The organism is Curtobacterium sp. AG1037, from assembly GCF_003349855.1.
GTDB classification, from domain to species: domain Bacteria; phylum Actinomycetota; class Actinomycetes; order Actinomycetales; family Microbacteriaceae; genus Curtobacterium; species Curtobacterium citreum.
Window position 1 is genome coordinate 230,685 of sequence record NZ_QQAO01000004.1, and the last position, 115,343, is coordinate 346,027.

General features: G+C 72.7%; 102 protein-coding genes and 1 other RNA gene (2 of these 103 cut by a window edge). 44 read left to right on the forward strand and 59 right to left on the reverse strand.

Going from position 1 to position 115,343, the window contains the following annotated elements:
• The 4 genes in view from DEU32_RS07875 to DEU32_RS07890 are tightly spaced (each overlapping or abutting the next) and all read left to right on the forward strand, a layout consistent with a single transcriptional unit that may run on beyond the window.
• Positions 1-319, forward strand: the final stretch of a protein-coding gene (locus tag DEU32_RS07875; RefSeq protein ID WP_114850021.1) for an ABC transporter permease. 635 nt of this gene lie to the left of the window's left edge; only the last 319 of its 954 coding nucleotides appear in the window; its start codon lies beyond the left edge, outside the window; the stop codon is at positions 317-319.
• Positions 316-1,194 (forward strand): ABC transporter permease, encoded by an 879-nt coding sequence (locus DEU32_RS07880; protein ID WP_114850022.1) that lies wholly within the window; start codon positions 316-318, stop codon positions 1,192-1,194. The genes DEU32_RS07875 and DEU32_RS07880 overlap by 4 nt, the downstream gene beginning before the upstream one ends.
• Positions 1,191-2,069, forward strand: coding sequence for an ABC transporter ATP-binding protein (locus tag DEU32_RS07885; RefSeq protein WP_309473783.1), 879 nt, complete (start codon positions 1,191-1,193; stop codon positions 2,067-2,069). Before DEU32_RS07880 ends, DEU32_RS07885 begins: the two co-directional genes overlap by 4 nt.
• Positions 2,066-2,881 carry an ABC transporter ATP-binding protein gene (locus DEU32_RS07890; protein ID WP_258554815.1) on the forward strand — a complete coding sequence of 272 codons (816 nt, stop codon included), beginning with the start codon at positions 2,066-2,068 and terminating at the stop codon, positions 2,879-2,881. The genes DEU32_RS07885 and DEU32_RS07890 overlap by 4 nt, the downstream gene beginning before the upstream one ends.
• Before the next feature lie 24 nt (positions 2,882-2,905).
• On the opposite strand, the gene DEU32_RS07895 is transcribed toward DEU32_RS07890, so the two are convergent.
• The gene (locus DEU32_RS07895; RefSeq protein ID WP_114850023.1) at positions 2,906-4,363 is read right to left on the reverse strand and encodes an amidase; all 1,458 of its coding nucleotides are present in this window, start codon (positions 4,361-4,363) and stop codon (positions 2,906-2,908) included.
• An 11-nt stretch (positions 4,364-4,374) separates the two neighbouring features.
• A complete protein-coding gene (locus DEU32_RS07900) occupies positions 4,375-5,337 on the reverse strand; it encodes an NmrA family NAD(P)-binding protein (RefSeq protein WP_114850024.1) in 963 nt (320 codons plus the stop codon).
• Between the two features lie 119 nt (positions 5,338-5,456).
• Between DEU32_RS07900 and DEU32_RS07905 the strand changes: the two genes are divergently transcribed.
• Genes DEU32_RS07905 through DEU32_RS07915 form a run of 3 tightly spaced genes read left to right on the forward strand, consistent with a single transcriptional unit; the run spans position 5,457 to position 8,405 of the window.
• Positions 5,457-6,434 (forward strand): type II CAAX endopeptidase family protein, encoded by a 978-nt coding sequence (locus DEU32_RS07905; RefSeq protein WP_114850025.1) that lies wholly within the window; start codon positions 5,457-5,459, stop codon positions 6,432-6,434.
• Positions 6,421-7,740: a sensor histidine kinase gene (locus tag DEU32_RS07910; protein ID WP_114850026.1), complete on the forward strand. Its 1,320-nt coding sequence runs from the start codon at positions 6,421-6,423 to the stop codon at positions 7,738-7,740. The genes DEU32_RS07905 and DEU32_RS07910 overlap by 14 nt, the downstream gene beginning before the upstream one ends.
• Positions 7,737-8,405, forward strand: coding sequence for a response regulator transcription factor (locus DEU32_RS07915; RefSeq protein ID WP_114850027.1), 669 nt, complete (start codon positions 7,737-7,739; stop codon positions 8,403-8,405). Before DEU32_RS07910 ends, DEU32_RS07915 begins: the two co-directional genes overlap by 4 nt.
• Positions 8,406-8,585: 180 nt before the next feature.
• Here the strand turns inward: DEU32_RS07915 and DEU32_RS07920 are convergent, their stop codons facing one another.
• Positions 8,586-9,401, reverse strand: coding sequence for an ornithine carbamoyltransferase (locus DEU32_RS07920; RefSeq protein WP_258554816.1), 816 nt, complete (start codon positions 9,399-9,401; stop codon positions 8,586-8,588).
• 122 nt (positions 9,402-9,523) lie between these two features.
• On the opposite strand from DEU32_RS07920, the gene DEU32_RS07925 reads away from it, so the two are divergent.
• From DEU32_RS07925 to DEU32_RS17645, 3 genes are all read left to right on the forward strand, one after another.
• Entirely contained in the window at positions 9,524-11,188 is a 1,665-nt protein-coding gene (locus tag DEU32_RS07925; protein WP_114850029.1) for an ABC-F family ATP-binding cassette domain-containing protein, read from the forward strand.
• A gap of 129 nt (positions 11,189-11,317) precedes the next feature.
• Positions 11,318-13,309 (forward strand): glycoside hydrolase family 43 protein, encoded by a 1,992-nt coding sequence (locus DEU32_RS07930; RefSeq protein ID WP_114850030.1) that lies wholly within the window; start codon positions 11,318-11,320, stop codon positions 13,307-13,309.
• A gap of 81 nt (positions 13,310-13,390) precedes the next feature.
• On the forward strand, positions 13,391-14,314 hold the full coding sequence (locus DEU32_RS17645) for a L,D-transpeptidase (protein WP_114850031.1): 924 nt from the start codon (positions 13,391-13,393) through the stop codon (positions 14,312-14,314).
• A 21-nt stretch (positions 14,315-14,335) separates the two neighbouring features.
• On the opposite strand, the gene DEU32_RS07940 is transcribed toward DEU32_RS17645, so the two are convergent.
• Positions 14,336-14,821 (reverse strand): gluconokinase, encoded by a 486-nt coding sequence (locus tag DEU32_RS07940; RefSeq protein ID WP_114850141.1) that lies wholly within the window; start codon positions 14,819-14,821, stop codon positions 14,336-14,338.
• A gap of 38 nt (positions 14,822-14,859) precedes the next feature.
• Positions 14,860-16,404: a GntP family permease gene (locus tag DEU32_RS07945; RefSeq protein ID WP_246276183.1), complete on the reverse strand. Its 1,545-nt coding sequence runs from the start codon at positions 16,402-16,404 to the stop codon at positions 14,860-14,862.
• 338 nt (positions 16,405-16,742) lie between these two features.
• On the opposite strand from DEU32_RS07945, the gene DEU32_RS07950 reads away from it, so the two are divergent.
• A complete protein-coding gene (locus tag DEU32_RS07950) occupies positions 16,743-17,468 on the forward strand; it encodes a FadR/GntR family transcriptional regulator (protein WP_181819229.1) in 726 nt (241 codons plus the stop codon).
• Positions 17,469-17,632: 164 nt separating this feature from the next.
• Here the strand turns inward: DEU32_RS07950 and DEU32_RS07955 are convergent, their stop codons facing one another.
• The 5 genes from DEU32_RS07955 to DEU32_RS07975 all read right to left on the reverse strand — a co-directional run bounded on the left by DEU32_RS07955 (position 17,633) and on the right by DEU32_RS07975 (position 21,235).
• A complete protein-coding gene (locus DEU32_RS07955) occupies positions 17,633-18,241 on the reverse strand; it encodes a GNAT family N-acetyltransferase (protein ID WP_058740663.1) in 609 nt (202 codons plus the stop codon).
• Between the two features lie 146 nt (positions 18,242-18,387).
• Positions 18,388-19,068, reverse strand: a complete 681-nt coding sequence (locus tag DEU32_RS07960; RefSeq protein ID WP_114850033.1) for a uracil-DNA glycosylase — start codon at positions 19,066-19,068, stop codon at positions 18,388-18,390.
• A 9-nt stretch (positions 19,069-19,077) separates the two neighbouring features.
• Positions 19,078-19,797, reverse strand: coding sequence for a Type 1 glutamine amidotransferase-like domain-containing protein (locus tag DEU32_RS07965; protein WP_114850034.1), 720 nt, complete (start codon positions 19,795-19,797; stop codon positions 19,078-19,080).
• Complete coding sequence (locus tag DEU32_RS07970; RefSeq protein ID WP_217507756.1) at positions 19,794-20,327, reverse strand: phosphoribosyltransferase; 534 nt, start codon at positions 20,325-20,327, stop codon at positions 19,794-19,796. The genes DEU32_RS07965 and DEU32_RS07970 overlap by 4 nt, the downstream gene beginning before the upstream one ends.
• A 134-nt stretch (positions 20,328-20,461) precedes the next feature.
• Positions 20,462-21,235 (reverse strand): SDR family oxidoreductase, encoded by a 774-nt coding sequence (locus DEU32_RS07975; protein ID WP_114850035.1) that lies wholly within the window; start codon positions 21,233-21,235, stop codon positions 20,462-20,464.
• Between the two features lie 72 nt (positions 21,236-21,307).
• Here DEU32_RS07975 and DEU32_RS07980 point away from each other — a divergent pair, with 72 nt between their 5' ends.
• The 6 genes from DEU32_RS07980 to DEU32_RS08005 all read left to right on the forward strand — a co-directional run bounded on the left by DEU32_RS07980 (position 21,308) and on the right by DEU32_RS08005 (position 28,858).
• Positions 21,308-22,477 carry an acyltransferase family protein gene (locus DEU32_RS07980; protein ID WP_114850036.1) on the forward strand — a complete coding sequence of 390 codons (1,170 nt, stop codon included), beginning with the start codon at positions 21,308-21,310 and terminating at the stop codon, positions 22,475-22,477.
• Positions 22,478-22,624: 147 nt separating this feature from the next.
• Positions 22,625-23,956, forward strand: a complete 1,332-nt coding sequence (locus DEU32_RS07985) for a bifunctional o-acetylhomoserine/o-acetylserine sulfhydrylase (protein WP_058740667.1) — start codon at positions 22,625-22,627, stop codon at positions 23,954-23,956.
• Between the two features lie 117 nt (positions 23,957-24,073).
• On the forward strand, positions 24,074-25,273 hold the full coding sequence (locus tag DEU32_RS07990; protein WP_058740668.1) for a homoserine O-acetyltransferase: 1,200 nt from the start codon (positions 24,074-24,076) through the stop codon (positions 25,271-25,273).
• Positions 25,274-25,569: 296 nt separating this feature from the next.
• Positions 25,570-26,727: a sensor histidine kinase gene (locus DEU32_RS07995; protein ID WP_114850037.1), complete on the forward strand. Its 1,158-nt coding sequence runs from the start codon at positions 25,570-25,572 to the stop codon at positions 26,725-26,727.
• Positions 26,724-28,046, forward strand: coding sequence for a hypothetical protein (locus tag DEU32_RS08000; RefSeq protein WP_114850038.1), 1,323 nt, complete (start codon positions 26,724-26,726; stop codon positions 28,044-28,046). The genes DEU32_RS07995 and DEU32_RS08000 overlap by 4 nt, the downstream gene beginning before the upstream one ends.
• Positions 28,047-28,186: 140 nt before the next feature.
• Positions 28,187-28,858, forward strand: a complete 672-nt coding sequence (locus tag DEU32_RS08005) for a response regulator transcription factor (protein ID WP_058740671.1) — start codon at positions 28,187-28,189, stop codon at positions 28,856-28,858.
• A 284-nt stretch (positions 28,859-29,142) separates the two neighbouring features.
• On the opposite strand, the gene DEU32_RS08010 is transcribed toward DEU32_RS08005, so the two are convergent.
• Entirely contained in the window at positions 29,143-30,408 is a 1,266-nt protein-coding gene (locus tag DEU32_RS08010; RefSeq protein ID WP_114850039.1) for an MFS transporter, read from the reverse strand.
• 252 nt (positions 30,409-30,660) lie between these two features.
• On the reverse strand, positions 30,661-30,840 hold the full coding sequence (locus DEU32_RS08015) for a hypothetical protein (protein ID WP_144800944.1): 180 nt from the start codon (positions 30,838-30,840) through the stop codon (positions 30,661-30,663).
• Between the two features lie 123 nt (positions 30,841-30,963).
• On the opposite strand from DEU32_RS08015, the gene DEU32_RS08020 reads away from it, so the two are divergent.
• Positions 30,964-31,143, forward strand: a complete 180-nt coding sequence (locus tag DEU32_RS08020) for a hypothetical protein (protein ID WP_147281426.1) — start codon at positions 30,964-30,966, stop codon at positions 31,141-31,143.
• A gap of 31 nt (positions 31,144-31,174) precedes the next feature.
• Here DEU32_RS08020 and DEU32_RS08025 read toward each other — a convergent pair whose 3' ends face one another.
• Together DEU32_RS08025 and DEU32_RS08030 are read right to left on the reverse strand one after the other, a co-directional pair.
• Positions 31,175-31,483: a thiamine-binding protein gene (locus DEU32_RS08025; protein ID WP_114850042.1), complete on the reverse strand. Its 309-nt coding sequence runs from the start codon at positions 31,481-31,483 to the stop codon at positions 31,175-31,177.
• Entirely contained in the window at positions 31,480-32,757 is a 1,278-nt protein-coding gene (locus DEU32_RS08030; protein ID WP_114850043.1) for a glycosyltransferase 87 family protein, read from the reverse strand. Before DEU32_RS08030 ends, DEU32_RS08025 begins: the two co-directional genes overlap by 4 nt.
• 61 nt (positions 32,758-32,818) lie before the next feature.
• Here DEU32_RS08030 and DEU32_RS08035 point away from each other — a divergent pair, with 61 nt between their 5' ends.
• Positions 32,819-33,535: a YceI family protein gene (locus DEU32_RS08035; RefSeq protein ID WP_114850044.1), complete on the forward strand. Its 717-nt coding sequence runs from the start codon at positions 32,819-32,821 to the stop codon at positions 33,533-33,535.
• Positions 33,536-33,576: 41 nt separating this feature from the next.
• Here DEU32_RS08035 and DEU32_RS08040 read toward each other — a convergent pair whose 3' ends face one another.
• Together DEU32_RS08040 and DEU32_RS08045 are read right to left on the reverse strand one after the other, a co-directional pair.
• On the reverse strand, positions 33,577-34,389 hold the full coding sequence (locus tag DEU32_RS08040) for a glycoside hydrolase family 16 protein (protein ID WP_114850045.1): 813 nt from the start codon (positions 34,387-34,389) through the stop codon (positions 33,577-33,579).
• Positions 34,390-34,707: 318 nt separating this feature from the next.
• Positions 34,708-35,553: an ADP/ATP-dependent (S)-NAD(P)H-hydrate dehydratase gene (locus tag DEU32_RS08045; protein ID WP_114850046.1), complete on the reverse strand. Its 846-nt coding sequence runs from the start codon at positions 35,551-35,553 to the stop codon at positions 34,708-34,710.
• A 24-nt stretch (positions 35,554-35,577) separates the two neighbouring features.
• Between DEU32_RS08045 and DEU32_RS08050 the strand changes: the two genes are divergently transcribed.
• The 4 genes from DEU32_RS08050 (at position 35,578) to DEU32_RS08065 (ending at position 39,936) form a co-directional block, all read left to right on the forward strand.
• The gene (locus tag DEU32_RS08050) at positions 35,578-36,213 is read left to right on the forward strand and encodes an HAD family phosphatase (protein ID WP_114850047.1); all 636 of its coding nucleotides are present in this window, start codon (positions 35,578-35,580) and stop codon (positions 36,211-36,213) included.
• Positions 36,210-37,292: an NADH:flavin oxidoreductase/NADH oxidase gene (locus DEU32_RS08055; protein WP_114850048.1), complete on the forward strand. Its 1,083-nt coding sequence runs from the start codon at positions 36,210-36,212 to the stop codon at positions 37,290-37,292. The genes DEU32_RS08050 and DEU32_RS08055 overlap by 4 nt, the downstream gene beginning before the upstream one ends.
• A 152-nt stretch (positions 37,293-37,444) precedes the next feature.
• On the forward strand, positions 37,445-38,830 hold the full coding sequence (locus DEU32_RS08060) for a hemolysin family protein (RefSeq protein WP_114850049.1): 1,386 nt from the start codon (positions 37,445-37,447) through the stop codon (positions 38,828-38,830).
• Positions 38,827-39,936 carry a hemolysin family protein gene (locus DEU32_RS08065; RefSeq protein WP_229666814.1) on the forward strand — a complete coding sequence of 370 codons (1,110 nt, stop codon included), beginning with the start codon at positions 38,827-38,829 and terminating at the stop codon, positions 39,934-39,936. Before DEU32_RS08060 ends, DEU32_RS08065 begins: the two co-directional genes overlap by 4 nt.
• 113 nt (positions 39,937-40,049) lie before the next feature.
• Here DEU32_RS08065 and DEU32_RS08070 read toward each other — a convergent pair whose 3' ends face one another.
• Positions 40,050-41,489, reverse strand: coding sequence for a GuaB1 family IMP dehydrogenase-related protein (locus DEU32_RS08070; RefSeq protein WP_114850050.1), 1,440 nt, complete (start codon positions 41,487-41,489; stop codon positions 40,050-40,052).
• A 211-nt stretch (positions 41,490-41,700) separates the two neighbouring features.
• Between DEU32_RS08070 and DEU32_RS08075 the strand changes: the two genes are divergently transcribed.
• Complete coding sequence (locus tag DEU32_RS08075; RefSeq protein ID WP_181819230.1) at positions 41,701-45,441, forward strand: multifunctional oxoglutarate decarboxylase/oxoglutarate dehydrogenase thiamine pyrophosphate-binding subunit/dihydrolipoyllysine-residue succinyltransferase subunit; 3,741 nt, start codon at positions 41,701-41,703, stop codon at positions 45,439-45,441.
• A 76-nt stretch (positions 45,442-45,517) separates the two neighbouring features.
• Here DEU32_RS08075 and DEU32_RS08080 read toward each other — a convergent pair whose 3' ends face one another.
• Genes DEU32_RS08080 through DEU32_RS08090 form a run of 3 tightly spaced genes read right to left on the reverse strand, consistent with a single transcriptional unit; the run spans position 45,518 to position 47,017 of the window.
• Positions 45,518-45,958, reverse strand: a complete 441-nt coding sequence (locus DEU32_RS08080) for a GNAT family N-acetyltransferase (RefSeq protein WP_114850051.1) — start codon at positions 45,956-45,958, stop codon at positions 45,518-45,520.
• A gap of 52 nt (positions 45,959-46,010) precedes the next feature.
• Positions 46,011-46,253 (reverse strand): zf-HC2 domain-containing protein, encoded by a 243-nt coding sequence (locus DEU32_RS08085; RefSeq protein WP_058740684.1) that lies wholly within the window; start codon positions 46,251-46,253, stop codon positions 46,011-46,013.
• Complete coding sequence (locus tag DEU32_RS08090) at positions 46,250-47,017, reverse strand: sigma-70 family RNA polymerase sigma factor (RefSeq protein WP_114850145.1); 768 nt, start codon at positions 47,015-47,017, stop codon at positions 46,250-46,252. The genes DEU32_RS08085 and DEU32_RS08090 overlap by 4 nt, the downstream gene beginning before the upstream one ends.
• Before the next feature lie 186 nt (positions 47,018-47,203).
• Between DEU32_RS08090 and aroA the strand changes: the two genes are divergently transcribed.
• From aroA to DEU32_RS08135, 9 genes are all read left to right on the forward strand, one after another.
• Positions 47,204-48,583: a 3-phosphoshikimate 1-carboxyvinyltransferase gene (gene aroA / locus DEU32_RS08095; RefSeq protein ID WP_114850052.1), complete on the forward strand. Its 1,380-nt coding sequence runs from the start codon at positions 47,204-47,206 to the stop codon at positions 48,581-48,583.
• Between the two features lie 5 nt (positions 48,584-48,588).
• Complete coding sequence (rsgA, locus tag DEU32_RS08100) at positions 48,589-49,632, forward strand: ribosome small subunit-dependent GTPase A (RefSeq protein WP_058740714.1); 1,044 nt, start codon at positions 48,589-48,591, stop codon at positions 49,630-49,632.
• Between the two features lie 31 nt (positions 49,633-49,663).
• Complete coding sequence (locus DEU32_RS08105) at positions 49,664-50,812, forward strand: hypothetical protein (RefSeq protein WP_147281427.1); 1,149 nt, start codon at positions 49,664-49,666, stop codon at positions 50,810-50,812.
• A gap of 43 nt (positions 50,813-50,855) precedes the next feature.
• Positions 50,856-51,641, forward strand: a complete 786-nt coding sequence (locus DEU32_RS08110; RefSeq protein ID WP_058740687.1) for an inositol monophosphatase family protein — start codon at positions 50,856-50,858, stop codon at positions 51,639-51,641.
• 482 nt (positions 51,642-52,123) lie between these two features.
• A complete protein-coding gene (locus DEU32_RS08115) occupies positions 52,124-54,814 on the forward strand; it encodes a LuxR family transcriptional regulator (RefSeq protein WP_114850054.1) in 2,691 nt (896 codons plus the stop codon).
• 426 nt (positions 54,815-55,240) lie between these two features.
• Positions 55,241-57,094: a glutamine--fructose-6-phosphate transaminase (isomerizing) gene (gene glmS / locus DEU32_RS08120; protein ID WP_114850055.1), complete on the forward strand. Its 1,854-nt coding sequence runs from the start codon at positions 55,241-55,243 to the stop codon at positions 57,092-57,094.
• Between the two features lie 174 nt (positions 57,095-57,268).
• Positions 57,269-57,979, forward strand: coding sequence for a M50 family metallopeptidase (locus tag DEU32_RS08125; RefSeq protein ID WP_181819231.1), 711 nt, complete (start codon positions 57,269-57,271; stop codon positions 57,977-57,979).
• A 149-nt stretch (positions 57,980-58,128) separates the two neighbouring features.
• A complete protein-coding gene (locus DEU32_RS08130; protein WP_114850057.1) occupies positions 58,129-59,496 on the forward strand; it encodes an O-acetylhomoserine aminocarboxypropyltransferase/cysteine synthase family protein in 1,368 nt (455 codons plus the stop codon).
• A 1-nt stretch (position 59,497) separates the two neighbouring features.
• Positions 59,498-60,802, forward strand: coding sequence for an LLM class flavin-dependent oxidoreductase (locus DEU32_RS08135; protein WP_114850058.1), 1,305 nt, complete (start codon positions 59,498-59,500; stop codon positions 60,800-60,802).
• On the opposite strand, the gene DEU32_RS08140 is transcribed toward DEU32_RS08135, so the two are convergent.
• The 7 genes from DEU32_RS08140 to prfB all read right to left on the reverse strand — a co-directional run bounded on the left by DEU32_RS08140 (position 60,799) and on the right by prfB (position 67,593).
• Positions 60,799-62,469 carry an APC family permease gene (locus tag DEU32_RS08140; protein ID WP_208738909.1) on the reverse strand — a complete coding sequence of 557 codons (1,671 nt, stop codon included), beginning with the start codon at positions 62,467-62,469 and terminating at the stop codon, positions 60,799-60,801. The genes DEU32_RS08135 and DEU32_RS08140 overlap by 4 nt on opposite strands.
• A 141-nt stretch (positions 62,470-62,610) precedes the next feature.
• Positions 62,611-63,387: a hypothetical protein gene (locus DEU32_RS08145; RefSeq protein ID WP_114850059.1), complete on the reverse strand. Its 777-nt coding sequence runs from the start codon at positions 63,385-63,387 to the stop codon at positions 62,611-62,613.
• A 278-nt stretch (positions 63,388-63,665) separates the two neighbouring features.
• Positions 63,666-64,042: a transfer-messenger RNA gene (ssrA, locus tag DEU32_RS08150) on the reverse strand.
• Positions 64,043-64,140: 98 nt separating this feature from the next.
• Positions 64,141-64,617, reverse strand: a complete 477-nt coding sequence (smpB, locus tag DEU32_RS08155; RefSeq protein ID WP_058740695.1) for an SsrA-binding protein SmpB — start codon at positions 64,615-64,617, stop codon at positions 64,141-64,143.
• A gap of 124 nt (positions 64,618-64,741) precedes the next feature.
• Positions 64,742-65,656 (reverse strand): permease-like cell division protein FtsX, encoded by a 915-nt coding sequence (gene ftsX / locus DEU32_RS08160; RefSeq protein WP_058740696.1) that lies wholly within the window; start codon positions 65,654-65,656, stop codon positions 64,742-64,744.
• Positions 65,653-66,411 carry a cell division ATP-binding protein FtsE gene (gene ftsE / locus DEU32_RS08165; RefSeq protein WP_058740697.1) on the reverse strand — a complete coding sequence of 253 codons (759 nt, stop codon included), beginning with the start codon at positions 66,409-66,411 and terminating at the stop codon, positions 65,653-65,655. Before ftsE ends, ftsX begins: the two co-directional genes overlap by 4 nt.
• Positions 66,412-66,483: 72 nt before the next feature.
• Complete coding sequence (gene prfB, locus DEU32_RS08170) at positions 66,484-67,593, reverse strand: peptide chain release factor 2 (RefSeq protein ID WP_114850060.1); 1,110 nt, start codon at positions 67,591-67,593, stop codon at positions 66,484-66,486.
• Between the two features lie 99 nt (positions 67,594-67,692).
• Here prfB and DEU32_RS08175 point away from each other — a divergent pair, with 99 nt between their 5' ends.
• Positions 67,693-68,055, forward strand: a complete 363-nt coding sequence (locus DEU32_RS08175; RefSeq protein ID WP_114850061.1) for a hypothetical protein — start codon at positions 67,693-67,695, stop codon at positions 68,053-68,055.
• A gap of 25 nt (positions 68,056-68,080) precedes the next feature.
• Here the strand turns inward: DEU32_RS08175 and DEU32_RS08180 are convergent, their stop codons facing one another.
• Positions 68,081-69,244, reverse strand: a complete 1,164-nt coding sequence (locus tag DEU32_RS08180) for a cysteine desulfurase family protein (RefSeq protein ID WP_114850062.1) — start codon at positions 69,242-69,244, stop codon at positions 68,081-68,083.
• Between the two features lie 89 nt (positions 69,245-69,333).
• On the opposite strand from DEU32_RS08180, the gene DEU32_RS08185 reads away from it, so the two are divergent.
• The 3 genes from DEU32_RS08185 to glgB all read left to right on the forward strand — a co-directional run bounded on the left by DEU32_RS08185 (position 69,334) and on the right by glgB (position 76,224).
• On the forward strand, positions 69,334-71,397 hold the full coding sequence (locus tag DEU32_RS08185; RefSeq protein ID WP_114850063.1) for a glycogen-debranching protein: 2,064 nt from the start codon (positions 69,334-69,336) through the stop codon (positions 71,395-71,397).
• Positions 71,398-71,632: 235 nt separating this feature from the next.
• On the forward strand, positions 71,633-73,633 hold the full coding sequence (locus tag DEU32_RS08190; protein WP_220152773.1) for an alpha-1,4-glucan--maltose-1-phosphate maltosyltransferase: 2,001 nt from the start codon (positions 71,633-71,635) through the stop codon (positions 73,631-73,633).
• Between the two features lie 29 nt (positions 73,634-73,662).
• On the forward strand, positions 73,663-76,224 hold the full coding sequence (gene glgB, locus DEU32_RS08195; RefSeq protein ID WP_258554821.1) for a 1,4-alpha-glucan branching protein GlgB: 2,562 nt from the start codon (positions 73,663-73,665) through the stop codon (positions 76,222-76,224).
• 247 nt (positions 76,225-76,471) lie between these two features.
• Here glgB and DEU32_RS08200 read toward each other — a convergent pair whose 3' ends face one another.
• Positions 76,472-77,470, reverse strand: a complete 999-nt coding sequence (locus tag DEU32_RS08200) for a tetratricopeptide repeat protein (protein ID WP_114850064.1) — start codon at positions 77,468-77,470, stop codon at positions 76,472-76,474.
• Complete coding sequence (locus tag DEU32_RS08205) at positions 77,467-79,206, reverse strand: hypothetical protein (RefSeq protein WP_114850065.1); 1,740 nt, start codon at positions 79,204-79,206, stop codon at positions 77,467-77,469. Before DEU32_RS08205 ends, DEU32_RS08200 begins: the two co-directional genes overlap by 4 nt.
• Before the next feature lie 260 nt (positions 79,207-79,466).
• On the opposite strand from DEU32_RS08205, the gene DEU32_RS08210 reads away from it, so the two are divergent.
• Complete coding sequence (locus DEU32_RS08210) at positions 79,467-81,317, forward strand: hypothetical protein (RefSeq protein WP_181819232.1); 1,851 nt, start codon at positions 79,467-79,469, stop codon at positions 81,315-81,317.
• 72 nt (positions 81,318-81,389) lie between these two features.
• On the opposite strand, the gene DEU32_RS08215 is transcribed toward DEU32_RS08210, so the two are convergent.
• The 10 genes from DEU32_RS08215 to DEU32_RS08260 form a co-directional block, all read right to left on the reverse strand.
• Positions 81,390-82,133 (reverse strand): alpha/beta hydrolase, encoded by a 744-nt coding sequence (locus DEU32_RS08215; protein WP_114850066.1) that lies wholly within the window; start codon positions 82,131-82,133, stop codon positions 81,390-81,392.
• Entirely contained in the window at positions 82,130-82,435 is a 306-nt protein-coding gene (locus DEU32_RS08220; RefSeq protein ID WP_058742047.1) for a hypothetical protein, read from the reverse strand. Before DEU32_RS08220 ends, DEU32_RS08215 begins: the two co-directional genes overlap by 4 nt.
• Before the next feature lie 12 nt (positions 82,436-82,447).
• The gene (locus tag DEU32_RS08225) at positions 82,448-83,389 is read right to left on the reverse strand and encodes a lytic transglycosylase domain-containing protein (RefSeq protein ID WP_241490184.1); all 942 of its coding nucleotides are present in this window, start codon (positions 83,387-83,389) and stop codon (positions 82,448-82,450) included.
• A 93-nt stretch (positions 83,390-83,482) separates the two neighbouring features.
• Positions 83,483-84,031, reverse strand: coding sequence for a DivIVA domain-containing protein (locus DEU32_RS08230; RefSeq protein WP_058742046.1), 549 nt, complete (start codon positions 84,029-84,031; stop codon positions 83,483-83,485).
• A gap of 73 nt (positions 84,032-84,104) precedes the next feature.
• A complete protein-coding gene (locus tag DEU32_RS08235) occupies positions 84,105-85,100 on the reverse strand; it encodes a phosphatidate cytidylyltransferase (protein WP_114850067.1) in 996 nt (331 codons plus the stop codon).
• The gene (gene frr, locus DEU32_RS08240) at positions 85,100-85,654 is read right to left on the reverse strand and encodes a ribosome recycling factor (RefSeq protein WP_114850068.1); all 555 of its coding nucleotides are present in this window, start codon (positions 85,652-85,654) and stop codon (positions 85,100-85,102) included. Before frr ends, DEU32_RS08235 begins: the two co-directional genes overlap by 1 nt.
• 47 nt (positions 85,655-85,701) lie before the next feature.
• Positions 85,702-86,421, reverse strand: coding sequence for a UMP kinase (gene pyrH / locus DEU32_RS08245; RefSeq protein ID WP_058742043.1), 720 nt, complete (start codon positions 86,419-86,421; stop codon positions 85,702-85,704).
• A gap of 156 nt (positions 86,422-86,577) precedes the next feature.
• On the reverse strand, positions 86,578-87,405 hold the full coding sequence (gene tsf / locus DEU32_RS08250; protein WP_058742042.1) for a translation elongation factor Ts: 828 nt from the start codon (positions 87,403-87,405) through the stop codon (positions 86,578-86,580).
• 80 nt (positions 87,406-87,485) lie between these two features.
• Positions 87,486-88,373, reverse strand: coding sequence for a 30S ribosomal protein S2 (gene rpsB, locus DEU32_RS08255; protein WP_114850069.1), 888 nt, complete (start codon positions 88,371-88,373; stop codon positions 87,486-87,488).
• Between the two features lie 274 nt (positions 88,374-88,647).
• Complete coding sequence (locus tag DEU32_RS08260; protein ID WP_114850070.1) at positions 88,648-90,087, reverse strand: sugar porter family MFS transporter; 1,440 nt, start codon at positions 90,085-90,087, stop codon at positions 88,648-88,650.
• 245 nt (positions 90,088-90,332) lie between these two features.
• Here DEU32_RS08260 and DEU32_RS08265 point away from each other — a divergent pair, with 245 nt between their 5' ends.
• Positions 90,333-90,935: a M23 family metallopeptidase gene (locus DEU32_RS08265; RefSeq protein WP_114850071.1), complete on the forward strand. Its 603-nt coding sequence runs from the start codon at positions 90,333-90,335 to the stop codon at positions 90,933-90,935.
• Positions 90,936-91,046: 111 nt separating this feature from the next.
• On the opposite strand, the gene DEU32_RS08270 is transcribed toward DEU32_RS08265, so the two are convergent.
• The 9 genes from DEU32_RS08270 to rplS all read right to left on the reverse strand — a co-directional run bounded on the left by DEU32_RS08270 (position 91,047) and on the right by rplS (position 98,237).
• Positions 91,047-92,042 (reverse strand): tyrosine recombinase XerC, encoded by a 996-nt coding sequence (locus DEU32_RS08270; RefSeq protein WP_114850072.1) that lies wholly within the window; start codon positions 92,040-92,042, stop codon positions 91,047-91,049.
• A gap of 25 nt (positions 92,043-92,067) precedes the next feature.
• Positions 92,068-93,372: a DNA-processing protein DprA gene (dprA, locus tag DEU32_RS08275; protein ID WP_114850073.1), complete on the reverse strand. Its 1,305-nt coding sequence runs from the start codon at positions 93,370-93,372 to the stop codon at positions 92,068-92,070.
• Positions 93,372-94,892, reverse strand: a complete 1,521-nt coding sequence (locus tag DEU32_RS08280; RefSeq protein ID WP_114850074.1) for a YifB family Mg chelatase-like AAA ATPase — start codon at positions 94,890-94,892, stop codon at positions 93,372-93,374. The genes dprA and DEU32_RS08280 overlap by 1 nt, the downstream gene beginning before the upstream one ends.
• A complete protein-coding gene (locus tag DEU32_RS08285; RefSeq protein ID WP_114850075.1) occupies positions 94,889-95,257 on the reverse strand; it encodes a YraN family protein in 369 nt (122 codons plus the stop codon). The genes DEU32_RS08280 and DEU32_RS08285 overlap by 4 nt, the downstream gene beginning before the upstream one ends.
• Positions 95,258-95,420: 163 nt before the next feature.
• Positions 95,421-95,777 carry an Lsr2 family protein gene (locus tag DEU32_RS08290; protein WP_114850076.1) on the reverse strand — a complete coding sequence of 119 codons (357 nt, stop codon included), beginning with the start codon at positions 95,775-95,777 and terminating at the stop codon, positions 95,421-95,423.
• A gap of 113 nt (positions 95,778-95,890) precedes the next feature.
• Positions 95,891-96,214, reverse strand: a complete 324-nt coding sequence (locus DEU32_RS08295) for a DUF2469 family protein (protein WP_058742034.1) — start codon at positions 96,212-96,214, stop codon at positions 95,891-95,893.
• Positions 96,215-96,258: 44 nt separating this feature from the next.
• Positions 96,259-96,966: a ribonuclease HII gene (locus DEU32_RS08300; RefSeq protein ID WP_180225439.1), complete on the reverse strand. Its 708-nt coding sequence runs from the start codon at positions 96,964-96,966 to the stop codon at positions 96,259-96,261.
• Entirely contained in the window at positions 96,963-97,712 is a 750-nt protein-coding gene (lepB, locus tag DEU32_RS08305) for a signal peptidase I (protein ID WP_058742032.1), read from the reverse strand. Before lepB ends, DEU32_RS08300 begins: the two co-directional genes overlap by 4 nt.
• A 168-nt stretch (positions 97,713-97,880) precedes the next feature.
• A complete protein-coding gene (gene rplS, locus DEU32_RS08310) occupies positions 97,881-98,237 on the reverse strand; it encodes a 50S ribosomal protein L19 (RefSeq protein WP_058742031.1) in 357 nt (118 codons plus the stop codon).
• A gap of 166 nt (positions 98,238-98,403) precedes the next feature.
• On the opposite strand from rplS, the gene map reads away from it, so the two are divergent.
• Entirely contained in the window at positions 98,404-99,195 is a 792-nt protein-coding gene (gene map, locus DEU32_RS08315) for a type I methionyl aminopeptidase (protein WP_114850077.1), read from the forward strand.
• 59 nt (positions 99,196-99,254) lie between these two features.
• Here map and trmD read toward each other — a convergent pair whose 3' ends face one another.
• From trmD to DEU32_RS08340, 5 genes are all read right to left on the reverse strand, one after another.
• Positions 99,255-99,947, reverse strand: a complete 693-nt coding sequence (gene trmD / locus DEU32_RS08320) for a tRNA (guanosine(37)-N1)-methyltransferase TrmD (RefSeq protein WP_114850078.1) — start codon at positions 99,945-99,947, stop codon at positions 99,255-99,257.
• 6 nt (positions 99,948-99,953) lie between these two features.
• Entirely contained in the window at positions 99,954-100,496 is a 543-nt protein-coding gene (gene rimM / locus DEU32_RS08325; RefSeq protein ID WP_181819233.1) for a ribosome maturation factor RimM, read from the reverse strand.
• A 19-nt stretch (positions 100,497-100,515) separates the two neighbouring features.
• A complete protein-coding gene (locus DEU32_RS08330; RefSeq protein ID WP_022902329.1) occupies positions 100,516-100,752 on the reverse strand; it encodes an RNA-binding protein in 237 nt (78 codons plus the stop codon).
• 4 nt (positions 100,753-100,756) lie between these two features.
• Positions 100,757-101,170, reverse strand: coding sequence for a 30S ribosomal protein S16 (rpsP, locus tag DEU32_RS08335; RefSeq protein ID WP_058742027.1), 414 nt, complete (start codon positions 101,168-101,170; stop codon positions 100,757-100,759).
• Positions 101,171-101,346: 176 nt separating this feature from the next.
• Positions 101,347-103,467, reverse strand: a complete 2,121-nt coding sequence (locus DEU32_RS08340) for an FAD-dependent oxidoreductase (RefSeq protein ID WP_114850080.1) — start codon at positions 103,465-103,467, stop codon at positions 101,347-101,349.
• 78 nt (positions 103,468-103,545) lie between these two features.
• Between DEU32_RS08340 and DEU32_RS08345 the strand changes: the two genes are divergently transcribed.
• Positions 103,546-104,676, forward strand: coding sequence for a glutamate--cysteine ligase (locus DEU32_RS08345; RefSeq protein ID WP_114850081.1), 1,131 nt, complete (start codon positions 103,546-103,548; stop codon positions 104,674-104,676).
• Positions 104,677-104,748: 72 nt separating this feature from the next.
• Here DEU32_RS08345 and ffh read toward each other — a convergent pair whose 3' ends face one another.
• On the reverse strand, positions 104,749-106,305 hold the full coding sequence (gene ffh, locus DEU32_RS08350; RefSeq protein ID WP_114850082.1) for a signal recognition particle protein: 1,557 nt from the start codon (positions 106,303-106,305) through the stop codon (positions 104,749-104,751).
• Positions 106,306-106,422: 117 nt separating this feature from the next.
• Between ffh and lipB the strand changes: the two genes are divergently transcribed.
• Together lipB and lipA are read left to right on the forward strand one after the other, a co-directional pair.
• Positions 106,423-107,181 (forward strand): lipoyl(octanoyl) transferase LipB, encoded by a 759-nt coding sequence (gene lipB, locus DEU32_RS08355; RefSeq protein WP_114850083.1) that lies wholly within the window; start codon positions 106,423-106,425, stop codon positions 107,179-107,181.
• On the forward strand, positions 107,178-108,161 hold the full coding sequence (lipA, locus tag DEU32_RS08360) for a lipoyl synthase (protein ID WP_181819234.1): 984 nt from the start codon (positions 107,178-107,180) through the stop codon (positions 108,159-108,161). The genes lipB and lipA overlap by 4 nt, the downstream gene beginning before the upstream one ends.
• A gap of 162 nt (positions 108,162-108,323) precedes the next feature.
• Here lipA and DEU32_RS16905 read toward each other — a convergent pair whose 3' ends face one another.
• A complete protein-coding gene (locus tag DEU32_RS16905; RefSeq protein WP_141862001.1) occupies positions 108,324-108,482 on the reverse strand; it encodes a DUF4175 domain-containing protein in 159 nt (52 codons plus the stop codon).
• 50 nt (positions 108,483-108,532) lie between these two features.
• A complete protein-coding gene (ftsY, locus tag DEU32_RS08365; RefSeq protein WP_058742022.1) occupies positions 108,533-109,402 on the reverse strand; it encodes a signal recognition particle-docking protein FtsY in 870 nt (289 codons plus the stop codon).
• Positions 109,403-109,611: 209 nt separating this feature from the next.
• Between ftsY and DEU32_RS08370 the strand changes: the two genes are divergently transcribed.
• Positions 109,612-110,640 carry a TerC family protein gene (locus tag DEU32_RS08370; protein WP_114850084.1) on the forward strand — a complete coding sequence of 343 codons (1,029 nt, stop codon included), beginning with the start codon at positions 109,612-109,614 and terminating at the stop codon, positions 110,638-110,640.
• Positions 110,641-110,795: 155 nt separating this feature from the next.
• On the opposite strand, the gene DEU32_RS08375 is transcribed toward DEU32_RS08370, so the two are convergent.
• Complete coding sequence (locus tag DEU32_RS08375) at positions 110,796-114,545, reverse strand: chromosome segregation SMC family protein (RefSeq protein ID WP_114850085.1); 3,750 nt, start codon at positions 114,543-114,545, stop codon at positions 110,796-110,798.
• 78 nt (positions 114,546-114,623) lie between these two features.
• A protein-coding gene (gene mutM / locus DEU32_RS08380; protein WP_114850086.1) for a bifunctional DNA-formamidopyrimidine glycosylase/DNA-(apurinic or apyrimidinic site) lyase crosses the window boundary here: on the reverse strand, positions 114,624-115,343 show its 3' portion. It continues 255 nt past the right edge of the window; the window shows 720 of its 975 coding nt (coding positions 256-975); its start codon lies off the right edge, out of view; the stop codon is at positions 114,624-114,626.

The window sequence follows — 115,343 nt, forward strand, 5'->3', positions numbered from 1 at the left end:
CCACGTCCGCACCGCCGCCGCGATCGGGCTCACCCGGACGCAGGCGCTCGTGCGGCACGGGCTGCCGTCCGTGGCGCTCACGGTGCTCGCGGTGCTCGGTGTGCAGATCGCCGGGCTGCTCGTCGGGGCCGTCGTCGTCGAGCAGCTGTTCTCGCTGCCCGGTGTCGGCCGGATGCTCGTCACCGACGTCGGCCGGCGGGACGTCACGAAGGTGCAGTCCGAGCTCCTCGTGCTCACCGGGCTCGTCCTGCTCGTCGGCTTCGCGGTCGACGTGCTGCACCGCGTGCTCGACCCCCGGCAACGCGAGGTGCACGAGTGATCCGCCGACTCGTCGCCCGGCCGACCGGGGTGTTCGCCGTCGTGGTCCTCGGCCTGCTCGTGGTCCTGGCCGCCGTGTCCCTCGTGTGGACGCCGCAGGACCCCTTCCGCACCGACCCGTTCCGGCAGTGGTCCGGGCCGAGCGCCGCGCACTGGTTCGGCACCGACGCCTCCGGACGGGACATCGCGAGCTACCTCCTCGCGGGCACGCGGACGACGGTGCTCGTCGCGGTGGGGTCCGGGGTCATCGCGAGCGTCGTCGGCATCGTGCTCACGGCGGTCGGCTCGCTCACCGCCCGGTGGGTACGCGAGGGCACGGCCGTCCTGCTCGACATCCTCGTGGCGTTCCCCACGCTGTTGACGGCGATGCTGCTCACCGCGGTGTTCGGCGGTTCGCTCGGCGTCGTGGTCGTGAGCGTCGGCCTGTCCTTCGGCGTGACGATCGCCCGCGTGGCCCGCGGCGAGATCCGCCGGATCGCGCGCAGCGACTACGTCGTCGCGGCACGGGCGTCCGGCGTGGGACCGCTCGGGGTGCTCACCCGTCACCTCGTGCCGAACGCGACGCCGCTGTTCACCGTGCAGCTCTCGCTCGCGATGGCGACCGCGGTCCTGGCCGAGGCCGGGTTGTCGTACCTGGGCTACGGCGCCGGCTCGGACACCGCGTCGTGGGGCAGCATGCTCGCCGACCTGCAGACCTACGTGGGCGTCCACCCGTGGAGCGCCGCGTGGCCGGGAGCCGCGATCGCCCTCGTGGTCGCCGCGCTCTCGCTGCTCGGCGACGCGGTGCGGGACGCGACCGACCCGCGGCTGACGACGGGCGACCGGGCGTCCGACCCGACCACGACCTCGCCGACGACCCCGGGGGTGACCGCGTGACGGACGCACACGACCGCCTGCCCGACGCACACACGCACGGGCCCGACGCGCACGAGCAGGGCCCGACCGGACCCGACCGCGGGCCGGACCCGCGCGCCGGACTCGAGGTCTCGGGTCTCTCGGTGCGCATCGCGGGGCGGACGGTCCTGGACCGTGTGTCGTTCACCGTGCCTCCCGGCCGTCGCGTCGGCGTGATCGGCGCGTCCGGATCCGGGAAGTCGATGACCTCGCTCGCCCTGATGGGGCTGGAGCCCACCGGTGCGCAGGTGACCGGCAGCATCCGCCTGGACGGGCGGGAGCTCGTCGGCCTGCCCGACCGCGAGCGGGCGAAGCACCGCGGCGCGGACCTGGGCATGGTGTTCCAGGAACCGGGCACGGCGCTCGACCCGCTCCGACGGGTCGGCGCCCAGGTCGCGGAGCCCCTCCGGCTGCACCGCGGCCTGGACCGTCGTGCCGCGCGGACCGCCGCCGTCGCACTGGCCGACGCGGTGGGTCTGCCGGACCCGGCGTCGCTCCTGCGGCAGTACCCGCACCAGCTGTCCGGCGGGCAGCGGCAGCGCATCTGCATCGCGATGGCGATGGCCGGGTCGCCCGCCTACCTGATCGCCGACGAGCCGACCACGGCGCTCGACGTCACGACCGAGGCCCGGATCCTCGAACTGTTCGAGCGGCTGTCCTCGGCACGCGGCACCGGGATGCTGTTCGTGACGCACGACCTCGCCGTGCTCGCGCGCATCGCCGACACCGCCGTCGTGCTGCACGAGGGGCGCGTCGTCGAGCAGGGGCCGGTCCGCACCCTGCTCGAGGCACCGCAGCACCCCGCCACGACGGCACTCGTCGAGGCCGCCCGCGCCACCGCCAGGAGGACCCCGTGACCACGCCCTCCACCGCGCCGCAGCCGGACACCCTGCCCGTCCTCGCCGGGACCGGGCTGCACCGCACGTACCGGCTCCCCCGCCGTGGGCCGTTCGAGCCCGGCCCGGTCCGCACCGCCGTCGACGGGATCGACCTGACGGTCGCTCCCGGCGCCCGGCTCGGGATCGTCGGCGAGTCCGGGTCCGGCAAGTCCACCCTGGTGCGGCTGCTCGCCGGCCTGGAGGCGCCTTCCGCCGGCACCGTGACCGCCTCCGGTCGTCCCGTGGTCGCGTCCGCCTCCGCTGCCGCGATGCGGTGGTTCCGTCGCGAGACGGGCGTCGTGTTCCAGGACCCCTACGCGTCGCTCGACCCGCGGATGCGCGTGGGCACGATCATCGCCGAGCCGCTCCGGGCACTGCGGGTCCCCGGCGACCACCGGGAGCTGGTGCGGCGGGTCCTCGAGCGGGTCGACCTGCCGGCGGACGCCGTGGACCGTTACCCGCACGAGTTCTCCGGCGGGCAGCGGCAGCGGATCGCGATCGCCCGGGCGGTGGTGCACGAGCCACGGATCCTGTTCGGGGACGAGCCGATGAGCGCCCTCGACGTGGTGGTCCGCGCGCGCGTGATCGACCTGTTCCGCTCGCTCGCGGACGACCTCGGGCTGACGCTCGTCCTCGTGTCGCACGACATCGGGGTGGTGCAGCGGCTGTGCGACACCGTGGCGGTGCTGTACGAGGGACGGATCGTCGAGCACGGCCCGGTCGCGCTGCTGGACGACCCGCAGCACGACGTCACGCGGGCGCTGGTGGCGGCGGCGCCGACGCTGCCGTAGGCCGTGCGGGCGGGCGGGCGCGCCTCACCAGCACGCGGGGTGCCGCCGCTGCCACCGCAGACGTCGCTCGAGCTGTGCCCCGAGCGCGAGCAACGTGCGCTCTCCGCCGGGTCGGCCGATCAGCTGCACGCCCATCGGCAGACCCTCGCCGTCCGGGTGGCCCGCACCGGTGACCCCGACGGGCAGCGTGATCGCGGGCAGTCCGGCGACGTTCACCATCGAGGTCCACGGGGAGTACGCGCACTGGCGGCGGAAGTCCTCGTCCGGGTCGTCGCCGTACCAGCCGAGGGGTCGTGGCGGCAGCGCCAACGTCGGGGTGAGCACGGCGTCGAAGGGCTCGAACGCCCGGATCAGCGCCATCGAGAACGCGTCGAGGGCCGTCATCGCGTCGAGCACCTGCGTCGCGGTGAGTCGCCGGCCGCGCTCGACGAGCCACCCGACGAGCGGGGTCAGCGCGGTGAGGTCGATGCCGGGGACCCGGGGCAGCCCCGCGGCGCTCGACTCCCACGCCACCCGGAAGGCGTCGGCGTAGGGCACCCGGGGCAACGAGACGTCCTCGACCCCGTGCCCGACCTCGCCGAGCACCCGGACGGCGGTGGCCACGGCCTCGCGGGCGGCGGGGTCGACCACCACGTCGACGGTGTCGTCCCACGGGGAGCCGTCGAGCAGCCCGACGACGAAGCGCCCCTCGCCCCGGACCGCCGCGGCGGTGAAGGGGCCGTCGCCGACGTCGGGCGTGACGAGCGCGTACGGCCTCGGTTCGTCGAGCCCGGTCGGCCGGACGAGGGCGTCGAGGAACATGCCGGCGTCCGCGACGTTCCGGGTGATCGGCCCGGCGACGCTCAGGCCGCCGAGGCCCGACCGTCCGGGCATGGACGGCACCCGGCCCCGGCTCGGCTTGAGTCCGACGAGCCCGGTCGCCGCCGCGGGGATGCGCACCGATCCCCCGCCGTCGGTCCCCACGGCCGCCGGGAGCAGTCCCGCCGCGACCGCGACCGCGGCACCGCTCGACGACCCGCCGGGAGCCCGGGAGGTGTCCCAGGGGTTGACGGTGGTGCCGAGTCGGGTCTCGGAGGACGACGACATCCCGAACTCGGGCGTCGTCGTCTTGCCGAGGCTCACGGTGCCGGCCGCGGCGAGCGCTGCGACGAGCGGGTGGTCGGCGGCTGCGGGTGCCGCGGGCAGGGCGACGGATCCGCTGCGGGTGACGACGCCCGTGCGGTCGTACAGGTCCTTGTCGCCGTGCGGGAGTCCCCAGAGCGGTCGGGAGGTCGGCACGTCGGTCCCGGGCTGCGCGGTGGTCCCGAGCTGCGCGGCGCGGCTCCGGGCCTCGTCCGCGGTGACGGTGACGAACGCGCCGAGCTCCGGGTCGAGCCGAGCGATGCGGTCGAGGTAGTGCTCGGTGACCTCGAGCGCGGTGGTCTCGCCCCGTCGGATCCAGTCCCAGAGTTCCTGCGCGGTGAGGTGGTGGAGTTCGAACACGGTCCCTGAGCCTAGGCGGCGGTGTCCGCGGCCAGGTGTGCGGCGAGCACGTCCCGGACCGTCGTCCAGCGGTGCGGGCCGTAGCGGTCGTTCCGGACGTGGTGGAGGGTGGCCTCGCCGCTGAACATGCTGACGAAGTACTGCATCCCCTGCCAGGCGGGGAACGGCTCGTCGTCCGGGGCGCTCGAGACGCGTCGGCCGATCCGCGCCATGGCCGACAGCGTGCTCGCGGTGCCCGCCCACTGCGTGCGGAAGTGCGTGCCGGTGAGCTGCGAGAGCGTGTCCGCGACGCTCCGGGCGGTCACCCGGTCGCCGGCGACCTCGACGACCCGCGGGGCGTCCGGGTCGAGTGCGGCGAGCGCCGTCACCCGCGCGGTGTCGTCCTTCGTGGTGAAGTCGAGCACCTGGTCGGCGGAGGACCAGTACAGCACCCGGCGGCGGTCGAACAGGATCATGGGTGCCTGGCCGGTGAGCATGTCGGTGAAGGCGCCGTTCAGCACCGAGGTCGCGCGGACCGGTGCGGCGTCGAGCACGGCGGTGAACTCGCGGCGGAGCTCGAAGTTGCGGTTGGTGCCCGGGGTGATCGAGCGGTAGTCGGCGGAGTAGTCGGACGGCAGGAACCGCGGCACCCCGGCGTCCACGGCGGCGCGGAGCAGGGCGGACTGGGCGTCGACGATGACCGAGCGGGTCCCGCTCACCGCGGAGACGACGACGTCGACCCCGTCGAGGGCGCGGACGAGGGCGTCGTGGTCGTCGTAGGCGGCGGAGACGAGGCGCACGCGGTCCGGCGCCCCGAAGGCACTCGCGGCACCGGTCGACCCGGCCGCCCCGCCCGACCGGCTGAGCGCCCGGACGAGCACGGGTCCCCGGTTGGCACCCGTGCCACCGACAGGGGACCGGTCGTCGAGCAGGGCGTGGACGATGCGCGTGCCGAGGTCGCCGGTGGCGCCCGCGACGAGGACGGTGGTGGTCATGCCCCGACGCTACGCACCCTCGCCCGGGTCGGCTCCGGCTTGCACCCTTCGGAGGAACTCCCGGTGGTGCGTCCCTCCGCCGGTCGTCGCGGGGACGGCGGATTCCTAGCGTCGAAGCCATGCCTCCACACACGAAGACCGACGAACACACGAACACGGGGAAGCACGCACCCCGGACGAACCTCGCGGCGCGACACCCCATCGCGACCTTCGCGGTCCTGGCGCTCGGCCTGAGCTGGCTCGCCTGGATCCCGTACATCCTCAGCCCGCACGGGCTCGGCGTCTGGGACGTCCACTTCCCGGAGTTGCTCGGCACGGCGCAGTTCACCGGCATCCTCCCCGGGGCGCTCCTCGGTCCGCTCGGCAGCGCGTTCCTCGTCACGGCCCTCGCCGACGGGCGCCCGGGTCTCCTGCGCTGGGTCGGGCGGCTGTGGTGCTGGCGGGTCCCGTGGCGCTGGTACGCGCTGGCGCTCGTCGGCGTCCCGCTGCTGGTGGTCCTGACCGGGCTGCCGTTCTCCGGCGGGCAGGTGCAGGCCCCCACGGCGCTCGCGCTCGTCGCGCTCGTGCCCGGGCTGGTCGTGCAGCTGTTCACCACCGGTCTGTCGGAGGAGCCGGGTTGGCGCGACTTCGCCCTGCCCCGGCTGCAGGAGCGGTTCGGTCCCCTCGGTGCCGTCGCGGTGCTCGGTCCGCTCTGGGCGCTCTGGCACATGCCGCTGTACCTGTCCGACTGGGGCGGGTGGCCGGACGCGCACTGGTCGGAACCGCTCGTGTTCGCGCTCTTCACGATCACCTTCAACGTCGTGATGACCTGGGTCTTCAACCGCACCGGCGAGAGCCTGCCGGTCGCGCTGCTCCTGCACGTCGGTGTGAACAACACCATCTCGACGCTGTGGGCGGACATGTACCCGGGGATGACGGCCGGCACGATGATGCACGGTCTCGCGATCGTCTCCACGGTCGCGGCGGTCGTCCTGCTCGTCGCCACCCGCGGGCGGCTCGGCTACCCGGGTGCGCGCGGTGACCGGCCGGGAGGCACGCCCTCCACCACGACGTCGGCGCACGTCGTCCTCGTAGGATCGGACGATGGCACCCGCTGAGTCCCGCGTCGGCCGCACCGAGGTGCTGGTCGCGCTCGGCACCGCGGTCGTCGCGCTCGGCCTGCTGCTCGGCCTCCCGCCGCTGGACGCCGCCGACCCCGAGACCCTCGCAGCGCCCGTCGTCGCTCCCGCGGTCGGCAGCCTGCCGTGGTCGCTCCTGGCGCTCGGGCTGCTCGTGCAGTCCGCCGCGCTCCTGGCCGTGCGTCGGTTCCCCCGGACGGTGCTCGTCGCGGTCGCCGCGGTCCCGGTGCCGATCGCCGTGGCCGTCCCGGCGGTCGTCGACCTGTTCGGGCTGACGGCGCTCCCGGTCCTCGTCGCGGTGGTCGTCGTCGCCCTGCGCGCGCCCCTGGTCCGGACCTGGCCCGCGCTCGTCGTCACCGCCCTGCTCGTCGCCGTCGGCACGGGGTGGCACCGGGCGATCGTCAGCGGAGCGTTCCGCGGCGGGCAGGTCGTCCGGGCGTTGCTCGACGCGTCGGGGCAGGGCGTCCTGCAGGCCCTCGGCGCGGTCGGGCTCCCCCTGGTCGTCGCGCTCGTCGTCCGCTCCCGCCGGGAGGTCCGCGCCGCCCGGGTCGCCGAGGCCGACGCACGCTCGGCGGAGGCGGACGCTCGCGCCGCCGAGGCCTCGGCGTCGGTCCGCGAGCAGGACGCCCGGGTCGACGCCGCGGTGTCCCGCGAGCGTGCTGCCATGGCCCGCGAGCTGCACGACATCGCCGCGCACCACCTGTCCGGCATCGCCCTCATGTCGGCCGTCATCGACCGGCAGATCGACGTCGACCCGCCCGCCGCGCACGAGGGGGTGCGGCAGGTGCGGGAGCAGAGCACCGCCGTGCTCGAGGACCTGCGTCGCCTCGTCGGGCTCCTGCGCGACGACTCCCCCGCCGAACGCACGGTCGAGACCGTCGCCGGCGTCGTCGACCTGGTCGAACGCGCGCGGCTCCGGTCGGACGTCCGGCTCGAGGTGCTGCCGGGCGATCGTCCCCTGGCGGACGGCGTCGGTCCGCTCGCGCAGCTCGTCACCTACCGGACCGTGCAGGAGGCGCTGTCGAATGCAGCCGTGCACGCGGCCGGGTCGATGGTCACGGTGACCGTCGACGACCGCGACGACGAACGCCTCCGGGTCCGTGTCGAGAACTCGGTTCCCACCGCACCGTCGTCCGGGAGCACGGCAGCGGGTGGGAACGGACTGCGTGGCATGCGTGAGCGGGCGGACCTGGTGGGGGCGCGCCTCCAGGCCGGGCCGACCGACGGCGGCGGCTGGGTGGTGACCCTCGAGCTGAGCCGCGAGCAGCCCGAGGCGGCGTCGTGATCCGGGTGCTCGTGGCGGACGACCAGCCGCTCGTCCGCGCCGGCGTGTCCGCGCTGCTCGCGGCCGAGCCGGACGTCGACGTGGTGGCGGTCGCGGCCGACGGCGGCGAGGCGCTCGCCCTCGCGCGGTCGACGCGGCCGGACGTGGCGGTGCTCGACGTCCGGATGCCGGTGCGGAACGGGATCGAGGTCGCCCGGGAGCTCTGCGCTCCGGACGCGGACCCCGCGGTGCCGGTGTTGGTGCTGACGACGTTCGACCTCGACGACCTGGTGTTCGGGGCGCTCGAGGCCGGCGCGTCGGGGTTCCTGCTCAAGGACGCCGAGCCCGACGTCATCGTCGGCGCCGTCCGGCAGGTCGCGGCGGGCAACGGCACCATCGACCATTCCCTGACCCGGCGGGTCCTGCGGGAGTTCGTGTCCCGGCGCAGCCTGCAGCCCGTGACCGGGGACCGCGCCAGCGAGGTCCTGACCGCCCGCGAGCGCGACGTGTTGCTGCTCCTGGCGCAGGGGATGTCGAACGAGGAGATCGCGGCGGCCCTGGTCGTCGAGGTCTCCACCGTGAAGTCGCACCTGGCGCGGATGCTCCCGAAGCTCGGGGTCCGGTCGCGCCTGCAGGCCGTGGTGTGGGCGTACCAGAACCGGGTCGTGGCGGTCCCCGAGGGGTAGCGCGCGCTGCCGCTCCGCGCGTCGGAGGCCGATCCGCTCGTAGGAGGGTGAATCGCTCGTAGGAGGCCGTTCCTTCCGGCACCCCACGCGCGGATCGGCATCCCATGTCACGCGCGATGGGCAGGAACGCTTGCCCAGACTGCTCGCGAGACGCGGTCGAGGAGACGGGAGGCTCGGGCCTCAGCCAGTGCAGTACGCCAGGACCGCCTGCTGCACCGGGAGCAGGGCCCGCTTCGCCCCGTACCCGACGAAGGCTCCGGTGGTCAGCGCGTCCGCGTCGAGCTCCCGCCCGCGGACGAACGGCGGGCACGGTGCGAACCGCACGCCCGACGGCGCCCACGACAGGACCTCGGCGGTGACCCGGTACGGGGCCAGGGCCTCGGCGTGCGCTCCGGGCCCGTCGGTGACGACCACGTCCGCGTCGGCGACGGCAGCGCGGAGGTCGTCCGTCCACGCGGTGTCCGGGGTCGCCAGCTGCGACGGGCAGCACTGCACGAGGTCGAACCCGAACAGTCGAGACGCCTCGGCCCACGCCCGAGCGATGTTCCCGTCGCCACCGACGAACCGGACGCGGAGCGCTTCGACCCCGGACCCGCCGGTGAGTGCCCAGAGGTCGCCGAGCACCTCGCACGGGTGGTTCTCGGCCGTCATCGCGTTCACGACCGGGACGGCGTCCGTCGCGACGAGTGCCTCGAGCACCGGGAGCCTCGGGTGCCGCACGACGAGCACGTCCACGAACTGCGCGAGGTACCCCGCGACGTCCTCGAGCGCCTCGTCCTTGTCCAACGACTCCGGCGGGAACACGACGGGCTGCAGTCCGGCGAGGGCCGCGCCGCGTTCGAACGACACCCGGGTGCGCAGACTCGTCGGCGGGAAGAACATCGCTGTCGCGCCCCGCAGGGCCGGCCCCGCACCGCGCGCGTACTCGCCGGCGAGGGCGAAGACGGCTGCGGCGTCGTCGAGGGTCCAGTCGTCGAGGCGGATCAGGTGGCGCACCACCCCACGCTACGGGCGGGACCGCCTGACGGACGGGAGGCGCGTGGCGGGGCCGACCCGAGCCTCCCGTCCGGTGGGTGGTGCGTCGCGGACGCGGCGCGCGTCCGTGGGACCATGTCCGGATGACCGCCACGCTCGTCGCCAAGGACCTCGCCGGCGGCCACGCCGCACGCACGCTCTTCGAGGGCCTCGACCTCACGGTGGCCCCTGGTGACGTCATCGGGTTGGTCGGGGTGAACGGCGCCGGGAAGTCGACGCTCCTGCGGCTGCTCGCGGGTGTCGACGAGCCACTCGCCGGCACCGTGTCGACGAACCCACCCGACGCGTTCGTCGGGTGGCTGCCCCAGGAGCACGAGCGCGTCCCCGGCGAGACGGTCGCCGCGTACGTGGCCCGTCGGACCGGGTGCGCCCAGGCCATCGCGGCGATGGACACCGCCGCCGAGGCCCTCGGCGCGCCGGACGCCGACGACGCCGTCGCGGACCGCTACAGCGCGGCGCTCGAGCACTGGCTCGCCGCGGGCGCCGCGGACCTGGACGAGCGCCTGCCCGTCGTCCTCGCCGAGCTCGGGCTCGACGTGGGCGCCGAGGACGCCGGGGTCGGCCCGGACTCCCCGATGACCGCGTTGTCCGGCGGGCAGGCAGCGCGCGTCGGACTGGCGGCGCTGCTGCTCTCCCGGTTCGACGTGGTGCTCCTCGACGAGCCGACGAACGACCTCGACCTGGACGGCCTCGAGCGGCTCGAGCAGTTCGTCCGGGGCCTCCGCGGCGGTGCCGTCCTGGTCAGTCACGACCGCGAGTTCCTCGCCCGCTCGGTCACCGCGGTGCTCGAACTCGACCTCGCACAGTCGTCGCACCGGCTGTTCGGCGGCGGGTACGACTCGTTCCTCGAGGAGCGCGAGATCGCCCGGCAGCACAAGCGCGACGCGTACGACGAGTACGCGGCGACGAAGGCCGACCTGGTGTCCCGCGCCCGCACCCAGCGGGAGTGGTCGAGCCAGGGCGTCCGGAACGCGATGAAGAAGAACCCGGACCACGACAAGATCCGTCGGAAGGCGGCGAGCGAGTCGAGCGAGAAGCAGGCGCAGAAGGTCCGGCAGATGGAGTCCCGGATCGCACGCCTGGACGAGGTCGAGGAGCCCCGCAAGGAGTGGCAGCTCGCGTTCACGATCGGGAGCGCCCCGCGGTCGTCCGCCGTCGTCGCGACGCTGTCCGACGCCCGCTACGAGCGCGGCGGGTTCACCCTCGGGCCCGTCTCGCTGCAGGTCTCCGGCGGAGACCGCATCGGCATCACCGGACCGAACGGCGCCGGCAAGTCGACGCTCCTCGCGGCGCTGCTCGGACGGATCGAGCCGATCTCGGGGAACGCCTCGATGGGGTCGAACGTCGCGGTCGGCGAGGTCGACCAGGCCCGCGCGGCCTTCACGGGCGACGAGCCCCTCGCCGCGGCGTTCGAGGCCCTCGTCCCGGAGATGACCACGGCCGACGTCCGGACCCTGCTCGCCAAGTTCGGGCTGAAGGCCGACCACGTCGGTCGACCGGCGGCGCAGCTCTCCCCCGGCGAACGGACCCGCGCCGGGCTGGCGCTGCTGCAGGCCCGCGGGGTGAACGTCCTCGTGCTCGACGAGCCGACGAACCACCTCGACCTGCCGGCCATCGAGCAGCTCGAGCAGGCACTCGAGGGCTACGACGGCACCCTCCTGCTCGTCACGCACGACCGCCGGATGCTCGACACGGTCCGGCTCGACCGGCAGTGGCGGGTCGAGGACGGGCGGGTCACCGAGCGCTGATCCGGGTGCGGCAACGGGACGGCACCCTTGCGCTGCCCGCGCCGACCCCTCCAGGATGTTGACGTTGACACAGCCGTCAGCACCGGGTCGACACAGGGGTCGACGACGACAGCCGAGGAGGCGGGATCGATGGGGATCCGAGCAACACGACAGGGGAACGGGCGACGCACACTCGCCTGGGCGATCGCGGCAGCGCTGGCCGTCGGCGGACTGGGCGGTGCCCCGGCCCTCGCCGCGGCGGCACCGGCCGCGGCAGCGACGACCGCGGCAGCGACGACAGCAGCGCCGGCCTTCCACCCGGGACAACCGTGGAACGACGACCAGGGACAGCCGATCCAGGGGCACGGCGGCCAGGTCGTCACCGCGCAGGACAGCGACGGCAAGCCGATCTACTACTGGTACGGCGAGGACCGCACGAACGGGTACAGCGACACCCCGGGCGTGCACGTCTACTCGTCGCGCGACCTGTACGACTGGCACGACGAGGGCCTCGCCCTCCGCACGATGACGAGCCGCGCCGACTTCGCCGACCCGTACTTCGCCGCGCTGTACGGCGGGTACGACCAGGCGCAGCAGGACGCCGTCTACCGCGACCTTGGCGTCACGGCGGAGAGCACGACCCGTCCGGGTGCGATCCTCGAGCGGCCGAAGGTGATCCACAACGCGAAGACCGGCAAGTGGGTCATGTGGGTGCACGCCGACGGCCCCACGGCCACCTCCGACGCGCAGTACGCCAAGGCCACCGCGGGCGTCGCCGTCGCCGACTCCCCCACGGGACCGTTCCGCTACGTCGACTCGTACCGGCTCGACCGGGTCCCGGCGAGCGACCCCACCAACCAGCACCCGAGCGACCCGGGCATGGCCCGCGACATGAACCTCTTCGTGGACGACGACGGCACCGCGTACATCGTCTACGCCAGCGAGGAGAACCTGACGCTCTACATCTCGAAGCTCGACGCCGACTACACGAACCTGTCGGCGGACCCTGCCACGGCCGTCGAGGGCGTCGACTTCCGCCGACCGCAGCCCTGGATCGGCGGGCAGCGGGAGGCCCCGGCCCTCACCAAGGTCGGCGGGACGTACTACCTCGTGACCTCCGGCGCGACCGGGTGGGCCCCGAACGCGGCCGCGTACGCCACCGCGACGGACCTGCTCGGGACCTGGACGGCGCACGGCAACCCGGCCACCGGCACGAACGCCGACACCACGTGCAACTCGCAGAGCACGTCGCTGCTCAACCTCGGCGACGGTCGGGTCGTGTACCTCGGCGACCGGTGGAACAACGCCGCCGACCTGCGGACCGCGCCGTCGGTCTGGCTCCCGGTGACCTTCGGCGAGGGCGGCGCGATGTCGTTCTCGTGCGACACGACCAGCTGGACGCTCGACGACCTGCACCCGTCCACGCCCTGGACCGTCACCACGGCGATGCCCGGGCAGGCCACGCTCTCGTCGAGCACGAAGGCACTCCCGCGCACCGTGCAGGTCCGCGAGGGGTCCACGACCCGGTCGCACCGCGTCACGTGGGCAGCGGACGCACTCGCCACGGCCGGTGAGCGGACCGTGACCGGCACGCTCGACGACGGCCGGACCTTCACCCGCACCGTGACGGTGCTCCCCGCGAAGCTGTCCTACTTCGTCGACGCCGGCGGCCAGGGCACCGCCGACCACACCGCGGACCTCGCGCTCCTGCGGCAGCGCGGCGACCGGCTGCTCAACTCCGTCGACGACCAGCGCTTCGGGGCCGACCCGTCGACCGGCGACCACTGGGGCTACCTCGGCACCACGGGCGGGACGAACGGCACCTCGGGCGGGACGATCACGAGCACCGTCCGCTGGCAGGCCGACGCGACCGACCTGGAGTACGTGCTCACCGGTCTGCAGTCCGGCAAGCAGCGCGTCGACGTCGGCTTCTGGGACCCGTGGACCAAGAGCGCGCCCGGTCGCGCTGCCGCGGTGTCGGTCAACGGGAAGACCGTCGCGACCGCGCAGCCGATCGACGGCACCTTCCGGACGCTGTCGGCCGAGGTGACCGTCGGCAAGGACGGCGTCGTCGACCTCCGGGTCTCGCCCGCGACGAAGTACGGCATCCAGCTCAGCTGGGTGATGGTCTCGAAGGGCTGACCCGCCGTCGAGGGGGCGCGCCGCGCCGAGCGGCGTGCCCTCCCGGCCCGGATCTGGTGGACTGGTGCCGGGGAGGACACCATGCAGCGCAGGACCTGGGGCATCGCACTCGCAGCCGTCGGGGTGGTCGCCGTTGCGGGCACCGTCGTCGGGGTCGTCGCGGCGGGGTCGGCGCCCGAACCGGCGGCCACCCGCGCGGCAGCGCCGCGCTCGGTCTCGCCGACCCCGTCGCCGACGCCGAGCGCCACGCCCCTGGCCGCGGTCCCGCCGGCACCGTCGGCCGAGCAGCTCGCCGCCCTGCCCCTGGCCTTCCACGACGCGGTCGTCCCGCAGCTCCTCGACGGCACGCACGTCCACCCCGAGAACCAGTGGACGATCGCCGTGCCGAACGCGGCACTCGTCGCGCTCTACGCCGAGCCGTCGGCGTCGGCAGCCCCGATCGCGACGCTCGCGTCCACGGTCTCGACGATCGACACCCCGGCGGCCACGGCCGTCTGGGGCCGGAGCCCCGGGCAGGACGGCGGCATGGTCCTCGTCTCCACCCCGGCGCGGAACCGCACCCCCGGCGACGGCGGTGACCCGACGGCGCCGAGCGCCACCTTCGCCTGGGCGCGCGCCGCCGACTTCACGCTCACGTCCGCGGACCGGATGATCCAGGTGGACGTCGCCGCGTCGACGGTCTCGGTCGTGGGCCGGGACGGGGCGGTCAGCGCGACCGAGGCCGCCCGGCTCGGCACGCCGGACGACCCGACCCCCACCGCGACGGCGACGTACGTCGAGGCCGCGTACGTCGACGCCCGCGTGACGTACACGCAGGGCAACCCGATCATCCTGACCGGGGCGCACTCGTCGCGGATCCCCCAGTACGGCGGCAACGCGGCCCTGACCGCGCTGCACTACTACCCGGACCCGACCGGCAGCTCGCACGGCTGCGTCCGGATCTCCGCCGAGATGACGAAGACCCTCGCGCAGCTGCCGGTCGGCACCGCGATCCAGTTCACCTGACCGCGGACGTCGGCCGACGCCTCAGCCGACCGGCGACAACCCGAGCCGCTCGAGCACCTCGGCGCTCTCCTCCTCCGGCGTCCGGTCCGCGGCGATCGTCACGTGCGCCTCGTCCGCCTGCGGGAGCTCGAGCGTGGCCAGCTGCGACGCCAGCAGCGACGTCGGCATGAAGTGCCCAGACCGCGCGGACATCCGGTCGGCGATGAGCGCGCCGTCGCCCGCGACGTGCACGAAGACGACCCCGGGGGCGCGGAGCACGTCGCGGTACGAGCGCTTCAGCGCGGAGCAGGTCACCACGCCCGGACGTCCGTCGTCCAGGTGCGTCCGGATCCACCCGGCGACGACGTCGAGCCAGGGCCAGCGGTCCTCGTCGGTGAGCGGGGTACCGGCCTGCATCTTGTCGACGTTCGCCTGCGGGTGCATCTCGTCGCCCTCGGCGAAGTCCCACCCCAGGCGCCGGGCGACCATCGCCGCGACCGTGGACTTCCCGGACCCGGAGACGCCCATCACGACGAGGACGCGCGCGTCGACCCCACCCTCGGCGGTCACAGGAACACCCCCGCGAGGAGCACGCCGCCCAGGCCGAGCACCGAGATGAGGCACTCGAGCACGGTCCACGTCTTGAACGTCTGCCCCACGGTCGTGCCGAGGTAGCCCTTCACGAGCCAGAACCCGGCGTCGTTCACGTGCGACAGGAACACCGACCCCGCACCGATGGCGAGGACGAGCAGCGACGTCTCCGGCGTCGACAGCCCCTCGGCGATCGGCGCCATGATCCCGGCGGCCGTCACGGTCGCGACCGTCGCCGACCCGGTGGCGACGCGCACGAGGGCGGACACCACCCACGCCACGAGCAGCACCGAGATGCCGGACTCCTGCACGGCGTCCGCGATCACCCCGCCGATCCCCGTGTCGATGAGCACCTGCTTGAAGCCGCCGCCGGCACCGACGATGAGCAGCACACCGGCGATCGGGGGCAGCGCGTCCTCGAGGGACTTCGCGACCGCGGCCCGGTCCATGCCGCCGCCGATCGCGAAGAACACCATCGCGAAGACGGCGGCGATGCCGATCGCGATCACCGGCGACCCGAGGAAGTCGAGCAGCGACACCCAGCCGCCGGCGGCGTCGGGGGCGACGGCCTCGCGGACGGCCTGGGCGAGCATGAGCACCACCGGCAGCAGGATGCCGACCAGGGCGACCGTGAAGGACGGGCTCCGCGGCTCGCTGATCACGCGGGTGAAGTCGCTCTTGCCGTTCGGCAGGGACGCCGTGTCCTGCGTGGCGGGGCCGCGCCGTGCCTCCCGTCCGGCCTGCGCGGGGTCCGCCGGACCGGAGCCGGTCGACGCGGCCGCACCACGCGACGAGAACATGTCGGGCGCGGGGATGTCGACCCAGCGCGCCGCGAAGCGGGCGAAGACCGGACCGGCGAGGACGATGACGGGGATCGCGAGCACGATGCCGAAGGCCAGGGTGGTGCCGAGGTTCGCGCCGACCGTCGACACGGCGACGAGCGGTCCGGGGTGCGGCGGCACGAAGGCGTGCATGGTCGACAGGCCGACGAGGGCCGGGACCGCGATCTTCATGATCGGGACGCCGCTGCGCTTCGCGACGAGGACGATGATCGGGATGAGGAGCACGAGGCCCACCTCGAAGAACATCGGCAGTCCGATGAGCGCCCCGATCAGGGCCATCGTCCACGGCAGCGCGGCCTTCGATGACCGTCGCACGAGGGTGTCGACGACCCGGTCGGCAGCGCCGGAGTCGACGAGCATGCGGCCGAACATCGCCCCGAGGCCGACGAGGATGCCGACGCTCGTCATCGTCGCGCCGAAGCCGTTGCCGAAGCTCGTCACGGCCTTGTCCGGGGCGAGCCCGGCACCGATCCCGACGCCGAGGGCACCGATCACGAGCGCGATGAACGGGTGGACCTTGAGCCACGTGATGAGGACGATGATGACGACGATGCCGACCACCGCCGCCGCGACGAGCTGGCCGACCGGCCCCGACGGGTCGACGGCGGGCGCGCTGCCGCCCTCGGCCGCCAGGACGGTGAGTCCGTGCAGCGTTCCGGACGTGGGTGCGTGAGGCATCTGTGCCCCCTTCCTGGGCCGCCGCCTCGCGGCCCCGTCGCCTTCGTGTGTGCACCGCCCGTGACCGGTCGGCCGGGTCGTCGGCCGGCGGTCCGCGCAGGGCGCGACCGGACACGCGGTGGTCCGGTCCAATAATCTGATTAATCAGATCATACGACGAAGCGCCGCGTGCCGTGCGCCCTGCCCGGCAGTCTGCCGCTTCGATGAACAGGACGGACCCAGCCGGACGGGCCGCTACCGGCAACGCACGACCAGCACGACCGCACGTCAGACACGTGCGGCAGGACCTGCACGACCAGCACGACCAGCACCACCAGCACCACCAGCACGGAGGAACGATGACCACCGCCCGCGGGCTCCACGCCCAGGTGCTCGAGACGCTCGGGCAGCAGATCGTCGACGGACTGCTCCGTCCGGGCACGGTCGTCCGCCCCGAAGCCGTCGTCGAGGAGTACGGCGTGTCCCGGTCCGTCGTCCGCGAGGCCCTCCGCGTCCTGCAGTCCCTCGGGCTCGTCGAGCCCCGGCAGCGGGTCGGCACACTCGTCCGGCCCGCGTCCTCGTGGGAGCTCCTCGCCCCGACCGTCATCCGGTGGCGCGGCGCCTCCCCCGCGTACTTCGCGCAGCAGCGGGAGCTCCTCGAGCTCCGGCTCGGCGTCGAACCCGTCGCCGCCGCCCTGGCCGCCACGAACGTCGGCACCGACGCCACCGACGGCACCGACCGCACCGCCGCCGTCCTCGCCGCCGCGACCGACATGGCCGCCGCCTGCGACCGCGACGACTCCCGCGCCTACCTCGAGGCCGACGTCCGCTTCCACCGCGCCCTCCTCGCGGCGTCCGGCAACGCGGTCTTCGCCCACTTCGCCGGCACCGTCGAGGCCCTGCTCCGCACCCGCACCTCCGAGTCGCGCGACACCATCACCCGCTGGACCCACGACGCCGCCGCTCGCCACGTGGCGGTCGCGCGCGCGGTCGTCGACGGCGACGCGGACGCCGCGTCCTCCGCCGCGACGGCGCTCCTGCGCGTCACGCGGGACGAGTTCATCGCCGAGGCACCGGCCCCCTGACGGGCGCGCGGCGCGTCGGTACCCGGCGGAACCGGGCATCCCTGACGTTCCCGGAGCACCGGGTACGCCCGGAACGACCAGCCATCGCGCGCGACCGGGGGGAAGGGCGGACGGGAGGATCGTGCGGACCCCGCCACGCGCCTCCCCTCCGGCCCGGGGCCGCGTCAGCGCCGGCCGCGCGCGAAGAGGCGGGGACCGCGGAGGCGCAGCCGCATCGTGACGGTGCCGAGCCAGCGGTCGTACTTGAAGCCGACCTTGCCCATGCGGCCGACCTCCTCGAAGCCCAGGCGCTCGTGCAGGCGGATCGACGCCTCGGCCTGGCGGTCGGCGATGACGGCGATGACCTCGCGGACGCCGGCGGAGCGGCACTCCTCGAGCAGGGCCTCCATGAGGGCGCGGCCGAGTCCCTTCCCACCGGCGGCGGCGCCGAGGTAGATCGAGTCCTCGACGACGTGGTTCGACCGGTCGCGCGGGTTCCACGGGTCGACGAGGGCGTAGCCGAGCACCTGCCCGGACGGGTTCTCGGCGACCAGGAACGGCAGGCCGCGGCGACGGACCTCGTCGTACCGCTGCTTCCACTTCGCGAACGTGAACGCCGACGGGTCGAACGTGACGGAGGAGTTCCGGACGTAGTGCGTGTGGATCTCGCGGACGTCGGGCAGGTCCCCGGGTTCGGCGGCGCGGATCGTGTAGGTGAACGCGGCCTCGGCGGGCACGGGCGCGCGCAGGTGGCGCGGCAGCACGCGGCGACGCTGGTATTCCTCCTCGAGCACGTCCCGAGCCTAGTGCGGGCGCGGCCGGGCCGTCAGGCGCTGCCACGACGGCGGGCGCTGCCGAGTCTCGCGCTGGGCGACGACTCCCGGGCGCTGCGACCCGAGTCGTGTCGCCCACGCCGAGACTCGGCCGACGTGCCGGCGCGTCAGGCGGGCAGGGACCAGTCGACCGGGGTCGCGCCCTGCTGCTCGAGCAGGGCGTTCACCTGCGAGAACGGACGGCTGCCGAAGAACCCGCGGGAGGCGCTCAGCGGCGACGGGTGCGCCGACGCCACGACCGGGGTGTCGCCGAGGAGCGGTCGGACGGACGCAGCCTGGGCACCCCAGAGCACGGCGACGAGCGGGGTCCCCCGGGCGACGAGCGCGCGGACGGCCTGGTCGGTGACGGCCTCCCAGCCCTTGCCGCGGTGGCTCCCGGCGGCGCCGGACCCGACCGTCAGCACACGGTTGAGCAGCAGCACGCCCTGCTCCGACCACGCACGCAGGTCGCCGTGCGCCGGCGGCGTCACGCCGAGGTCGTCGCGGAGCTCGCGGTAGACGTTCGCCAGACTCCGCGGAACGGGCCGGACGTGCGGGTCGACCGCGAAGGACAGCCCGATCGGGTGCCCCGGCGTCGGGTACGGGTCCTGTCCGACGACGAGCACCTTCACGTCGTCGAAGGGCTGTGTGAACGCACGCAGGACGACGTCGCCGGCGGGCAGGTAGGGGCGCCCGGCGGCGACCTCGTCGCGGAGCCAGTCCCCCATCCGGTGCACGTCGGTCTCGACGGGCGCGAGGGCCTCGGCCCACCCGGGGTCGACGAGCTCGGCGAGCGGCCGCGGCTGCACGACCGGTGCCTAGGCGCCCATGGTCGCGACGGAGACCGACTCGTCCCCGGCGACGACGCGCCAGACGCTGCCGGTGCCGCGGACCTGGAGGGCGCCCTCGCCGACGACGAGCGCCGTGTCCTCGTCGATCGCGAGCCCGGCGGTGACGAACTCCGCCTCGGCGGCGGCGATCAGCCGCGCCAGCGTGCCGGCCTGGACGGCGTGCACGTCGATGGTCAGGTCGACGAGCCCGAGTCCCTCGCGGAGCTCGACCTCGTCCAGCCCCTCGGACGCTTCCTCGGGGCAGACCTCGACGCCGCCGATGCGCCAGCCGCCGACGAGTGCGCGGTCGGCGACGACCATCGCGCCCGCCGAGTAGCCGAGGTAGGGCAGGCCGTCGGACACGAGCAGCCGGATCTGGTCGACGAGCGGGGCGATCGCGTCGAGGTAGTGCGGGGTCACACCGCCGCCGATCACGAGCGCGTCGACGTCGCTGAGGACCGAGGTGGCGAAGACCGTGCCGGGGGCGACCTCGGTCACCAGGACCTCGGCCTGCCGGGCACCGCCGAGGGCCTCGGCGAGGTCGGCCGTCGACGAGGGCGATGTGCCGTCCTGTCGGGAGACGGACAGGAGGCCGATGCGCGGCACGGTCCGGCCGACGGCAGCGGCGCGCGCGGTGGCCTCGGCCAGGAACGGCGCGACGGCGTCCGAGGCGACGACCGGGCCGCCGCCGACGAGGTGGATGCTCACGACTCGGCCGTCACCGGGGCGAGGGCACTCCACGGGAACGTGATCCAGCCGTCGACGCGACGCCAGACGTGGTCGGGCTCGAGCACCGTGCCGGGCTTCGAGTACAGGCACGCGCTGCGGACGTCGGCGCCGGCGTTCCGGATGATGTCGACGACCAGGCGCAGGGTGCGGCCGGAGTCGGAGACGTCGTCGACCACGAGGACCCGCTTGCCCGCCAGGCTCGGCGCGTCGAGGGCCGGCGACAGGATGACGGGCTCGTCCAGGCGCTGCTCGACGTCGGTGTAGAACTCGACGTTGATCGAGCCGCACTCCTTGGTGCCGAGCGCGTAGGCGACGGCACCGGCGATGATCAGCCCACCGCGGGCGACCGCGACGACGACCTCGGGCTCGAAGCCGGAGGACAGCACGTCCTTGGCGAGCAGCCGGGCCGCGTCCCCGAACTCGAGCCACCCGAGCACCTCGGGCCCGCTCGTGACGGTCACGGTCGAGGGTGCCTGCGCGGCTGCCCCGGGTTCGCTGCTGATCGGCATCCGACCACGGTAGCGGCACTGCCCCGTCCACCGCGACCCGTCACCAGGACCCGCGCGCGTCCGGACCTGGACCCGGACAAGGACACGGACACGGACACGGACACAGCCCGGCCCCGGCGCGGCTCCTGCCCGCGTCAGCTCCGCGGGGTGAGCGGCCCCCGCGCCAGCTTGTGCTGCGCCGACTGCGCGACGGGCCGCACGGTCACCAGGTCGAGGTTGACGTGCGCCGGCAGCTCGACCGCGTGCACGATCGCCTCGGCGACGTCCTCGGCCACGAGCGGCTCCGGCACGTCGGCGTACACCGCGTCGGCCTTCTCGCGGTCGCCCCGGAAGCGCGTGAGGGCGAACTCGTCGGTCTTCACCAGCCCGGGGGCGATCTCGACCACCCGGAGCGGCTCCCCGTTCAGCTCGAGGCGGAGCGCGCCGACCAGGGCGTGCTCGGCGAACTTCGCGGCGTTGTAGCCACCGCCGTTCTCGTACGCCACGTGCCCGGCCGTGCTCGTCACGGTGACGACGTCCGCGACCCCGGCGATCGCGGCCCGACGGCGGAGCTGCGGCAGCAGTGCGGCGGTGACGCGCTTCGTCCCGATCACGTTCACCTCGAACATGGCGCGCCAGTCGTCGACGTCGGACTCCTCGACGCTCGCCGAGCCGAGGGCGCCACCGGCGTTGTTCACGAGCACGTCGGCACCGCCGGCCTCGGCCACCCGTGCGGCGAGCGCCGCGACGGCGTCGGCGTCCGTGACGTCCGCGACGAGCCAGTCGGTGCCGGTCTCCTCGGCGAGCGCCCGGAGTCTGTCCTCGCGTCGGGCGACGGCGAGGACGTCCCAGCCCCTCGAGCGGAACAGCCGGACGGTGGCGGCACCGATGCCCGAGCTGGCTCCGGTGACGACGGCGAGACGGGACATGGGACCTCCGACGGAAGGGACGGGAGCGGACCGCACCACCGTACCGACGACGATCCGGTACCGTGACCGGGCATGAGCAGGGACGCCGGACCGCGCACGAGCAGGGACACCGGACCACGCACGAGCAAGGACGCCGCGCCGACCGCCCCGACCACCCCGCTCGAGCCCGGCCGCGCCCCTCGTCGCATCCCGATGTGGGACACCGCACGCTTCGTCGCCGTGACCCTCGTGGTGATCGGGCACGCCATCCAGCGCCAGACCGCCGGCAGCGAGCACGCCCTCGCGCTCTACACGTTCATCTACGCGTTCCACATGCCCGCGTTCGGCGTGATCAGCGGCTACTTCTCGTCGGCGGACACCCCGACCGCGCAGCGGATGCGGCGGACGTTCACCGACATCGTCGTGCCGTACATCGTGATGCAGACGATCTGGACCGGGGTGCAGGCGGTCGTCGAGGGCGGCAAGGAGTTCAACCCGACGCAGCCCACGTGGACGCTCTGGTTCCTCCTGGCGCTCGGGATCTTCCGGCTCGTGCTGCCGTACCTGGCGATCCTGCGGTGGCCGCTGTTCTGGGCGGTGGTGCTCAGCGTCGGGGTCGGGTACTCGGACAACGTCGACTCGACGTTCTCGCTCGGTCGGGCGATCAGCCTGCTGCCGTTCTTCCTGGTCGGCTGGCAGCTCAGGCAGTGGGGGCTGTTCGACCGCTGGTACGAGGCGTCCCGCCGCACGGTGGTGCGCGTGCGCATGGCGGCCGGCGCGGTGTTCGCGGCGTGGGCGGCCGCCTGCCTGCTGTTCATCCCGCAGTTCGCCGAGTTCGACCTGCACCACTGGTTCTTCTACGACGACTCGTACGCCGGGCTCGGTGAGGACGCCTGGTGGGCGGGCGGTGTCCGGCTCGGTCTGGTGCTGCTCGCCGGCGTGCTGACGGCGTCGTTCCTGCTGCTCGTGCCGCGCCGGAGGGTGTGGATCACCCGGTTCGGCGCGGCGACGATGTCCGTCTACCTGCTCCACACGTTCGTCCTGTACCCGATCCGCGAGTCCGGGGTCCTGGCCGGCGAGCACTCCGCCTGGCCGTACGTGCTGCTGATGGTCGCGGTCGCCTGCGCGGTCAGCCTGTTCCTGGCGCAGCCCTTCGTGCGCCGCGCGATGCGCTGGCTGCTCGAGCCGAAGGTGGACTGGCTGTTCCGCAGGGACGTCGCGACCCCGGGACCGGCACCCCGACGGCCTGGAGGCACGGCCTAGGTCCGCCCCGTCCGTTACGCCCGGTGGCGGCCCTGCTGGTGCCCGCCCGGCCACCTGCGTACCGTGACGGTCGACGCAGCGCAGCCACGGGCCTCCCGTCCGACGCGCAGGGCGACCCGACGACCACCGCACCCGACAGGAGCACCGATGAGCACGAACGACGCCGCCGCCTGGCGGTTCGAGACGACACAGGTCCACGCCGGCGCGCAGCCCGACCCGACCACGGGTGCCCGTGCGACGCCGATCTACAAGACGACGTCGTACGTGTTCGAGAACTCGGACCACGCCCGCGACCTGTTCGCGCTCGCGCAGCCGGGGAACATCTACTCGCGGATCATGAACCCGACGAACGACGTCGTCGAGCAGCGGATCGCCGCGCTCGAGGGCGGCACCGGGGCGCTGCTCGTGTCCTCGGGGCAGGCGGCGGAGACGTACGCGGTGCTCAACATCGCGGGTGCCGGCGACCACATCGTGTCGTCGTCGTCGATCTACGGCGGCACGTACAACCTGTTCAAGTACACGCTCGCGAAGCTCGGCATCGAGACCACCTTCGTCGAGGACCAGGACGACGCCGAGGAGTGGCGCCGCGCGGTCCGGCCGAACACGAAGCTGTTCTTCGCGGAGACCATCGGCAACCCGCGCATCAACGTGCTCGACATCACGAAGGTGTCCGACGTCGCGCACGAGGCCGGCGTGCCCCTGATCGTCGACAACACCATCGCGACGCCGTACCTGATCCGTCCGTTCGAGCACGGCGCGGACATCGTGGTGCACTCGGCGACGAAGTTCCTCGGCGGCCACGGCACGGTGATCGGCGGCGTGATCGTCGACGGCGGCCGGTTCGCCTGGTCGGACCACGCGGAGCGCTTCCCGGAGTTCAACAGCCCCGACCCGTCGTACCACGGCGCCGTGTTCGCGCAGGCCGTGGGCAACGAGCTCGCGTACGTCGTGAAGGCCCGGGTGCAGCTGCTCCGCGACCTCGGTGCGTCGAACTCCCCGGACACCGCGTTCGCGCTGCTGCAGGGCATCGAGACGCTGTCGCTCCGCATCGAGCGGCACGTGTCGAACGCGCAGGAGATCGCCGAGTGGCTCGACCGGCACCCGGACGTCGCGTCGGTGTCCTACGCGGGACTGCCGACCTCGCCCTGGTACGCGGCGGCGAACAAGTACGCGCCGCGCGGCGTCGGGGCGGTGCTGTCCTTCGAGCTGAAGGGCGGCGTGCCCGCGGGGAAGGCGTTCGTCGACCACCTGCAGCTCTTCTCGCACCTGGCGAACATCGGGGACGTGCGGTCCCTGGTGATCCACCCGGCATCGACGACGCACTCGCAGCTCACGCCCGAGCAGCAGCTGACGACCGGGGTCACCCCGGGACTCGTGCGGCTGTCGGTCGGCATCGAGAACGTCGAGGACCTGCGGGCCGACCTCGAGGCGGGGCTCGCGGCGGCGCGGGCCGTCGCCCAGGAGGGCCAGCGCGCGTAGCGCGCGGGCCGGGCGCGCGGGCGGAGCGTCGTCGCCGCGCTCGCGGGCCCGGCCACACGCCGGGCCTGACGTAACACGGCGGCGGTGCGCCGAGCCTCCCGGCAGACTGGACCCACGATGGACTGGCAGACGACCCCCGAGGACTCCGTGCCGTCCACCCTCGTGCCCGGCGCCGAGCTGGGCACCCTCGGCAAGCCGCCCGTCACCGGGGCCTGGCGCCCGGGCGACCACCCCGGTGCCCGCCGCTTCGAGTCGCTGGGCGAGCAGTGGGTGCGTGGTGGCCGCCTGCCGTCCGTGCGCGTGGCCTACGAGACCTGGGGTACGCCGAACGCCGCCCGCGACAACGCCGTGCTGGTGTTCCACGCGCTGACCGGGGACTCGCACGTCGCCGGTCCCCCGGGACCCGGGCACCGCACGGCCGGCTGGTGGGGTGACGTCGTCGGACCCGGTCGGGCGATCGACACCGACCGGTGGTTCGTCGTCGCGCCGAACATGCTCGGCGGGTGCCAGGGCACGACGGGGCCGTCCTCGGTCGCGCCGGACGGCCGCGAGTGGGGCGGCCGCTTCCCCTTCGTCACCGTCCGCGACCAGGTCGCCGTGCAGGCGCAGCTCGCCGACCGGCTCGGCATCGAGCGCTTCGCGGCCGTCGTCGGCGGGTCGATGGGCGGCATGCACGCGCTCGAGTTCGCGATCGCCCACCCGGAGCGGGTCGAGCGCCTCGCGCTGCTCGCCACGACCGCACAGACCACCGCCGACCAGATCGCCGCGAACTCGCTGCAGCGCACGGCGATCCAGATGGACCCGGCCTTCGCGGACGGCGACTACCACGACGCCGACCCGGGCGAGGGGCCCCACCGCGGGCTCGCCCTGGCTCGGCGGATGGCACTCATGACCTACCGCGCGCCCGACGAACTGAACGGCCGGTTCGCCCGGTCCTGGCAGAGCGACGTCTCACCGCTCGGCGACGACGGCCGCTTCAGCGTGGAGAGCTACCTCGACTTCCACGGCAACAAGTTCACCCGGCGGTTCGACGCGGCCTCGTACGTGACGCTGACGCACGCGATGGACTCGCACGACGTCGGGGCCGGTCGTGGCGGGGTCGCCGCAGCGCTCGGCACGGTGCGGGCGCGGACGCTCGTGGTCGGGGTGTCGAGCGACCGGCTGTTCCCGGTCGAGGACCAGCACCGGATCGCAGCCGGGGTGCCCGACGCCCTCGACGGCGACCGAGCGGCGGTGATCGAGAGCGAGTTCGGACACGACGGGTTCCTGATCGAGCACGAGGCCGTGGGGGCCCACCTGCGCCGCCTGCTCGACTGACCGCCGGGCGTCCGCGCCGCTCGGTGCCGTCGTCCGCGTGGGCACCGCCGACGCCGTCGCCGCGCGTCCGCGCAGCGCGGCCCGGGTAACGATCCCGTCGCCATCCTGACGTCACTGGCGTGCCGGACACCCCACAACGGGTGCCGCCCGTGGAATGATGACGACGGACCCGGTTTCCCGCCGAGCGCACGACCGTCCGGACTCCCGGACGGACGGTCACCAGCACACCCGTACCGCCGCACCAGCACAGCCCCCGGAACCACCGGAGCGGTGCTGACGTCACCACCAGGACACCGATGGACTTCATCGCACAGGAACGCGACCGCTTGCTGCGGTCGACGACCCGTGTCGTGGGTGTCACGTGCGCCCTGGTGTCGGTCGTGGGCATCATCAGCTCGGCGTCGGTGCCGATCATGCCCCTCCTCGGTGCGCTCGCGTGCATCGCCGTGCTCATCGCCGCGTTCCTGGCCTTCGGTGCGAACGGCTCCCCGTGGTGGAGCGCCCTCGCGTCCGTCTCCGGGCTCGGCGCACTCGCCCTCCTGCTCCTCGGCACGACACCCGACCAGCGCCCCGTGGTCGCCGCCGCCGTCGTCCCCCTGGCCGCCGGTTCGCTCTCCGCACCGCTCATGGCGCAGCGGGGTTCCCGCCCCGGTCTCGCCCTGACGATCGGCAGCGGCGCCGTCGCGCTCGCGGCGGTCGTGTGGGCGTCCGGCAGCGTGCTGTCCGCCGCCGCGGTCGGGACAGCCCTCGGGTGGATCCTCATCGCCGTGATCACCGTGTGGATCGCCCGGAGCATCCCCCGGGTCGCCCGACGCATCCAGAGCATCGGGACCGCGCACCGCGCCGAACGCCAGGCGAGCGAGACCGAGGCCCAGCGTCGGCAGGGTGCCCGGCTCCTGCACGACACCGTGCTCGCGACTCTCACGCTCCTGGCGCACTCCGGCCGCGGGGTCTCCGAGCAGGCCATGCGCGAGCAGGCCGCCGAGGACGCCCGTCTCCTCCGCCACCTCCGGCTCGGTGCGACCCCGCAGCCGCAGCAGTCCGGCGACTACTCGCTCACCCGGCAGGAGGAGTCGCCGCTCGGGCAGACCCTCGAGTCCGTCAAGCAGCGCTTCGGCCGGATGGGGCTCGAGGTCAGCTGGCACGGCACCGGCCAGGTCCTGCTCCCCTCGCACGTGCTCGACGCGTTCCTGCTCGCGCTCGGCGAGTGCCTGGAGAACGTCCGACGGCACGCGGGTGTCGGCGAGGCGCACGTGACGATCGTCCACGACCAGGAGACCGTCCGCGCGATGGTGACGGACTCCGGTGTGGGCTTCGACCTCGACGCCGTCGGCGCCGAACGACTCGGCTTCAAGGAGAGCGTCGTGAACCGTCTGCGCGAGGTCGGCGGTGACGCCAAGCTCTTCTCGGCGCCCGGCTCCGGCACCACCGTCGTGCTGGAGGCACCGCGGTGAGCCGCCTGCCGGAGGACACCATCAGCCGCGGCCTGCCCGGCGAGACCGCGGCGGCCGCACCCCGCACCCGCCGCGAGGCCCGGGAGCGCTACCGCGGGACCGACCGGCGGCAGGCCCGGGGCCTGCCGTCCACCTCCACCGGCGCGCGCTCGCTCCGCCAGGCAGCGAAGCCCGGGGCGTCGCTCGGCACCGGTTACCTCGGCCTCGGCGCCGCGGTGCTCGCCGCGATCCAGGCCGTCGCCGGCATCGCGCTCTTCCTCGTGCACGCTCCCGGGCTGTCGAACCCGTGGCTCCCGGCCGCCGCGTGGGCGCTCTACCTCCTCGCCGCTGTGTGCGTCTGCCTGAGCCTGATGACCTACGGCGAACGCCTGACCGGCACCGCCTTCGCACTCATCTGCGTCGTGCTCGCGTGCGTGGTGACGCTCGACTTCGTCGGGATCTTCCCCGAGCACGACCTCGCCCGGACCGCGAGCGCGTCGGTCGCCGCCGGGTTCGCCCTGCTCCCGATCGCCTCGCTGCGCCCCGCGAAGGAGGTGGGGACCGCGATCGTCGTGCTCGGTGCGGCCTTCGTCGCGATGGCGGTGACGTCGACGCCGATCACCCCGGACACCATGCCGGGCCTGGTGTCGATGCTCGCGATCGTCGTGGTCCCGCCGTCCATCGCCCTGTTCGTCGTGCACCGGTTCCGCCAGCTCGTGCAGCGCGAGCTCGACCGCGTGCTCGTGCAGAGCAACGTGCAGGCGCCGCAGTTCGCCGTCGGCATGCTCGCCTCCGACGAGCTCGCCCGGCTCGACCTGGCCGCCGAGAAGCTCCTCGACGCCGTCGCGAACGGGTCCGACCCGCTTCCCCTGTCCGATGCCTCCGCCTCGGTCGCCGCGTCGCTCGCCACCGAGCTCCGCCTGCACCTCATCGAGGGCCGCCGCGAGACCTGGCTCTACCACGCCATCACGGAATCCGACCACCTCGGCCGCTCGGTCAGCGTCGCCGACCCGCAGGGCCTCGCGGGGCACCTCATCCCCGCGCAGCGCGACGGGCTCCTGCAGGCGCTCTGGCAGATGGTCGGCGACGGCCGGACGAGCCAGCCCGGCGTCCCGGTCGTCTCCGTGACCCTCGGGCCGATCGGCTCCGACGGCCACCCGGTCTCCGACGAACGCATGGACGTGCCGATCGTCTTCGAGTCCCGCGGGGTCCCCCGGCGTCGCCTCGGCCCCACCGCGTGGAGCGCCCTGCAGCGCATCGGTCCGTACACCGACTCGGTCCGCGACGGGGTGCTCACCGTCGTCGCCCACTGCGTCGTCGACCGGCACCCGTCGATGTAGCCCGGCCGCACCGCGCGCCGAGCGACCCGCCCCACGAACGCACCCAGCGGCCGGAGTCCCGGACACCCTGGCCCACCTGCCCGCCACGACCGGTCGCTCCCCCTAGGATCGGCAGGCACGCCCCCGAGAAAGGACGCCTGATGGCGACTCCAGAGGAACCGATCCGACTCGCACTCGTCGACGACCACAAGATGCTCCTCGGCGCACTCACGGAGTGGATCCGCAGCGCCGCCGACGACATCACCCTCGTCGCTGCGGTCACGACCTGGCCCGAGCTCCTGACGAACCCGGCCTTCCCCGTCGACGTCGTCCTGCTGGACCTCGACCTCAAGGACTCCATCCCGGTGTCGTTGAAGATCTCCACGCTCAAGACCGCCGGCGTCAAGACCGTCGTGATGAGCACGTACTCGGAGCCGAACGTCGTCCGCGAGGCCCTCGGCGCCGGCGCCCTCGGCTACCTCGTCAAGAGCGAGGACGCGGACATGATCGTCGAGGCCATCCGTGCCGCGCAGCGCGGCGAGCAGTACGTCTCCGCCGAGCTCGACCTCGCGATCAACAGCGGCGACGTCGGCGGCGTCCCGAAGCTCAGCGCCCAGGAGCGTCGCGTCATGGCGCTGTACGGCGGCGGCGAGCCGGTCAAGAGCGTCGCGTACCAGCTCGGCATCTCGGAGGAGACCGCGAAGAGCTACCTCAAGCGCATCCGTGAGAAGTACCGCGTCGCCGGCTTCGACGTCGGCACGAAGGTCGCGCTGCGGAAGCGGGCGATCACCGACGGCATCATCGTGCAGGACGGCAGCCCGGTCGGGCTGTAGGGACCGCTCGCGGTCCGGCGGACTGCCGCACCCAGCAACCGGACGGGAGGCACGTGGCGACGCCGCCACGTGCCTCCACGTGGCGACGCCGCCACGTGCCTCCCGTCCGTCCTCCGGTCGCTGTCGACACTCGTGCGCTGTCGACACCCGTGCGCTGTCGACACCTGGGCGCTGTCGAGTGAGCAGAAGCCGTTGGTTCCGTCCGACGGACCCGACGGCTTCTGCTCACTCATCGGACGGCCAGGACCGCCGGGCAGCCGCGCGCGCCGGACGGACGGAACGACTCAGACGGTCGGGACCGGCGCGGTGATCGGACCCGTCGACGGGGACGTCGTGCGCAGCCCCGCACGCCGGACGGTCCGCCGCTCGACGCCGTAGCTCACCGCGGTGACGACCAGGCCGAGCAGGGCGAGGACGATGCCGAGCCACGCCGGCGCGAGGAACCCGAAGCCGGCCGCGATCACCGCGCCGCCGAGGGCCGCACCGAGCGAGTTGCCGATGTTGAACGCGGAGTGGTTGAGCGCCGCCGCGATCGTGCGGGCGTCGCCGGCCACGTCCATGAGTCGCGACTGCACCGCCGGGGGTATCGCCGACGAGGTCGCGCCGAGCAGGAACGCACCGAGGAACACGCCCCACGTCCACTGCGCCGTGAAGACCGTGACGAGCAGGGCACCGACGAGTGCGAGCATGCCGACGTAGATGGTCCGCTTGACGCTCCGGTCCGCCAGGTGCCCGCCGAGGACGCCACCGACGACCATGCCGAGCCCGACGACCACCAGGACGAGCGGCACCGCCGACTCGGGCAGCCCCGTGACGTTCTGGACGAGCGGCGAGATGTACGAGTACACGGCGAAGAACCCACCGAACCCGACGGCGCCGAGGCCCATGACGATCCAAACCTGCGGGGAGCGGAACGCCCGCAGCTCGCGGCCGATGGTCGCGTGCTCGTCGCGGGGGCTGCGCGGGACGAAGGCGGCGACCGCCAGGAACGTCAGCGCGAACAGGACCGACACGACCCCGTACGCGGTCCGCCAACCGGCGTTCTGCCCGACCCATGTGATCGCGGGCACACCGACGACGTTCGCGATGGACAGGCCGAGCATGACCATCGCGATGCCCTTGCCCCGCTTGCCGGGTCCCATGATGTCGCCGGCCACGATGGAGGCGATCCCGAAGTACGCGCCGTGCGGCAGACCGGCGACGAAGCGTGCCACCAGGACCAGGCCGAAGCTCGGCAGGACGGCGCTCGCGACCGTCGCGACGACGAAGCCGACGAGCAGGACGAGGATCAGGCCCTTGCGCGGGAAGGTCGCGGAGATCGCCGCGATCGTCGGGGCCCCGACGACGACCCCCAGGGCGTAGGCACTGACGAGCCACCCGGCGTGCGCGACCCCGGCGTCCGGCGAGACGGCGTACTGCTGCGGCAGCAGCGCCTCGGCGATGTTCGGCAGCAGCCCCATCGCGACGAACTCGGTCGAACCGATCGCGAAGCCGCCCATGGCGAGGGCGATGAGGGCGAGCGCGCGGCTCGTCGGGGTGGTGAGCGTCATGCGACCTGTTCTCGTGACGTGGGGTGGGAGGCCCGCCGCGGTCTGGGGTCCCGGCCCGGCGCAGCACGGCGCCGGCAGAGGACCGGCCGACGGGGGCGGGACCGGTGCGGGTTCGGCGGCGAACGGGACGAGCCTGCGATGCAGCCCGTCCCAGCAGTGTAGAACGCTCCAACGGGTCAGCGGAAGCGGCGGGCCGAATCGATTCGACCAGACGCCCGAGCGACCAGCGGGAGGTCGTCTGCGGAACAGCCCTCAGGCCGCGCGGCGCTCCACGTGAGACGCGGCCGACGGCGCCGGCTCGGGCAACTCGTCCCGGTGCACCCAGCCCGCGCCGCACTCGACGCAGGTCGCCCAGCCGTTCTCGCCCTGCTCGTCCGCGTCGACCACGACCGTCTGCAGGTCGCAGTCAGGGCACCAGCCGTCGTGGGTCATCACGCGCTCCTCGTGGTCGTCGGTCCGGCCGCGGGTGCGGCTCGACGACACCCATGAGACACCCGGCCACCGACATCCCGGGGACCGTGGCGGCGTGTCGGCCGTGGCGGTAGCGTGACGGTCATGTGGTGGTGGATCGGGACCGTGGTCGTGCTCGTCGCGCTGTTCGGCCTCTGGCTGTGGATGCACCACGTGAACGACTTCGGCTCGCGGTCACGTGCCTTCGACGGCTCCGATCCGGAGATCGCCGAGGCGCTCCGGCAGGCAGAGCGCGACCAGAACACGGGGCGGATGTACCCGTAACGGCCGATCAGCAGCCGGACGTCCCCCCGTCTCAGTCGCCGAGCGCTGCTTCGAGCCGTTCGAGCTTGCCGTCGATCTCGCCGGTACGGCCCGGCCGGATGTCGGCCTTGAGCACGAGCGACACCCGGGTGCCGTGGGCGGCGACGGCCTCGGTCGCCCGCTTGACGACGTCCATCACCTGGTCCCACTCCCCCTCGATCTCGGTGAACATCGACGAGGTGCGGTTCGGCAGCCCGGACTCGCGGACGATCCGCACCGCGGCGGCGACCGCGTCGTGCACGGAGCCGTCCGAGGACGCTGCGGGACCACCGGACGGGGCGACGGAGAACGCGACGATCATGCGTCCATCCTGCCCCGCTCGACCTCGACGGGCACGCCACCGTCGGACGGGAGCTCCCGGGTCCGCGCGGACCGTCCGGACGGCGAGCGAGCCAGCAGGACGAGCCCCCAGACGAGCACCCCGACCTCGAGCAGGTTCCGGATCGTCAGCACCACGAGCACCCAGGGACGCACCAGGAGCACCTGGTCGTAGAACGTCGGGTAGAAGACCTGGGTGAGCACGGCCGTCACGAGCAGGGCGACCGCGACCGGCACGAACCGCCGGGCACTGGCACGCCCGGCGACGAGTCCCCACACGACGGGGACCGCGAACCAGCCGACGTACTGCGGGGAGCCGACCTTGTTCGTCGCGATGAGCGCGGCGACGAGCACGAGCGCCAGCAGCGGGGCGACCTCGGCACGGCGGGCACCGCGCCGGACCGCGACCAGCGCGAGGACGATCCCGGCGAGCACGGTGACGGCCATCAGTGGCGTGGAGAGCGCAGCGGCCGCGTGCGTCCCGGCCCCGGACACCTCGAAGGTCAGGATCCCGGTGTCGTAGTAGACCGCGGCCCCGGGGACGCCGGCCGCCGCCGCCCACATGAACGGCGTCGCGAGCGGAGCCTCGATCTGCAGCGCCCGGCCGCTCTGCTGCGAAACGAAGGACAGCAGGTGCGCCGCTCCCCCGTACAGCACGTCGACCAGGACGATCAGCGCCGTCACGACCAGCGCCCCGGTGAGGACGCCCCGCCGGTGCCCTCGGCGCAGCAGCAGGACCCCGACGAGCGCGGCCGGCCAGACCTTGGTCCACGCGGCGACGGTGAACACCGCCGAAGCGACGGCGGGTCGGGTCGCGACGAAGGCCACCCCGACCAGGGCGAGGGCCGTCGCGACCGCGTCGATGCGGCCGAGAGCGATCGGGCCGAGCGCCAGCAGGAACAGCAGCCACCACCAGACCACCCGCACCCCGAGCGCGCGGAACCGCCAGAGGACGGCGACCGCGGCGGCGTCGAGCACGGTCATGAGCAGCAGCCACCCGGTGCCGATCGACGCGGCGCCGCCGAGCGCGGCGGCGGCCATGGGCACGATCGCGAACACCGGGTAGACCCAGTCCGAGTCGACACCGACCCAGTAGTGGTCCCGGTGGCCCGCCTCGATCCACTCGCGGTACGTGCGGGTGACGTCCCCGAGCGGCAGGTTCGGCAGGGACGTGTTCGCCCACCACAGGAACGCGTGCACGAGCACGAACGCCGCGACGAACAGGGCCGCCTCGACCCACCGGAACCGTACCTGCACCGGTCGAGCGTAGCGGGGCGTCGTCCAGGCTCCCCTGAGCGGGACGTGCCACGGTGGCGCCGTGACCGCAGTCCCACCCCGCCGACGTCCGACCCGCAACCCCGTCGCCTGGGTCGTCCTGGTGGTGGTGGTCGTCTCGGTCCTCGCCGTCGGTGTCGTCGCGGCCACCAGGGCGTACTCCTCGCGAGAGGACGCGAAGGCCTCGGCGACCCCCACCGTCGCCGCGAGCCGCGCGCCGTCGACCCTGGACCCCGCGGACCTGGCGGGCCGCTGGACCGTCGGCGGGGACTCCGAGGCCGGCTACCGCGTGCACGAGGTGCTGAACGGCTCGGACGTCACGGTCACCGGCCGGACCGACAGCGTCAGCGGCGAGGCGACGGTCGCCGGGACCGCGATCACGGCAGCGACCGTCACGGTCCGTGTCGCCGACATCGCGACGGACTCCGCGCAGCGCGACTCGTACTTCCGCGACTCCGCCCTCGACGTCGCGGCCTTCCCCACCGCGACCTTCACCCTCGGGGAGCCGATCGCGGACGCCGTCCCGAGCGGTTCCGCCACCACGACCGTCGACGCCCCCGGCGAGCTGACGCTGCACGGGGTGACCCGCTCGGTCACGGCGACGCTGCAGATCGGCCTGGACGGCGACGGCGTGCAGGTGTCCGGCAGCGTGCCCGTGACGTTCGCGGACTACGGCGTGCAGGCGCCCGACCTGGGGTTCGTCCGGGTCGAGCCACGTGGCGCCGTCGAGTTCCTGGTGCACGCGAGCCCCGCCCGCTGACCGCGGACGGGGCCGACACCAGCCCGACCCGCTGACCGCCCTCAGTCGGTCCAGGTCCGCACCCAGTCGATCTCGAGGTGCCCCGGCGCACCCCAGTCCCCGATCTGGAACATGTACCGGTGCGGGGTCGTCGGCACGTGGTCGTGCGCCTCGAAGACGAGCTGCGCGTCCACGTAGAACCGCACGGTCCGGCCGGGCTCCCACACGGTCGTGTACGTGTGCCAGTCCCGCCAGGACGCGTCGGTGTGCAGTCCGGCCGCCTGGCGCTCCTGCCCGGGGACCGTCGAGTGCACGAACGCGCCGACGGGTCCGGCGAAGTTCCCCTCCGGGAAGTCGACCTCGCCGTCGGACCACCGGTCCGACGTCGGCCAGAGCATGAACGCGGCACCGTTGCCGTCGCCGCCGATCGCCCGCGCCCGGACGCTGAACACCCCGCCGGTGTGCGCCCACGCCCCGTCCGGGGTGCCGAACGTCCCCGCGGCACCGCGCTTCCCGTCCATCGCCACGTCCATGTACCCGTCGTGCGCGCTGACGGTCGGTCCGGACCAGTACTTGCCGCCCATGCCGTCCGGGTACGGCTGCCACGACCCCGCGTACGTCGTCGCGAACGCGCCGCCGGCCGCCGCCGGGGTGTCGAAGTCCTCGGCGAACGTGGGTGGGCCGTCACCGGTGGGCGGCGCGGCGGGTGCCGCCGAGGCCGTCGGTGTGGCACCGCTGACGACGGCGGTGCCGTCGGGGTGCGGCTGCGGCCGCGCGTCGGCGCTCGACACCGCGGACACGGTGAGCGCCGCGAGGGCCGCGGCGGTCAGGACGATCGCCGCTCGGAGGATCTTCGTCGATCGGGTTCGGGACATGGTGGAGCATCGCTTTCCGGGGCGGCCGCCGGGTCGGGTGGTCCGGCGCACGTCCCTCGCGACGTGTCTACGCCGACCGGACGGTCACCTCGACGTCCCCGCGACCCGGTGGCGGGATCGCTGCGGCTTCCCGACGTACGTGCGGCAACCCGCGCAGCGGCCGTCGGCACGGTCCGCTGGACGGACGTCGGCGCGGCCCGGTCTCGGTGCCGGTGCACACCGGACGGGAGGCGCGCCACCGGACGCGGGACGTGCCTCCCGTCCGGTGGTCCACACGTCCGGCGGACGGCCGCTGCGCGGACCGGTGGGTCCGCTCGCTCAGGCGGTCGCGTCGCCGGTGGTCACGAGGTCGCGGACGACGCCGGGGAGGGCCGCGACGAGCGCGGTCATCGGGAACGGTCCGCCCCCCGAGGCGCGGCGCGCGGCCGTGCCGTGCACGACCGCGGCGGCCGCGGCGAGGTGCGCGAGCTCCTCCGGACCGACGGCCGCGCTGCCGGCGCGGGTCGCGACGAGGGCGCCGAGCACGCCGCCGAGGACGTCCCCGGCGCCGGCCGCCGCGAGCCACGGCGTGGCGGACGAGGCGACCAGGCGCACCGACCCGTCCGGCGTGACGACGTGCGTGTCCGCACCCTTCAGCAGGACGACGCTCCCGGTCCGCTCCGCGGCGCGGAGGGCCGAACCGCGCGGGTCCCCCTCGACCTCGTCACGGTCGACGCGCAGCAGCTTCGCGAGTTCACCCGCGTGCGGGGTGAGCACCGCGAGCGGCCCGAGGTCGACGAGCGGGATCGCCCCGGCGTCGACGACGACCGGGACGCCGTCGTCCGAGGCGCGCCGGAACGCCTCGGCGGTCGTGTCGTCGAGGTCGTCGAGCGAGGCCGCCGAGATCCCGGAGCCGACGAGCCACGCCTGCACGCGTCCGACGCCGGCGACGACCTCTGGTCGGCGGGACAGGACGTGGTCGGTCGCCCGGTCGGGGCCGACGTACCGGACCATGCCGACCCCCGTGTGCACGGCTGCGTCGACGCCGAGCACCGCGGCGCCAGGGTAGGCCGCCGACCCCGTCGCGACGCCGAGCACCCCGCGGCGGTACTTCGTCGACTCGCCGGTCGGCGCGGTGGTCCAGGCGGCGGCGTCGGACGGGGTGACGGGCACGAAGTCGTTCATCGTCCCCACGTTACGGTGGGGCGCATGAGCCTGTTCCTGCCCGGTCGCGTGGTGGTCTTCGACTACGGCGAGGTGATCAGCAGGACGCCGCACGGCGCGTGGGACGCCCTCGTGCAGGCCACCGGGGTGCCCGCGGACGAGCTGCTGCCCGTCTACCAGGAGCTCCGGCACGACCTGGACCGCGGCGACCTGTCCGTGCTGGAGTACTGGCGCGCGATCGGCACCCGGACGGGCCGGACCTGGAGCGTCACCGAGGTGCACGGCTTCTGGGCGATCGACTTCACCGGGTGGTTCGCGGTCGAGCCGGAGACCCTCGCGATCGTCGAGGAGCTGCACGACGCCGGCACCCGGCTCGCGCTCCTGTCGAACGCCGGCTTCGACTTCGGCGACCCCTACCGCCGGTCGCCGATGGGGTCGCTCTTCGAGACCGTCGTCGTCAGCGCCGAGGAGCAAGTCCTGAAGCCCGACGCGTCCGTCTACCGCACGACGTGCGACCGGCTGGGAATCACGCCGGAGCAGATGGTGTTCGTCGACAACAGGGCCGAGAACGCCGCCGGCGCGGACGCGATCGGGGCGGTCGGCCACCACTACACGTCGCCGGCCGGGCTGCGGGCCTTCCTGCAGGACCTGGCGGCGTCCGCCGAAGGAGCCCCCGCGTGACCCACGCCCTGTTCGACCCGATCACCGTCCGTGACCTGACCGTCCGCAATCGCATCTGGGTCTCCCCGATGTGCCAGTACTCGGTCGAGCGGCAGGACGGCGTCCCGACCCCGTGGCACCTCGTGCACCTCGGCGGGTTCGCCAAGGGCGGTGCCGGCGCGGTCGTGGTCGAGGCGACGGGGGTCGTCCCCGAGGGTCGGATCAGCCCGCAGGACCTCGGGCTGTGGAACGACGAGCAGCGGGACGCGTTCCGCCCGATCGTCGACTTCCTGCACGACCAGGGCGCCGCGGCCGGCATCCAGCTCGCGCACGCCGGGCGCAAGGCGTCGACGTTCCGCCCGTGGGAGGACACGCACGGCTCGGTGCCGGTCGACCAGGGCGGGTGGAGCACCGTGGCCCCGTCGGCCGTGGCCTTCGGCGGGTACGCCGCGCCGCGCGAGCTCGAGCCCGAGGACATCCGGGTCGTCGCGCTCGCCTTCGCGGCCGCCGCCCGTCGGGCCGTCGACGCGGGCTTCGACCTCGTCGAGCTGCACGCCGCGCACGGCTACCTGCTCCACCAGTTCCTCTCGCCGCTGTCGAACCACCGCACGGACGCCTACGGCGGGTCGCTCGAGAACCGGGCCCGTGCGCTCCTCGAGGTGCTCGACGCGGTGCGCGCCGAGGTCGGCGCAGGCTTCCCCGTCGTCGTCCGCTTCTCGGCCACCGACTGGGTCGACGGCGGACTGACCCTGGACGAGACCACGCAGGTCGCGCGCTGGGCGGCCGAGCACGGTGCCGACCTGGCCGACGTGTCGACCGGCGGCAACGTCGCGAGTGCCCCGATCCCGGTCGGCCCCGGCTACCAGGTGCCCTTCGCGGCAGCACTGAAGCGTGACGCGGGCGTCCGGACGATCGCGGTCGGCATGATCTCCGACGCGTTCCAGGCCGAGCAGGTCGTCGCGACCGGACAGGCCGACGTGGTCATGGTCGGGCGCGAGTTCCTCCGCGACCCGGCCTTCCCGCTCCGCGCTGCGGTCGAGCTCGGCGTGCACGTCGACTACGAACCGCAGCAGTACCACCGCGCCCGGGTGACGGCGTAGGCCACCCTGACCTGTACGTCCTCTCGGCTTCCGATGCCCCGACGCAGTACGATGACCCTCACTGTGGACGATCCTCCGAACGCTTCCTCGCCTCACTCATCCGCCGCTCACTCGGTGAGCAGCGCTCCCTCGCGCCCTGCGGGAGGTGAAGAATGAGCCCGATCGACGTCGTCATGCTGATCGGCGGCATCCTGCTGACGCTCGGCACGGGTGTGTTCGTCGCGTCCGAGTTCGCCCTCGTGAACCTCGACCGCGCCGAGGTCGAGGCACGTCGGGACCGCGGCGAGTCGGGCCTCGGGCCGGTCATCGGCGCGCTCAAGGTCACCTCGACGCACCTGTCGAGCGCGCAGCTCGGCATCACGCTGACCACCCTGCTGACCGGCTACCTGCTCGAGCCCTCGATCGCGACCCTGCTCGAGGCGCCGTTCCTCGCACTCGACCTGCCCGAGGCGATCGTCGAGACCGTCGGGTCGATCGTCGCCCTGGTGATCGCGACCCTGCTGTCGATGATCCTCGGCGAGCTCGTCCCGAAGAACTTCGCCCTCGCTCTGCCGTTGCAGACCGCGAAGCTCGTCGTGCCCCTGCAGGTCGCGTTCACGACCGTGTTCAAGCCCGCGGTCGCCGTGCTCAACGGCACCGCGAACGCCGTGCTCCGGTCGATGGGCATCGAACCGCAGGAGGAGCTGTCGGGTGCGCGGAGCGCCGAGGAACTCAGCTCGCTCCTCCGCCGGTCCGCGTCCGAGGGCTCGCTCGAACAGGACACCGCGACGCTCCTGCAGCGGACCATCGCGTTCTCCGAGCTCAGCGCGAGCGACGTGATGACCCCGCGCCCCCGCCTGTCCACGATCCGGGTGTCGGAGTCCGCCGAGGACGTCATCGCCCTGGCCCGTCGCACCGGCTTCAGCCGCTTCCCCGTCATCGAGGAGGACGCGGACGACGTCGTCGGGCTCGTGCACGTCAAGCAGGCCGTCGCCGTGCCGCGCGAGAAGCGCGCCGAGGTGCCCGTCGGCGCACTCATGACCGAGGCCGAGCGCGTCCCGGAGACCATGCCCGGCGACACCCTGCTCGCCGAGGTCCGGAGCCGCGGTTACCAGATGGTGATCGTCGTCGACGAGTACGGCGGCACCGCCGGGGTCGTCACGCTCGAGGACCTCGTCGAGGAGATCGTCGGCGAGGTGTCCGACGAGCACGACCGCGCCCGCATCGACGTCGTCCGCTCCCGCGGGTGGCTGACCTTCCCGGGGCTCCTCCGGCCGGACGAGCTCGAGGACCGCGCCGGCGTGCGCGTCCCCGAGGACGGTCCGTACGAGACCGTCGGCGGGTTCCTCATGTCGACGCTCGGCCGCCTGCCGGTCGTCGGTGACGAGGTCGCGATCGAGGACGGCGTCTTCCGCGTCGAACGCCTGGACGGCCGCCGCATCGACCGCATCCGCTGGACCCCGATCCACCCCGACCCGACGCCGACCGGCAGCACCGCGACCACGCAGCGCCCCGCCACCGGCATCATCATCCCGGCCACGAAGGAGGGCGCCCGATGAGCGCCGCAGCCCCGTTGAGCGACGCGGTGTCGAGCGGGGTCGTCCTGGCCGCCGGCGAGTCCGCCTCGAGCAGTTCCGACTGGTGGGGCATCTTCTGGCTCGTCGTGCTGCTGCTCGGCAACGCCTACTTCGTCGCCGCCGAGTTCGCCGTCATCTCCGCGCGCCGGTCGCAGATCGAACCACGCGCCGAGGCCGGCTCGAAGGCCGCGCAGATGACCCTCTGGGCGATGGAGCACGCGACCCGCATGCTCGCCACCACCCAGCTCGGCATCACGGTCTGCTCGTTGCTCATCCTCAACGTGTCCGAGCCCGCGATCCACCACCTGCTCGAGGTCCCGCTCGGCTTGACCGGGTGGAGCGTCGAGGTGATCGGCATCGTCGCGTTCGTGTTCACGCTCCTGCTCGTCTCGTTCCTGCACGTGGTGTTCGGTGAGATGGTGCCGAAGAACATCTCGTTCTCGATGCCCGACCGCGCCGCCCTCGTGCTCGTCCCGACGCTCTGGTACATCGGGCACGCCCTGCACTGGGTCGTCGTCGGCCTGAACGAGGTCGCGAACGGCGTGCTGCGCCTGTTCAAGGTCGAGCCGAAGGACGAGGCCGTGAGCGCCTTCACGGTGGAAGAGGTCCAGACCATCGTGGAGCAGTCCCGCCGCGAGGGCACGCTCACCGACGACGGCAAGCTCGCGATGGCGTTCGAGTTCACCGAGAAGAAGGTCAAGGACGTCGCGGTGCCGATGTCCGAACTCGTCACGCTCCCCGACGACGCCACCCCGGCTGACGTCGAGCGCTCCGTGGCGCAGCGCGGCTTCTCCCGCTACGTGCTCGTCGGCGACGACGGCGACCCGACGGGCTACGTGCACGTCAAGGACGTCATCGACCTGCGCCCGGACGAGTTCGACGACCCGGTGCCGCCGAAGCGCATCCGGCAGCTCATCTCGCTGTACACGGAGATGGACCTCGAGGACGCCCTCGCGACCATGCGGGCCGCCGGGCGGCACGTGGCGCGCGCGTTCGACGCGGACGGGCGGACGCTCGGCGTGCTGTTCCTCGAGGACATCCTCGAGGAGCTGGTCGGCGAGGTCCAGGACGCCACCCGACGTCGCTGACCCGACGGCACTGACCAGACGTCGGTCGGTCCGAGCCACGAACGGACGGGAGGCACGGTGCCAGCTGGCACCGTGCCTCCCGTCCGTGTGGGGTCGCGTCGCGCGACCCGGCGCTACCAGCTGACGGGCAGGGGCTTGCCCTCCTCGTAGCCCGCAGCGGACTGGATCCCGACCAGGGCCCGCTCGGAGAACTCGGCGAGGGACGACGCCCCCGCGTACGTCGCCGAGCTGCGGATGCCCGTGGTGATCATGTCGAGCAGGTCCTCGACGCTCGGGCGCTCGGGGTCGAGGTAGATCGTCGACGACGAGATGCCCTCGGCGAAGAGTGCCTTGCGTGCGCGCTCGTACGGGTCGAGCCGCTCGAAGCGCTCCCGCACGGCCTTCGCCGACGCCATGCCCCAGCTCTCCTTGTACGCCTTGCCCGCGGCGTCGCGGCGCAGCACGCCCGGTGCCTCGAGCGTGCCGGCGAACCACGAGCCGATCATGACGGCCGAGGCCCCGGCGGCCAGCGCCAGTGCCACGTCCCGCGGGTAGCGGACGCCGCCGTCGGCCCAGACGTGCGCGCCGAGCGAGCGCGCGGCCGCGGCGGTCTCGAGCACGGCGGAGAACTGCGGTCGGCCGACGGCGGTCATCATGCGCGTGGTGCACATCGCGCCGGGTCCGACGCCGACCTTGATGATGCTCGCGCCGGCGTCGACGAGGTGGGCCACGGCGTCCGCGGTGACGACGTTGCCGGCGACGATCGGCAGGCCGAGGCCGAGCGAGGAGACCGTCCGGAGCGCGCGGAGCATGCCCTCCTGGTGTCCGTGCGCGGTGTCGAGGACGAGCACGTCGACGCCGGCGGCCGCGAGGGCCTTCGCCTTGGCGGCGACGTCGCCGTTGATGCCGACCGCGGCGGCGACCCGGAGACGGCCGTCGCCGTCCACCGCGGGCGTGTAGATGTCGGAGCGGATCGCGCTCGTCCGGCTGGTCGTGCCGACGACCCGGCCGTGCCGGACGACCGGGGCGAAGTCGACCTCGGCGGCGGACAGCACGTCGTACACGTGGCGGGGCGAACCGGCGTCGTCGGCGTCGATCGCGGTGGAGGCCCCGTGCAGCAGGTCGCCGAGCGTGGCGTCCGGCCCCGCGGTGCCGAGACGACCGGCGGGCACGCAGCCGAGGTACTCCCCCGACGCGTCCCGCACGACGACCCCGCGGCCCGCGACCGGCAGGAGCTGCTCGAGGGCCTCGGCCACGGTCGTGTCGGCACCGAGGTCGTAGGGGGTGTCGAAGTCGACCGGCTGGTCCTTGACCCACCGGATCGCGGCGTCGAGGTCCTGCAGGTGCATGTCCTGCGGCAGCACCCCGAGCCCACCGCGCCGGGCGAGCGTGGCGGCCAGCCGGGGGCCGGTCACCGAGTTCATGTTCGCGCTGACGATCGGGATGGTCGCGCCCGTGCCGTCGTTCGTCGAGAGGTCCACGTCGAAGCGGCTCGTCACGCCGGAACGGCTCGGGACGAGGAAGACGTCGGAGTAGGTCAGGTCGTGGGTCGGCCGCGTCTCGTAGAACCTCATGGAGTCCACTGTACGGCTCCGCAGGGGCGCGGGATCCCCGGTCCGACGGGCGTCCGCGGCCCCGACACGCGCGGGGTGCCGGGAGGCGCGACCCACCCCCGCCTCGCACCGGACGGTCATGACGGAACGGCTAGGCTGGCGGGCAGTGCGGAGCAGGGTTGCCCCGCACGACACACACGAGCATCTATCGACGGAGAGTGGGCGATCGGCTGTGTCGAGCCATCTGACGGGTACGGACGAGACCGCGGGCGAATTCGGGGCGAACGAATGGCTCGTCGACGAGCTGTACGAGCAGTTCGTCGCCGACAAGGAGTCGGTGGACAAGTCCTGGTGGCCCGTCCTCGAGAGCTACCACCGGTCACAGGGCGCAGCGGCCGGCGGCAACGCCCCCGCACCTGCGCAGCAGCAGGCGGTGCCCCAGCCCGAGACGCCCGCGCAGCCCTCGGCCGCCGCGCAGCAGCCCGGCGGTCCGATCCAGGCGAAGACCACCTCGAAGCAGCCGTCGCCGCAGCCGATCCCGGCCGAGGCCAACGACGCCGCCGACGACCACGACGAGACCCACGAGGACGTGGCCACCCCGCTCCGCGGCATGGCGAAGACCCTCGCGTCGAACATGGACGCCTCGCTCACCGTCCCGACCGCGACGAGCGTGCGGACGATTCCGGCGAAGCTCATGATCGACAACCGGATCGTGATCAACAACCACCTGCGCCGGGCGCGGGGCGGCAAGATCTCCTTCACGCACCTGATCGGCTGGGCGATGGTCCAGGCACTCGAGGACTTCCCGAGTCAGAACGTCTTCTACGAGGAGCGCGACGGCAAGCCCTTCGTCGTCGAGCCCGCGCACGTCGGCCTGGGCATCGCGATCGACGTCCCGAAGAAGGACGGCACGCGCTCGCTCCTCGTCCCGAGCATCAAGCGCGCCGAGACACTGACGTTCGGCCAGTTCCTCTCCGCCTACGAGGACCTCGTCAAGCGCGCCCGCGACAACAAGCTCACCCCGGCCGACTTCCAGGGCACGACGATCTCGCTGACGAACCCCGGCGGCATCGGCACGGTCCACTCGGTCCCCCGCCTCACGAAGGGCCAGGGGTCGATCATCGGCGCCGGCGCGCTCGAGTACCCGGCGCAGTTCCAGGGCTCCGCGACGAAGACGCTCGTCGAGCTCGGCGTCGGCAAGACCATCACGCTGACGAGCACCTACGACCACCGCGTCATCCAGGGCGCCGGGTCGGGTGAGTACCTGAAGAAGGTGCACGAGCGGCTCATCGGCGAGCACGGCTTCTACGAGGGCATCTTCGCCGCGCTCCGGATCCCCTACAAGCCGATCCAGTGGGCGAACGACATCAACGTCGACCTGGCGCACCGGGTCAACAAGACCTCGCGCGTGCAGGAGCTCATCAACAGCTACCGCGTCCGCGGGCACCTGATGGCGGACATCGACCCGCTCGAGTACCGGCAGCGCACGCACCCGGACCTCGAGATCGAGAACCACGGGCTGACGTTCTGGGACCTCGACCGCGAGTTCGTCACGGGCGGTCTCGCCGGCACCACGAACGCGCCGCTCCGCGACGTGCTCGGGATCCTCCGCGACGCCTACTGCCGCACGGTCGGCATCGAGTACATGCACATCCAGGACCCGGAGCAGCGCCGCTGGGTGCAGGCCCACATCGAGGTCCCGTACTCGAAGCCGTCGAAGGACGAGCAGCTCCGCGTCCTCGGCAAGCTCAACGAGGCCGAGGCCTTCGAGACCTTCCTGCAGACGAAGTACGTCGGCCAGAAGCGCTTCTCGCTCGAGGGGGGCGAGTCCACCATCGCCTTCCTCGACACGCTCATCCAGCACGCCGCCACCTCCGGCCTGTCCGAGGTCGCGATCGGCATGGCCCACCGCGGCCGCCTGAACGTGCTGACGAACATCGCCGGCAAGACCTACGGTCAGATCTTCCGGGAGTTCGAGGGCTCGTCGCTGCCCGGCGCCGTCTCCGGGCAGGGCTCCGGCGACGTGAAGTACCACGTCGGCACCGAGGGCGTGTTCCGCGCGTCGGACGGCTCGTCGATCCCCGTGACGATCGCGGCGAACCCGTCGCACCTCGAGGCCGTCGACGGCGTGCTCGAGGGCATCGTCCGCGCGAAGCAGGACCGCACGCCCCCGGGTACCTTCGGCGTGCTGCCGGTGCTCGTGCACGGCGACGCGGCCATGGCCGGCCAGGGCGTCGTGGTCGAGACGCTGCAGATGTCGCAGCTCCGCGGCTACCGCACCGGCGGCACCGTCCACCTGGTGATCAACAACCAGGTCGGGTTCACCACCCCGCCGGAGTCCGCCCGCACGTCGGTCTACTCGACCGACGTCGCGAAGACGATCCAGGCGCCGATCTTCCACGTGAACGGCGACGACCCCGAGGCCGTGGCCCGCGTCGCGGAGCTGGCCTTCGCCTACCGCGAGGAGTTCCACCGCGACGTCGTGATCGACCTGGTCTGCTACCGCCGCCGCGGCCACAACGAGGGCGACGACCCCTCGATGACGCAGCCGATGATGTACAACCTCATCGAGGCGAAGCGCTCCGTCCGCACGCTGTACACCGAGGCGCTCGTCGGCCGCGGCGACATCACCCAGCAGGAGTACGACGAGGCGCACCGCGACTTCCAGGACCGCCTGGAGCGCGCCTTCGCCGAGACGCACGAGGCGCAGACCGGCACGATGCCGGTGGTCACGGGCGACGACGCCGGTGCGGTGGACGGCCTCGAGCGGCCGACCGCACAGCGCGACGACTCCGAGGTGGACGTGCACGAGACCGCGATCTCGGAGGACCTCGTCCGGGCGATCGGCGACGCGCACAGCAATCCGCCCGCCGGGTTCCAGGTGCACCCGAAGCTCCAGCAGCTCCTAACCAAGCGCACCGAGATGACCCGCTCCGGCGGCATCGACTGGGCGATGGCCGAGCTCATGGCGATCGGGTCCGTCCTCGTCGAGGGCAAGCCCGTCCGACTCGTCGGCCAGGACGCCCGCCGCGGCACGTTCGTCCAGCGCCAGGCGGTCTTCCACGACCGGTCGAACGGCCAGGAGTGGCTGCCGCTCGCGAACGTCAGCGAGGACCAGGCGCGCTTCATGATCTACGACTCGCTGCTCAGCGAGTACGCGGCGATGGCGTTCGAGTACGGCTATTCGGTCGAGCGTCCCGAGGCGCTCGTGCTCTGGGAGGCCCAGTTCGGCGACTTCGCCAACGGCGCCCAGACCGTGATCGACGAGTTCATCTCGTCGGCCGAGCAGAAGTGGGGGCAGCGCTCCGGCCTCGTCCTGCTGCTGCCGCACGGCTACGAGGGCCAGGGGCCCGACCACTCCTCGGCACGTATCGAGCGGTACCTGCAGCTCTGCGCCGAGGAGAACATGATCGTCGCGCGTCCGTCGACGCCGGCGTCGTGGTTCCACCTGCTGCGCCGCCAGGCGTGGGAGCGCCCGCAGAAGCCGCTCGTCGTGTTCACCCCGAAGGCGATGCTCCGGCTCCGCCAGGCGACGAGCCCGGTCGAGGCGTTCACGAGCGGCACGTTCCACGCGGTCCTGGACGACGACCGCGTGGCCGACAAGGGCGCCGTGCGCCGCGTCGTGCTGCACTCCGGCAAGGTCCACCACGACCTGCGCGCCGAGCTCGAGAAGCAGGGCCGCTCCGACGTCGCCCTGGTCCGGCTCGAGCAGCTCGCACCGCTCCCCCTCGACGAGCTGCTCGCGGTCCTCGCGGGCTACCCGGACGCCGAGGTCGTGTGGGCCCAGGAGGAACCCGAGAACCAGGGAGCCTGGCCGTTCGTCTGCATGGGGCTCTCGCCGCACCTCGACGGTCGTCCGCTCTCGGTCGCGGCTCGTCCGGCCAGCGCCGCCCCGGCGACCGGTTCGTCGAAGCGCTCCGCGCAGGAGGCCTCGGACGTGATCCGCCGGGCCCTCGGCTCGGCGCAGCACTGACACCGCACCACACCACGAAGCGAGCACGGCCCGCCCCGGACCTCCGGGGCGGGCCGTGCTCGTTTCGGCCTCGGGGCTACCGCAGCTTCGTGTACCGAACCCCGGCCTCGTGGTACCCGCGCTTCTGGTAGAAGCGGTGCGCACTGTCCGTCGCCGCCGCGGACACGGCGCTCAGGCGCCGTGCGCCCTGCTCACGCGCCCACGTCTCGAAGGTGTCGATGAGCGCGGAACCCGTGCCGTGCCTCCTGGCCGTGGGGTCGACCACCAGCAGCAGGAGCTGCGCCGTCGGCTCGTCGCTCGCGTAGGACCACGTGACCTGCGCACCCGCCACCGCGACCGCGCGGCCGTCGTCGCCGCGGACGAGCCACGTGCGGTGCCCCGCTGCGGGCGTGAGCCGCTCGAGCCGCGCGCGCATCTCGGGCTCGTCGACGACGTGCCCGAGCAGGCGGACGAGGGCGGTGACGTCGGCGACGTCCGCGTCGGACCAGGTGGTGATCGACTCGGCGGTGAGGGTCATGGGCCGACCCTACCGAGCACCGGCGACGTGTGACGACACGCCGCCGCGACGCTCAGTGGCTCGCCTGCTCCACCCGGATGCGCGCGAGGATCTCGGTCCGGAGCTGGTCCGGTGCCGTCTCCTTGCAGGCACGCTTCACGGTCTCCATGAGGACGACGCCGACGCGGTGCTCGCTCGTGCAGTCCTCGCAGGACTCCATGTGCTCGCGGATGTCCGCGGCGTCCTCGCGGCAGAGCTCGTCGTGCAGGAACTCCTCGAGCTCGGCCTTCGCCTTCGAGCAGTCGCAGCCGCTCATCGTGCGTCCTTCCCGTCGGAGCGACCAGTGGTCGCCGGTGTCTTCCGGCCGCGTCCGCGCATCGTCGCCGTCGACGCTGCGTCCGGGACGATGCCGGTCTCGCGTGCGTGGTCCGCCAGGAGCCCACGGAGGAGCCGGCGGCCACGGTGGAGACGGCTCATGACCGTCCCCACGGGGGTCTTCATGATGTCGGCGATCTCTTGGTACGAGAAGCCCTCGACGTCCGCGAAGTACACGGCCATCCGGAAGTCCTCGGGGATCGACTGCAGCGCGTCCTTCACGGCGGAGGACGGCAGGTGGTCGATCGCGTCGGCCTCGGCGGAGCGGGCGGACACCGACTGGGTGACGCTCTCCGCGCCGCCGAGCTGCCAGTCCTCGAGCTCGTCGATGGTGCCCTGGTACGGGTTTCGCTGGTTCTTGCGGTACGTGTTGATGAACGTGTTCGTCAGGATCCGGTACAGCCAGGCCTTCAGGTTCGTACCCTGGCGGAACTGCCGGAACGCGGCGTACGCCTTGACGAAGGTCTCCTGCACCAGGTCCGAGGCATCGGCGGGGTTGCGGGTCATCCGCATCGCGGCACCGTAGAGCTGGTCCATGAAGGGCAGCGCCTGGGTCTCGAACAGCGACCGCAGCTCGGACTCCGACACGGTCTTCTCGTCGGCGGGCTCGGCCAGTTCCTCGGCCGCTTCGGAGACCGCGTCGAGCTGCTCCTCGGTCTCCTCGACCAGGTCGTGCGGTGCTGCCTGCGGCTCGTCGGTGGTCATCGCGTCCCAGTCTAGGCGGACGGTCCCGACCTGCCCGGCGGCCACGAGCGTGCCCGCCGCCCCGCGCGAGCCGGGCACGACCGCGTCGTCGAGCGTCGTGACCGTGTCCCGCAACCGTGTCGACGGTCGCGCCAGTGTTGCTGTCGCCAATGGTCCTCCCGGTGCGTTCAGTACCCTGGTGAACCGATGGCCGACACGACGCATTCCCAGCAGCCCGATCCGTGGATCGCCCCGCGCGCACGCGGGCCCCTGCACGGGGACGTCGCGCTCCCCGGCTCGAAGTCCCTGACGAACCGGGAGCTCGTGCTCGCCGCCCTCGCGGACGGCCCGTCGACCATCCGGCTCCCCCTGCACTCCCGCGACTCCGCGCTCATGGTCGCGGGGCTCCGGCAGCTCGGCGTCGGCATCGAGGAACTCGAGCCGGCGCCCGGCACCGACGCGAACCCGTACGGCCCCGACCTCCGGATCACCCCGGCCCCGATGCGCGGCGGCGTCCGGGTCGACTGCGGGCTCGCCGGCACCGTGATGCGCTTCCTGCCGCCGCTCGCCGCCCTCGCCGCCGGGTCGGTCACGATCGACGGCGACCCCTACGCCCGGAAGCGGCCGATGGGGGCGATCATCCGCGCGCTCGTCGACCTCGGCGTGGACGTCACCGACGACGGCGACGGCGCGATGCCCTTCACGTTCACCGGGACCGGATCGGTCCGGGGCGGGGCGCTGACCATCGACGCGAGCGCGTCCTCGCAGTTCGTCTCCGGCCTGCTCCTCTCCGCGCCGCGCTTCGAGGAGGGCCTGCACCTCACGCACGTCGGCGACCGGCTCCCGAGCCTGCCGCACATCGACATGACCGTCGACGCGCTCCGCGCCCGCGGCGTCCGCGTCGATCGACCGGCCGTCGGCGAGTGGGTCGTGCACCCCGGCCCGATCGCCGCGCGCGACGTCACGATCGAGCCCGACCTGTCCAACGCCGCGCCGTTCGCCGTCGCCGCCCTCGTGGCTGGTGGCACGGTGCGGATCCGCACGTGGCCCAGGGCGACGACGCAGGTCGGTGCCGATCTCGAGACGCTGCTGCCGCGCTGGGGCGCGACCGTGACGCGCGACGGCGACGATCTGCTCGTCGACGGCGGCGTCGGGGTCCTGGGCGGCGCCTCCTTGCCGGGGGTGGACCTGGACCTGACCCGCGGTGGCGAGCTCGCCCCCGCGCTCGTCGCGCTGGCCGCGCTGGCGGACGCACCGAGCGAGATCACCGGGATCGGTCACCTGCGCGGGCACGAGACGGACCGGCTCGCCGCGCTCGCGGGGGACGTGAACCGGTCGGGAGGCACGGTGCAGGAACTCGACGACGGCCTGCGGATCGCGCCGGCGCGGCTCCACGGCGGCCCGTGGGCCGCGTACGACGACCACCGGATGGCCACCGCCGGGGCGATCGTGGGACTCGTCGTCGACGGCGTCGCCGTCGACGACATCGGCTGCACCGCGAAGACGCTGCCCCAGTTCCCCGAGCTCTGGGCGGCCCTCGTGGCGACCGGCGCCTCCGCCGCCTCCGCCGACCGCGACGGGGCGTGACGGGCATGAGCTGGTGGGACGACGTCGACGGCGACGACACGGACGACGACGAGCCGTACGGGCAGTACGAGTCCAAGGTCCGGATCCGGCCGAACCCGAAGGGCAACCGTCCGCGCACGAAGACCCGGCCGACCTACGACGACGCGACCCGCGGCTGGGTGACGAACGTCGACCGCGGCCGCTTCGGCGTGCTCGTCGACGACGCCGTGATCACCGCGACGAAGGCCCGCGAGCTCGGCAAGAAGTCCGTCGTGACCGGCGACCGCGTCTCACTCGTGGGAGACGTGTCCGGCGAGCCGGGGTCCCTCGCCCGCATCGTCAAGGTCGACGAGCGCACGACGCTGCTCCGCCGGAGCGCCGACGACACCGACGAGGTCGAGCGGGTCATCGTCGCGAACGCCGACCAGATGCTCGTCGTCGTGGCGGCGGCCGACCCGGAGCCCCGGCCCCGGCTGATCGACCGGTACCTCGTCGCCGCGTTCGACGCCGGCCTCGACCCGGTGCTCTGCGTCACCAAGACCGACCTCGCCGACCCGGCACCGTTCCTCGCGCACTTCGCCTGCCTGGAGCTGCGGATCGTCACGAGCCGCTCGGACGACGTGCCGTTCGAGGCCCTGCACGAGGTCCTGGACGGGCGCGTGACGGTGACCGTCGGGCACTCGGGCGTCGGCAAGTCGACGCTCGTGAACGCGATCACCGGGTCGACCCGCGCGACGGGCGTCGTGAACGCGGTCACCGGCCGTGGGCGGCACACCTCGTCGTCGTCGATCGCCCTGCGCGTGCGCGACGGCGGCTGGATCATCGACACCCCCGGCGTCCGGTCCTTCGGCCTGGGGCACGTCGAGCCCGCGAACGTCTTCCGGGCCTTCGCGTCGCACGCCGTCCCGGTCCGCGAGCCCGCCGACGGCATCCCGCTCGACCAGGCGCACGACTGGGAGATCGTCGACCGGGTGCAGGACGGCGAGCTCGGGCCGACCGGTGTCGAGCGGCTCGACTCCTTCCGGGCACTCCTGACCGGCATGGGCGCGGACGACCCCGGCGCGGACTGACCCGGACGGCACGGGTGTACAGTCGTCCCCCGTGTCAGAAGTTGCAAAGTACAACTTGGTGGTCACCCCGAACCCCGAGCCCCGTCCGTCGCACCACCACGCCGACCACGCCGCGCCGCGTCCCCCGCGCCGCCCGTCCGGTCCGTCGGTCCTGCGCCCCGAGCACCTCGGGCGGACGCTGCGCGGCTTCGGGTCGCACATCCTCGTGCCCCTCTTCCTCGCGGTCGGCATGACCCTCGCCTACCTCGGTGCCTTCCACGCACCGACGCCGCACGAGCTCCCGGTCGGCGTCGTCGGTCAGGGCGCCGCGGCGCAGGTCTTCGCCCAGACCGTCACGGACGGCTCCGACGGCAAGCTCGTCGCCCACGTCGTGGCCTCGCCCGCTGCCGCCGAACAGCAGGTCCGGGACCGCGAGCTCGCCGCCGTGTACGCGCCGACGACGGACGCGGCGACGCTGTACGTCTCGTCCGCCGCGAGCGAGACGACCGCGTCCGCCGCCCAGAAGGTCTTCCTGCCGATCGCCTACGAGCAGCACCTGCCCTTCACGGTGCAGGACGTCGTCCCGACCGGACCGGAGGACCCCACCGGCCAGGGCCTGTTCTTCCTGCTCGTCGGCCTGAGCGTCGGCGGGTACGCCTCGGCCATCGCCGTGGCCGCGGTCGCCACGCGCCTCCGGGCGTTCTGGACCGTCGTCGTCGGTGCCGCGACCGCCGCCGTGGTCGCCGGCATCGGCACGATCGTCGCCGGCCCGGTCTACGGTGTCGTGCCGGACCACCGCTGGCAGGTGTTCCTGTTCGCCTGGCTGTACGACGCGATCGTCATCGCGCTCGGTGTCGGCCTGCACCCGCTGCTCGGCCGGTGGACGACGCCGATCCTCACGATGCTCTTCGTGATGCTCAACTTCACGAGCTCGGGCGGGATCTTCCAGCCGACGTTCCAGCCCGGGTTCTTCGCGGCCCTGAACACCTTCTGGAGCGGCGCAGCGTGGCTGAAGGCCGCCCAGGACCTCGTGTACTTCCCGGGGTCCTCGCTCGGCCGCCCCGCGCTCGTGCTGGCGCTCTGGCTCGCCGTCGCGGTGCTGCTGGGCGTCGTCGTGCACGGCCTCGCCGCGCGTCGGAGCCGCCTCGCCCGGGAGCGCGCGGTCTCGCAGTACGAAGAGGAGTCGGTCGTCGCGGCGTAGCGCGGTCCGCCCTGCACGACCCGACCGCCGGTACGCTGACGCCGTGGACCTCAGCGCCGACCTGGACTTCGCCCGCTCCCTCGCCGACACCGCCGACGCGATCAGCCTCGAGCGCTTCCGCGCCGCGGACCTGCACGTGTCGAAGAAAGCCGACAGCACGCACGTGACCGACGCCGACCAGGCGGTCGAGCGCGCCCTGCGGGACCGGCTCGCCGCCGAGCGGCCGGACGACGCGTTCCTCGGCGAGGAGACCACCGCGGACACCGGCGCCGAGGCCACGAGCGAGGGACACCGGCAGTGGGTCGTCGACCCGATCGACGGCACCGCGAACTACCTGCGGGGCGTCCCGGTGTGGGCGACCCTCATCTCCCTGGCCGTCGACGGCCGTCCGGTGCTCGGCGTGGTCAGCGCGCCCGCGCTCGGGAAGCGCTGGTGGGCCGCCGAGGGGCTCGGCGCGCACTCCACCGACGGCCCGCTCCGGGTCTCGGGCGTCGCGGAGCTCGCCGACGCGAGCATCAGCTACAACAGCATCCAGCAGTGGGACGACGACGACCGGCTCGACGCCCTCGTCGCGCTCTCCCGGAGCGTCTGGCGCACCCGCGCGTACGGCGACATGTGGTCGTACATGCTCGTGGCCGAGGGCGTGCTCGACGTCGCCGGCGAACCCGACCTCAAGCCGTGGGACATGGCCGCCCTCGTGCCGATCGTCGAGGAGGCCGGCGGGCGCTTCACCTCGCTCGACGGCGACCCCGGCCCCTGGCACGGCAGTGCGCTCGCGACGAACGGGCTCGTGCACGACGCCGTCGTCGAGGTCGTCCGCCGCCCATGACCAGGCAGTGACCCGGCACTGACCCGACGCTGACCCCGTCGGCCCCGGACGTACCCCTCCACCGGGGCACGTCCGACGGCGCGGCCCGGTGCGGAAGGGAACGGTCCCGACGCACCGCCACGGCGTGTACCCCAGCCCGACGCCTCCCCCGGTGTGCCGCGCTGGACGCCCCGCCGGACGACCCCCCGGACTGGGGACAACGCGAGCGGACAACTCGTCGCCGCGGCCCTCGAAGTGGTGCCGGACCTGGGTTACTGTGACGGCAGCGTCAGGTCGGAGACTGCCTCGGATTCCCTAGGTCCGAGAGCGGTGTCGGACCCGTCGTGTCTCGTCCAGAAACCCTAACCCGAGGGGTGGTACAGACGATGTCTTCATCGTTCCCGCGCGGAACCGAGTGCACCCTCACTCGTCGTCCGCATCTCGTTCCCGTCCATCCCGGCGCGCGCACCCTCGCCGCCGCGACACCCGGGGGCCGGTGAGTCATGGCACTCACCGGTCGCCGTCTCGAGGTCGACCGGATCGCGACCCTTGCAGCACTCCCTCGTGAGTGCGCGATGGTCGTCGTCGGCGACCCTGGTTCCGGACGCAGCAGCGTCCTCGACGCGGTCGCGAACCGCGTCGCCCTCCCCGTCGTGCGCGTCGGTGTCAACGGGACCGAGTCCCGCTGGCCGCTCGCCGGCGTGACCTCCCTGTTCACCGCGCTCGACGACCCCCGTGCGTCGGCCCACATCGCCCTGCTCCTGGAGTCCGACGCCCCGGGCTCCGGCTCGGGCGGACTCGCTGCGGCGCACGACTTCCTCGAGGCCGTGCAGACGCTGACCCTGCCGCCGACGGTCGTCCTCATCGACGACCTCGACCGGATGGACGCCGAGAGCCAGGAGCTCATCGCGTTCCTCGCCGGTCGGCTGGCCGGCACGGCCCTGCGCCTGGTCGCCACGGTCCGCTCGGTCCCGGCGGACGGGCCGCTCGCGTCCCTGCCGACGCTGCGGCTCGAACCGCTGACCGCCGACGAAGCACTGGTCGCGGCGCGCTCGATGGCGCCCGCGGACGCGAACGAGGGCGTCCTCGCCGTGCTCGCCCAGGAGACCGGGGGCAACCCCGGCGCCCTCCGCGAGCAGGTCGACGCGCTCACCCCGGAGCAGCGGACCGGCACCGAGCCGCTCCTGCTCCCCCTGCGTCCGACGGCGACCGGCGAGGCGATCGCCGACCGTTCCCTCGAGCACGAGAGCGAGGGAGGACGCGATCTGGACGTCCTCGCCCGCCTCGCGCTCGCCCCCGTCGCCCGCACGGCGGCGTGGGACCGGGACAGCGTCGACGACCTGGCCGACGCCGGGCTCGTCGCGGTGCGCGGCCAAAGCGTCACCGTCCGCGACCCGCTCGTGCGATCGGTGCTCTGGTGGCGGATGTCCGCTCGACAGCGGCGCGCCGGGCACACCGAGCTCGCAGGCGTGGTCGCGGAGTCCGACCCCCGTGCGGCGGCCTGGCACCGCAGCTTCGTCGACGACGTCCCGGACGTGGTCGGTCTGCTGACCGCGGCCGCGGGCTACGTGGCGGACGGCGTGCCGAACGCCGCAGTGGCCCTCGCCGAGCGCGCCCTGCACGTCGGCTCCGGCTGCGAGGACGAGCGCGCGGCGCTCCTGGGCGTCGCCGAGGCGATGCTCGCGAACCGCATGCTCGGGCTCGCCGCACGGTACCTGGCCGCGATCCGGCCGTTCCGCCGGACCGCCGACGAGGTCCGCCGCCTGCGGCTGCTGTACTCCGTGCAGTACCTGCGCGGCGAGGTCGTGCACGCGGACGAGCTGCTCGTGCCCGTCGCCCCGGACGCACCCGAAGCGCCCGCGGCGGCAGGACTCCTCGCGACCGTCGCGAGCTTCCGCGCCGAGTCCTGGGACCTCGAGCAGGCCCGCGACCTGCTCGCCCGGGTCGAGGCGCTCCGCCCGGCGGTGGACGCGCACACCGCGGAGATCGCCACCGCGGTGTCGCACCTCGTCGACGCGATCGACGGCACGCTCGCGCCGGACACCGAGCTCTACGACGGCCTCGCGACGTCGCAGCTGCTCACGCTGTCCGACCCCGCGCTGCTCCTCGTCGCGCACGCCCTGAGCCTCGGCGAGCGCCACCGCAGCGCCCGCCGCGTGTTCGCCCTGGCGATGGCCCGGAGCCAGGAGACCCAGGCGGTCTGGACCGAGGCCGCCCGCTACCTGTCCGCCGAGAACGAGCTGCGTTCCGGCAACTACCGGCAGGCGCTCCGGGCGATCGACGTCTGGGACGCCGCGGCCGGTGCGGACGGGCGTCCGCCGGAGGCCTCCCGGGCGCTCGCGATCGCGTACCGGCACTTCGCCGAGGGGCGCTCCCACGAGGCCCTCGAGGTGGTGGACCGGTGCCTCGCGCAGCGGTCGACGAACCAGCTGTGGGCCACGACGGCGAAGCTGCACGCGCTCCGCGGGCGGGTGCTCCTGCTCGACGGCCGGGTCGAGGAGGCCGTGGTCGCCCTCGAGGCCGCGGACGCCGTGGGTCGCTCGATGCGCAACCCGACGATGCTCCGGCACCTCGGTGACCTCGTCGAGGGCTACGTCCGGGCCGGTCGGACGGACGACGCACGCACCGTGACGGCCCGACTCGCGGCAGATCACCACGCCCGGCCGTCGCGCTGGGGTGCCCTGGTGCTCGCCAGGAGCCTGGCGCTCGTCGCGGACGACACGACCCGCGACGCCGCGCGGCGCCGTGCGCTGGAGCTGTTCCAGCCGCACGACTCGCAGTACGAGCGGGCCCGCACGTTCGCGGCGCTCGCCTGCGTCGGCACGGCGGCGGAGCGTCCGCGGCTCGGTGCCGCTGCGGCGGCGTCGTACGAGGCAGCCGGGCTCCGGCGGCCGCTCGTGACGCCGGTCGCGAGTGCGGCGATGCCGTCCTTCGCGGCCCCGTCGTCGGTGCGCTCCGTCCCGAGTGCACAGGTGCCCGGATCCCCGCGGAGCGTGCCGGACGCGTCGGCGGTGCTCACGTCGCTCACGGCCGAGGAGCGCGCGGTCGTGCAGAAGGTGACGGAGGGCTACCGCAACCGCGAGATCGCCTCGTCGCTGTTCATGTCGCAGCGGACGGTCGAGCTGCGGCTCACGCAGATCTACCGCAAGGTCGGCGCGCGCTCGCGCTCGCACCTGGTGGCGCTGCTCACGTGACGGGTCGCGTCCGCCACCGCGGTGACGTGGACGCGACCCCCTGACGGACGGGAGGCCCGGTACCAGCTGGTACCGGGCCTCCCGTCCGTCGTCGTCCCACCCTGGTGACCGCCGGGTCCGGTTGCGGGAGACCGCACGACCGTCGCCGCGGCGCACCGCGGCAGCGGGGAACCGCAAGAGGGGCGGGCGGCCGTTGCCCGGGCCCCCGCCGCGGTGGAGGCTGCTCCTGCACCGACCGTCGTGTCCCCTGGTGGGGACCCGTCCGCGGACCCTCGTCCGGTACCCGAACCGTCGGCCACGAACGCCGTCGTCCGCCCCCACCAGATCCGGGGGCGGGCGGCGGTCCGGCCGGCGGACCCGGATGCGCGGCAGACCCGACGGCGGTCGGTGCCGAACTCCCCAGCAGTCCCACCGATCGGACACCAGATGTGCGGAATCATCGCGGCCCGTGTCACCGACGACGCCACCCCGTACCTGCTCGACGGTCTCGAGCGGCTCGAGTACCGGGGGTACGACTCGGCGGGCGTGGCGGTGCGGACAGCGGCCGGGACGATCGAGACGGTCCGCTCCGTGTCCCGCGTCGGTGACCTGCGGACGCGCGTGGCCGAGCACGCGGCGAGGGTCCCCCTGGCCCGCGCGGCGACCGGTGCGGGGATCGCGCACACCCGGTGGGCGACCCGCGGCGCGGTGAGCGAGCGGAACGCCCACCCGCACGCGGACTGCTCCGAACGGATCAGCATCGTGCACAACGGGACGATCGCGAACGCCGGGCGCTTGCGGACCTCGCTCGAGGCGCAGGGGCACGTGTTCCGCTCCGAGGGCGACTCCGAGGTCGTCGCGCACCTGGTCGAGCGGGCGTTGACCGTCGATCCGGACCTCATGCTCGCGGTGCAGCTGACCGCGGCGCAGCTCGAGGGGTCGTGGGCGGTCGTCGTCCTGGACGCCCGGGACGGCCGGATGGTCGTGGCGGCCCACCGGTCGCCGCTCGTCGTCGCCCGGTCGGACCGCGGGGACTTCGTGGCGAGCGACGTCGGGGCGATCGCGCCGTGGTGCGAGACGTTCGTGCCGCTGCGCGACGGGGACGTCGTCGAGCTCGGCGAGGCGTGGTCGTGGTCGTCCGGTGGGCTGGCGGTCCCCGTGCCCTTCCCGACGCCGGCGCCCTTCGCCGCGGACACGCCGGACCGCGGGGACCACGCGGACCACATGGCGAAGGAGATCGGCGAGCAGCCGACCGTCGTCGCCACGATCCTGGACCGGGTCGGCCGCCGGACCGTCGACGGGAGCACCTGGGCCGGCCTCGGACTGCCCGCGTTCGACCGGTTGGCGGTCGTGGCGTGCGGGACGTCGCTGCACGCCGGTCAGGTCGTGGCGGGGGTGCTCCGGCGACTCGGGGGTGTCCCGACCGACGTCGTCGCGGCGAGCGAGTCCGACCAGGTTGTCCTCGCACCGGGCACGCTCGTCGTGGCGATCAGCCGGTCCGGTGAGACCGCCGACGTGCTCCGGGCGCTCGACCGGTTCGAGGACCGCAACCCGGTCCTCGCGCTGACGAACGACGTGCACTCCTCGCTCGCCCGCCGCGCCGACGCGGTGCTCGACTGCGACGCGGGGCCCGAGGTCGGGGTCACCGCCACGAAGACCTTCACGGCGCAGGTGGTCGTCGGCGTGACCGCGGTCGTCTCGGCGCTCGTCGCCTCCGGGCGGCTCGATCCCGCCCGGGCGGCCGCCCTGGTCGACGAACTCGCCGAGCTGCCCGGACGGATGGCCGCCGCCGCGGCGGTCGCCGCCGACCGCGTGCCGCTGCTCGCCGCGACGGTGCGGGACGCCCCGGGCTTCCTGTTCCTCGGCCGGGGTCCCGGGCTGCCGTACGCGGCGGAGGGCGCCCTGAAGACCACCGAGCTGAGCTACCGGTGGGCCCAGGCGCACCCCGCCGGCGAACTCAAGCACGGACCGCTCGCACTCGTCGATGAGGGCATCCCGGTCGTCGTCGTCGACCACGGCGACCACCGGCTCCGAGCGGACGTCGCCGAGGTCCGGGCCCGCGGGGCGCTCGTCGTGACCATCGGCGGCGCGGACTCCGACGTCCCGGCGCTCACGGCGTCCCGGAACGCGACCGCGGACCTCGCCTGGGGCCGCGGGACCGCTCCGTGGGGGCCGGTCGAGGCGGTCGTCCCGCTGCAGATGCTCGCCCGGGAGCTCGCGCTGCAAGCGGGGTGCGACGTCGACAAGCCACGGGGCACCGCGCGGGCGGTGGGGGGCGCATGGCCCGTCACACCCGGGTGAACCGGGTGACGGTGTCCGTCGCCGTCACGGCCGCAGTCGTCGTCCTCGTCACGGTGGTCGTGGTGCTCGTCGCCGTCCTGCCCGGCTGAGCGTCCGGCCGGGCGTCGGCTGCGCCCGGCCGGGCGTCGGCTGCGTCCGGCTGGGTCCGAGGTGCGCCCTGCCATCCTGGTCGCCGTGACCGCTGCCCCGCCGCTCGTCTTCGTCGCCGTCCTGGTCGGCGCCCTGCTGCCCTTCGTGCCGTACCTCGGCCGCGTCGCCCGGATCGCCGCGACGATCGTGCACGAGGTGGGGCACTGCGTCGTGGTCGTGCCGTTCGGCGGACGCATCGAGCGGATCGACCTGCACCCGGACGGCTCCGGCGAGGCCTGGGTCCGGCTCGGCCGCGTCCCCGCCGCGGTGCGGTGGGCGGTCCGGATCGCGAACCTGTTCGCTGGCTACAGTGCGCCGGTGTGGGCGGGTGTGCTGCTGCTCGCCGGGGTGCTGCACGGCTCCCGGTGGCTGCCGGTCGTGGTGCTCGGCGTGGTGGGGCTCGTCGCCCTGGCGTTCGTCCGGAACTGGTTCGGGCTGCTCGTGGTCGTCGGCTTCGACGCGCTCGCGTTCTGGGTGGCCCTGCGTCCGTCCGAGGCCACGGTGCTCGTCGTCGCCGGCGTGGGGGCGGCGTTCGTCGTGGACGGGGCCCGCTCGGTGGTCGCCGTCGCACGGTGGCTGGTGACCGGGGCACGCGTGCAGACGGACTTCCACATCGCCGCGGCCGAGATGCGCCTGCCCGCGGCGGTCTGGTTCGTGCTGTTCGTGGCCGTGAACGCCGTCGCGGTGTGGCTCGCCCGCGACCCGCTCCTCGTCGTGTGGGACACCTTGGCCACCGGCGTCCGCGCCCTGTTCTGACGCGCGGCACGGCAGTCCGCCGGCAGCGCGGGCGCGGGTCCGCCGCTGCGGCACGCCCCGGTCCGCGGGCGTAACCGGACGCCGCACAGCCCCCACGGCGGCCGTCGGGGTGCGAGAGTACCCGCACGACCCACACCCGGAGGGACCCCATGTCACACGACGGCCACGGCTTCACCACCGAACAGGTCCACGGCGGGTTCCGGCCCGACGCCGACCACGGCGCCCGGGTCCCCGCCGTGCACATGACCTCCGGCTTCCTGTTCGAGGACTTCGACCAGGCTCGCGACCGCTTCGCCGGCACCGACGACGGCTACACGTACACGCGCCTCGGCAACCCGACGAACGCCGACGTCGAGCGGCGCATCGCCCTGCTCGAGCGCGGCGCCGAGACGATCCTCGTCGCGAGCGGCCAGGCGGCGGCGACGGTCGCGTTCCTCGGCCTGCTGCAGGCCGGCGACCACGTCGTCAGCGCGCAGAGCATCTACGAGGGCACCCGCGGGCTGCTCCTGCAGAACCTCGGCCGGCTCGGCATCGAGGTGGACTTCGTCGCCGACGCCCGCGACCTCGACGCCTGGGCCGCGGCCGTCCGCCCGAACACCAAGGCCTTCTTCGCCGAGACCATCCCGAACCCGAAGAACGACGTGCTCGACATCGCCGGGGTCGCCGCCACCGCCCACCGCGCCGGGGTCCCGCTCGTGGTCGACAACACCCTCGCGACGCCGTACCTCGTCCGTCCGGTCGAGCACGGCGCCGACGTCGTCGTGCACTCCGCGTCGAAGTTCCTGTCCGGCCACGGGTCCGGCCTCGGCGGGGTCGTCGTGGACGCCGGCACGTTCGACTGGTCCGCCGCCCCGGAGCGGTGGACGCACCTGACGACGCCCGAGCACGCCCTCGGCGGCCGCAGCTACGTCGACGTCCACGGCCCCCGCGCCTGGGTCGTGTACGCGCGCGACGTGATCGCGTCCCGCATCGGTCCGACGCCGTCGCCGTTCAACGCTTTCCTGCTCCGCCAGGGCATCGAGACCCTCAGCCTGCGCGTCGAGCGCCACTGCGCGAACGCGCTGGCGGTCGCCACCTGGCTGGACCAGCAGCCGGAGGTGACGAGCGTCGACCACGCGGGTCTCGCCTCCAGTCCGTACCACGACCTCGCGCAGCGCTACCTGCCCCGCGGAGCCGGGTCCGTCTTCGCCTTCACGCTCGCCGGCGGCGAGCCGGCGGCGCGGGCCTTCATCGACGCCGTCGAGCTGTTCAGCCGGATGACCCACCTGGGCGACGTCCGCTCGCTCGTCCTGCACCCCGCCACGACGACGCACGCCGGTCGGACGCCCGCCGAGCGGGCCGCGCAGGGCATCGACGACGGCCTCGTCCGCCTGTCCGTCGGGATCGAGGACGTCGCGGACCTGCTCCGCGACCTGGAGCGCGGGTTCGCTGCGGTCCGCAGGGCGGTCGGCTCCGCGGCCGGCCGGGAGGCCCGTGGCGCGTCCGCCACGGTCCGTGCGGCGACGCAGGTGGCCTGAGATGGCGGACCTGCAGCACTTCGGGTACTTCTTCTCGCGGGGCTTCGGACCTCAGGCGTGGGGGCGGGCGGACTGGGACTGGGGCCACGACTGGACCAAGCCGGGCCTGTACCAGCAGTCCGTCCGCGCGCTCGAGCAGGCCGGGATGGACCTGGTGATCGCCGAGGACGCGATCTCGCTCGGCAACCCGTCCACCCTGGACCTGCGGATCCGGCAGGCCTACGGCGGCCCGAAGCACGATCCGCTGCTGCTGGCGCCGTACCTGTTCGCCGCCACGTCGCACATCGGCATCGCTCCGACGGTGAACGCCGGGATCACCCCGCCGTACCTGGCCGCCCGGCAGGCCGCCACGCTCGCGCACCTGTCGTCGGACCGGTTCGGCCTGAACGTCGTCACGGACACCGGGAGTGCCCGCCACGTCGGCGCGGCGCCGCTCCCCCACGACGCCGCGTACGACCGGGCCGAGGAGTGGATCACGCTGCTGCGGCGGCTCTGGCACTCGTGGGGCGACGGGTACGTCGGTTCCCGTTCCGACTGGCACTTCGCGGACGGGGACGCGCTCGACGCCTTCCACCACGAGGGCGCGTACTTCACCGCCGACGGACCGCTCAACGCGCTGCCGCTCGACACGGACCCGGTCGTGGTCTCCCCCGGCGGCTCCGGACGCGGGCTCGGCTTCGCCGGGGCGCACTCGGACGTGCAGCTCGCCCTCGCGCCGCTGTCGGCCGCCGCCGTCCGGGAGTACCGCGCCCGCGTGCTCGCCGCCGCGGCGGACGCCGGTCGGAGCGCCGACGACGTGCGCGTGCTGTTCGTGGTGAAGCCGGTCCTCGTCGCCTCGGCGGAGGAGGCCGACCGGCTCGTCGATGCGTCCGCCCACCCGACCGACGAGGCACTGCTGGCCGCGGCCGTGGCGTGGTCGAGCGACTCGGAGACGGACCTGACCGTGCTCGACCTCGACGCGCCCGTGCCCGCCGGGACGTTCGGCGAGCACGTCTCCGCCGGGACGATCCGCGGTCTGCTCGGCGACACCCCGGACGCGCCGCTGCGCGAGCTCCTGGCCAGGAAGGCACGGCTCGGGCGGCTGCGCACCCGGGACGGGTTCGTCGGCACGGCCGAGGAGTTCGCGGACTTCGCCGAGGAGCTCGGTGCCGACGCCGACAACGACGGGTTCATCCTGTCCGGGGACCTGCACCCGGCCCAGGTGTACCGGATGACGGGCGACCTCGTCCCCGTGCTCCGGCGCCGCGGGCTGCTGCGGCGGGAGTACGGGGACGGGGGTCTGCGGGGGAACCTGTTCGACTTCTAGTGGCGGACGGGCTCGAGGACGTTGGACTCCTCGACGTCGCGGACGTCCGCGGCGGTGCGGAGGATCTCCTCCCGCGGGGACGCCGAGGCGATCGCCCAGAAGTAGACCACGAGCGAGAACACGGCCACGACGACGATGTCCACCCACAGCGGGAACAGCACGACCGGCGCGGTGGTGTTGAAGTCACTGAAGTAGACGATGAGTCCCATCCCGACCAGGTACGGCAGCAGCCACTGCGCCGCCTTCCAGTCCCACCGGGGGCGGACGCTGGTCGCACCGCGGAACACGTTGTTCAGGACGATGACGACCGCGCCGATGAGGATCGCGACGCCGAGCTTCCAGTCGGTGTCCCACCCGGTCCACAGGATGATCAGGTTGGCGATGATGAACGCCACGGGCGACAGGACCGACGCGATCGGCATCCGGTAGGGGCGCTCGACCTCCGGGATGCGCTTCCGGAACGCCCCGAGGGCAAGCGGCGCCCCCGCGTACATGAGCACCGACGCGCTCGTGATGAGGCTGACGAGCCCCTGCCACGACGGGAACGGGGCGAAGCACGCGCAGCCGACGACGAACGCGGTCACGAGCCCGACCCACGGCACGCCGGCCTTCGTCGTCCACTCGAACGCCTTCGGGAAGTAGCCGTTGCGGCTCAGGCCGTACGAGATGCGCGTCGTGGCGGTCACGTAGATCAGGCCCGTGCCCGCCGGGGAGATGATCGCGTCGACGAAGATGACCACCGCGAGCCAGGTCAGCCCCGCGGCCATCGCGATGTCGGCGAACGGGCCGGTGTACTTGGTGAAGTCGGCGGTCGCCCACGAGCCCTGCACCGCGCCGGACTGCAGCGCGCCGAGGAACACGACCTGGAGCAAGAGGTAGATCACCAGCCCGATGACCACGGAGCCGATGACGGCGCGGGGGATGTCGCGCTTCGGGTTCTTCGCCTCGCCCGCGAGCTGGTCCGCCTGCTCGAAGCCGAGGAACGCGAAGATGATGCCCGACGTCGACACCGCTGCGAGGATGCCCTTCGCCCCCTGCGGAAGGAAGCCGTCCGCCGCCGTGAAGTTCTCGCCGTGGAAACCGCTGAAGGCCAGCACGATGATGACCAGCAGCGGGATCGCGACCTTCCACCAGGTCGCGGCGGAGTTCGTGTTCGCCAGGATCCGGACGCTCAGCAGGTTGATCACCGTGACGACGGCCATCAGGACGATCGCGACGGCGATCCCCGCACCGGTCAGCAGCTGCTGCGTCTGGCCGTTGACGACGACGGTGTGCAGCCACGGGTGGGCGAACTGCCAGTGCTGCGCGTACTTGATCATCGCCTCGACCTCGATCGGGGCGACCGTCACGGACTGCAGCCAGGAGAACCACCCGAACGACGCGCCGGCGACCCCGCCGAACGCGATGTGCGGGAAGCGGGCCGTCCCGCCGGCGATCGGGAACATGCCGCCGAGCTCGGCGTGCACGAGCGCGAGGACCAGCACGGCGACACCGCCGATCACCCACGAGATGATCGCGGCCGGGCCGGCGGTCTTCAGGGCCTCCTGCGACCCGAACAGCCACCCGGAGCCGATGATCGACCCGGTCGAGGCCCAGATGAGCCCGATGAATCCGACGTTGCGCTTCAGGCCGGAGTCCGGCAGCGCCTGGGTCGTGGTGGTGTCCACTGCAGCTCCGTTCGACGGGGCGACCCCATCGCACGGAGTCGCGCGTCACGATGCTGGCACTGCGCGGGCCCCGGTGGCGGATTGTTTAACACAATGGAAACAAGAGCACTGTACAATCCCACAGCCTTCCGGCTGGACGGGTCAGGGCTTCTTGCTGCCCCTCTTCTTGCTCTTCTTGCTCTTCTTGTCCTGCTTCTTGTCGAACTTCTTCTTGCCGTCCTTCTTCTTCTTGCCGTCCTTCTTCTTGGCGTCCTTCTTCTTCTTGGCGTCCTTCTTCTTCTTGTCGGGCTGCTTCTCGTCGTGCTCGGTGTCGTCCGACGGCATCCCCGGATCAGCGAGCACCACGATCCCGCCGGTCTCCGGGAGCCCCTCCACCGGCGCCTCGGTCACCTCGGGCGCCAGCGCGTCGTCCACCCGCTCGACGATGATCTCCGCCCCGTCCTCGGCGAGCCGGAGCAGCGCCTGGGCCGCACGCACCCGCGTCGTCGTCCGCCGTGCGAGCACGTCGGACCGTGCCCCCTCGAGGAACGCGCGCAGGCTCCGCTCGACGACCGATCGACCCCGCGGCGCCGCACGGTCGAGCCGGTCGAGCTCCCCGGCCACCCCGGCCGCGTCGTCGGCGACGGCTTCGTCCCGGACGGCGTCGACCAGGGCGGCGACCGCGGCCGCAGCACGCTCGACCGCGGGCGACCGCTGGTCCAGGACGACGAGCATCTCGAACACCGACCCGTACGACAGGGTCTCGAGGCGCACGGGCTCAGCGCCGCGACCCCGGAGCACCAGCCGAGACTCCGGCGTCGGCAGCCACGCAACGACGGCCGCGACCGAGGCCACCGACCCGACGATCCGCTCGTACGCCGCCAACCCCACGCGCTCCTGCTCTCTCAGCCGGACACGGATCGCGATCTCCTGCACCACGCGACACACCCTCTCGTGCACCGGTCCGGGTCCCTCCCGCACCTGATCCGGACAGTAGTCGCCAGCGCTCCCGGGAACAGCGAACGCCCCGGCATCGTCCAGGGGACGACGACGGGGCGTTCAGACAACACCAGCGCCTTCACGGGCACCGACCCTTCACGGGCACCGACCCTTCACGGGCACCGACCCTTCACAGGCACCGACCCTTCACAGGCACTGACCCTTCACGGGCACTGAGCCTTGAGGAGCACTGCGACAGCGGCTCGACGTCCGGCGATCGGTGGAGATGGGGGGAATCGAACCCCCGTCCATCGCTGCGCTTCGACGTCTTCTACGGGCGTATCCGGATGAGGCGTTCTGCTCGGCTCCGTCCTTTGCTACCGGCTTCTAGAACGACGAGCCCAGTCTCAGTGCAAGTCCCGCACGGCCCTGAGGCGCAACCGTGCAGCAAGTCCTCTGGATGACGCCGGGATCAGGTTAGGGGACGGTCACCTGGCCGACGGACTTCATGTGCTGGGCTGCTTACGCAGCGAGAGCGAAGTCAGTGCGCTTGGAATTGGCACTTGTTGTTTTCCACGGATCGTTCACGAGATGACCGTGGGTCCTCGGCCCGCTTCCCGTCGGCACACAGGCAATGTCGAAACCGATCATCCCCGTACAGGCCGGAACGTGCGAGCCGCTGTCGCGCTGTGGAGTTGTCAAGTGCTCCGGATCGGAGCGGTCCCCCAGTCTAGCCGACGAAGGGGAGGTCTGTCACTCGCCGAGGCGGTTCCGCGAGCGCATCGCCCGCTCGGCCTCGCGCTTGTCGGTCTTCTCGCGCAGCGCCTGACGCTTGTCGAACTCGCGCTTGCCCTTGGCGACCGCGATCTCGACCTTCGCGCGACCGTCGTGGAAGTAGATCTGCAGCGGGACCAGCGTGTAGCCGCCCTGCGCCGTCTTGTGCGAGATCTTCACGATCTGCTGCTTGTGCAGGAGCAGCTTGCGCTTCCGCCGCGGCGTGTGGTTGTTCCACGTGCCCTCGGTGTACTCGGGGATGTGCACGGCGTCGAGCCAGGCTTCCCCGGCGTCGATGAAGGCGTAGCCGTCGACGAGCGAGGCCCGCCCCTCGCGGAGCGACTTCACCTCGGTCCCGGACAGGACCATGCCGGCCTCGTACGTGTCCTCGATCAGGTAGTCGTGGCGCGCGCGACGATTCGTCGCCACGATCTTCTCGCCGCGTTCCTTCGCCATGGTGTTCCCTTCCGAGGTGCTGGTCCTGCTGCCCGTCCTGGCGCAGCCCTCCAGCCTAGTGAACAGCGACGGGGCCGCGCACCTTCCCGGCGCGTCGACCCCGTCCCGCGTGGCGTGTGGGCGATCAGACCCGGAGGTACCGCCGGATCGCGATGGACGCCGAGATGCCGGCGAGCAGCACACCCACGACGATCACGGCCGGTACGACGACCGCGGCGTCGGACATGCCGATGAAGGACGTCTGCGGGAACCGCTGGGACAGGTAGTTCCGGACGAAGAACCAGACCACCGCCAGGATCGCGCCACCCGACAGGACCGCGCCGATCGCCGCGGCGATGACCCCCTCGAGCACGAACGGGGTCTGGATGAACCGGTTCGACGCTCCCACCAGCCGCATGATGCCGAGCTCCCGACGTCGACTGAACGCGGAGAGCCGGATCGTGGTGGCGATGAGCAGGACGGCGGCGACGAGCATGAGCGACGCGATGCCGATCGCCGTGTACGACGAGGCGTTCAGCAGGTTGAAGATCGGCTGCAGGTAGCCGCGCTGGTCGACGACGCTCTGCACACCGGCGACCTTCGACAGGCTCTCCTGGAGCACGTCGGCCTGCGACGGGTTCTTCAGGTTCACCCAGATGGTCTCGTTGAGGTACTCCGGCTTGACGAACTCGGTCGCCGGCGAGTCCTTGAACTGCTGCTTGAACCGGTCGTACGCCTGCGCCTGGTCCTCGAAGTACGTCTTCTCGATGTACGGCTTGAGGGTCGACGAGTCGAGCTGCGCCTCGACCTGCTGCCGCTGCTCGTCCGTGACCTTCGCCCCGGTGCAGTTGCCCGTGGTGTCGGTGTCCGTGCAGAGGTACACCGCGACCTGGGCCCGGTCGTACCAGTAGCCCTTCATCTGGTTGATCTGCATCTGGAGCAGGATCGCCGTGCCGACGAAGGTCAGCGAGATGAAAGTCACGAGGACGACGGACACCACCATCGAGACGTTCCGGCGGAGACCGGACCCGACCTCGGACATGACCAGCCCGAGCCTCATCGGATGAGCCCCGGGATCGTCTGGATGCCGGTGGTGTTCGAGACGCCGGCGCCGCGCTGCACGGGGATCGCCTGCGTCTGGTACCCGCCGGACTGCTCGTCACGGAGGATCGTGCCGTTGGAGAGCTCGATCACCCGGCGCTGCATCTGGTTCACGATGCTGGCGTCGTGCGTCGCCATGAGCACGGTGGTGCCTCCCTGGTTGATGCGTTCGAGGAGCGCCATGATGCCGGCCGAGGTCGTCGGGTCGAGGTTGCCCGTCGGCTCGTCGGCGAGCAGGACCGCGGGCTTGTTCACGACCGCGCGGGCGATCGCGACACGCTGCTGCTCACCACCGGAGAGCTCGTGCGGCATGCGCGTCGCCTTGCCGGCGAGCCCGACGAGCTTGAGCACGTCGGTGACGGCCTCGCTGATGAAGCCCTTGCTCTTGCCGATCACCTGCAGCGAGAACGCGACGTTGTCGAAGACGTTCTTGTTCGGCAGCAGGCGGAAGTCCTGGAACACCACGCCGAGGTTGCGACGGAAGTAGGGGACCTTGCGCGACGACAGGGCGCCCAGGCGTTGCCCGAGCACGTGGATCTGCCCCCGGGAGGGCTTCTCCTCCTTGAGGACGAGACGCAGGAAGCTCGACTTGCCGGAGCCGGAGGCACCGACGAGGAAGACGAACTCACCCTTGAGGATCTCGAGGGAGACGTCGTCGAGCGCCGGACTCGGGTTGCCCGAGTAGACCTTGGTGACGTGGTCGAATTTGATCATGACCGGATCAGGGTAGGTCGCCCGGTCCGGAAAACCGCCGAGGCGCGCGGCTCAGGTCCGCCGCGGCGGCCCTCAGTCGTCGTCGCCCTGCTTGCGCCAGCGGATGCCCGCGTTGATGAAGCCGTCCAGGTCGCCGTCGAACACGGCTGAGGGGTTGTTCACCTCGTGCTCGGTCCGCAGGTCCTTGACCATCTGGTACGGCGCGAGGACGTACGAGCGGATCTGGTCGCCCCAGCTCGCGGTGATGTTGCCCGCCAGCTCCTTCTTCTTCGCGTTCTCCTCTTCCTGCTTCAGCAGGAGCAGGCGCGACTGCAGGACGCGCATGGCCGCGGCACGGTTCTGGATCTGCGACTTCTCGTTCTGCATCGAGACGACGGTGCCGGTCGGGATGTGGGTCAGGCGGACGGCGGAGTCGGTCGTGTTGACCGACTGCCCACCGGGGCCCGAGGACCGGAAGACGTCGACGCGGATGTCGTTCTCGGGGATGTCGATGACCGCGGTCTCCGGCATGAGCGGGATGACCTCGACCGCCGCGAAGGACGTCTGGCGCTTGCCGGCGGCGCCGAACGGCGACATCCGGACCAGGCGGTGCGTGCCCGCCTCGACCGACAGGGTGCCGAACGCGTGCGGCGCGTCGACCTCGAACGTGGCGGACTTGATGCCCGCCTCCTCCGCGTAGGAGGTGTCCATCACGGTGGTCTTGTAGCCGTGCTGCTCGGCGTAGCGCAGGTACATGCGGAGGAGCATCTCGGCGAAGTCCGCCGCGTCGACCCCGCCGGCGCCCGCGCGGATCGTGATCACCGCGGGGCGGTCGTCGTACTCGCCGTCGAGGAGCGTCTGCACCTCGAGGTCGCTCATCGTCTTCTGGATGGCCTTGAGCTCGGCGGCGGCCTCGTCCGCGGACTCCTGGTCGTCGGCCTCGTTCGCCATCTCGACGAGGACCTCGAGGTCGTCGATGCGCGCTTGCGTGTCGGTGATCTTCCGCAGCTCGGCCTGCCGGTGCGAGAGCGCGCTCGTCACCTGCTGCGCGTGCTCGACGTCGTCCCAGAGGTCCTGGGCACCCGCCTGCTCACTGAGTTCGGCGATCTCACGCTGCAGGCGGTCGACGTCGACCACCGAGCGGATGTTGCCGAACGTCTCGCGGAGGGCGGAGAGCTGCTCGGAGAAGTCCAGTTCGACCATGGTCACCGATCCTACCGGCGTGCGTCCGGGGCCGCCGACCGGGAGGCACGCCCCACCGCCGCCACGCCGGTCGCGTCCGACGCCGCCTACCCTGGTCGGATGGTCTCACGACGCGACGCCGCCGTCCGGCTCGACATCCCCCTGGAGATGGCGAGCCGGCACGGGCTCCCCGCCCACCTCTCCGAGGCGGAGCTGTCGGCGATCGAGTCGGACCCGCCTGCCTGGCTCGTGCAGTCGCGGGCGAACCGGACGGGGGCCAGGAAGGTCTGGACGGACCTCACCTGCTCGATCTGCGGGGACACCGAGACGGCCCGGCCGAAGAAGTGGTGGCCGGAGTGGACGCTGCTCGTGTGCGACCGGCACGACCCCGAGGACGCGCCGGCACCCGCACCGGGACACGCCCGGTACGCCGTGCACGGGGTGGGCACCCGGTTCGTCGCGCTCGTCGACGAACCGGCCTGACCGCCGGAAGCAGCGTCGACGGGTCTCAGCGGCCGAGCACGGGCGTGCGTGCGGCCATCCCCGCGGCACCGGCCCGGGCGACCGCGTCCGGCAGTGCGGCGAGGAACGCGTCGACGTCGGCCTGCGTCGAGGTGTGCCCGAGCGTGATGCGGAGCGCGCCGCGGGCGTCCTCCTCGGACAACCCCATCGCGAGCAGCACGTGCGAGGCCTCCGGCACGCCGGCCTGGCACGCCGAACCGGTGGACACCGCGACCCCGGCGGCGTCGAGCAGGAACAGCAGCGAGTCGCCCTCGCAGCCCGGGAACGTGAAGTGCGCGTTGCCCGGCAGCCGGTCGACCGGGTCACCCATCAACCGCGCGGACGGGACGGCCCGCTGCACACCGGCCACGAGCCGGTCCCGCAGGGGCGAGAGGTCCGTGTGTGCGGTGGACGCGGCGACGCCGAACGCGACCGCGGCCGACGCGTCCTGGGTGCCGCTCCGAACCTGCCGTTGCTGGCCGCCGCCGTGGATCAGGGGCTCGACCGAGGCACGGCGTCCGAGGACGAGCGCACCGATGCCGACCGGTCCGCCGATCTTGTGCGCCGACACGCTCAGCGCGTCGAGCCCGGAGTCCCGGAACGAGACCGGCACCTGCCCGTACGCGGCGACGGCGTCGCTGTGCACCGGCACGCCCGCGGCGTGCGCGGTCTCCACGATGCGACGCACCGGCTGCAGGGTGCCGACCTCGTTGTTCGCCCACAGGAACGTGACCAGGGCGACGTCCGTGGCGTCCGCGAGTCGCGCCTCCAGGCCGGCGAGGTCGACGCGACCCTGCGCGTCCAACGGGACCACGTCGACGACCGCTCCCTCGTGGCGCTCGAGCCACTCGACGGTGTCGACCGTCGCGTGGTGCTCCCCCGCCGGGACGACGATCCGCGGCCGTGGGCGGTCCTGCTGGCGGGCCCAGTACAGGCCCTTCACGGCGAGGTTGATGCTCTCGGTGCCGCCGGAGGTGAAGACGACCTCGACCGGCTCGGCGTCGAGCGACGCCGCGACGGCGGCGCGGCCGTCCTCGAGCAGCATCTTCGCGCGCTGTCCGGCGCTGTGGATCGACGACGGGTTCCCGACGGTGCCGAGCGCGTCGGTGTACGCGGCGAGCGCTGCGGGCAGCATCGGCGTCGTCGCGGCGTGGTCGAGGTAGACGGGCACGGGACTTCCTGGACGTGGGCGGCGGGGCGCGCGGTGGCCCCCGGTCGAGCGTGTCCAGGATACGCGCGGCCTCTCGTACCCTGGGTGGCATGCAGGAGACCGCGATCGACGAGACCCCCGGCTTCCGCCTCGGCGACGGCGAGCCGCGGTTCTCGGTCCGTTCCACGGACGCGACCGCCGTGACCCTGGTCGTGCAGCGCCCCGGTGACGCGCAGCCGACGTGGTACCCGCTCGAGCCGGTCACGGGGACGGACCGCTGGGCGGCCGCCACACCCGACGTCCGACCGGGCGACCGCTACCACCTGCTCGTGGACGGACCGGACGGGCCGCGGCACGGGTTCGACGCGTCGCGACCGCTGCTCGACCCGTACGCCCGCGGGATCGTGCGCGCCGACGCCGGCTCCGGCGGCGGCTCCGGCTCTGCGCGCTGGACGAGCGAGGTCGTCGACGACGCGTTCGACTGGGGCGGCGTGGTGAAGCCGGTCGTACCGCTCGACCGGGCCGTCGTGTACGAGGCGAACGTCCGCACGCTGACCGCGGCGAACCCGCACGTGCCCGAGCACCTGCGCGGGACGTACGCGGGCGTGGCCCACCCGAGCACGATCGCGCACCTGCACCGCATCGGCGTCACGACGATCGAGCTGCTGCCCGTGCACGCGTTCGACTCCGAGGCGTGGCTCCGCGACGCCGGGCGGGAGAACGCGTGGGGGTACAACTCCCTCGGCTTCTTCGCCCCGCACGCCGCGCACGCCTCCGCCGAGGCGCGGGCCGCCGGCGCCTCCGGGGTCCTGCGGGAGTTCAAGGGCATGGTCCGGCTCCTGCACGAGGCCGGGATCCAGGTCGTGCTCGACGTCGTCTACAACCACACCGCAGAGGAGGGCCTGGGCGGTCCCACCTCGTCGCTCCGCGGACTCGACGGCGCGTCCCACTACCGGTGGACCCCGGACGGCGACGCGTACTACGACACGACCGGGTGCGGGAACACGCTGAACACCTCGACGGACGCCATCGCCGACCTCGTCGTCGACAGCCTCCGCTACTGGGCGCGCGAGGTCCAGGTCGACGGCTTCCGGTTCGACCTGATGGCCGCGCTCGCCCGCAACGACCGCCACGTCTTCGACGCGGAGCACCCGCTGCTCGACCGGATCCGCCGGCACCCCGACCTGCAGGACGTGCTCGTCGTCGCCGAGCCGTGGGACGTCGGACCGGACGGGTGGCGCACCGGGGCGTTCGGTGCCCGGACGAGCGAGTGGAACGACGGCTTCCGGAACACCGTGCGGCAGTTCTGGCTGACGGACATCGCCGAGGAGCGGCGGAACGGTGCGCCCTCCGCGGGGATCGGAGCGCTCGCCGGGGCGCTGACGGGGTCGCGAGCGCTGTTCGGGCCGGACCGCGGTCCGACCGCGAGCGTGAACTTCGTCACCGCGCACGACGGCTTCACCCTGCTCGACCTGGTCTCGCACGACCGCAAGCACAACGAGGCGAACGGCGAGGAGAACCGCGACGGGTCGGACGACAACCGCTCGTTCAACCACGGCATCGAGGGCGACACTGCCGACCGCGGGGTGCGCGCCGCCCGGGGTCGGTCGATGCGGAACCTCGTCGGCACGCTCATGCTGTCCGCCGGCGTCCCGATGCTCACCGCCGGCGACGAGCGGAGCCGCTCGCAGCACGGCAACAACAACGCGTACGTCGTGTCCGAGGACCTGACGCCCGTCGACTGGTCCGACGACGAGGACGCCGAGTCGATGACCGAGGCGGTCGCCGCGCTCGCCCGGCTCCGGGCCGCGCACCCGGCGCTCCGCCCGACCCGGTACGGCGTCGAGGGCCAGGAGACCCCGGGAGCGACGCGGATGTCCTGGTACGGGCCGGACGGCGGTGCGATGACCCCGGAGGGGTGGGACCAGCCGATCCACCGCGCGGTGCAGTGGTTCGCCGAGTCGACCCCGGTGCACGAGCCGGCCGACCGGGTGCTCGTCGTCGTGCACGGCAGCGGCCGGACGCGGGACCTGACGCTGCCGGTCCGCGACGACGTCGTCGGGTACCGCCTGGCGTGGTCGAGCGAGAAGCACCGGGACCACGAGCGGGTCCGCCCGGCCGGGCAGGTCTTCACCGCGTACGGCCCGGGCATCCACGTGTTCGAGGTGGCGTAGCGCGACCCGGGGCCGATCCGCGCGTCGAAGGCGGTCCCGCGCGTCGGAGGACGATCCGCTCGTCGGAGGTCGTTCCTTCCGACCCCCGATGCGCGGATCGGCTTCCCACGTCGGCTGCGATGGGCAGGAACGTGCACGGCGCCGTCCTCCTCCACAGGCCGCACGGCGCGCCCGGTCGTGCACAGGCCGCGTCTTCCGGGGAACGCTGGCCCCGCAGCCGGGTAGCGTCGGCTCCGTGGCCACTGCAGACCGACCCCGCCGACCGAAGATCGGGCGCATCCCGATCACCCGACTCACGCCGACGACCCCGAACGGGTTCCCGTCGAAGGCCTTCGACGGCGAGGTGATCACGTTCGGTGCGACCGTCTTCCGCGAGGGACACGGGGTCATCGGCGCCGACCTCGTGCTGGAGCGCCCCGACGGCGGCACCCGCACCGTCCCGATGACCTTGGTGGGCGCCGGCACCGACCGGTACGAGGCGACCGTGCAGGTCGACCACACGGGCGTCTGGACGTGGCACGTCGAGTCGTTCTCCGACGACTGGGCGACCTGGATCCATGGGGCACGCCTGAAGATCGCCGCCGGGGTGGACACCGAGGCCACGCTCCTCGACGGGGCGGTGCTGCTCGACCGGCTCGCGGCGGAGACCGACTCGACCGCCGCCGCGCGCGCCGCCGAGCGGGTCCGGGACACCGAGCTCGACCCGGCCGAACGACTCGCAGCCGTCGACGACCCGCGGATCACCGGCGAGGTCGAGGACGCACCGCTCACCTCGCTCCGCACGCACTCCCCCACCCAGCTGCTCGACGTCGAGCGCACCCGCGCCGGTGTCGGCGCCTGGTACGAGTTCTTCCCCCGGAGCGAGGGCGCGAAGAAGAACCCCGACGGGTCGTGGAAGAGCGGCGACTTCCGCACCGCGGCCCGACGTCTGCCCGCGGTGGCCCGCATGGGCTTCGACGTCGTCTACCTGCCGCCGATCCACCCGATCGGCACCACCGCACGCAAGGGCCCGAACAACACGCTGACCCCTGGTCCGAACGACCCCGGCAGCCCGTGGGCGATCGGCGGGCCGGAGGGCGGTCACGACGCGATCCACCCGGACCTGGGGACCGAGGACGACTTCCGCGACTTCGTCGAGACGGCGAAGAACACCGGGATGGAGGTCGCGCTCGACTTCGCCCTGCAGTGCTCCCCCGACCACCCCTGGGTGCAGGCGCACCCGGAGTGGTTCACGGTCCGCGCCGACGGGTCGATCGCCACGGCCGAGAACCCCCCGAAGCGCTACCAGGACATCTACCCGATCCAGTTCGACTCCGACCCCGAGGGCATCGTCACCGAGGTCCTCCGGGTCCTCAGGCACTGGATCGCCTTCGGTGTCCGGATCTTCCGCGTCGACAACCCGCACACCAAGCCGCTGTGGTTCTGGGAGCGGGTCATCCGCGAGGTCCGCGACGAGCACCCCGAGACCGTGTTCCTGGCCGAGGCGTTCACCCGTCCGGCGATGATGCGTGCCCTGGCCGAGGCCGGGTTCCAGCAGTCCTACACGTACTTCACGTGGCGGAACACGAAGGACGAGATCGAGGACTACTTCACCGAGCTCAGCCACGAGACGAGCGCCTACCTGCGCCCGAACCTCTTCGTGAACACGCCGGACATCCTCACCGAGTACCTGCAGTTCGGCGGCCGTGCCGGCTACAAGGTGCGCGCAGCGCTCGCCGCGACGGGGGCGCCGACCTGGGGCATGTACGCCGGGTACGAGCTCTTCGAGGACGTCGCCCGCCCGGGCTCCGAGGAGAACATCGACAACGAGAAGTACGAGTACAAGCCCCGTGACTTCGCCCTGGCCGAGGCCGAGGGGGCGAGCCTGGCGCCGTACGTCACGATGCTCAACCGGTTCCGGCAGGCGCACCCCGCGCTCCGGCAGCTGCGCAACTTGCACGTGCACGCGTCCGAGGACCCGGCGATCGTCGTGTACTCGAAGCACCTGCCCGGCGAGTTCATCCGTTCCGGCCGCGCCGACACGGTGATCGTCGTGGCGAACGTCGACCCGCACTCCGCCCGCGAGACGACGGTGCACCTCGACCTCGCCGCCCTGGGACTGCCGACCGAGCAGCCGTTCGACGTCCGTGATGTCGTGACCGGCCAGCGTTGGGTGTGGGGCTCATCGAACTACGTCCGCCTGGACGCGTTCCAGGAGCCCGTGCACCTGCTCGTCGTGGAGGGACCCCACCGATGACCGACCGTGACCCGAAGGGGACCCCGCCGATGGGTGCCGACCAGCCGAACTCCGCCAGCGCTCCTGACAGCCCGGCGCCGACTCCCGCCACCGACCGCGGACAGGGCCCGAGCGTCCCGCCGGTGCCGCCGCCCCCGCCGCCCGTGCGTCGTCCCTCGGCGACGCCGACCGCTCTCGCACCGAGCGGTGCGGACGAGCCGCGCTACGAACCGCGGGTGTCCGCTCCGGGTGAGGACCTCCCCGGGGCACCCGAGGTCTCCCCCGAAGCTCCGGACCGCGGCGTTCCCGAGTCCGCGACGCTCGGCGGACAGGCCACCGCTCCGTCCGGGTCCCAGGAGCCGACAGCGGCGAGCACCACCGCGACGACGAGCACCGCGCCGACCCCGAGCACCGACTCCGGAGCGCCGTCGCCCGAGGGACCGCGGCCCGCCCCGGTCGAGGACTGGCTTCGACAGCAGGTCGCCGAGGGCCGCTGGTCCCGCCCGCACGACGTGCTCGGGCCGCACCCGGTCGACGGTGGGACGAGCGTCCGGGTCGTCCGACACCTCGCGTCGTCGGTCCGCATCGTCCGCCCTGACGGCGACGACGTCGAACTCACCCACGAGGGCGACGGCATGTGGGTCGGCGCGACGCCCGGCACCCTCGGTCGCTACCGGGTCGAGGCCGACTACGACTTCGACGAGTCCACGGACGCCGACGACGCGACCTGGACCACGGACGACGCATACCGCTTCGCGCCGACCGTCGGTGAGCTCGACCTCCACCTGTTCGGCGAGGGTCGCGACGAGCAGCTGTGGCACCACCTCGGCGCCCACGTCACCACGGTCGACGGCGTGGACGGCGTGGCCTTCACGGTCTGGGCGCCCCGTGCCACGGCCGTCCGCGTGATCGGCGACTTCGAGGGCTGGGAGGGTCGCACCACCGCGATGCGCCGCCTCGGCGACCTCGGCGTGTGGGAGCTCTTCTGGCCGGGCGCCCTGGTCGGGCAACGGTACAAGTTCCAGATCCTGACCGACTCCGGCTGGGTCGAGCGGGCAGACCCCTTCGCCCGTCGGACCGAGGTGCCGCCGGCGACCGCCTCCGTGATCACCGCGTCCGACTACACGTGGTCCGAGGGCGACACCGCCTGGATGGAACGCCGCGCGCAGAGCACCACGCACGACGCCCCGATGAGCGTCTACGAGGTGCACCTCGGCTCCTGGCGTCCGGGGCTGTCCTACCGCGAGGTCGCTGACCAGCTGATCGGGCACGTGCAGCACCTCGGGTTCACGCACGTCGAGTTCCTCCCCCTCGCCGAGCACCCGTTCGGCGGCTCGTGGGGGTACCAGGTCACCGGCTACTACGCCCCGACCGCCCGGTTCGGTACGCCGGACGACCTCCGCTACCTGATCGACCGCCTGCACTCCGCGGGCATCGGCGTGATCATGGACTGGGTCCCCGGCCACTTCCCCAAGGACGAGTGGGCGCTGGCGAAGTTCGACGGGTACGCCCTGTTCGAGCACCCCGATCCCCGACGCGGCGAGCAGCTCGACTGGGGCACCTACGTGTTCGACTTCGGGCAGCCGCAGGTGCGGAACTTCCTGGTCGCGAACGCGCTGTACTGGCTCGAGGAGTTCCACATCGACGGCCTGCGCGTGGACGCCGTCGCGTCGATGCTGTACCTCGACTACTCCCGTACCGAGTGGCTGCCGAACGTGCACGGGGGCCGCGAGAACCTCGAGGCGATCTCCTTCCTGCAGGAGACGAACGCCACGGCGTACAAGCGCTACCCCGGCATCGTCATGATCGCCGAGGAGAGCACCTCGTGGCCGGGGGTGACCCAGCCGACGAGCGCCGGCGGGCTCGGGTTCGGCCAGAAGTGGAACATGGGGTGGATGCACGACTCCCTCGAGTACATCGAGCGCGAGCCGGTCCACCGCAGCTACCACCACGACGAGATCACGTTCTCGCTCGTGTACGCGTTCAGCGAGCAGTTCACGCTGCCGATCAGCCACGACGAGGTCGTGCACGGCAAGGGGTCGCTCTTCGGCAAGATGCCCGGCGACGAGTGGCAGAAGCTCGCGAACGTCCGCGCCTACCTGGCCTACATGTGGGCGCACCCCGGCAAACAGCTGCTCTTCATGGGCCAGGAGTTCGCGCAGCCGTCCGAGTGGTCCGAGGCCCGCGGGCTCGACTGGTGGCTCCTCGACGACCCGGGGCACCTCGGCGTCCAGGACCTCGTCGCCTCGCTCAACCGCGTGTACAAGGACACGCCGGCGCTGTGGACGCACGACTCCTCGCCCGAGGGCTTCGAGTGGATCGAGGGCGGCGACGCCCCGCACTCCACGCTCGGGTTCCTGCGCAAGGACGGCGACGACCGACTGGCCGTGTTCGTGAACTTCTCGGGCGTGCCCGTGGAGCGGCGCTTCGGCCTGCCGTCGGCCGGCAGGTGGGACGAGGTGCTCAACACCGACGCCGTCGAGTACGGCGGTTCCGGGGTCGGCAACCTCGGCTCGGTCACCGCGGACGAGACCCCGTGGGCGGGCCGCCCCGCCTCGGCGCACTTCGTGGTGCCGCCGCTCGGTGCGGTCTGGTTGCGCCTGGCTCGCTGACGCGACCCCCTGACGGACGGGAGGCGCGGTGCCGACCGGCACCGCGCCTCCCGTCCGTCACGTGGTGCGCACCCGCCCGACGGCGGCGGCCCGGGCAGAGGGTGCCGCAGCAGCGAGACCGTCCCGGCCCGCGCGAGACGGTCTTGTTCCGGCGAGACGGTCCTGGAACGACGAAACGCCGCCGGATCCGGCGACATCTCGTCGGATTCGGCGGCGTCTCGGTGGACCCGTGCGCGGGTACGGCGCGCTAGTACAGCGCGTTCGCGAGCCGACGACGCGCCACGACGACCCGCGGGTCGTCCACACCGATGAGCTCGAAGTACTCCACGAGTCGGACACGCAGGGCCTCGCGCTCCGCACCGAACACGGTGGGGACGAGGTCGAGCAGGCGCCCGAAGGCGTCCTCGACGTGCCCGCCGCTGACGTCCAGGTCGGCCACGGCGAGCTGCGCCTCGAGGTCCTGGGGCGCAGCGGCAGCGGCGGTCCGGAGCTCGTCCGCTGTGCGGCCGGAGAGCCGGTCGAGCAGCGACACCTGCGCGAGACCGGCGACGGCCATCTGGTCGTTCGGGTCCTGCGCGATCGCGGTCTTGTACTCCTGCACGGCGGCGGCGTAGTCACCGCGCTCGATCGCGTCGTAGGCGGCCTGGTGGTGCGGAGGCAGCGGCTCCGGCTCGGGTTCGCCCCGCGGCTCCGCGGCGACGTCTCCGGACTGGCCGTCGACGCGCACACGCCCGGTCACGCCGTTCTGCTCGGCAGCGGCGACGACCTGCTCGAAGACGTCGCGGACCTGCGCCTCCGGCAGGGCCCCGACGAAGAGCCCGAGCGGGCGCCCGCCGATGACCGCCGCAACGGTCGGGATGGACTGCGCCTGGAACGCCTGGACGAGCTGCGGGTTGGTGTCCGCGTCGACCTTGGCGAGCACGACACGACCGTCGTACTCGGCGGTGAGCTGCTCGAGGATCGGTGAGAGCTGCTTGCACGGCCCGCACCACTCGGCCCAGATATCGACGATCACCGGGACGACAGAGGACAGCTCGAGCACGTCCTGGAACGTCTGGTCGGTGACGTCGAGCACGAGCGACGGGACGGTCGGCTCGGTCGTCGACGGGGCTGCACCCGCGGTCGCGCCCTGCGGTGCCCCCGGAGCGGGGGCGGCCGGGGCTGCCGGACGCTGGGCCCGGTCGACGAGCGACGACAGGTCGACGGCTCCGCGGAGACCGGACGGGGTCGGGGGGACGTTGGTCATTGCACCTCACTCGCTGCGGTCAGGCCCTGCGTGAACCCGAGCAGGACCACCTTGTCATCACTTCCGACGGGCGGCACGGAGAAGAGCAGCTGCACGCTGTACGTGGCGCTGATCCCCTTCGTGCTGGAGTCGACGCCCGACAGCGCCTTGACGGCACCCTCGGTGTTCACCTCGGCACCGGCTGCGGTCGGCGTGACCTTCTCGATCTCGTCCAGGTCGGCGGACACGAGCGCGCCGGCGCCGTCGGTCGCGATGGCGATCGCGCTGTCGTCGGGGACCTGGGACGAGTACTCGATCTTGGCGGTGTCCGGCAGCGATTCGGACTTCTTGTCCTTGTACGCCTTGCCGATGGTCGACCGCAGGCCGTCGCCGTCGGACTCGAACAACGACGCCGACGAGCTCTCGCTGTCCTTCGACAGCACGTCACCGTAGGCGGCCGCGATGTCGTCCGGCGCGATGCGGAGCAGCTTCGTGTTGCCGGCGAGCTGTGCGGCACCGAGGGACGTCGGCGCGAGGCTCGGCACCTGCGCCGCGGCCTCGAGCGACACGTCGTACGCGACCTTGTACTCGTCGCGTGCGCTGGCCTGGACCATCGTGAGCGCCTGCGGAGCGGTCTTCGCGGTGCAGTCCTCGGCGACGATCGCGAACACCGTCCGTGGCCAGGTGTCGGTCTGCTGCGGGAGCGCGACGCACACCTGCTGCGCGGAGATCGCGGGCGGGGCCCCCGCCTTGTCGTCCTTCGCGCGGATGGCGTAGTTGGCCTTCCGGAAGTCGAGCGCGGCACCCGTGAAGCGCGACTCGAGGAGCGACGCGTCCTTGGCCTCGTCGGCCTTCTGTGCCACCTCGGCGACGCGCTGCACGATCTTCTGGATCTGCTGCTTCGACGCTGCCGTCGGCTCGTCCTGCTCGGCACCCGCCGTCGCCGATGCGGTCGGCGTGGCGGTCACGTCCGCGGAACCGCCCTGCGGCCAGTAGTCGGACGAACAGCCGGCGAGCCCGAGCGCGCCGACGAGCACGATCGGCACGGCGATGAGCGGACGGCGCCCACGACGACCGCGGCTCGGCACCTGGGCACCCGCTGCGGCGGCCCGGCGCGACGCGCGCACCCGGGGCGGCCTCGTCCCCCCGCTGCGACGACGCGGACCGCGCCCCCGACGCTGGTGCAGGAACGCCCAGACGAGCAGCGCGACGCCGCCGACGAGGAACAGGCCGCCCGCGACGAGCAGTGGGCCGACCGACGGGGTCGCGGTGTCCCGTGGCCAGGTCACGGACACGTCCGTGGGTGCCGCGTCCTTCCCATTGCCGAGGACCACGAGCGACACGTCCGACGGCAGCCGCACGGTGAACTGCCCCGCGCCGGGCCACTCCTGGTACCAGAGGTCGCTGCCCGACGGGTCCGGGACGCTCGAGGCACTGCCGGTCGTCTTGCCGACCAGGCGGTCCTGCTCGGCGTCGAACCGGAGCGTGGTGTGCTTCGCGTCACCGATCCAGGCCTGCACGTCGCTCGTCTTGCCGTAGGCGGCGAAGACGTCGCCGGAACCGGAGACGTTGATGCGTTGGTACCCGGGGTTGGCGTTGAGCGTCGACCCCGGGATGACCGTCACCGGGGCGGAGGCCTTGCTGGTCGACTGCGCGACGAGCGAGGACGGTGGCGCGAAGACGGTTCGCTGGCCGACAGCGAGCCCGACGAGCAGCAGACCGATGACGAAACTGACGATCGCCAGGACGAATCGCACGGATCTTCTCCCTACCGCGCCGGGGTGGGGGATGTCGGCGCGCGAATCAGCGCTCCAGGATAGCGAGCGACCCTGGACATCGCATCCCTGCTCGCTGAGCCGAGCGCTCGCGCACCACCGACGGACCGTCGGCGGCCGCGACTCAGCCCCGTCGGTGGCACCGCCTCGACGAGACCCCGGCTCAGGCCCCCCGGTGGCGCCGCCACTACAATCGTCCGCGGGCCAAGGGCTGGCCCTCCGCCGACCCCCAGGAGCAACACGTGGCGAACGACGAGGCCGAGTTCGGGACCGAGCTGCGCGGGTACCGCCGCGACGACGTGGACCGGGCCCTGGGCGACCTGCGCCGGGAGCTCATCAAGTCGAACAACGACCGCGCCGAGGCCGCGAAGGAGATCCGTCTCCTGCAGACCCGCGTCTCCGACCTGCAGGGCGAGCTCGACGAGGCCGGGACCCCGACCTACAGCGGACTCGGCACGCGCCTCGAGTCGACGCTCCGGGTCGCCGAGGAGCAGTCCACGCGCCTGATCAGCCAGGCCGACATCGACGCCCAGCGCCTGCGTGCCGCGAGCCGGAACGAGGCCGACCGCCTGCTCCGCGAGGCCCGGCAAGAGGCCTCCGAGACGCTCGAGGACGCCAGGAGCCGCGCCACCGACGAGCTGTCCCGCGCCCGCGCCGAGTCCGCCGACACCATCGAGCGTGCCCGCGCCGAGGCCGGCCTGCTCACGCAGGACGCCCGCAACGAGGCCGCCGCGATCCGGGGCGCCGCCGTCACCGAGGCCGCCGAGGTCCGCTCGGTCGCCATCCGCGAGACGAACGCCCTGCGTGCCCGCGTCGAGCACGAGGTCGCCGAGCTCCGCGAGACCGCGCAGCGCGACGCCGCGCAGGCCCGCGCCGCGGCCGAGGAACTGGACCGCGAGACCGAGCACCGCCGCAGCGTGTTCGAGGCGGAGCACACCCGTCGCACGGCCGACCTCGAGCGCGAGGAGACCGACCGGCGCACGGCCCTCGACCGCGAGGTCACCGAGGGTCGCACGGCCTGGCACCGCGAGCGCGACGAGCAGCAGCGCGAACACGCCCTCGCGCTCGAGGAGGGCCGCGCCGCCCTCGAGTCGGAGACCGCGACCCGCCGCGCCGACCTGGACGCCGAGCTCGGGGAACGCCGACGCGTGCACGACGAGGAGCTCGCCGCCGCCCGTGCCGGCTGGGAGCGCGAGCTCGCCGGTGCCCGGGCGGCGCTGGAGCAGGAGGCCGAGGCCCTCCGCGCCCAGCTGCGCGTCGACGAGGAGCAGACCCGCGTCGAGAACGCCCGCCTCGTGCAGGAGACCTCCGACCGCATCGCCGATGAGCTGCAGCAGCACAGCGCGCGCATCGAACGGGAGCGCGCCGAGGCCGACGCCGCCGCGGAGCGCGCCGCCCGTGAGCACGCCGACGAGCTCGCCGCCCGCCGGGAGCGCGAGCACGCCGAGCTGGACGCCGAGGTCGCCGACCGTCGCCGCGCCGAGCTCACCGACCTCGAAGCCGAGCGCGCTGCGCTCCAGCAGGAGGTCGAGACGATGCGCGCGGTCCTCGCGAAGGAGCGCGACGAGGTCCGCGCTGAGATCGCCCGCGAGCGCGACGAGGCCCGCACGGCGCTCGAGTCGGAGCTCGCCGCCCGCCGCGACGACGCCGAGCAGGAGTACCTGCAGAAGCACCACGAGACGGTCACCGAGACGCAGAAGTACCTGGACGAGGCGAACCTGCAGCTCGCCGAGGCGACCCGCCGAGCAACCGAGGCCCGCGAACGCGCCGAGCGCCTGCAGCAGGAGGCCGACGACCTCGAGCGCTCCAGCACGGCCGACGCGCAGGAGCACGCCCGGACGATCGTCGCCGACGCCCAGCAGCGCGTGCACCGCATGGTCGCCGACGCCGAGGAGCGCACCGCCGCGATCGAGGCAGAGGCCGAGGACCGCCTGGCGGCGATCCGGACCGAACGCGATGCCGTCGCCGGCTACCTCGAGAACCTGCGTGGCGTGCTGACGCACGCCACCGGACTGCTCGGTTCCGGCGCACCGGACGCCGGTCGCGACGCGGACGCGGACACGGACACCGCGACGGACGTCACCACCCGCTGACGGTGACCCGGCCTGGAGGCGCGACCGGCGCCTCCAGGCCGGGTTGCGTCGTCGGGACGGCCGGGTGGGCCGTCAGGCGGAACGGACCGGCAGGTCGGTGTGCGTCGGCAGCGGTGCACTGCCGGGCACGACGAGGTCGGCGATCGTGTCGAGCACGATCCGCACGTACCGCTCCCCCACCCACAGGTGCTTCGCGCCCTCGATCGGCACGACCCGGACGTTCGGCGCAGGAGCGAAGCGACGCGCGGCCTCGTCCGGGCGCAGGAAGTCGTCGTGCTCCGGGACGAGCGCGACCACGGGAACGTCGACGGACGCCCAGCGTGCGAGTTCCTCGTCCGAGGTGCGGTGCAGGGGCGGCGACAGCAGGACCACCCCGGCGACGGTGCCGGCCGCGACGTGCTCGAGCGCGTGCTTGAGGACGACCTCGGTGCCGAAGGACCACCCGACGAGCAACGGCGCGGGGAGCCCGCGCGCGGTGACCTCGCGGACGGCGGCGCGCAGGTCGAAGCCCTCGGAGACACCGTCGCCGAAGGTGCCCTCGGACGTCCCGCGTGGCGAGGAGACCGACCGGAAGTTGAAACGGAGGACCGCGATGCCGGCGAGATCCGGCAGGCGGGCCGCCGCCTTCTTCAGGACGTGCGAGTCCATGAAGCCCTGCGCCGTGGGCAGCGGGTGCAGGGTGACGATCGTGCCGCGAGCGGGGCGTCCGAGCGGTTCCGCGAGCTCACCGACGAGCGTCAGGTGGTCGTCCGTGTACAGCTCGACGTCGGTCCGCTGTGCCGGCAGTTCGGTGTTCGAGCGGATCTCGGTGCTCATGCGATGCTCCAGCAGTGGTTGTGCCAGTGGCGGCGCGACGCCAGGTCGGCCTCGTCACCGAGGACACCGTCGGCTCGCCAGACGACAACGTGCGCGGTACCGGGCAGGACGGTGCCGCCGCAGCCCGGGCAGACGTACTCTTTCTGCGCCGACGCAGCCGAGACGGGCTGCACGGTGAACGTGCGGCCGCGACGGACCTCGGTCCGCTTCCAGGACGACATGAGCCGGTCGAGGCCCGTGGGTTCGTCCTCGGGCTCGGGTCCGTGACCGCGGGGACGCCGCGGTCGGTTGCTGCGCGGCACCCCCGGCGCCGATCAGTACCAGTTGTAGGACTGGCTGTGGCCCCAGGCTCCGCACGGCGTGCCGTACACGCCCGAGATGTAGTTGAGACCCCAGGTGATCTGGGTCGCCGGGTTCGTCTGCCAGTCGGCGCCGACCGTGCCCATCTTGCTGCCGGGCAGGGCCTGCGGGATGCCGTACGCACCGCTCGGGTTGTAGGCGTTCACGCGCCAGCCGGACTCCTTGTTCCAGAGCAGCACGAGGCAGTTGAACTGGTCGGAGCCCCAGCCGCGGGCCGCGACCATCTCCTGGGCGATCGCCTGCGCGCTGCCGGGGTTCGGCGTGGCGGCCTGCGCGGCGATGGTGTTCGTCGCGGTGACCTTCTTGGTGGCGGTCGTGTCCGCTGTGTCGTCGGTCTCGGTCGCCGGCGGGGCGGTCACCTTCGGCGCGGGGACCGTGACGCCGTAGCCGTCGCGGGAGACCTCGAAGTCGCCGTAGGTGCCGTGCGCGGTGTACTGCTGCGGCTCGACCGGGGCCTTGACGAGCACGGGTGCCGAGACGGCCGCCTGCGCCACGTCCGGCTGCATCGGGTTGAAGAGCGACCCGCCCACGAAGCCGAACACGGCGAAGAACGAGAGCGCGGGGATCGTCGCGCGCTTGCGCATGAACGTGTTCACGCTGCGGGCGGGCTTCGGTGCGGCGGCGACCGCTCGGCGCTGCTGCACGGCACGGCGCTGCTTGACGACCCGCGGGTCGGCCGGCGTCCGCGGGACCGCGGCGTCGAACGTGGAGCGCGCCGGGGCGCTGACGGGTGCGGCGGGGATGGACGCCGTCGCGACCGCTGGGGCCGCGTGGAGGACCGCGTGCTCCGCCGTGCGGAGTCGTTCACGTGCCGCGCGACGCTCACCGACGACCGTGTGGTCGAGGTGCACGCTGCTGCCGCGGTCGGAGCTGAAGTCTGCCGTGTGCCTGCCCATGAGTCCGACCAGGATAACGGAATGGTCACGCAACCGGAAGCACCGGCACCCAGCGCGTCGCCGGATCGCCGGGCCGGACGATGCGGGGAGTCGTCAGCGGACGGCGAGCATGACCTCGACGACGGCGTCGAGCAGTGCGTCGACCTGCGCCTCGCGGTAGCCGCCGTGCTTCGGTCGGAAGACGATCGACCGGACCTCGGTGAGGCTCAGCGGCTTGCCGTCGCGGAAGTAGCCGGCGAGGCGCTGGGCGAAGGCGTCGACGTCCTTCGGGTGGTACCCGGTCCCGAGCGGGCTCGTGCGGGCGAAACGCTGCCCGTCCGGACGCTCCAGGCGGGCGACGACGTCCGAGGCCTTCGAGCGGGCCTCGGCGTACCAGGCCTTCTTGCCGACGTCGGCGATCTCCCGCTCGCGCTCCCGGGCGGCGAAGGCGTCCTCGAGTCGCTCGAGGGCGGCGTCGACGTGCGCCGTGGAGTACCCGCCCTTGCGCATCGAGAACGCGGTGGCGCGGATCTTCGCCGCCTCGATCCCCGGCGCCGTGTCGGCGGCCGTGTAGGCGCGGCGGGCGTCCTCGAGGAACCGGTCGACCTCGTCGACGTCGTACCCGAGGGCGCGGCGGTCTGCGGTGGGGAAGGTGGTGGCCACGGCGACATTCTGCCAGCACCCGACCCTGGCGCTGGCTGGACGCGCCCCGAGCACGCCTGTCAGTGCACGACGATCAGTGCACGACGATCAGGAACAGGACGTACGCGACGGCGGCCGACGGCAGGATGCTGTCGATCCGGTCGAGCAGTCCCCCGTGCCCCGGCAGGAACGACGAGATGTCCTTGATGCCGAGGTCGCGCTTGATCATCGACTCGGTGAGGTCGCCGAGGGTCGCGGACCCGGAGATGAGCACGCCGAGGACGATGCCGGTCCACCACGGCAGCCCGAGCAGGAGCCACACGACGACGATCCCGACGAGGATGCTCGCCGCGACCGATCCCGCGAAGCCCTCCCAGGTCTTCTTCGGGCTGATCCGCGGCGCCATCGGGTGCTTGCCCAGGTTGAGCCCCGTGGCGTAGGCCCCGGTGTCGACCGCGACGACCACCAGGATGAACGCGATCACCCAGAGCTCACCGCGGGGCTGCGCCGACAGCAGGACGATGCACGCCCCGAGGAGCGTGATGTACGCCTGGACGAACAGCCCGTTCGTCAGGTCACGGGCGACGTGCCCGGCCGGCGGCTTCTCGCGCGCGAGGGCGACCTCGACGAGCCGCCAGACCACGATGAGGACGATCCCGCCGATCACCGCGAAGAGCGCCGCCACCTGTCCGCCGAGGAACGCCAGCGGCACCATGCCGACCGCGGCCGCGACGCTCGGGATCCGCGGCACGTCGCGCCCCGCGAACCGCATGGCGCTCGCGAGCTCGTACACCGCGACACCGAGCAGGAACGCGGCGACGACCATGAACGCCGGCTTCCAGATGAGGAGCGCGGCGAGCATGACGACCGCGAAGGCCAGCGCGATGCCGATCGCCGCCGGCAGGTTCCGTCCGGTGCGCGCCGTCAGCGCCTCGTTGCGCGCGCCGAACTCCGCCTTGCGCTGCTTGAGCTGCGCTTCGAAGTCGGCGCGCGCCGCGCGGGCACGGGCGTCGAAGTCCTGTCGGAGCCCCGTCTTCGCGGACGGGCGCGGTTGCGTGGGGCGGTCGCCGCCCGGGTCGGGGAGACGCATCAGACCTCGAGGAGTTCGGCTTCCTTCTTCTTCAGCGCGTCGTCGATCTGGTCGACGTGCTTCTTCGTCAGGGTCTCGAGGTCCTTGTCGGCGCGGGCGATCTCGTCGTCGGAGATCTCGCCCTTCAGCGCGTCCAGGTCGTCCTTGGCGCGACGACGGATGTTCCGGACGACGACCTTGTGGTCCTCGCCCTTGCCGCGCACGAGCTTCACGAACTCCTTGCGGCGGTCCTGGGTGAGCTCCGGGATCGTCACGCGGACGATCTCGCCGTCGTTCGACGGGCTGGCGCCGAGGTTCGGGAACGTCGCGATGGCGCGTTCGATCTCCTTGAGCGCGGACTTGTCGTAGGGCGTGACGACGAGCGTGCGGGCCTCGGGCGTCTGCATGGACGCCAGCTGCGCGAGCGGCGTCGGCGTGCCGTAGTAGTCGACCGGGATCTTCTGGAAGAGCGCGGGGTTGATGCGTCCGGTGCGGACGGTCGCGAAGTCGTCCTTGGCGACGTCGACGGCCTTCGCCATCTTCTCGGTGGCTTCGGTCAGGACATCACTGATCACGGTGGTTCTCCTTCGGTACTGCTGTCGAGTCTAGTCAGCGGCCGGGGTCAGTTGCTGACCACCGTGCCGATCCGCTCCCCGCGGATCGCGGCGGCCACGTTGCCCTCGCCCTCCATGCCGAACACGTGCATCGGCATGCCGTTGTCCATGCAGAGCGAGAACGCGGTGGCGTCCACGACCTTGAGGCCCTGGAGCAGCGCGTCCTGGTACGTCACGTGGTGGAGCTTCTCGGCCGTGGCGTCCTTCTTCGGGTCCGCCGTGTAGACGCCGTCGACGCCGTTCTTCGCGACGAGGACCTCGTGCGCGTCGATCTCGAGCGCACGCTGCGCGGCGACCGTGTCGGTGGAGAAGTACGGCAGACCGGCACCGGCACCGAAGATCACGATGCGGCCCTTCTCGAGGTGACGCTCCGCGCGGCGCGGGATGTAGGGCTCCGCGACCTGGGTCATGCTGATCGCGGACTGCACGCGCGTGGCCGCTCCGGCCTGCTCCAGGAAGTCCTGCAGCGCGAGGGCGTTCATCACCGTGCCGAGCATGCCCATGTAGTCGGCGCGACCGCGGTCCATGCCGCGCTGCGAGAGCTCGGCGCCGCGGAAGAAGTTCCCGCCGCCGACCACGATCGCGACCTCGACGTCCTGCGCGGCCGCGGCGATCTCCTTGGCGATGGTGCTGATGACGTCCGGGTTCACCCCGAGGGACCCGGCCCCGAACGCCTCCCCCGACAGCTTCAGCAGGACCCGGCGGCGTCCGGTCTTCTCGTTCGTCATGTGGCGCACCCTTCGTCGAATGTCTCGTGGGAATCTACCCGGCCGGAGCCGGTCCGGCGGAGGAGGTCGTGCCTCCGTGCCGGTTCCGCGCGTGTCGCAGCGCGCGCAGAAACGGGGCCCGGAACCGATGTGGTTCCGAGCCCCGTCACGGGTTCGCTACGCGCCGACCTTGACGCGGGCGAAGCCCTGGATCGTGATGCCGGCGTTCTCGGCGGCCTTCGCGACGGACAGCTTGTTGTCCTTCGCGTAGTCCTGCTCGAGGAGCGCGACCTGCTTGCGGTAGGCGTTGAGGCGACCCTCGACGATCTTCGGCAGGGCGGCCTCCGGCTTGCCCTCCTCGCGCGTGATCGCCTCGACGGTCGCGCGCTCCTTCTCGATCGCCTCGGCCGGGATCTCGTCGCGGGTCAGGTACGTCGGGTTCGCGAACGCGACGTGCTGGGCGATCGAGCGGGCCTCGGCCGCGTCGGAGCCCGAGTAGGCGATGACGACGGCGATCTGCGGGGGCAGGTCCTGGCTGGTCTTGTGCAGGTAGACCTCGAAGGCGTCGCCCTCGACCCGGACGACCGTGCGGAGCGCGAGCTTCTCGCCCAGCGCAGCGGCGGCCTCGTCGATCGCCTCGGCGACCGTCTTGCCCTCGAGCGGCGCGGCGTTGCCGGCCTCGACGTCGGACGCGCCTGCAGCGGCGACCGCGGCGACGACCTTGTCGGCGAGGGTGGTGAACTTCTCGTTCTTCGCGACGAAGTCGGTCTCGCTGGCGAGCTCGACGACGGTGGCGGCGCCACCCTCGGTCGACGCCACGACGACGCCCTCGGAGGTCGCACGGTCGTCGCGCTTGGCGACGGCCTTCGCGCCCTTGATGCGGAGCAGCTCGACGGCCTTGTCGTAGTCGCCGTCGGCCTCGACGAGGGCGTTCTTGGCGTCCATCATGCCGGCCCCGAGGTCCTCACGGAGCTTCTTCACGTCAGCAAGGCTGTAGTTGGCCATTGGCTGGAGTCCTTTCTGGACTGGAGTTGTGGAGAGAGAAGGAAGGGGCGCCGAGCCGACCGGCCCGACGCCCCCGGATGTCACTCGGCGGGGGTGGCTTCGGCGTTCTTGTCGGCCTCGGCGATCGGCTCGCCGATCTCCTTCGCGGCGACCTGCGCGTCGGCGTCGTTCTCCTCGACCGGGGTCTCGGCGGCGGGCGCGGCCGACGCGGCCTGCTCGCCACCGAGGAGCTCCTGCTCCCACTCGGCGAGCGGCTCGGCCTCTTCCTGGTCGCCACCGTTGTGGCGGGTCTTCAGGCCCTCGGCCGCGGCGTCGGCGACGATGCGGGTGAGGAGACCGACGGAACGGATCGCGTCGTCGTTGCCCGGGATCGGGTACGTGATCTCGTCCGGGTCGCAGTTGGTGTCGAGGATGCCGATGACCGGGATCCCGAGCTTCTGCGCCTCGTCGACAGCGAGGTGCTCCTTCTTGGTGTCGACGATCCAGAGCGCGCTCGGGGTCCGCGTGAGGTTGCGGATACCACCGAGGGTCTTGTGGAGCTTGTCCAGCTCGCGCTTCTTGATGAGGAGCTCCTTCTTGGTGAAGCCCTTCGTCGTGTCGTCGAAGTCGATCTCCTCGAGCTCCTTCATGCGCGCGAGGCGCTTGGAGACCGTCTGGAAGTTCGTGAGCAGACCGCCGAGCCAACGCTGGTTGACGTACGGCTGGCCGACGCGGGTCGCCTGCTCGGCGATGGAGCCCTGGGCCTGCTTCTTGGTGCCCACGAAGAGGATCGTTCCACCGTGCGCGACCGTCTCCTTGACGAAGTCGTACGCGCGGTCGATGTAGGCCAGCGACTGCTGCAGGTCGATGATGTGGATGCCCGAGCGCTCGGCGAGGATGAAGCGCTTCACCTTCGGGTTCCACCGACGGGTCTGGTGTCCGAAGTGGACGCCGCTGTCGAGCAGCTGGCGGATGGTGACGACGGCCATGCCGTCCCTCCTTGTTCTCGGCGCACGGCTGTCAGGCCGTGAGCACGGTTGCGGTTGTGTCGGTCACGACCGGTGGTCGTGACCCCTGGCGCCCTGTCCGCACGGCCGCCCGCTCGTGAGAGCGGGACCGGTGGCCGAGAGACGCGAGTGGACGCGCGAAGTCAGCGCGCTCGGCGCGCTGCAGGAAGCACTCTAGCAGGTCTGGGCGCACGGGAGGCGCGGTGCGGGTCGGACCCGCACCGCGCCTCCAGGACGTGGTGACGCTGGTGCGTCGTTACTTGGCGGACACCGTGTCGCCCTCGGCCGTGATGCCCATCTCCTCGAGGGAGCGGCCCTTGGTCTCCGGGATCTTCGCGATCACGAAGAACAGGGAGAGCAGGGCGAACAGGGCGTAGATGCCGTAGGTCACGGTCAGGTTGAAGCCGGACAGGACCGGGAACGAGATGGTGACGACGAAGTTCGCGACCCAGTTCGCCGCGGAACCGACGCCGAGCGCGGTCGCACGGATGCGGTTCGGGAACATCTCGCCGAGGAGCACCCACATGAGCGGGCCCCACGTCGCGCCGAAGGACACGACGAACAGGTTCGCGAAGATCAGCGCGATGAGTCCCCACGCGCCGGGCAGCTGCGGCGCGCCGTCGACGATGGTGGCCTGCGAGAAGGCGATCGCGACCATGGTCAGCGACACGAACATGCCCGTCGAGCCGGCGACCAGGAGCGGCTTCCGCCCGAGCTTGTCGACCGTGAAGATGGCGATGAAGGTGACCGCGACGTTCACGACCGAGGTGATCGTGGAGATGAGGAAGGACTGGTCCTCCTTGAACCCGACGGCCTGCCAGAGCGTCGTCGAGTAGTAGAAGATCACGTTGATGCCGACGAACTGCTGCAGGACGGCGAGGATGATGCCGACCCAGACGATCGGCTGCAGGCCGAAGCGGTTGCCCCGGATGGAGCCCTTCTTCTCCTTGGACTCCTTCTCGATGCCGTCCTGGATCTCCTCCAGGCTCGTGTTCACCGTGTCGCGCGGGACGATCTTGCCCATCACGTCGCGGGCGTCCTCCTTGCGGCCCTGCGCGAGCAGGAAGCGCGGGGACTCCGGGAGCGTGATCGCGAGCACGCCGTAGACCACCGAGGGGATCACGCCGACCAGGAACATCCAGCGCCACGCGGCGAGCCCGAGCACCTGCTCCGACGCACCACCGGCGGTCACCGCGAAGATCTGGTCGGACAGCAGGGCGGCGAAGATACCGAGGGTGATCGCGAGCTGCTGGAACGAGGCCAGCCGACCGCGGATCGCCTTCGGGGACACCTCGGAGATGTAGGCGGGGGCGATGACCGACGCGGTGCCGATGCCGAGGCCGCCGACGAGACGCCAGATCACGAGGTCCCAGGTCGCGAACGCGAAGGCGCTGCCGATCGAGCTGACGAAGAACAGCACTGCTGCCCAGAACATGACGCGGGTGCGGCCCCAGCGGTCCGCCAGGCGGCCGGCGAAGTACGCACCGAAGGCGCAGCCGATCAGGGCCGAGGCGACCGCGAAGCCGCTGGCGGCCTCGGACAGGCCGAACTCGCCCTTGATCGCGTCGACCGCTCCGTTGATGACGGAGGAGTCGAATCCGAAGAGGAAGCCACCGACCGCCGCCGCGATGGCGAACAGGGTGACCTTCCCCTTGAACGCACGGTCCTCGCCGTGCTGGGTGGACGTGTTCGACACGGTGCTCCAGGTTCTTGCCGCCGTGCTGGGTGGCGCACGGTGCCCCGGCGGTCGGCTGGTTCGCCGTCCGAGCGGCGTTGCGTGTTCCGGAGCGCCCCAGACCCTACTCCCCGTTCGGGGCGCGGGCACAACCGGGGTGCGCGGTCGGGTCGTCGCACTCCTCCACCGGACGGGAGGCGCGGCTCCCGTTCCACAGACCACGAGCGCCGTGCGCGGATGGCGTCCGGCGCTGCGAACCTCGGTGCATGCGGTGGAGCGGGTCACTCACGGGGTCGGTACTGGTCGGAGCAGCGCTGGTCGGGACGGCGCCGGTCGGGTCGGTGCCGGTCGGGTCGGTGCCGGTCGGGTCGGTGCGGTCGGTCGGTGCGGCGGTGCTCGCGCCGGGGTCCCCGGGAGCGGCGGTGCGGGCGGCGGACGCGCAGGACGAGGCGCCGTGGGTGTGGCCGACCGGCTCACGGATCGTCGAGCGCGGGTGGGAGGCCCCGGCCGACGACTACGCAGCGGGGCATCGCGGGATCGACGTCGCCGCGTCGATCGGGACGCCCGCGGTGGCGGTGGCCTCCGGCACGGTTTCGTTCGCCGGTTCGGTGGCCGGCCGCGGCGTGGTGTCGATCGACCACGGCGGCGGGCTCGTCTCCACCCTGGACTCGGTCGACCCGTCGGTCTCCACCGGGGACGAGGTTGATCAGGGCAGCACCGTCGGCACCGTCTCGGTCGGGCACTGTCCGGCGTCGGCCCCGTGCCTGCACCTCGGCGCGAGGGTCGACGGTCGGTACGTCGACCCTCTGCCGTACCTGCCGGCCGCCGAGTGGCCGGTGCTGCTGCCGGACGACGCCTGGCCGGGGTGACACGAGCGGGCCGGGCGTGCTCGGGCCGAGCGTGCTCGGGCCGAGCCTCGGCGGGCTGGGTCTGCTCGGGTTGGTCTGCTCGGGGCGGGTCTGCTCGGCGGCGGTGCCGGGTCAGGCGCGCGGGTGGGCCGTGCGGTAGACCTCCCGGAGGCGCGCCGACGAGACGTGCGTGTAGATCTGCGTCGTGCCGAGGCTCGCGTGCCCGAGCAGCTCCTGCACGGCGCGGAGGTCCGCTCCCCCGTCCAGCAGGTGCGTCGCCGCCGTGTGCCGGAAGGTGTGCGGCCCGCTCGGACCCTCCCCCGGCAGGTCCTCGAGCACACGGGCCACGATCCGGTAGACACCACGGGTCCCGAGCCGGCCGCCCCGGTCCCCGAGGAACAGCGCACCGTCCGATCCTGATCCAGCGACGGCGATGCGAGAATGCCCGGCCCCGGCGGACGACACCGCGGTGTCGGTGCGCGCTGCCGCCCGTGCAGCCAGCACCGGACGGCCGCGGCTGGTCCAGGCCTCGAGGGCATCCCGGGCGGGCGCCCCGAAGGGCACCACGCGCTCGCGGCCGCCCTTGCCGAGCACCCGCACGGTCAGCCGGGACCGGTCGACCGCGGTCAGGTCGATCCCCACCAGCTCCCCCACCCGGATGGCGGTGGCGTACAGCAGTTCGACCACCGCGAGGTCGCGGAGCGCCACCGGGTCGTCACCAGAGGCCCGACTCGCGAGCCCGTCGAGCAGCACGCGCACCTGGTCGGACCCGACGACCCGCGGCAGGTGGGCCGCGCTCTTCGGCGCCCGGAGCCGCGCCCCCGGGTCGGTCGGCAGCACCCCGGACTCGCTCGCCCACCGGGTGAACGCTCGGACAGAGGACGAGCGCCGCGCGATGGTCGACCGCGCGAGCCCCCGCTGGTCTGCCTCCCAGAGCCAGTCGCGGAGGAGCTCGAGTCCGACGCCGTCGAGGGTCGCGATGCCACGGTCGTCCGCGAAGGCCACGAGCTGCTCGAGGTCACTCGCGTACGCGCGGACCGTCTGTTCGCTGAGCCCACGGGCCGAGCGGACGTGCGTGAGGAACGCCTCCACGACCACGACGAGTCGGTCGTCCGTCTGCTCCGCCACGGCCCCAGCGTAGGCGCGGTCCCCGTCACGCCCGCGCCCACCCGCCGCCGATGTGCACCACGAGCCCCTGCAGCTCTGCGAGTGCCAGCGCGTCGGCGACCTCGGCCTGCGACATCCCCGAACGGACGACGATCTCCGGCTCGACGAGCGGACGCCGGCCGAGCGCGTCGAGGACACGGAGCACCTCGGGATCCGTCCGCGCCCCGACGAGCGGGTCGGTCCGAGCGCGGTGGCGGGCGGTCCCGGCACGGCGCGGGTCGTCGTGCTCCCGGCCGTCGGGCGAGCACGACCCCGGCGCCGGGACGTCAGCGACAGAGGTCTCCGCCACGACCGCGCGGACCGGGTCGTCCGGACGCACGACGATCTGGGCCCGCCCGTCGGCGACCAGCCGGTGACACCCCACCGACGCCGACGACGAGAACGCCCCGGGGACCGCGAAGACCGGCCGGCCGAGCTGCGCGGCGTGGTGCGCGGTGTTCAGCGCCCCCGACCGAGCGCCCGCCTCGACCACGACGGTGGCGTCGCCCAGCGCAGCGATCAACCGGTTCCGCGCCAGGAACCGCCAGCGACTCGGCCTGGTGCCCGGCGGTGACTCCGCCAGCAGACGACCCTGCCGGGCGACGGTCCGGAGCAGGTCGGTGTTGCCGACCGGGTAGAGCTGGTCGATGCCCCCGGCGAGCACCGCGACGGTCGTCGCCCCCGCAGCCAGGGCGACGCGGTGCGCGACGGCGTCGATCCCGTAGGCCCCTCCGCTGACGACGGCACACCCCGAGTCCGCCGCGGCCGAGGTGATCTCGGCCGCCGCCTCTGCGCCCGCGACCGTGTTCGCGCGGGACCCGACGACCGCGAGCGTCGCCGGGTCGTCAGCCCGTGTGCCGATCGCCCAGAGCACGACCGGCGCGTGCGGTCCGAGGTCGTCCACCCGATCCGGCCACCCCGGAGCCCCTGGGACGAGCAGTCGCGCCCCGACCGCGAGCGCCGCACCGACCGTGTCGGCAGGACGTCGCGCCCGGAGTCGCGGTCCCCAACGTCCGACGGCCGCCCGGAGCGCCGTCCCGAGGGCGTCGGGATCGTCAGCACCCGCAACGTCGTCCTCGAGGGCGGTCCACAGGAGTCCCCGGAGTCCGGCATCCCCGGTCCCGATCGCCCCCTCGACGGCGCGGAGGGCGCGCTCCGCTCCGCACGCAGCGAGCAGCGCGCCCGCCACGCCGTCGCCGGGCTCCACGAGCGCGGACCACACCACGCGGGCCGCCGCCTCTCCGAGGTCGACCCCGTGGACCCCGGGCCCGAGGGCGGTGCCGACCAGGTCCCGCCATGCCTGCTGCCGCATCAGAGCGCACCCCTGAGCGCGAGGGCCTCGTGCACGTGGTGGGTCGCAGGCCGCTCGGCACCCTCGAGGTCGGCGAGCGTCCAGGCGAGTCGCATGGTCCGGTCCCACCCCCGCATGGTCAGCGTGCCGAGGTCGAGCGCCCGGTCGAGCGTCGCCGTCGAACCAGGCTCGGACCGCCCGGCCCCGCGGAGCCAGGCCCCGGACACCTGCGCGTTGCTCGTCCATCCCGTCCCGTCGAGCCGCGCACGTGCTCGGTCCCGCGCACCGACCACGAGCGTCCGGGCCTCGGCGCTCGTCGGTGTCCCGCCGTCCACCGCCCGGATCGACGCCGTCGTGACACGTGGCACCCGGACCCGGATGTCCAGCCGGTCGAGCAAGGGACCGGACATCCGGGCGAGGTAGCGCCGGACGGTGGACGGCGGGCACTCGCACGGCTGCGTGCCCTGTCCGGCGTTCCCGCACGGACACGGGTTCGCCGCGAGCAGGAGCTGACACCGCGCCGGGAACTCCGCCGCGCCCGCCGCCCGGTGCACCGTCACCGTGCCGGACTCGAGCGGCTGCCGGAGGGCGTCGAGCACCGCGCGCGGGAACTCCGGCGCCTCGTCGAGGAACAGCACCCCTCGGGTCGCGCGCGACACCGCGCCCGGGCGGACCGTCCCGCTGCCCCCGCCGATCAACGACACCGCGGACGCCGAGTGGTGCGGCGCCTCCCACGGCGGCCGGGTGGTCCACGAGGCCGCTCCGGCACCGGCGACCGACCGGACCGTCGCGAGCTCGAGCGCAGCCTCGTCGTCGAGGTCCGGTAGGATCCCGTGCAGGCGCTCGGCGAGCATCGTCTTCCCCGCTCCCGGAGGCCCGAGGAGCAGCGCGTGGTGGCCCCCGGCCGCCGCGGCGATCACCGCCCGTACGCCGATCGGGTTGCCGACCACGTCCGCGAGCTCCGCTGCCGGGGCGGGTGCGGCCGGGAGCTCGGGCGCGAGCACCGGGTCCACCTGCACGGACGGCAGCAACGCTCCCCCGGCGATCGCCGCCGCGCGCAGCGAGTCCACGCCGACCACCTGCACGCCGGAGACCACGCGCGCCTCGGCCAGGTTGCCCACGGGCAGCACGACCCGCTCGATGCCGGCCTCGCGCGCGGCGAGCAGCATCGGGATGACCCCGTGCACCGGTCGCACGCGGCCGTCGAGCCCGAGCTCCCCGACGTAGGCCGTCCGCTCGGACACGTCCGGTGCCACCTCGGCGGCGGCGAGCACGGCCATCGCGATCGCCAGGTCGAACCCCGACCCGCGCTTCGGGATCGCGGCCGGGGTCAGGTTCACCGTGATCCGCCGGGCCGGGAGCGGCGACCCGGCGTTGGCCGCGGCCGCCCGCACGCGCTCCCGGGCCTCGCCGAGCGAGGTGTCCGGCAACCCGATGATGCTGAAGCCCGGCAGCTGGCTCGTGAGGTGCGCCTCGACCTCGATGCACCGCGCCCGCACCCCGAGCAGCGCGATCGCGGACGTCCGTCCGACCCCGCTCACAGCACGCCCTCGACGTGCTCGACGCCGTGACGGTCGCCGTCGAGGTGCACCGCCACCGCGTCGATGCGGATGAACGGCGCACTCGTCTCCGGGTGCTCGCGGAACCACTGCGGCACGAGCTGCCGCAGCCGGGCGGCCTTCGCCGGAGTGATCGCCTCGAACGGATGTCCGGCGGTCGGCCCGGTGCGGGTCTTCACCTCGACGAAGACGAGCGTGCCCCGATCCCACGCGACGACGTCGACCTCACCGGACCGACACCGCCAGTTCCGGTCGACGATCCGGTACCCCTTCGCCACCAGCCAGTCGACGGCCAGCGCTTCCCCCGTCGCTCCGATCGCCCTGCGACCTGTGTTCGTCCGTTCCACGGCGTCACCTCCGCCATTCACGATGACGGCGACTGATCACCTCGCGGCGGTCGTTCCCGGATCGGTGGAGAACACCGCGCCAGGAATGCGTTGTGGAGGAACGACGGAACCCCGGACGACACGAGGTCGTCCGGGGTTCCGGGGAGTATCAGTGCACTGGAACTCAGTGCGCTGCTGCGTAGGCTTCCTGCACCTGGGTGGAGATACGGCCGCGGCTCGAGACCTCGTACCCGTTCTCCTTGGCCCATTCGCGGATCTTCGCGAGTTCTTCCGAGTTGCCACGCTTCGGTGCCGACTTCTGTGCCGAGGCGGAGCCCGAACCGGAGCGACGGCCGGACACCTTGCGGGCGGCCGCGACGTAGTCGGAGATGGCCTCGCGGAACTTGTCGACGTTGTCGTCGGACAGGTCGATCTCGTAGTTCGAACCATCGAACGCGAATTCGACCGTGCGGCCTTCACCCGCGGCGATGGGGGAATCGTCGAGGTCGTCGACGAGCTGGACGGTGACCTTCTGTGCCATGTCTGCTCCTGTTGTCAGTGGATGTTTCCACTGCAGGTTAGCGGAATGCGCCGCCGAATGTCCGACGTGACACCGCATTTCCCCGGAGAACATTCTCCGACAGAAAACGACGTTCACTCGTCGAGTGCGAGTTCCTTCGGCAATTCGAGTTCACGCGACGTGAGTTCCTCGACGTTCACGTCCTTGAACGTGAGCACACGCACCGACTTCACGAACCGGTCGGAACGGTAGACGTCCCAGACCCACACGTCACTCATCGACAACTCGAAGTAGAAGTCGTGCTCGGTGTCACGGCGCACGAGTTCGACCTCGTTCGCCAGGTAGAAACGCCGCTCGGTCTCGACCACGTAGCGGAACTGCGACACGACGTCGCGGTACTCGCGGTACAGGGCCAGTTCGACCTCGCGGTCGTAGTCGTCGAATTCGTCGTCATCCATCGCTCCGACAGTCTACGGCGACACGGGGCGACCGTCGCACCGGTTCAGCGTCCGACGACCTCGAGTTCGTCGAAGCCGTCGAGCGCCACCGACGAGGCCTGGTGCAGCCAGCTCTTGCGGTGCAGGTCGTGCGCCCCGACCGCGCGGATCGCGTCGTAGTGCGCGGTCGAGCCGTAGCCCTTGTTCGAGGCCCACGCGTAGTGCGGTGCGTCCTCGTGCGCGGTCGTCATCAGGCTGTCGCGTTCGACCTTCGCCACGACCGACGCCGCGGCGACGGAGGCGCAGTCCCGGTCGGCCTTCACGCGCACGACCACATCGAGTGACCCGGTCGGCGGGTGCATCGTCGGCGGCACGGCGCGGGACAGCCAGTCGAACGATCCGTCGAGCACGACGACCGCGCCCTCGAGGTCGAGACCGTCCGCGACGAGCGACCCGAGCGCGGCAGCCCCGGCCTGCCCGAGCGCCGGGACGATGCCCTGCTCGTCGACGACCTGCGCCGAGGCCATCCCCACCGCGGTCCGCGCCCACCGCCGGACGACGGGGACGAGTTCGGTCCGGCGGGCGGCCGACAGCAGCTTCGAGTCCGCGAGCCCTTGCGGCACGCGCCCGACGTCGAGCGTGACGGCGGCGACGCCGACCGCGACCGGTCCGGCGATGGCGCCGCGACCGACCTCGTCCATGCCGATCACGGTGACGCGACCGGCCGCCAGCAGCCGCTTCTCGACGCGGAGGGAGGGACGGACGGCGGTCACTCGTCCCGCTGCTCCACGCCGGCGAAGACGTCCGGGTAGTCGTCGAGCCACGTCCAACGGCTCGTCGGCCACGAGATGACGAAGGCTCGTCCGGTCACGTCGGACAGCGGCACGAAGCCCTTCGACGGGGTGTCGCCGTTGTACCGGGAGTCCTTCGAGTCGTAGCGGTTGTCGCCCATCACCCAGATGGTGCCCTCGGGGACGGTCACCGAGAAGTTCGTGCCGGACGCGCGGGTCTCCCCCACCGGCAGCTTGAGGTACGGCTCCTTGATCGGCACGCCGTTGACCGACATCTGCCCGAGCTCGTTGCAGCAGGACACCTTGTCGCCGGGCAGACCGATCACCCGCTTGATGAGGTGGTCGTCGCTGTCGCCGGTGCCGAGCCCGACCTGCGTCAGGAGCCAGTCGATGGCCTTCGCGGGCTGCGTGTCCGGAGCGACCTTCGGCACGTCGGCGCCGCTGAGCCATCCCCCCGGGTCCTTGAAGACGACGACGTCCCCGCGCTTCAGGCTGACGACGTCCGGCACGAGCTCGTTGACGATCACCCGGTCGTTGATCTGCAGGGTGTTCTCCATCGACGCCGACGGGATGTAGAACGACCGGATCAGGAACGTCTTGACGAGGAACGAGACGAGCAGCGCGGCGACGAAGATGATGACGAGGTCGCGGAGGAAGGTGAGGACTCCGTTCGCCTTCTTCTTCTCGGTCCGCGGGCGCCGGCCCGATCCCTGCGTCGTGTCCGTCATGTCCGCTCTCGTTCACACCCGTGCGCGCCGGAGCGAGCAGGTACTGCAGTCCGGGTCGCCGGTGGACGACTTCCCGGACGACGGGAAAGGCCCCCCGTCGATGCACAACCGTACATGGACGAGGGGCCCGCAGCGGCACCCGCCTCGCGGGGCTCACTGTGAAGGCGATCAGGCGTCGCGCTTCTCCTTGATCTTGCGGCGGGCCGCCTTGCCGCGCAGCTCGCGCAGGTAGTACAGCTTCGCGCGACGGACGTCACCACGGGTGACGACCTCGATGTGGTCGATGATCGGCGAGTGCACCGGGAACCAGCGCTCGACGCCGACCTGGAAGCTCACCTTGCGGACCTTGAAGGTCTCGCCGAGGCCGTGGCCCTGACGCGCGATGACGACGCCCTGGAAGACCTGGACGCGCGAGCGCGTGCCTTCGATGATGTTGACGTGCACCTTGATGGTGTCGCCGGGGCGGAAGTCCGGGACGTCGGTGCGCAGCGACGCTGCGTCGACGTGGTCGAGGAGCTGGCTCATGATGGGTTCACTCTCTGCGGACGCGCACGGGTCGCCGCGGATCGGTTGTGGAAAGAATGGTGTGTACCCGGAAACGGCGACTCCCCCGTGGCAGAGTCCAGCCAGGGCACAGCGATCAATCTTGCCACAGAACCGCGGACCCCGCCAACCGGTGCAGGATGGACGAATGATCGAACTCCGTACCGCCGCCGAACTGGACGGCCTGCGCGCCGCCGGCCGGTTCGTCGCCGACGTCCTCGACGAACTGCTCACGACGGTCGACGTCGGGGTGAACCTGCTCGACCTCGACCGCGTCGCGGCCCGGATGATCGCCGACCGGGGCGCGGTGAGCTGCTACGTCGACTACCACCCGTCGTTCGGCAACTCCCCCTTCGGCAAGAACCTCTGCACGTCGGTCAACGACGCGGCGCTCCACGGGCTGCCGTACGACCGCGTGCTCGCGGACGGTGACCTCGTCAGCCTGGACTTCGCTGCGAGCGTCGACGGCTGGGTCGCGGACTCCGCGGTCACGGTCCAGGTCGGCGCACCCCGCGACGAGGACCAGCAGCTCATCGCGACCGTCGAGCGCGCACTGGTCGCCGGCATCGAGCAGTTCCGCCCGGGCAACAAGCTCGGCGACGTCTCGTACGCGATCGGTCGCGTCGCGAAGGACGCGGGCTACAGCGTCAACACGCAGTTCGGGGGACACGGCGTCGGGCGCACGATGCACGGCGAACCGCACGTCCCGAACGACGGCCGACCCGGGCGCGGCCTGAAGCTGCGACCGGGACTCGTGGTCGCCATCGAGCCGTGGCTCATGCAGGGCACGGACGAGCTGGTCCAGGACGAGGACGGCTGGACGCTGAAGAGCGTCGACGGCTCGCGCGCCGCGCACGTCGAGCACACGGTCGCCGTGACCGATGCGGGTCCCGAGGTCCTCACCCTGCGTCGCGCGCAACGGTCCGACGCCACCCACTGACGGACTGGAGGCGCGGTGCCAGCCAGCACTGTGCCTCCTGCCCGTCAGGCACGACCGGTCTACGAGTCCGGCAGCAGGTCCGGACGGACGCGCCGCGTCCGCTCCACCTGCTGCTCGTGCCGCCACGCGGCGACGCGGGCGTGGTGCCCGCTCAGCAGGACGTCCGGGACCTCGAGGTCCCGCCAGACGGCGGGCTTCGTGTACGAGGGGTACTCGAGCAGGCCGTCCTCGTGGGACTCCTCGACGAGGGACTCCGGGTTGCCGACGACGCCGGGGACCAGGCGTCCGACGGCCTCGATCATGGCCATGGCCGCGACCTCGCCGCCGTTCAGCACGTAGTCGCCGAGCGAGAGTTCCACCACCGAGCAGCGGGACGCCGCCCACGCGAACACCCGCGCGTCGATGCCCTCGTACCGCCCGCAGGCGAACACGAGGTGCTCCGACGTCGACGCGAGCGACCGCGCGATCGACTGCCGGAACGGGGTACCGGCAGGGGTCGGCACGACGAGGGTGGACGAGCCGTCCTCGCGCAGGACCGACTCGAGCGCCTGGGCCCACGGCTCGGGCTTCATCACCATGCCGGCGCCGCCGCCGTACGGGGTGTCGTCGACGGTGCGGTGCCGGTCGGTCGTCCACTGCCGCAGGTCGTGCACGTGCACGTCGAGCAGACCGTCGACGCGCGCCTTGCCGAGCAGGGAGACGTCGAGGACCGAGAAGAACTCGGGGAAGATCGTGACGATGTCGATGCGCACGGCGGCCTAGGAGATCGTCTCGGGCCGCGAGGTGTCCTCGGGGTCCTCGAACAGGCCGGTCGGCGGCGTCACGGTCACCGTGCCGGCCTCGATGTCGACCGACGGCACGATCGCCGAGACGAACGGTACGAGTACCTCGCCGCGGTCCGCGGTGTCGATCGCGAGCAGGTCCTGCGCCGGCAGGTGGTCGACGCGTGCGACCGACCCGACCTCGACGCCGTCCCGCAGGACGCGGAGCCCGACCAACTGGTGGTCGTACCAGGCGTCGTCCTCGCCGGTCTCGGCGTCGGCGTCCTGTTCGACCCAGAGGATCGCCCGTGCGAGGGTCTCGGCGGCGGTGCGGTCCCCGATGCCCTCGAAGAAGGCGACCGGGTGGCCGTTGTACCAGCGGAGCTCGTCCAGCGTGATGGTCTTGCCCGACCACGGGGACTCCGCAGGCACCTGGAGCGTGAACTCCGCTCCTGGCGTGAACCGACGATCCGGGTCGTCGGTGTAGAGCTCGAGCTTGATGCCGCCCTTGAGCCCGTGCGCCTTCGTGATTCGACCCACCCGGAGCTGGGTCGTCTCCCTAGGAATCGGTGTCGACCACGTCGACCCGCACCCGCTTGCCGTCGGCGAGAGCCGAGACGAGGGTGCGGAGCGCCTTCGCGGTCCGTCCGGCGCGACCGATCACGCGGCCGAGGTCCTCGGGGTGCACACGCACCTCGAGGACCTCGCCCCGCGCGGAGGTGGAACTGGCGACGCGCACGTCGTCCGGGTGATCGACGATCCCCTTGACGAGGTGCGTCAGCGCGGATTCGAGCAAGGAATCAGGCCTCGGTCGTCTCGGCGTCGTCCGACGCGTCGGCAGCAGGGGCCTCGGGGGCCTTCTTCTCCGACTTCGGCTTGAGGACCGGCTTCTTGGCCGAGTCGGCCACGAAGGCCTGCTTCGGCTCGGCGACCTTGACGACGGACTCGGTGTTGCCCTCGCCCTTGAACTTGCCCCAGTCGCCCGTGAGCTTGAGGAGCGCCGCGACCTGCTCGGTCGGCTGCGCGCCGACGCCGAGCCAGTACTGGGCACGGTCCGAGTTGATCTCGATGACCGAGGGCTCCTCGGTGGGGTGGTACTTGCCGATCTCCTCGATCACGCGACCGTCGCGCTTGGTGCGCGAGTCGGCGACGACGACACGGTAGTACGGCGCACGGATCTTACCGAGACGCTTGAGACGGATCTTGACAGCCACAATTGCTCCTGTTGCGTGTTGTTGTGGTTGAACCGGAACCGCGGGCGTGGGGGCACGCGCGGTGGAAGCTCGAAGGGAGTCGCGCACTGCTGGATAGAGGGTCGAGCAGACGCGATTCGACCGTTCATTCTTGCAGATCTCCGGCTGAGAAGCGAGCCGAGACGCGCCGGAGATCGTCACGGTGCGAGTCGGCGGACCGCCTCCAGCGCCTCGCTCGTCGCCCGGACGGCGTCCACACCGCGCGCGTCCCGGGCGCCGCCCACCACCGCGAACGGCACACCGGCGGCGCGGAGGCGCGGCACCAGTCCGTCGGCGGCGGTCGCCGCTGCGGCCGGGCTCGGTTCCTGCCCGGCGCACACCACCACGTGGTCGGCCGGCACGGCGCGCTCCTGTCCGTCCTCGTCGCGGATCCAGAGCCGCCCCGGCTCGACGCGGAGGTACTCCTGCACCCCGCCGACCATCCGGACGCCAGCGTCCCGCAGCCGTCCGACCGCCACCCACCGGGAGGTGATGCCCACCCCCTGCCCGAACTTCCCGGACCGCCGCAGCACCGTGACGTCCGACCCCGGCCGGAGCACCCGTTCGGCGGCCGGCTCGCGCTGCGGCACGTCGCCGAGGACCTCGTCGGACACCGCGACGTCCCACCGCTCGCCGAACTCCCGTGCCCGGACGACCTCGTCGGGCGACTCGACCAGGAACGCCGCCGTGTCCACCCCGATGCCGCCGCCCCCGACGAGCGCGACGGTCCCGGCCGGGACACCGTCCCGAAGCGCGTGCTCGTAGCTCACGACGTGCGGCAGGTCGGCCCCGGGGACGTCGAGGGTGCGCGGGACCACCCCGACCGCCACCACGACCGCGTCGCTGCCGAGCAGGTCCGCCACGTCCGCGGGGTGTCCGGTGCGGACCACGGCGCCCCGTTCCTCGAGCTCGGCGCGGGCGGCCCGGACCGTCGCGGCGTAGTCCTCCTTGCCCGGGACGAGCGCCGCGAGGTCGAACTGGCCGCCGAGCCGGTCGTCGGCCTCCCACACCGTGACGCGGTGCCCCCGCCGCGCGGCGTCCACGGCCGCGGCGAGGCCGGCCGGACCGCCGCCGACGACGTCGACCCGCTTCGGCCCGTCCGTCGGGCGGGACGGGAACGCGAGCTCACGGCCCGCGCGCGGGTTCACCAGGCACGAGACCGGCGCACCGACGATCGACCGGTCCAGGCACGCCTGGTTGCAGCCGATGCACGTGTTCACGAGGTCGAAGCGACCGGCAAGGGACCGGTCGACGAGCGCGGGGTCGGCGAGGAACGGCCGCGCGAGGGCGACCGCGTCGAGCAGGCCGTCGGCGAGGACCGCCTCGCCGTCGCGCAGGTCGGTCATCCGGTTCGAGGCGATGACCCGCACGTCGGGGAACGCGGACGCCCGGACGACCCGGGCGATGCGTTCGGCGTACGCGAGCCACGCACCGTGCGGCACCGCGGCCTGCACGGTGGGCGTCCGGGACTCGTGCCAGCCGATGCCGACCGAGATCCCGTCGAGCCCGAGGGGCAGCAGGTCGTGCACGAGCGCGTCCACCTCGGCGTCGGTCGTCGACCCCGGCATCAGGTCGGCCCCGGAGAGCCGGATCGTCACGGCCAGGTCGGGCACCGCGGCGCGCACCGCACGGACGACCTCGACCGCGAACCGCCGGCGCTTCTCCGGCGTCCCGCCCCACGCGTCGTCGCGCAGGTTCGTGAGCGGTGACTGGAACTGGTTGATCAAGTACCCCTCGGACGCCATGATCTCGACACCGTCGAACCCGATCGCCCGCGCCGACCGGGCCGCCGCGGCGAAGTCCTCGACGGTCCGCTCGACCTCGGCCGCCGTCAGTTCCTCGGGCACGACCCCGCGTGCGGCCGCCCACGGCAGTGCCGACGGTGCCACCGCGCGCTGCTGCCGCCCGTGCCGGTCGAGCACGCCCTGCACCAGGGCGTAGCGCCCCGCGTGGAAGAGCTGGGCGAGGATCGTCCCACCCTCGTCGTGCACGGCGGCGACGGCCACCCGGAAGCGCTCGTCCGCTCCCCCGGCGCCGAACACCGCGAAGTCCGGGCCACCACGGGCCTCGTCGCTCACCGCGATGCCGCCGGTCACGATGCACGCGGCACCGCCCGCCGCCCGCTCCCGGTAGAACGCGGCCATCGCGGCGCCGCCGTCGTCCAGCACCTCGAGCCCGGTGTGCATCGACCCCATGAGCACGCGGTTCGACAGGCGCAGCGGCCCCAGGGTCCACGGCGAGGAGACGACGGCGAGCTCGGGCACGGCAACGTTGCGCATGCCACCACTCTGCCGGACGCCGCGCCGGGCGCCGTGTTCCTTGTGCCGACCCTCCAACATCACGGGCAGGATGGCCGCATGGACATCCGCTTCACCGAGTCCCGCCCGTCGACCCTCGGCGTCGAGTGGGAACTCCCGCTGGTCGACCGGGACACCGGCGACCTCGCGCCCCGCGCCCCCGCCGTCATCGCCGCCGTGCAGGAGCGCCTCGGGGACCACGACCGGGTGACCGAGGAGCTCCTCACGAACACGGTCGAGGTCGTCACGGGTGTCCACGAGACCGTCGGCGGTGCCACGTCCGAGCTCTCCGGGATCATCGGCGAGGTCATCGACGCGGCCGAACCCCTCGACGCCCAGGTGATGTGCTCCGGCACGCACCCCTTCGCGGTGTGGGACCAGCAGGAGATCACCGCCGACAGCGAGCACTACACGACGCTCATCGACCGGACGCGCTGGTGGGGCCGGCAGATGCTCATCTGGGGTGTCCACGTGCACGTCGGCATCGACGACCGCGACAAGGCCGTGCCGATCATGAACGCGATGCTCGCGTACGTCCCGCACCTGCAGGCGTTCACCGCGTCGAGCCCGTTCTGGGCCGGCACCGACACGGGCTACGCGTCGAACCGCGCGCTCATGTTCCAGCAGCTCCCGACCGGCGGCCTCCCACCCTCGATCGGCGCGTGGTCCGGCTTCGAGACCGTCGTCGACGACCTGACGAAGACCGGCGTGATCGACGGGTTCAAGGACCTCCGCTGGGACATCCGGCCCTCGCCGGGCTGGGGCACGCTCGAGAACCGCGTGTCCGACGGCGTCTCCACCCTGCACGAGGTCGGCGCGGTCACCGCGTTCGTGCAGTGCCTGGTCACCGCACTGTCCGACCGGCTCGACCGCGGCGAGACGCTGCCGTCGATGCAGCCCTGGTTCATCCGCGAGAACAAGTGGCGCGCGGCCCGCTACGGCATGGAGGCCGAGATCATCACGAACGCGGCCGGCGACGAGCGCCTGGTCACCGATGAGGTGCACGACCTGGTCGAGCGGCTCGACCCGATCGCGGAGCGGCTCGGCTGCCAGCAGGAGCTGCACCACCTCGACACGATGATCGCGGACGGCGCCTCGTACCAGCGCCAGCTCCGGATCGCGCAGGAGCACGGCGGCGACCTCCGCGCCGTAGTCCGCCACCTGGTCACCGAGCTGCGCGACTCGCTCTAGACGCGACCCGCGAACGGACAGGAGGCCCGTGGCGGGATCGCCACGGGCCTCCTGTCCGTCATCCGGTCGCGACTAGCGACCCAGGAACTTCTGCAGGCTCGCCATCTCTTCCTCGGTGGGAGCCTTGGGGTTCTTCGACCCGCCGAACCCGAAGCCCGAGCCGCTCGGCGTCTGCTGCTGCGGCTGCGCCGCGGCACCCGACGCCAGCGCCGCGCGCTTGGCGGGGTTGCCGACCTTCTTCTTCTTGGCGCCGCCCTGCTGCTGCTTCTTCTTGCCGCCGTGCATGCCCGGGATCGGACCCATGCCCGGCATCTGCGGCACACCGCCGCGCGCGACGGTCTTCATCATCTTCGCCGCCTGCTCGAAGCGGTTCACGAGGGCGTTGACCTCGGTGACGGTCGTGCCGGAGCCCTTGGCGATGCGGAGCCGCCGCGAGCCGTTGAGGAGCTTCGGGAGCTGGCGCTCCTGCTTCGTCATCGACTGGATGATCGCCTCGGTCCGGACGATCTCGCGCTCGTCGAAGTTGTCGAGCGCCTCGCGCATGCCCTTGGCACCCGGGAGCATCCCGAGCATGCCCTTGATCGAGCCGGCCTTGCGGAGCTGCTGCATCTGCCCGAGGAAGTCGTCGAGTGTGAACGAGTCGCTCGCGATCTTCTCGGCGACCTTGCGCGCCTCGTCCTCGTCGAACGCCTGCTGCGCCTGCTCGATGAGGGACAGGATGTCGCCGAGGTCGAGGATGCGGCTCGCCATGCGGTCCGGGTGGAACGGCTCGAAGTCGTCGAGCGACTCGCCGGTCGACGCGAACATGATCGGGCGGCCGGTGACGCTGGCGACCGACAGGGCCGCACCACCGCGGGCGTCGCCGTCGAGCTTCGACAGGACGACACCGGTGAAGTCGACGCCCTCCTGGAAGGCGCGCGCGGTGTTCACGGCGTCCTGACCGATCATCGCATCGATGACGAACAGGACCTCGTCCGGGTCGACCGCCTTGCGGATGTTCGCGGCCTGCTTCATGAGCTCCGCGTCGACGCCGAGACGACCGGCGGTGTCCACGATGACGGTGTCGTACTGCTGGTCGACGGCGGCCTTGATCGCGTTCTTCGCGACCTTCACCGGGTCGCCGACACCGTTGCCGAGCTCGGGGGCGAAGACGTGCACGCCGGCCTGCTCGCCGACGACCTGCAGCTGCTGCACGGCGTTCGGACGCTGGAGGTCCGCCGCGACGAGCATCGGCGTGTGGCCGTCCTTCTTGAGCCACTTGCCGAGCTTGCCCGCGAGGGTCGTCTTGCCGGCGCCCTGCAGGCCCGCGAGCATGATGACCGTCGGTGGCCGCTTGGCGAACTCGAGCCGACGCTGCTGCCCGCCGAGGATGCCGACGAGCTCCTCGTTGACGATCTGGACGACCTGCTGCGCCGGATTGAGGGCCTTGTTGACCTCGTCCGAGAGCGCGCGTTCGCGGATGGATGCGGTGAAGGACTTGACGACCTCGAGCGCGACGTCCGCGTCGAGCAGGGCCCGGCGGATCTCGCGGACGGTGCCGTCGACGTCGGACGGGGACAGACGACCCTTGGTCCGCAGGTTGCGGAAGGTCTCGGTCAGCCGATCGGAGAGTGAGCCGAATTGCGCCATGATCCGTCGATTCTACAGGCCGCACCGCCGGACCCCGGGACCGCGGAGGATGTCCGTCCGCTGCACTCCCGCCCGGGTTGTTGGACGGAGTCCAGGAACTGCCGTAGCGTGCTCCCCGTGGTGGAACTCGAGATCATCCGGTGGCCCGGACTCCTCGACTACGAGGAAGGCGTCGCCCTGCAGCGCGCGTACCACGCCGACGTCGTCGCAGGACGCTCGCCCGGGGTCGTCGTCCTCTGCGAGCACCCGTCGGTGTACACCGCCGGACGCCGGACCGAGCCGTCCGACCTGCCGACGGACGGCTCCCAGGTGGTCGAGGTCGACCGGGGCGGGCGCATCACGTGGCACGGTCCCGGGCAGCTCGTGGCCTACCCGATCGTCCGGCTCCCCGCACCGCTCGACGTCGTCGCGTGGGTCCGGGACCTCGAGCAGGTGGTGCTCGACACCGCGGCGTCCGTCGGGCTCAGCGCGCAGCGGGTCCCCGGGCGCAGCGGCGTGTGGCTGCCCCGACCGGGCGAGGACGGACCCGGCGCCCGATCCGCCGGGCCCGTCGCCGGCGACGACCGGTCCGGCCGCACCCTCGACAAGGTCGGCGCGATCGGCCTGCACGTCGCCGAGGGCGTGTCGAGCCACGGCATCGCGGTGAACTGCGACAACGACCTGACCCCGTACGCCGCGATCGTCCCGTGCGGCATCGCCGACGCCGGGGTCACGACCCTGAGCCGAGCGACCGGACGGCACGTCACCGTCGACGAGGTCGCCGCCGCGGTCGGGCACCGCATCGAGGAGGCCGTCGCGGGCATGCACGCCGGCGTCCGGATCAGCTCGACCGGTCACGCCGGTCCCACCAGCACGCGACAGGAGGTCGCCGCATGACCCTCGCCCCCGAAGGCCGCCGGATACTCCGCGTCGAGGCCCGCAACGCCGAGACGCCCATCGAGGTCAAGCCCGCCTGGATCAAGACGCGGGCGGTGCAGGGCCCCGAGTTCCGCGAGCTGGCCGGCCTGGTCCGCGACAAGCAGCTGCACACCGTCTGCCAGGAGGCCGGCTGCCCGAACATCTTCGAGTGCTGGGAGGACCGCGAGGCCACCTTCCTGATCGGCGGCTCGCAGTGCACGCGGCGCTGCGACTTCTGCCAGATCGACACCGGTCGGCCGGAACCCCTCGACCGCGACGAGCCCCGACGGGTCGCGGACTCGGTCGCCGAGATGGGCCTGAAGTACGCCACGGTGACGGGTGTCGCCCGGGACGACCTCGACGACGGCGGTGCCTGGCTCTACGCCGAGACCATCCGCGCGATCCACGAGCACTCCCCCGGTACGGGCGTCGAGATCCTCGTCCCCGACTTCAACGGACGCCCCGACCAGCTCGGTCAGGTGTTCGACGCCCGCCCCGAGGTCTTCGCGCACAACGTCGAGACCGTGCCGCGGATCTTCAAGCGCATCCGGCCGGCGTTCCGCTTCGACCGGTCACTCGACGTCATCACGCAGGGTAGAGAAGAGGGACTCGTGACGAAGTCGAACCTGATCCTCGGGATGGGCGAGGAGCGCGCCGAGGTCGAAGACGCCCTGCAGCAGCTCCACGACGCGGGGACCGACATCATCACCCTCACCCAGTACCTCCGACCGTCGCCCCGGCACCTGCCGGTCGCGCGGTGGGTGAAGCCGGAGGAGTTCGTCGAACTCCGCGAGGTCGCCGAGCGGATCGGGTTCGCCGGCGTCCTCGCGGGCCCCCTCGTGCGGTCGTCCTACCGCGCCGGGCGACTGTGGGCGCGCGCGACGGTGGCACGGGGCGGCGCGGTGCCGCCGTACCTGTCCCACCTGCTCGACGCGACGCCCGGGCGCCAGGCCGTCTGACGTCCGCCGACGCGACCGGGAGACGGGCGGGCGCGCCCCGCTCAGCGGCAACGCGGAGCGTTGCGCGGGGCGCGCCGACCGAGCCTGCGAGGGAGGACGGTGCCAGCTGGCACCGCGCCTCCAGTCCGTCCTGTGGTCACGTCGGGACGTGCCCGGTCGTCGCTACGCGCGGCCGCGGATGCTCCGCAGCAGCCAGCCGATGACGGCCAGCAGGACGATGACGATGCCGACCCACAGCAGGAACTTCAGGGCACCGACGAAGATGCCGCTGAAGAGCAGGACGAGGCCGACGATGATCGCGATGATCAGCAGAGCGGGCATGGGGTGTCTCCTAGTTCTGGCGGGCAGTACGGCGGAGACGGTACCCGGATCTAGCCCACCAGGTTCTGCACGAAGACGTGGGGGGTGAAGCCGGTCAGGTCGTTGATGCCCTCGCCCTGACCGATGAGCTTGATCGGGATCCCGGTCTTCTCCTGCACGCTGAGCACGAACCCGGCCTTCGCGGAGCCGTCGAGCTTCGTGATGACGAGCCCGGTGACCCCGGCGCCCTCGATGAACGCCTGCGCCTGGGCCAGGCCGTTCTGCCCGGTCGTGGCGTCGAGGACGAGCAGCACCTCGGCGATCTCGGTCTGCTTCTCGACCACGCGCTTGATCTTCGAGAGCTCGTCCATCAGCCCGGCCTTGGTGTGCAGTCGGCCGGCGGTGTCGATGACGACGATCTCGGTGCCGTCGTGGATGGCCTTCTCGACCGTCTGGTACGCGACCGAAGCCGGGTCCTGACCGGGCTGCGCCGGGCGCACGACGTCCACGCCGGCGCGCTGGGCCCACGTGGCGACCTGCTCGACGGCGGCCGCGCGGAACGTGTCCGCCGCGCCGACGAGCACGGTGCGGTCGTACGTCTTGAGGAACTTCGCGAACTTGCCGATGGTCGTCGTCTTGCCGACGCCGTTCACGCCGACGACCAGCACGACGGCTGGACGGGCGCTGAGCTTGAGCGTCGTGTCGAGCTTCGACAGGCGCTCCTCGAGCACCTCGCGGAGCATGCGCTGCAGGTCCGCCGGGTCGGTCGTGCCGTACCGGTCGACGCGCGCGTGCAGGTCCTCGATGACCTCGTCCGCGATGTCGGGGCCGAAATCCGCACCGATCAACGCGGTCTCGAGGTCGTCCCACGTGGTCTCGTCGATGGTCTTCCGCTGGAACAGGCCGCGGAGACGGGAGGACAGGGACCAGGAACTCGCCATGTTCCCAGCTTAGAGCGCGTCGAGTGCGGGCTGTGCCGGATAGGCTCAGGTCCTGAAGGGGAGTACTCCCTCGCGGCGCACCCGTCAGTACGGTCTGGGACGATCCAGGCCCGGGACGCCGGTCGTGACGACACGGTCGACACGGTGGAGGAGACCTTCAGGCATCGGCGTACCCGCACGGCGGGACGCCCCGAACCTGAAGGACATCCATGGACGTTCCTCTCTCCGTCTGGCTCATCACCATCGCGGGCATCCTCGCGCTGCTGGTGTTCGACTTCTACTCGCACGTGCGCACGCCGCACGTGCCGCACATCAAGGAATCCGCGTTCTGGTCGGCGTTCTACGTCGGGCTCGCGATCCTGTTCGGTGTCGGCATCCTCGTCTTCGGCGGCGGACAGGCCGGCGGCGAGTACTTCGCCGGGTGGTTGACCGAGAAGGCGCTGTCGGTCGACAACCTGTTCGTCTTCCTCATCATCATGACGAGCTTCGCGGTGCCGAAGGAGTTCCAGCAGAAGGTCCTGCTGGTCGGTGTCGCGATCGCCCTCGTCGCGCGCGGTGTGTTCATCGCCCTGGGCGTCACGATCATCGAGAACTTCTCGTGGGTGTTCTACCTGTTCGGCGCGCTGCTGTTCTGGCTCGCGTGGTCGCAGGCCCGCAGCAGTGGTGAGCACGACGCGTCCGAGGGCGACTCCCGCCTCATCCGGATCCTCCGCCGCATCATCCCGACGTCGAAGGACTACGACGGCGACAAGCTGACCACCCGGGTCGACGGCAAGCGGCTGTTCACCCCGATGCTGCTCGTCATGGTCGCCATCGGTCTGACCGACGTGCTGTTCGCCCTCGACTCGATCCCGGCGATCTTCGGTCTGACGCAGGACGCGTTCATCGTGTTCACCGCGAACGCGTTCTCGCTCCTCGGTCTCCGCCAGCTCTACTTCCTCATCGCGGGGCTGCTCGAGCGGCTCATCTACCTCGGTCAGGGTCTCGCCGTCATCCTCGCGTTCATCGGCGTGAAGCTCGTCTTCCACGCGATGCACGTCAACGAGGTGCCGTTCATCAACGGTGGGCAGCCGATCCTCTGGGCGCCGGAGATCCCGATCTGGTTCTCGTTGAGCTTCATCGCGCTGACGATCGCCGTCGCGACGGTCGCCTCGCTGGTCGTCTCGAAGAAGCGCCAGGAGCGCGGGCTCACCCCGACCGGCCAGCCGAAGACCGCGGTCGAGGCCGACGCGAAGTAGTCGCGGGACGGTTCCGGACAGGAGGCGCGGTGCCAGCTGGCACCGTGCCTCCCGTCCGTTCGTGGGTCGCGACCGGGCGACTTCACGCGCCCAGCGACACTTCGCGGCGCGCCGAGCGCGTGGACTGTCGCTCAGCGCGTGAGCTCGTGCCCGCGCTACGCGACCGCGTCCGCGGGCTCCGGCTCGCGGCGCTGCACGCGCTGCCCGACCACGGCCGAGACCCCGTCCTGCCGCATCGACACCCCGTACAGCGCGTCCGCGATCTCCATCGTGCGCTTCTGGTGCGTGATGACGATGAGCTGCGAGGACTCACGGAGCCGCTCGAACACCGTGAGCAGACGCCCGAGGTTCGCGTCGTCGAGCGCCGCCTCGACCTCGTCCATGATGTAGAACGGCGACGGCCGCGCGGTGAAGATCGCCACGAGGAGCGCCACGGCCGCGAGGGACCGCTCCCCGCCGGACAGCAGCGTCAGGCGGTCGATCTTCTTGCCGGCGGGCTTCACCTGCACGTCGATGCCGGTGGCGAGCAGGTCGTCCGGGTTCGTCAGCGTGATCGACCCGGAGCCGCCCGGGAACAGGATCGGGAAGATCACGTCGAACGCCTCGCGGGTGTCGTGGAACGCGGCCTCGAAGATGGTCTGCATCTTCGTGTCGAGCTCCTCGATGATCGTGAGGAGGTCCGTCCGGGTCTTCTGCAGGTCCTCGAGCTGCTCCGCGAGGAACGCGTGCCGCTGCTCGAGCGCCTGGAACTCCTCGAGGGCGAGCGGGTTCACCTTGCCGAGCCGCCCGAGGTCGCGCTCGGCCGCTGCGAGTCGGGCCTCTTGCTCGGCGCGGACGTAGGGCACGGTCTCGACCGAGGCGGGGTCGACCTCGTCGGTGGCGTCGAACTCGGGCAGGGCCGCACCGCCGGGCAGCGTGGACCCGGCGTCGACGAGCTCGACCACGTCGTCGGCGTCCAGGTCCTCGGCCCCTGCCTCGACCGCGTCGACGCCCGCGGCGTCGGTGTCGGTGTCGGCGTCCCGCTCCGCCGCCGCGCGCGCCCGCTCCGACTCGCGGTGCCGCCGCGCCAGGACCCGCGGGTCGACCAGGACGTCCACCGGCACCGGCACGTGCGGCCCGTACTCCGTGACGAGCACCGCCTCGGGCAGCCCGAGCTCGCTCTGCGCCCGGTCGAGCAGCCCCGACACGTGCAGCTTCTTCTCGTAGATCTCCATCTCGAGGGAGTGCACGCCGTCGGTGATGGTCTGCAGACGGTCCCGGAGCTCGCGCTCCTCGTTCCGGATGACCTGGAGCTCGGTGTTGCGCTTCGTCCGCTCGGCCTCTTCGGTGGCCAGCCGCACGCGGGCCTCGGCGAGCGACCGGTCCACGGCGCCGAGCAGCCCCGGCAGGTCCGCGAGCACGCTCTCGGCCACCGCGATCTGCCCCCGCCGCACGACGGCGAGTCGGGCTGCTTCCTCGGCAGCCGCGCGCTCCGCCTCGAGCTGCCGCTGGAGCCCCGCGGCCCGGTTCCGCTCGGACCGCGCGCGTTCGCGCACCGTCTCGACCTGGATGCGGTGCTCGATCTCGGCGGACCTGGCCGCCTCGACGGCCTCCTGCAGCGCTGGACGCCCGGACGCGTCGACGACCGGCCGGGGCTGCTCGGCGAACGCGTGCTGGTCCTGTTCGGCGGCCGCGAGCGCGGCCTCGGCCGCCTCGCCGGCCCCGTCGGTCTCGGCGAGGGCGGCACGCAGCCGCTCGACCTCGGCCACGGCGTTCTCGGCCTTCGCGCGCGTCGACGCACTCGACCGGTCGTACTCGGCCTTCGCCGCGGTGTGCGCGCGGAGTACGCGGTCGGCCTCGTCGGTCCGGCGGCGCGCGTCCTCGACGGCGTTCCGTGCTGCCTGGAGGCCCGTGGCCGCGTCCTCGGCGTCCGTCGCGACCGCGGCGCGGCGGGCCCGGGCGGCGTCGCGTTCCGCGACGAGCTCGATGCGGGAGACGGCGCGCTCCCCGCCGCCGGTGACGCGGACCGCGCGGACCAGGTCACCCGACCCCGTGACCACCGTGGCGTGCGGGGCGGCGGCGAGCACCGCCTCCAGGTCGACGGTGTCGTCCACCGCGACCAGCGTGGTCCGGAGGAGCGCGGTCAGGGCGGGCGGGCCCTGGACGACGTCCAGGGCGGGTCGGACGCCGGCCGGCAGCGTCGTCGGCAGCCCGGGGCCGTCGTCGACGGCGTCGGCGACCACCACGTCGACGCGCCCGAGGTCCGCTGCGCGGGCGTGCGCGACGGTGTCGAGCGCGGCGGCGCGGTCCGAGGTGAGCACGGCGTCGGCGAGCCCGTCGAGGGCCGCGGCGACCGGCGCCTCGAAGCCGGCGGTGACGGTGAGCGCGTCGGCCAGGCGACCGAGCACGCCGTCCCGTGCCGCGTCGATGACCGCCTGGGAGCCGTCGCGGACGTCGATCGACATGCTGAGCGCGGCGACGCGGGCGTCGAGGGCGTCCCGTTCGCGCTCCAGGGCGTGCAGCCGGTCGCGCTGCGCGTCCCGCTCGGTCTGGGCCGCCTCGAGGTCGTGCCGCGCGGTCTCGTGCACGGTCGTCAGCGCGGACTCGTCGACGCCCTCGGCGGGGTCGACGCCGACCTCGGCCAGCGCGGCGGCCGCGCGCTCCGCGCGGTCCTCGGCCTCGGCGAGGGCGCGCGCCCGTCGCTCCCGGTCGGCGACGGCCGATCCGCGGCGCGACCGCGCGACGTCGACGGCACCGGCGAGCCGCTGGGCCTCGAGGTCGTGCTGCGCGACGAGGGCGGCCTGCGCGGCGATCTGCTCGTCGAGGGCGTCGAGCCGCGCGCGGGCCTCGGCGACGGCACGGGCGGTGTCGGCGGTGCCCGCGGTCATCGCGGCGGCACGGGCCTCGAGCCGCGCGGCCTCGTCGCGGACGCCCTGCACTCGCTCCGGGGTGATCGTCGGGCCCTGCTGCGGCGCGTCGGCCTGCTGCGCGAGGAACATCAGCCGCTGGTTCGCCAGGCTGGACAGGCCGCGCAGCCGCTCCTGGACGCTCTCCAGCCGGTGCACGACCGTCCGGGCGCGGTCGACGTCGTCGCCGACCATGCTCTGCTCGACCTGCTGCTGCCGGGCCCTGGTCTGCTCCAGGCGCTCCTGCAGCACGATGCGCTCGGACTTCCGGCCGGCCTCGACCTCCTGGTGGTCGTGCAGCTCGCGGCGGAGCCGGACCACGTCGTCGGCGAGGATGCGGGCCTTGGCGTCCCGGGCCACCGCGGCGACGGACTGCGCGCGCCGGGCGACCTCGGCCTGGCGCCCGAGGGGCTTCAGCTGCCGACGGATCTCTCCGGCGAGGTCGGACAGGCGCGTCAGGTTCGTCTGCATCGCGTCGAGCTTGCGGAGGGTCTTCTCCTTGCGGCGGCGGTGCTTGAGGATCCCGGCGGCCTCCTCGATGAAGCCGCGGCGGTCCTCCGGGGTGGCGTGCAGGACCTTGTCCAGCTGGCCCTGCCCGACGATGACGTGCATCTCGCGGCCGAGTCCGGTGTCGCTCAGGAGCTCCTGGACGTCGAGCAGGCGGCAGTTCTCGCCGTTGATCGCGTACTCGCTGCCGCCGTTCCGGAAGAGCGTGCGCGAGATCGTCACCTCGGAGTAGTCGATCGGCAGCAGACCGTCGGTGTTGTCGATCGTCAGGAGCACCTGCGCCCGGCCGAGCGGGCCGCGGGTGGAGGTCCCGGCGAAGATGACGTCCTCCATCTTGCCGCCGCGCAGGGTCTTCGCGCCCTGCTCCCCCATCACCCACGCGAGGGCGTCGACGACGTTCGACTTGCCCGATCCGTTCGGTCCGACGATGCAGGTCACCCCGGGCTCGAACGCGAACGTCGTCGGCTGCGCGAAGGACTTGAACCCCTTGATGGTCAGGCTCTTCAAGTACATGCGGTCTCCGGGCGGTCTGCTGCGCTGCTGGGGGCGGCGGTGCTGCCGCCGCTGGCGGTGGTCCTGGTGGGCGTCAGGCTAACGCCTGCGCGGGCGCGGGGCGGGCTGGCACACGGGGCAACGGTGGCTCGACCGGTTCATGAACGCCTCGCGCACGATCGTCGTGCCGCACCGGGGACACGGCTTCCCCTGCTGCCCGTAGACCGCCAGGCGCTGCGAGAAGTACCCGGACTGCCCGTTCACGTTGACGTACTGCGCGTCGAAGCTCGTGCCGCCGTCCTCGAGCGCGCGGCCCAGGACGCTCCGGACCTCGGCGAGGAGCCGGTGCAGGTCGGCCCGGGGCAGCCGGTCCGCCGGACGGTCGAAGTGCAGGCGGGCAGCCCACAGCGACTCGTCGGCGTAGATGTTCCCGATGCCGCTCACGACGCCCTGGTCGAGGAGCACCCGCTTGATGCCGCTCGAGCGCTTCCGTGCCGTGGCGACGAACCGGTCGTCGTCGAACGCGGGGTCGAGCGGGTCCCGCGCGATGTGCGACACCTGGTACGGGATCGAGCGGCGCCACGGTGCGTCGGGGTCCCGGGTGTCGACGGCCCCGGCGGACCCAGCCGGGGCGCCGTCCACGGTGGGGACCATGGCGTCGATCGCCATCGACCCGAAGGTCCGCTGGTCGACGAACTCGAGCTGGACCGGGGCCTCGGGGGCGCCGTCGCGGTCGGTGCCGACGGGTTGCACGTCGATGAGGATGCGGCGGTGCTTCGCCGCCGGGCGGTCGCGGCCGAGGAGCACCTGGCCGGACAT

Bases quoted from the DNA above. Each gene is read 5' to 3' on its own strand.
- DEU32_RS07905 (WP_114850025.1), top strand. From the start codon at position 5,457: ATGCCTCCACACACGAAGACCGACGAACACACGAACACGGGGAAGCAC.
- DEU32_RS08375 (WP_114850085.1), bottom strand. From the start codon at position 114,545: ATGTACTTGAAGAGCCTGACCATCAAGGGGTTCAAGTCCTTCGCGCAG.
- DEU32_RS07910 (WP_114850026.1), top strand. From the start codon at position 6,421: ATGGCACCCGCTGAGTCCCGCGTCGGCCGCACCGAGGTGCTGGTCGCG.
- DEU32_RS17645 (WP_114850031.1), top strand. From the start codon at position 13,391: ATGCAGCGCAGGACCTGGGGCATCGCACTCGCAGCCGTCGGGGTGGTC.
- map (WP_114850077.1), top strand. From the start codon at position 98,404: ATGATCGAACTCCGTACCGCCGCCGAACTGGACGGCCTGCGCGCCGCC.
- lipA (WP_181819234.1), top strand. From the start codon at position 107,178: ATGACCCTCGCCCCCGAAGGCCGCCGGATACTCCGCGTCGAGGCCCGC.
- pyrH (WP_058742043.1), bottom strand. From the start codon at position 86,421: ATGACGAACGAGAAGACCGGACGCCGCCGGGTCCTGCTGAAGCTGTCG.
- DEU32_RS08045 (WP_114850046.1), bottom strand. From the start codon at position 35,553: ATGAACGACTTCGTGCCCGTCACCCCGTCCGACGCCGCCGCCTGGACC.
- rplS (WP_058742031.1), bottom strand. From the start codon at position 98,237: ATGAGCCAGCTCCTCGACCACGTCGACGCAGCGTCGCTGCGCACCGAC.
- DEU32_RS08225 (WP_241490184.1), bottom strand. From the start codon at position 83,389: ATGGGCAGGCACACGGCAGACTTCAGCTCCGACCGCGGCAGCAGCGTG.
- DEU32_RS07990 (WP_058740668.1), top strand. From the start codon at position 24,074: ATGGACTGGCAGACGACCCCCGAGGACTCCGTGCCGTCCACCCTCGTG.
- DEU32_RS08005 (WP_058740671.1), top strand. From the start codon at position 28,187: ATGGCGACTCCAGAGGAACCGATCCGACTCGCACTCGTCGACGACCAC.
- DEU32_RS08115 (WP_114850054.1), top strand. From the start codon at position 52,124: ATGGCACTCACCGGTCGCCGTCTCGAGGTCGACCGGATCGCGACCCTT.
- DEU32_RS07970 (WP_217507756.1), bottom strand. From the start codon at position 20,327: ATGCCGATCAGCAGCGAACCCGGGGCAGCCGCGCAGGCACCCTCGACC.
- DEU32_RS07950 (WP_181819229.1), top strand. From the start codon at position 16,743: ATGACCACCGCCCGCGGGCTCCACGCCCAGGTGCTCGAGACGCTCGGG.
- DEU32_RS08050 (WP_114850047.1), top strand. From the start codon at position 35,578: ATGAGCCTGTTCCTGCCCGGTCGCGTGGTGGTCTTCGACTACGGCGAG.
- DEU32_RS07995 (WP_114850037.1), top strand. From the start codon at position 25,570: ATGGACTTCATCGCACAGGAACGCGACCGCTTGCTGCGGTCGACGACC.
- ftsE (WP_058740697.1), bottom strand. From the start codon at position 66,411: ATGATCAAATTCGACCACGTCACCAAGGTCTACTCGGGCAACCCGAGT.
- aroA (WP_114850052.1), top strand. From the start codon at position 47,204: ATGGCCGACACGACGCATTCCCAGCAGCCCGATCCGTGGATCGCCCCG.
- rpsB (WP_114850069.1), bottom strand. From the start codon at position 88,373: ATGGCCGTCGTCACCATCCGCCAGCTGCTCGACAGCGGCGTCCACTTC.
- ftsY (WP_058742022.1), bottom strand. From the start codon at position 109,402: ATGGCGAGTTCCTGGTCCCTGTCCTCCCGTCTCCGCGGCCTGTTCCAG.
- DEU32_RS08215 (WP_114850066.1), bottom strand. From the start codon at position 82,133: ATGAGCACCGAGATCCGCTCGAACACCGAACTGCCGGCACAGCGGACC.
- DEU32_RS07925 (WP_114850029.1), top strand. From the start codon at position 9,524: ATGACCGCCACGCTCGTCGCCAAGGACCTCGCCGGCGGCCACGCCGCA.
- lepB (WP_058742032.1), bottom strand. From the start codon at position 97,712: ATGACGGACACGACGCAGGGATCGGGCCGGCGCCCGCGGACCGAGAAG.
- glgB (WP_258554821.1), top strand. From the start codon at position 73,663: ATGGGTGCCGACCAGCCGAACTCCGCCAGCGCTCCTGACAGCCCGGCG.
- DEU32_RS08175 (WP_114850061.1), top strand. From the start codon at position 67,693: ATGGTCTCACGACGCGACGCCGCCGTCCGGCTCGACATCCCCCTGGAG.
- DEU32_RS08090 (WP_114850145.1), bottom strand. From the start codon at position 47,017: ATGACCACCGACGAGCCGCAGGCAGCACCGCACGACCTGGTCGAGGAG.
- DEU32_RS07945 (WP_246276183.1), bottom strand. From the start codon at position 16,404: ATGCCTCACGCACCCACGTCCGGAACGCTGCACGGACTCACCGTCCTG.
- DEU32_RS08135 (WP_114850058.1), top strand. From the start codon at position 59,498: ATGGCGGACCTGCAGCACTTCGGGTACTTCTTCTCGCGGGGCTTCGGA.
- DEU32_RS08025 (WP_114850042.1), bottom strand. From the start codon at position 31,483: ATGATCGTCGCGTTCTCCGTCGCCCCGTCCGGTGGTCCCGCAGCGTCC.
- rsgA (WP_058740714.1), top strand. From the start codon at position 48,589: ATGAGCTGGTGGGACGACGTCGACGGCGACGACACGGACGACGACGAG.
- dprA (WP_114850073.1), bottom strand. From the start codon at position 93,372: ATGCGGCAGCAGGCATGGCGGGACCTGGTCGGCACCGCCCTCGGGCCC.
- DEU32_RS07980 (WP_114850036.1), top strand. From the start codon at position 21,308: ATGAGCAGGGACGCCGGACCGCGCACGAGCAGGGACACCGGACCACGC.
- DEU32_RS08370 (WP_114850084.1), top strand. From the start codon at position 109,612: ATGGACGTTCCTCTCTCCGTCTGGCTCATCACCATCGCGGGCATCCTC.
- DEU32_RS08015 (WP_144800944.1), bottom strand. From the start codon at position 30,840: ATGACCCACGACGGCTGGTGCCCTGACTGCGACCTGCAGACGGTCGTG.
- DEU32_RS08080 (WP_114850051.1), bottom strand. From the start codon at position 45,958: ATGACCCTCACCGCCGAGTCGATCACCACCTGGTCCGACGCGGACGTC.
- tsf (WP_058742042.1), bottom strand. From the start codon at position 87,405: ATGGCCAACTACAGCCTTGCTGACGTGAAGAAGCTCCGTGAGGACCTC.
- DEU32_RS08290 (WP_114850076.1), bottom strand. From the start codon at position 95,777: ATGGCACAGAAGGTCACCGTCCAGCTCGTCGACGACCTCGACGATTCC.
- smpB (WP_058740695.1), bottom strand. From the start codon at position 64,617: ATGGCGAAGGAACGCGGCGAGAAGATCGTGGCGACGAATCGTCGCGCG.
- DEU32_RS16905 (WP_141862001.1), bottom strand. From the start codon at position 108,482: ATGCCCGCTCTGCTGATCATCGCGATCATCGTCGGCCTCGTCCTGCTC.
- DEU32_RS08040 (WP_114850045.1), bottom strand. From the start codon at position 34,389: ATGTCCCGAACCCGATCGACGAAGATCCTCCGAGCGGCGATCGTCCTG.
- ftsX (WP_058740696.1), bottom strand. From the start codon at position 65,656: ATGAGGCTCGGGCTGGTCATGTCCGAGGTCGGGTCCGGTCTCCGCCGG.
- DEU32_RS08130 (WP_114850057.1), top strand. From the start codon at position 58,129: ATGTCACACGACGGCCACGGCTTCACCACCGAACAGGTCCACGGCGGG.
- DEU32_RS08185 (WP_114850063.1), top strand. From the start codon at position 69,334: ATGCAGGAGACCGCGATCGACGAGACCCCCGGCTTCCGCCTCGGCGAC.
- DEU32_RS07930 (WP_114850030.1), top strand. From the start codon at position 11,318: ATGGGGATCCGAGCAACACGACAGGGGAACGGGCGACGCACACTCGCC.
- prfB (WP_114850060.1), bottom strand. From the start codon at position 67,593: ATGGTCGAACTGGACTTCTCCGAGCAGCTCTCCGCCCTCCGCGAGACG.
- DEU32_RS07975 (WP_114850035.1), bottom strand. From the start codon at position 21,235: ATGTCCCGTCTCGCCGTCGTCACCGGAGCCAGCTCGGGCATCGGTGCC.
- DEU32_RS08010 (WP_114850039.1), bottom strand. From the start codon at position 30,408: ATGACGCTCACCACCCCGACGAGCCGCGCGCTCGCCCTCATCGCCCTC.
- glmS (WP_114850055.1), top strand. From the start codon at position 55,241: ATGTGCGGAATCATCGCGGCCCGTGTCACCGACGACGCCACCCCGTAC.
- DEU32_RS08340 (WP_114850080.1), bottom strand. From the start codon at position 103,467: ATGCGCAACGTTGCCGTGCCCGAGCTCGCCGTCGTCTCCTCGCCGTGG.
- DEU32_RS08085 (WP_058740684.1), bottom strand. From the start codon at position 46,253: ATGAGCGGCTGCGACTGCTCGAAGGCGAAGGCCGAGCTCGAGGAGTTC.
- DEU32_RS08200 (WP_114850064.1), bottom strand. From the start codon at position 77,470: ATGACCAACGTCCCCCCGACCCCGTCCGGTCTCCGCGGAGCCGTCGAC.
- DEU32_RS07985 (WP_058740667.1), top strand. From the start codon at position 22,625: ATGAGCACGAACGACGCCGCCGCCTGGCGGTTCGAGACGACACAGGTC.
- DEU32_RS08070 (WP_114850050.1), bottom strand. From the start codon at position 41,489: ATGAGGTTCTACGAGACGCGGCCGACCCACGACCTGACCTACTCCGAC.
- DEU32_RS08065 (WP_229666814.1), top strand. From the start codon at position 38,827: ATGAGCGCCGCAGCCCCGTTGAGCGACGCGGTGTCGAGCGGGGTCGTC.
- DEU32_RS08235 (WP_114850067.1), bottom strand. From the start codon at position 85,100: ATGCGTCTCCCCGACCCGGGCGGCGACCGCCCCACGCAACCGCGCCCG.
- DEU32_RS08295 (WP_058742034.1), bottom strand. From the start codon at position 96,214: ATGGATGACGACGAATTCGACGACTACGACCGCGAGGTCGAACTGGCC.
- DEU32_RS07940 (WP_114850141.1), bottom strand. From the start codon at position 14,821: ATGGGCGTCTCCGGGTCCGGGAAGTCCACGGTCGCGGCGATGGTCGCC.
- DEU32_RS08060 (WP_114850049.1), top strand. From the start codon at position 37,445: ATGAGCCCGATCGACGTCGTCATGCTGATCGGCGGCATCCTGCTGACG.
- ffh (WP_114850082.1), bottom strand. From the start codon at position 106,305: ATGGCGCAATTCGGCTCACTCTCCGATCGGCTGACCGAGACCTTCCGC.
- DEU32_RS07900 (WP_114850024.1), bottom strand. From the start codon at position 5,337: ATGACCACCACCGTCCTCGTCGCGGGCGCCACCGGCGACCTCGGCACG.
- DEU32_RS08020 (WP_147281426.1), top strand. From the start codon at position 30,964: ATGTGGTGGTGGATCGGGACCGTGGTCGTGCTCGTCGCGCTGTTCGGC.
- DEU32_RS08345 (WP_114850081.1), top strand. From the start codon at position 103,546: ATGGACATCCGCTTCACCGAGTCCCGCCCGTCGACCCTCGGCGTCGAG.
- DEU32_RS08265 (WP_114850071.1), top strand. From the start codon at position 90,333: ATGCGGTGGAGCGGGTCACTCACGGGGTCGGTACTGGTCGGAGCAGCG.